Origin of the sequence: Plantibacter sp. lyk4-40-MEA-4, from assembly GCF_030209415.1 — a bacterium.
Lineage (GTDB): Bacteria > Actinomycetota > Actinomycetes > Actinomycetales > Microbacteriaceae > Plantibacter > Plantibacter flavus_A.
In genome coordinates this window covers 1-113320 of record NZ_JARVSA010000011.1, presented here as the reverse complement: position 1 = coordinate 113320, position 113320 = coordinate 1, and the positions used below count along the sequence as shown (strand labels likewise).

The 113320-nt window shown below is 68.1% G+C and carries 111 protein-coding genes and 3 tRNA genes (1 of these 114 cut by a window edge); 69 read left to right on the top strand and 45 right to left on the bottom strand.

Annotation, left to right across the window (positions count from 1 at the left end; all coding sequences use genetic code 11):
- Together QRN44_RS17560 and QRN44_RS17555 are read right to left on the bottom strand one after the other, a co-directional pair.
- Positions 1-38, bottom strand: the beginning of a protein-coding gene (locus QRN44_RS17560; protein ID WP_285039819.1) for a siderophore-interacting protein. The gene continues 796 nt to the left of window position 1, outside the view; 38 of the gene's 834 nt are visible here — the first part of the coding sequence; it begins with the start codon at positions 36-38; the stop codon falls past the left edge of the window.
- A 63-nt stretch (positions 39-101) separates the two neighbouring features.
- Positions 102-1580: an MFS transporter gene (locus tag QRN44_RS17555; RefSeq protein WP_285039818.1), complete on the bottom strand. Its 1479-nt coding sequence runs from the start codon at positions 1578-1580 to the stop codon at positions 102-104.
- 136 nt (positions 1581-1716) lie between these two features.
- On the opposite strand from QRN44_RS17555, the gene QRN44_RS17550 reads away from it, so the two are divergent.
- Both QRN44_RS17550 and QRN44_RS17545 read left to right on the top strand, forming a co-directional pair.
- Positions 1717-2352 carry a uracil-DNA glycosylase gene (locus QRN44_RS17550; protein WP_158596626.1) on the top strand — a complete coding sequence of 212 codons (636 nt, stop codon included), beginning with the start codon at positions 1717-1719 and terminating at the stop codon, positions 2350-2352.
- 97 nt (positions 2353-2449) lie between these two features.
- The gene (locus QRN44_RS17545) at positions 2450-2662 is read left to right on the top strand and encodes a hypothetical protein (protein ID WP_121292780.1); all 213 of its coding nucleotides are present in this window, start codon (positions 2450-2452) and stop codon (positions 2660-2662) included.
- A gap of 73 nt (positions 2663-2735) precedes the next feature.
- Here QRN44_RS17545 and QRN44_RS17540 read toward each other — a convergent pair whose 3' ends face one another.
- The 3 genes from QRN44_RS17540 to QRN44_RS17530 form a co-directional block, all read right to left on the bottom strand.
- Positions 2736-4193 carry a catalase gene (locus QRN44_RS17540; protein ID WP_079003741.1) on the bottom strand — a complete coding sequence of 486 codons (1458 nt, stop codon included), beginning with the start codon at positions 4191-4193 and terminating at the stop codon, positions 2736-2738.
- Between the two features lie 115 nt (positions 4194-4308).
- Positions 4309-4755: a Fur family transcriptional regulator gene (locus QRN44_RS17535; RefSeq protein WP_079003742.1), complete on the bottom strand. Its 447-nt coding sequence runs from the start codon at positions 4753-4755 to the stop codon at positions 4309-4311.
- Positions 4756-4912: 157 nt separating this feature from the next.
- Positions 4913-5524 (bottom strand): TetR/AcrR family transcriptional regulator, encoded by a 612-nt coding sequence (locus tag QRN44_RS17530; RefSeq protein ID WP_071262019.1) that lies wholly within the window; start codon positions 5522-5524, stop codon positions 4913-4915.
- 94 nt (positions 5525-5618) lie between these two features.
- Here QRN44_RS17530 and QRN44_RS17525 point away from each other — a divergent pair, with 94 nt between their 5' ends.
- Together QRN44_RS17525 and QRN44_RS17520 are read left to right on the top strand one after the other, a co-directional pair.
- The gene (locus QRN44_RS17525; protein ID WP_285039814.1) at positions 5619-6392 is read left to right on the top strand and encodes a lysophospholipid acyltransferase family protein; all 774 of its coding nucleotides are present in this window, start codon (positions 5619-5621) and stop codon (positions 6390-6392) included.
- 111 nt (positions 6393-6503) lie between these two features.
- On the top strand, positions 6504-7424 hold the full coding sequence (locus QRN44_RS17520) for a hypothetical protein (protein WP_285039813.1): 921 nt from the start codon (positions 6504-6506) through the stop codon (positions 7422-7424).
- Positions 7425-7434: 10 nt separating this feature from the next.
- On the opposite strand, the gene QRN44_RS17515 is transcribed toward QRN44_RS17520, so the two are convergent.
- Positions 7435-8517 carry an alpha/beta hydrolase gene (locus QRN44_RS17515; protein WP_285039812.1) on the bottom strand — a complete coding sequence of 361 codons (1083 nt, stop codon included), beginning with the start codon at positions 8515-8517 and terminating at the stop codon, positions 7435-7437.
- 194 nt (positions 8518-8711) lie between these two features.
- Between QRN44_RS17515 and QRN44_RS17510 the strand changes: the two genes are divergently transcribed.
- Entirely contained in the window at positions 8712-8885 is a 174-nt protein-coding gene (locus QRN44_RS17510; RefSeq protein WP_064294062.1) for a CsbD family protein, read from the top strand.
- Positions 8886-8981: 96 nt separating this feature from the next.
- Positions 8982-9245: a GlsB/YeaQ/YmgE family stress response membrane protein gene (locus QRN44_RS17505; protein WP_079003747.1), complete on the top strand. Its 264-nt coding sequence runs from the start codon at positions 8982-8984 to the stop codon at positions 9243-9245.
- Between the two features lie 295 nt (positions 9246-9540).
- Here QRN44_RS17505 and QRN44_RS17500 read toward each other — a convergent pair whose 3' ends face one another.
- From QRN44_RS17500 to QRN44_RS17490, 3 genes are all read right to left on the bottom strand, one after another.
- Positions 9541-10092, bottom strand: coding sequence for a type 1 glutamine amidotransferase domain-containing protein (locus QRN44_RS17500; protein WP_121292790.1), 552 nt, complete (start codon positions 10090-10092; stop codon positions 9541-9543).
- A 109-nt stretch (positions 10093-10201) separates the two neighbouring features.
- Positions 10202-11140, bottom strand: a complete 939-nt coding sequence (locus QRN44_RS17495; RefSeq protein ID WP_121292792.1) for a G5 domain-containing protein — start codon at positions 11138-11140, stop codon at positions 10202-10204.
- Positions 11141-11228: 88 nt separating this feature from the next.
- The gene (locus QRN44_RS17490; protein WP_285039809.1) at positions 11229-12173 is read right to left on the bottom strand and encodes a J domain-containing protein; all 945 of its coding nucleotides are present in this window, start codon (positions 12171-12173) and stop codon (positions 11229-11231) included.
- Positions 12174-12323: 150 nt separating this feature from the next.
- Between QRN44_RS17490 and QRN44_RS17485 the strand changes: the two genes are divergently transcribed.
- Both QRN44_RS17485 and QRN44_RS17480 read left to right on the top strand, forming a co-directional pair.
- Positions 12324-12575: a type II toxin-antitoxin system Phd/YefM family antitoxin gene (locus QRN44_RS17485; protein WP_121292796.1), complete on the top strand. Its 252-nt coding sequence runs from the start codon at positions 12324-12326 to the stop codon at positions 12573-12575.
- A 5-nt stretch (positions 12576-12580) separates the two neighbouring features.
- The gene (locus tag QRN44_RS17480; protein WP_064294057.1) at positions 12581-12838 is read left to right on the top strand and encodes a Txe/YoeB family addiction module toxin; all 258 of its coding nucleotides are present in this window, start codon (positions 12581-12583) and stop codon (positions 12836-12838) included.
- 20 nt (positions 12839-12858) lie between these two features.
- Here the strand turns inward: QRN44_RS17480 and QRN44_RS17475 are convergent, their stop codons facing one another.
- Positions 12859-14433 (bottom strand): DUF7059 domain-containing protein, encoded by a 1575-nt coding sequence (locus QRN44_RS17475; RefSeq protein ID WP_502928653.1) that lies wholly within the window; start codon positions 14431-14433, stop codon positions 12859-12861.
- A 13-nt stretch (positions 14434-14446) separates the two neighbouring features.
- Complete coding sequence (locus QRN44_RS17470) at positions 14447-18043, bottom strand: efflux RND transporter permease subunit (protein ID WP_285039805.1); 3597 nt, start codon at positions 18041-18043, stop codon at positions 14447-14449.
- A gap of 256 nt (positions 18044-18299) precedes the next feature.
- Here QRN44_RS17470 and QRN44_RS17465 point away from each other — a divergent pair, with 256 nt between their 5' ends.
- From QRN44_RS17465 to trxA, 6 genes are all read left to right on the top strand, one after another.
- Positions 18300-18680 carry a hypothetical protein gene (locus QRN44_RS17465; RefSeq protein WP_064294055.1) on the top strand — a complete coding sequence of 127 codons (381 nt, stop codon included), beginning with the start codon at positions 18300-18302 and terminating at the stop codon, positions 18678-18680.
- A gap of 67 nt (positions 18681-18747) precedes the next feature.
- Complete coding sequence (locus QRN44_RS17460) at positions 18748-20427, top strand: DHA2 family efflux MFS transporter permease subunit (protein WP_285039802.1); 1680 nt, start codon at positions 18748-18750, stop codon at positions 20425-20427.
- A gap of 134 nt (positions 20428-20561) precedes the next feature.
- Entirely contained in the window at positions 20562-22901 is a 2340-nt protein-coding gene (locus QRN44_RS17455) for a DUF6049 family protein (protein ID WP_285039799.1), read from the top strand.
- Entirely contained in the window at positions 22894-24510 is a 1617-nt protein-coding gene (gene murJ, locus QRN44_RS17450; protein WP_285039798.1) for a murein biosynthesis integral membrane protein MurJ, read from the top strand. The genes QRN44_RS17455 and murJ overlap by 8 nt, the downstream gene beginning before the upstream one ends.
- 151 nt (positions 24511-24661) lie before the next feature.
- Positions 24662-25672 (top strand): thioredoxin-disulfide reductase, encoded by a 1011-nt coding sequence (gene trxB, locus QRN44_RS17445; protein WP_285039796.1) that lies wholly within the window; start codon positions 24662-24664, stop codon positions 25670-25672.
- A 45-nt stretch (positions 25673-25717) separates the two neighbouring features.
- Positions 25718-26038 carry a thioredoxin gene (gene trxA / locus QRN44_RS17440; protein WP_079003760.1) on the top strand — a complete coding sequence of 107 codons (321 nt, stop codon included), beginning with the start codon at positions 25718-25720 and terminating at the stop codon, positions 26036-26038.
- A gap of 269 nt (positions 26039-26307) precedes the next feature.
- Here the strand turns inward: trxA and QRN44_RS17435 are convergent, their stop codons facing one another.
- The 8 genes from QRN44_RS17435 to rpmH all read right to left on the bottom strand — a co-directional run bounded on the left by QRN44_RS17435 (position 26308) and on the right by rpmH (position 33451).
- On the bottom strand, positions 26308-27366 hold the full coding sequence (locus QRN44_RS17435; protein WP_121292806.1) for a ParB/RepB/Spo0J family partition protein: 1059 nt from the start codon (positions 27364-27366) through the stop codon (positions 26308-26310).
- Positions 27366-28268: a ParA family protein gene (locus QRN44_RS17430; protein WP_276207400.1), complete on the bottom strand. Its 903-nt coding sequence runs from the start codon at positions 28266-28268 to the stop codon at positions 27366-27368. Before QRN44_RS17430 ends, QRN44_RS17435 begins: the two co-directional genes overlap by 1 nt.
- Before the next feature lie 2190 nt (positions 28269-30458).
- The gene (gene rsmG / locus QRN44_RS17425; RefSeq protein ID WP_121292810.1) at positions 30459-31100 is read right to left on the bottom strand and encodes a 16S rRNA (guanine(527)-N(7))-methyltransferase RsmG; all 642 of its coding nucleotides are present in this window, start codon (positions 31098-31100) and stop codon (positions 30459-30461) included.
- Positions 31101-31130: 30 nt separating this feature from the next.
- On the bottom strand, positions 31131-31634 hold the full coding sequence (locus QRN44_RS17420) for a Jag family protein (RefSeq protein WP_064294041.1): 504 nt from the start codon (positions 31632-31634) through the stop codon (positions 31131-31133).
- An 8-nt stretch (positions 31635-31642) separates the two neighbouring features.
- Entirely contained in the window at positions 31643-32626 is a 984-nt protein-coding gene (yidC, locus tag QRN44_RS17415; RefSeq protein WP_064294040.1) for a membrane protein insertase YidC, read from the bottom strand.
- A 9-nt stretch (positions 32627-32635) separates the two neighbouring features.
- Positions 32636-32947, bottom strand: coding sequence for a membrane protein insertion efficiency factor YidD (gene yidD / locus QRN44_RS17410; RefSeq protein WP_079003764.1), 312 nt, complete (start codon positions 32945-32947; stop codon positions 32636-32638).
- On the bottom strand, positions 32944-33306 hold the full coding sequence (gene rnpA, locus QRN44_RS17405; protein ID WP_175116607.1) for a ribonuclease P protein component: 363 nt from the start codon (positions 33304-33306) through the stop codon (positions 32944-32946). The genes yidD and rnpA overlap by 4 nt, the downstream gene beginning before the upstream one ends.
- A gap of 7 nt (positions 33307-33313) precedes the next feature.
- Positions 33314-33451 (bottom strand): 50S ribosomal protein L34, encoded by a 138-nt coding sequence (rpmH, locus tag QRN44_RS17400; RefSeq protein ID WP_056010217.1) that lies wholly within the window; start codon positions 33449-33451, stop codon positions 33314-33316.
- A gap of 327 nt (positions 33452-33778) precedes the next feature.
- On the opposite strand from rpmH, the gene dnaA reads away from it, so the two are divergent.
- From dnaA to QRN44_RS17345, 11 genes are all read left to right on the top strand, one after another.
- A complete protein-coding gene (dnaA, locus tag QRN44_RS17395) occupies positions 33779-35200 on the top strand; it encodes a chromosomal replication initiator protein DnaA (protein ID WP_064294038.1) in 1422 nt (473 codons plus the stop codon).
- Positions 35201-35746: 546 nt separating this feature from the next.
- Entirely contained in the window at positions 35747-36898 is a 1152-nt protein-coding gene (gene dnaN, locus QRN44_RS17390; RefSeq protein WP_064294037.1) for a DNA polymerase III subunit beta, read from the top strand.
- A gap of 17 nt (positions 36899-36915) precedes the next feature.
- Positions 36916-37806, top strand: a complete 891-nt coding sequence (gene gnd, locus QRN44_RS17385) for a phosphogluconate dehydrogenase (NAD(+)-dependent, decarboxylating) (RefSeq protein ID WP_056010210.1) — start codon at positions 36916-36918, stop codon at positions 37804-37806.
- A gap of 160 nt (positions 37807-37966) precedes the next feature.
- Positions 37967-39196 carry a DNA replication/repair protein RecF gene (recF, locus tag QRN44_RS17380; RefSeq protein ID WP_285039789.1) on the top strand — a complete coding sequence of 410 codons (1230 nt, stop codon included), beginning with the start codon at positions 37967-37969 and terminating at the stop codon, positions 39194-39196.
- Positions 39189-39713: a DciA family protein gene (locus QRN44_RS17375; protein ID WP_064294035.1), complete on the top strand. Its 525-nt coding sequence runs from the start codon at positions 39189-39191 to the stop codon at positions 39711-39713. Before recF ends, QRN44_RS17375 begins: the two co-directional genes overlap by 8 nt.
- Before the next feature lie 123 nt (positions 39714-39836).
- Entirely contained in the window at positions 39837-41846 is a 2010-nt protein-coding gene (gene gyrB / locus QRN44_RS17370; RefSeq protein ID WP_121292818.1) for a DNA topoisomerase (ATP-hydrolyzing) subunit B, read from the top strand.
- Between the two features lie 107 nt (positions 41847-41953).
- Positions 41954-44578 (top strand): DNA gyrase subunit A, encoded by a 2625-nt coding sequence (gene gyrA / locus QRN44_RS17365; protein ID WP_071261999.1) that lies wholly within the window; start codon positions 41954-41956, stop codon positions 44576-44578.
- Positions 44568-44975: a DUF3566 domain-containing protein gene (locus QRN44_RS17360; protein WP_056010202.1), complete on the top strand. Its 408-nt coding sequence runs from the start codon at positions 44568-44570 to the stop codon at positions 44973-44975. The genes gyrA and QRN44_RS17360 overlap by 11 nt, the downstream gene beginning before the upstream one ends.
- Before the next feature lie 87 nt (positions 44976-45062).
- Positions 45063-45136: transfer RNA gene (locus QRN44_RS17355), tRNA-Ile, on the top strand.
- A gap of 55 nt (positions 45137-45191) precedes the next feature.
- A tRNA-Ala gene (locus QRN44_RS17350) sits at positions 45192-45264 on the top strand.
- Between the two features lie 74 nt (positions 45265-45338).
- Positions 45339-45761: an NUDIX hydrolase gene (locus QRN44_RS17345; protein ID WP_079000360.1), complete on the top strand. Its 423-nt coding sequence runs from the start codon at positions 45339-45341 to the stop codon at positions 45759-45761.
- 70 nt (positions 45762-45831) lie between these two features.
- Here QRN44_RS17345 and QRN44_RS17340 read toward each other — a convergent pair whose 3' ends face one another.
- Positions 45832-46356: a hypothetical protein gene (locus QRN44_RS17340; RefSeq protein WP_064294029.1), complete on the bottom strand. Its 525-nt coding sequence runs from the start codon at positions 46354-46356 to the stop codon at positions 45832-45834.
- Positions 46357-46460: 104 nt separating this feature from the next.
- Here QRN44_RS17340 and QRN44_RS17335 point away from each other — a divergent pair, with 104 nt between their 5' ends.
- Positions 46461-47018 carry a peptidylprolyl isomerase gene (locus QRN44_RS17335; RefSeq protein WP_064294028.1) on the top strand — a complete coding sequence of 186 codons (558 nt, stop codon included), beginning with the start codon at positions 46461-46463 and terminating at the stop codon, positions 47016-47018.
- A 165-nt stretch (positions 47019-47183) separates the two neighbouring features.
- Complete coding sequence (locus QRN44_RS17330; RefSeq protein WP_240555610.1) at positions 47184-47876, top strand: rhomboid family intramembrane serine protease; 693 nt, start codon at positions 47184-47186, stop codon at positions 47874-47876.
- 381 nt (positions 47877-48257) lie between these two features.
- Here the strand turns inward: QRN44_RS17330 and QRN44_RS17325 are convergent, their stop codons facing one another.
- A complete protein-coding gene (locus tag QRN44_RS17325; protein ID WP_064294026.1) occupies positions 48258-48503 on the bottom strand; it encodes a cell division protein CrgA in 246 nt (81 codons plus the stop codon).
- A gap of 78 nt (positions 48504-48581) precedes the next feature.
- On the opposite strand from QRN44_RS17325, the gene QRN44_RS17320 reads away from it, so the two are divergent.
- From QRN44_RS17320 to QRN44_RS17310, 3 genes are read left to right on the top strand one after another with little or no spacing between them, the layout of a single operon-like run.
- Positions 48582-49388 carry a class E sortase gene (locus tag QRN44_RS17320; protein ID WP_139382341.1) on the top strand — a complete coding sequence of 269 codons (807 nt, stop codon included), beginning with the start codon at positions 48582-48584 and terminating at the stop codon, positions 49386-49388.
- A gap of 2 nt (positions 49389-49390) precedes the next feature.
- Positions 49391-49552 (top strand): hypothetical protein, encoded by a 162-nt coding sequence (locus QRN44_RS17315; RefSeq protein ID WP_285039777.1) that lies wholly within the window; start codon positions 49391-49393, stop codon positions 49550-49552.
- Positions 49549-50184 (top strand): anthranilate synthase component II, encoded by a 636-nt coding sequence (locus QRN44_RS17310; RefSeq protein ID WP_285039776.1) that lies wholly within the window; start codon positions 49549-49551, stop codon positions 50182-50184. The genes QRN44_RS17315 and QRN44_RS17310 overlap by 4 nt, the downstream gene beginning before the upstream one ends.
- A gap of 91 nt (positions 50185-50275) precedes the next feature.
- Here the strand turns inward: QRN44_RS17310 and pknB are convergent, their stop codons facing one another.
- From pknB to QRN44_RS17275, 7 genes are all read right to left on the bottom strand, one after another.
- Positions 50276-51967, bottom strand: coding sequence for a Stk1 family PASTA domain-containing Ser/Thr kinase (gene pknB, locus QRN44_RS17305; protein ID WP_121292824.1), 1692 nt, complete (start codon positions 51965-51967; stop codon positions 50276-50278).
- Between the two features lie 102 nt (positions 51968-52069).
- The gene (locus tag QRN44_RS17300; protein ID WP_071261993.1) at positions 52070-53821 is read right to left on the bottom strand and encodes a serine/threonine-protein kinase; all 1752 of its coding nucleotides are present in this window, start codon (positions 53819-53821) and stop codon (positions 52070-52072) included.
- On the bottom strand, positions 53818-55293 hold the full coding sequence (locus tag QRN44_RS17295; protein ID WP_079000372.1) for a peptidoglycan D,D-transpeptidase FtsI family protein: 1476 nt from the start codon (positions 55291-55293) through the stop codon (positions 53818-53820). Before QRN44_RS17295 ends, QRN44_RS17300 begins: the two co-directional genes overlap by 4 nt.
- A complete protein-coding gene (locus QRN44_RS17290) occupies positions 55290-56687 on the bottom strand; it encodes an FtsW/RodA/SpoVE family cell cycle protein (RefSeq protein ID WP_064294021.1) in 1398 nt (465 codons plus the stop codon). The genes QRN44_RS17295 and QRN44_RS17290 overlap by 4 nt, the downstream gene beginning before the upstream one ends.
- The gene (locus QRN44_RS17285) at positions 56677-57921 is read right to left on the bottom strand and encodes a Stp1/IreP family PP2C-type Ser/Thr phosphatase (protein ID WP_285039773.1); all 1245 of its coding nucleotides are present in this window, start codon (positions 57919-57921) and stop codon (positions 56677-56679) included. The genes QRN44_RS17290 and QRN44_RS17285 overlap by 11 nt, the downstream gene beginning before the upstream one ends.
- A 4-nt stretch (positions 57922-57925) precedes the next feature.
- Complete coding sequence (locus QRN44_RS17280; protein WP_064294019.1) at positions 57926-58462, bottom strand: FHA domain-containing protein FhaB/FipA; 537 nt, start codon at positions 58460-58462, stop codon at positions 57926-57928.
- Positions 58459-59205, bottom strand: coding sequence for an FHA domain-containing protein (locus QRN44_RS17275; RefSeq protein ID WP_064294018.1), 747 nt, complete (start codon positions 59203-59205; stop codon positions 58459-58461). Before QRN44_RS17275 ends, QRN44_RS17280 begins: the two co-directional genes overlap by 4 nt.
- Positions 59206-59443: 238 nt before the next feature.
- Between QRN44_RS17275 and QRN44_RS17270 the strand changes: the two genes are divergently transcribed.
- The 8 genes from QRN44_RS17270 (at position 59444) to QRN44_RS17235 (ending at position 64634) form a co-directional block, all read left to right on the top strand.
- Positions 59444-59530: transfer RNA gene (locus tag QRN44_RS17270), tRNA-Leu, on the top strand.
- 266 nt (positions 59531-59796) lie between these two features.
- Positions 59797-60813 carry an ABC transporter permease gene (locus QRN44_RS17265; RefSeq protein ID WP_285039772.1) on the top strand — a complete coding sequence of 339 codons (1017 nt, stop codon included), beginning with the start codon at positions 59797-59799 and terminating at the stop codon, positions 60811-60813.
- Positions 60810-61232 (top strand): hypothetical protein, encoded by a 423-nt coding sequence (locus tag QRN44_RS17260; RefSeq protein ID WP_285039771.1) that lies wholly within the window; start codon positions 60810-60812, stop codon positions 61230-61232. Before QRN44_RS17265 ends, QRN44_RS17260 begins: the two co-directional genes overlap by 4 nt.
- Positions 61229-61453: a helix-turn-helix transcriptional regulator gene (locus QRN44_RS17255; RefSeq protein ID WP_175116614.1), complete on the top strand. Its 225-nt coding sequence runs from the start codon at positions 61229-61231 to the stop codon at positions 61451-61453. The genes QRN44_RS17260 and QRN44_RS17255 overlap by 4 nt, the downstream gene beginning before the upstream one ends.
- On the top strand, positions 61450-62409 hold the full coding sequence (locus tag QRN44_RS17250; protein WP_285039770.1) for an ABC transporter ATP-binding protein: 960 nt from the start codon (positions 61450-61452) through the stop codon (positions 62407-62409). Before QRN44_RS17255 ends, QRN44_RS17250 begins: the two co-directional genes overlap by 4 nt.
- Complete coding sequence (locus tag QRN44_RS17245) at positions 62406-63179, top strand: ABC transporter permease (protein WP_285039769.1); 774 nt, start codon at positions 62406-62408, stop codon at positions 63177-63179. Before QRN44_RS17250 ends, QRN44_RS17245 begins: the two co-directional genes overlap by 4 nt.
- A gap of 181 nt (positions 63180-63360) precedes the next feature.
- Positions 63361-64266, top strand: coding sequence for an EamA family transporter RarD (gene rarD, locus QRN44_RS17240; protein WP_285039767.1), 906 nt, complete (start codon positions 63361-63363; stop codon positions 64264-64266).
- An 86-nt stretch (positions 64267-64352) separates the two neighbouring features.
- Entirely contained in the window at positions 64353-64634 is a 282-nt protein-coding gene (locus QRN44_RS17235; RefSeq protein WP_139205469.1) for a hypothetical protein, read from the top strand.
- A gap of 78 nt (positions 64635-64712) precedes the next feature.
- Here QRN44_RS17235 and QRN44_RS17230 read toward each other — a convergent pair whose 3' ends face one another.
- Positions 64713-65735, bottom strand: coding sequence for a LacI family DNA-binding transcriptional regulator (locus QRN44_RS17230; RefSeq protein WP_121292840.1), 1023 nt, complete (start codon positions 65733-65735; stop codon positions 64713-64715).
- Between the two features lie 151 nt (positions 65736-65886).
- On the opposite strand from QRN44_RS17230, the gene QRN44_RS17225 reads away from it, so the two are divergent.
- From QRN44_RS17225 to QRN44_RS17205, 5 genes are all read left to right on the top strand, one after another.
- Positions 65887-67896, top strand: coding sequence for a beta-galactosidase (locus QRN44_RS17225; RefSeq protein WP_285039764.1), 2010 nt, complete (start codon positions 65887-65889; stop codon positions 67894-67896).
- Positions 67893-68837: a carbohydrate ABC transporter permease gene (locus QRN44_RS17220; protein WP_064294001.1), complete on the top strand. Its 945-nt coding sequence runs from the start codon at positions 67893-67895 to the stop codon at positions 68835-68837. Before QRN44_RS17225 ends, QRN44_RS17220 begins: the two co-directional genes overlap by 4 nt.
- A complete protein-coding gene (locus QRN44_RS17215; RefSeq protein ID WP_079000402.1) occupies positions 68834-69703 on the top strand; it encodes a carbohydrate ABC transporter permease in 870 nt (289 codons plus the stop codon). The genes QRN44_RS17220 and QRN44_RS17215 overlap by 4 nt, the downstream gene beginning before the upstream one ends.
- Before the next feature lie 77 nt (positions 69704-69780).
- On the top strand, positions 69781-71103 hold the full coding sequence (locus QRN44_RS17210; RefSeq protein ID WP_079000404.1) for an ABC transporter substrate-binding protein: 1323 nt from the start codon (positions 69781-69783) through the stop codon (positions 71101-71103).
- Positions 71104-71110: 7 nt separating this feature from the next.
- Complete coding sequence (locus tag QRN44_RS17205; protein ID WP_350310103.1) at positions 71111-73213, top strand: alpha-galactosidase; 2103 nt, start codon at positions 71111-71113, stop codon at positions 73211-73213.
- Between the two features lie 72 nt (positions 73214-73285).
- Here the strand turns inward: QRN44_RS17205 and QRN44_RS17200 are convergent, their stop codons facing one another.
- Positions 73286-73825, bottom strand: a complete 540-nt coding sequence (locus QRN44_RS17200; protein WP_064293998.1) for a hypothetical protein — start codon at positions 73823-73825, stop codon at positions 73286-73288.
- A 272-nt stretch (positions 73826-74097) separates the two neighbouring features.
- Here QRN44_RS17200 and QRN44_RS17195 point away from each other — a divergent pair, with 272 nt between their 5' ends.
- From QRN44_RS17195 to QRN44_RS17175, 5 genes are all read left to right on the top strand, one after another.
- A complete protein-coding gene (locus tag QRN44_RS17195) occupies positions 74098-74946 on the top strand; it encodes a carbohydrate ABC transporter permease (protein ID WP_139205479.1) in 849 nt (282 codons plus the stop codon).
- Positions 74943-75881, top strand: a complete 939-nt coding sequence (locus tag QRN44_RS17190; protein ID WP_083397394.1) for a carbohydrate ABC transporter permease — start codon at positions 74943-74945, stop codon at positions 75879-75881. The genes QRN44_RS17195 and QRN44_RS17190 overlap by 4 nt, the downstream gene beginning before the upstream one ends.
- 94 nt (positions 75882-75975) lie before the next feature.
- On the top strand, positions 75976-77310 hold the full coding sequence (locus tag QRN44_RS17185; protein WP_285039759.1) for an extracellular solute-binding protein: 1335 nt from the start codon (positions 75976-75978) through the stop codon (positions 77308-77310).
- 46 nt (positions 77311-77356) lie between these two features.
- Positions 77357-79261: a BNR-4 repeat-containing protein gene (locus QRN44_RS17180; RefSeq protein WP_285039757.1), complete on the top strand. Its 1905-nt coding sequence runs from the start codon at positions 77357-77359 to the stop codon at positions 79259-79261.
- A 73-nt stretch (positions 79262-79334) separates the two neighbouring features.
- Positions 79335-80228: a LacI family DNA-binding transcriptional regulator gene (locus tag QRN44_RS17175; protein ID WP_285039755.1), complete on the top strand. Its 894-nt coding sequence runs from the start codon at positions 79335-79337 to the stop codon at positions 80226-80228.
- 61 nt (positions 80229-80289) lie between these two features.
- Here the strand turns inward: QRN44_RS17175 and QRN44_RS17170 are convergent, their stop codons facing one another.
- Entirely contained in the window at positions 80290-81111 is an 822-nt protein-coding gene (locus QRN44_RS17170) for a DeoR/GlpR family DNA-binding transcription regulator (protein WP_064293993.1), read from the bottom strand.
- A gap of 95 nt (positions 81112-81206) precedes the next feature.
- On the opposite strand from QRN44_RS17170, the gene QRN44_RS17165 reads away from it, so the two are divergent.
- From QRN44_RS17165 to QRN44_RS17150, 4 genes are all read left to right on the top strand, one after another.
- Positions 81207-82205, top strand: coding sequence for an acetylxylan esterase (locus tag QRN44_RS17165; RefSeq protein WP_285039753.1), 999 nt, complete (start codon positions 81207-81209; stop codon positions 82203-82205).
- A 12-nt stretch (positions 82206-82217) separates the two neighbouring features.
- A complete protein-coding gene (locus QRN44_RS17160) occupies positions 82218-82739 on the top strand; it encodes a GNAT family N-acetyltransferase (RefSeq protein WP_285039751.1) in 522 nt (173 codons plus the stop codon).
- A 1-nt stretch (position 82740) separates the two neighbouring features.
- Positions 82741-83181: a DoxX family protein gene (locus QRN44_RS17155; RefSeq protein WP_285039750.1), complete on the top strand. Its 441-nt coding sequence runs from the start codon at positions 82741-82743 to the stop codon at positions 83179-83181.
- A 64-nt stretch (positions 83182-83245) separates the two neighbouring features.
- Positions 83246-83611, top strand: coding sequence for a hypothetical protein (locus QRN44_RS17150; RefSeq protein WP_285039748.1), 366 nt, complete (start codon positions 83246-83248; stop codon positions 83609-83611).
- A gap of 65 nt (positions 83612-83676) precedes the next feature.
- On the opposite strand, the gene QRN44_RS17145 is transcribed toward QRN44_RS17150, so the two are convergent.
- On the bottom strand, positions 83677-85026 hold the full coding sequence (locus QRN44_RS17145; RefSeq protein WP_079000422.1) for an MFS transporter: 1350 nt from the start codon (positions 85024-85026) through the stop codon (positions 83677-83679).
- A 162-nt stretch (positions 85027-85188) separates the two neighbouring features.
- On the opposite strand from QRN44_RS17145, the gene QRN44_RS17140 reads away from it, so the two are divergent.
- Genes QRN44_RS17140 through QRN44_RS17125 form a run of 4 tightly spaced genes read left to right on the top strand, consistent with a single transcriptional unit; the run spans position 85189 to position 90160 of the window.
- Positions 85189-87537, top strand: a complete 2349-nt coding sequence (locus tag QRN44_RS17140; RefSeq protein ID WP_285039745.1) for an FAD-dependent oxidoreductase — start codon at positions 85189-85191, stop codon at positions 87535-87537.
- Between the two features lie 53 nt (positions 87538-87590).
- A complete protein-coding gene (locus QRN44_RS17135; RefSeq protein WP_121292858.1) occupies positions 87591-88373 on the top strand; it encodes an IclR family transcriptional regulator in 783 nt (260 codons plus the stop codon).
- A gap of 41 nt (positions 88374-88414) precedes the next feature.
- Complete coding sequence (locus QRN44_RS17130; RefSeq protein WP_071261950.1) at positions 88415-89383, top strand: acetylxylan esterase; 969 nt, start codon at positions 88415-88417, stop codon at positions 89381-89383.
- Between the two features lie 48 nt (positions 89384-89431).
- The gene (locus QRN44_RS17125; RefSeq protein ID WP_175116627.1) at positions 89432-90160 is read left to right on the top strand and encodes a YoaK family protein; all 729 of its coding nucleotides are present in this window, start codon (positions 89432-89434) and stop codon (positions 90158-90160) included.
- 39 nt (positions 90161-90199) lie between these two features.
- Here the strand turns inward: QRN44_RS17125 and QRN44_RS17120 are convergent, their stop codons facing one another.
- On the bottom strand, positions 90200-91012 hold the full coding sequence (locus QRN44_RS17120) for an endonuclease/exonuclease/phosphatase family protein (protein ID WP_285039742.1): 813 nt from the start codon (positions 91010-91012) through the stop codon (positions 90200-90202).
- Between the two features lie 77 nt (positions 91013-91089).
- On the opposite strand from QRN44_RS17120, the gene QRN44_RS17115 reads away from it, so the two are divergent.
- From QRN44_RS17115 to QRN44_RS17105, 3 genes are all read left to right on the top strand, one after another.
- Entirely contained in the window at positions 91090-91569 is a 480-nt protein-coding gene (locus tag QRN44_RS17115) for a hypothetical protein (protein ID WP_285039740.1), read from the top strand.
- Between the two features lie 131 nt (positions 91570-91700).
- Entirely contained in the window at positions 91701-93095 is a 1395-nt protein-coding gene (locus QRN44_RS17110) for a 3' terminal RNA ribose 2'-O-methyltransferase Hen1 (RefSeq protein WP_285039738.1), read from the top strand.
- A complete protein-coding gene (locus tag QRN44_RS17105) occupies positions 93092-95653 on the top strand; it encodes a polynucleotide kinase-phosphatase (protein ID WP_285039736.1) in 2562 nt (853 codons plus the stop codon). The genes QRN44_RS17110 and QRN44_RS17105 overlap by 4 nt, the downstream gene beginning before the upstream one ends.
- Before the next feature lie 141 nt (positions 95654-95794).
- Here QRN44_RS17105 and QRN44_RS17100 read toward each other — a convergent pair whose 3' ends face one another.
- Positions 95795-96226 (bottom strand): Lrp/AsnC family transcriptional regulator, encoded by a 432-nt coding sequence (locus QRN44_RS17100; protein WP_064293981.1) that lies wholly within the window; start codon positions 96224-96226, stop codon positions 95795-95797.
- 162 nt (positions 96227-96388) lie between these two features.
- On the opposite strand from QRN44_RS17100, the gene ocd reads away from it, so the two are divergent.
- The 3 genes from ocd (at position 96389) to QRN44_RS17085 (ending at position 100239) form a co-directional block, all read left to right on the top strand.
- Positions 96389-97417: an ornithine cyclodeaminase gene (gene ocd / locus QRN44_RS17095; RefSeq protein WP_285039734.1), complete on the top strand. Its 1029-nt coding sequence runs from the start codon at positions 96389-96391 to the stop codon at positions 97415-97417.
- A gap of 7 nt (positions 97418-97424) precedes the next feature.
- Complete coding sequence (gene ctlX / locus QRN44_RS17090; RefSeq protein ID WP_175116632.1) at positions 97425-98402, top strand: citrulline utilization hydrolase CtlX; 978 nt, start codon at positions 97425-97427, stop codon at positions 98400-98402.
- A gap of 187 nt (positions 98403-98589) precedes the next feature.
- Positions 98590-100239 carry a sensor histidine kinase gene (locus QRN44_RS17085; protein ID WP_175116633.1) on the top strand — a complete coding sequence of 550 codons (1650 nt, stop codon included), beginning with the start codon at positions 98590-98592 and terminating at the stop codon, positions 100237-100239.
- 19 nt (positions 100240-100258) lie between these two features.
- Here QRN44_RS17085 and QRN44_RS17080 read toward each other — a convergent pair whose 3' ends face one another.
- On the bottom strand, positions 100259-100921 hold the full coding sequence (locus QRN44_RS17080; protein WP_121292874.1) for a GNAT family N-acetyltransferase: 663 nt from the start codon (positions 100919-100921) through the stop codon (positions 100259-100261).
- 158 nt (positions 100922-101079) lie between these two features.
- Here QRN44_RS17080 and QRN44_RS17075 point away from each other — a divergent pair, with 158 nt between their 5' ends.
- Positions 101080-102069 carry an aldo/keto reductase gene (locus tag QRN44_RS17075; protein ID WP_175117156.1) on the top strand — a complete coding sequence of 330 codons (990 nt, stop codon included), beginning with the start codon at positions 101080-101082 and terminating at the stop codon, positions 102067-102069.
- Here QRN44_RS17075 and QRN44_RS17070 read toward each other — a convergent pair.
- Positions 102057-102779, bottom strand: coding sequence for an NAD(P)H-binding protein (locus QRN44_RS17070; RefSeq protein WP_285039730.1), 723 nt, complete (start codon positions 102777-102779; stop codon positions 102057-102059). The genes QRN44_RS17075 and QRN44_RS17070 overlap by 13 nt on opposite strands.
- A 66-nt stretch (positions 102780-102845) precedes the next feature.
- On the opposite strand from QRN44_RS17070, the gene QRN44_RS17065 reads away from it, so the two are divergent.
- Positions 102846-103481 (top strand): TetR/AcrR family transcriptional regulator, encoded by a 636-nt coding sequence (locus QRN44_RS17065; RefSeq protein ID WP_285039728.1) that lies wholly within the window; start codon positions 102846-102848, stop codon positions 103479-103481.
- A gap of 286 nt (positions 103482-103767) precedes the next feature.
- Positions 103768-104268 (top strand): GNAT family N-acetyltransferase, encoded by a 501-nt coding sequence (locus QRN44_RS17060; RefSeq protein WP_285039727.1) that lies wholly within the window; start codon positions 103768-103770, stop codon positions 104266-104268.
- Here QRN44_RS17060 and QRN44_RS17055 read toward each other — a convergent pair.
- The 5 genes from QRN44_RS17055 to QRN44_RS17035 are packed head-to-tail and all read right to left on the bottom strand — an operon-like array spanning position 104196 to position 106830.
- Positions 104196-105023 (bottom strand): MerR family transcriptional regulator, encoded by an 828-nt coding sequence (locus tag QRN44_RS17055; protein ID WP_175116636.1) that lies wholly within the window; start codon positions 105021-105023, stop codon positions 104196-104198. The two genes, QRN44_RS17060 and QRN44_RS17055, sit on opposite strands and share 73 nt — an antisense overlap.
- Before the next feature lie 46 nt (positions 105024-105069).
- On the bottom strand, positions 105070-105486 hold the full coding sequence (locus tag QRN44_RS17050; RefSeq protein ID WP_285039724.1) for an SH3 domain-containing protein: 417 nt from the start codon (positions 105484-105486) through the stop codon (positions 105070-105072).
- Positions 105487-105515: 29 nt separating this feature from the next.
- Entirely contained in the window at positions 105516-105953 is a 438-nt protein-coding gene (locus QRN44_RS17045) for a hypothetical protein (RefSeq protein WP_285039722.1), read from the bottom strand.
- Positions 105950-106210 (bottom strand): hypothetical protein, encoded by a 261-nt coding sequence (locus QRN44_RS17040; RefSeq protein WP_147427164.1) that lies wholly within the window; start codon positions 106208-106210, stop codon positions 105950-105952. The genes QRN44_RS17045 and QRN44_RS17040 overlap by 4 nt, the downstream gene beginning before the upstream one ends.
- A gap of 38 nt (positions 106211-106248) precedes the next feature.
- Positions 106249-106830 (bottom strand): uracil-DNA glycosylase family protein, encoded by a 582-nt coding sequence (locus tag QRN44_RS17035; RefSeq protein ID WP_079000456.1) that lies wholly within the window; start codon positions 106828-106830, stop codon positions 106249-106251.
- 39 nt (positions 106831-106869) lie between these two features.
- On the opposite strand from QRN44_RS17035, the gene QRN44_RS17030 reads away from it, so the two are divergent.
- The 4 genes from QRN44_RS17030 (at position 106870) to QRN44_RS17015 (ending at position 110387) form a co-directional block, all read left to right on the top strand.
- Positions 106870-108426 (top strand): deoxyguanosinetriphosphate triphosphohydrolase family protein, encoded by a 1557-nt coding sequence (locus tag QRN44_RS17030; RefSeq protein ID WP_285039719.1) that lies wholly within the window; start codon positions 106870-106872, stop codon positions 108424-108426.
- A gap of 138 nt (positions 108427-108564) precedes the next feature.
- Complete coding sequence (locus tag QRN44_RS17025) at positions 108565-108897, top strand: DUF7882 family protein (RefSeq protein ID WP_064293971.1); 333 nt, start codon at positions 108565-108567, stop codon at positions 108895-108897.
- Between the two features lie 88 nt (positions 108898-108985).
- Complete coding sequence (locus QRN44_RS17020; RefSeq protein WP_285039717.1) at positions 108986-109357, top strand: hypothetical protein; 372 nt, start codon at positions 108986-108988, stop codon at positions 109355-109357.
- Between the two features lie 76 nt (positions 109358-109433).
- Complete coding sequence (locus QRN44_RS17015) at positions 109434-110387, top strand: helix-turn-helix transcriptional regulator (RefSeq protein ID WP_285039715.1); 954 nt, start codon at positions 109434-109436, stop codon at positions 110385-110387.
- An 18-nt stretch (positions 110388-110405) separates the two neighbouring features.
- On the opposite strand, the gene QRN44_RS17010 is transcribed toward QRN44_RS17015, so the two are convergent.
- From QRN44_RS17010 to QRN44_RS16995, 4 genes are all read right to left on the bottom strand, one after another.
- Entirely contained in the window at positions 110406-110681 is a 276-nt protein-coding gene (locus QRN44_RS17010) for a hypothetical protein (RefSeq protein ID WP_139205466.1), read from the bottom strand.
- A 102-nt stretch (positions 110682-110783) separates the two neighbouring features.
- A complete protein-coding gene (locus tag QRN44_RS17005) occupies positions 110784-111176 on the bottom strand; it encodes a type II toxin-antitoxin system death-on-curing family toxin (RefSeq protein ID WP_285039712.1) in 393 nt (130 codons plus the stop codon).
- Positions 111173-111370, bottom strand: a complete 198-nt coding sequence (locus tag QRN44_RS17000) for an antitoxin Phd (protein ID WP_071261931.1) — start codon at positions 111368-111370, stop codon at positions 111173-111175. The genes QRN44_RS17005 and QRN44_RS17000 overlap by 4 nt, the downstream gene beginning before the upstream one ends.
- Positions 111371-111409: 39 nt before the next feature.
- A complete protein-coding gene (locus QRN44_RS16995; RefSeq protein ID WP_285039711.1) occupies positions 111410-113098 on the bottom strand; it encodes an ABC-F family ATP-binding cassette domain-containing protein in 1689 nt (562 codons plus the stop codon).
- Positions 113099-113320 lie beyond the last annotated feature (222 nt).

Genomic DNA, 113320 nt, shown 5'->3' with positions numbered 1-113320 from the left:
GGTTTGATGCGCGCCGTCTCGGCATTCGTGCGAGCCACTCGAGCCCCTTCCTCAGGCGGCTCCGACAGCCGCGACTGAGGCTACCCTAACTCAGGTCACCCTTACTTGGAGGAGTCGGGTTCGGCAGCGGCGACCTTCCGGGAACGGGCGTCGAGTGACGCGAACACGAGCGCCACGACCACGAAGCCGATCGTGACGAGGGTGCTGTTGCGATACGCGTCGTGATAGACGTCGAGCGACGCACCGGAGGCGCCGCCGTCGTTCTCGGAGTACACCGTCGCGTAGAACGTCGCCGTCGCGGCGGCGAGTCCCACCGCGGTCCCGATGCGCTGGCCGAGCTGGCCGATCGATCCGGCGACACCACCGGAGGCCACGGGGATGTCCGCGAGCATCAGTGTCTGGTTGGGGGAGATGACCGCGCCACCGCCGATGCCGGCGAGGAGCATCGCGGCACCCATCGCGTACGGCGTGATCTCCGGGGGCGTGATGAAGGCGAGGAATGAGTTGAGACTGAACCCCACCACGACCAGCACGAGCCCACCGACGACCAGGGGGCGTCCGAGTCGGTCGACGACCCGACCGCTCAACCACGAGCTGACGGCCGAGGCGAGGGCGAAGGGGATCGTGATCATGCCCGCGAAGACCGGCTCGAGCCCGAGCCCCTGCTGCACGAACAGCGTGAGCGTGAGGAAGGTGGCCGGCATCGCCGCGAAGTACGTCGTGGAGATCAGGACGCCGTTGCGGTAGCTGCCGAGCTTGAACAGGGAGAAGTCGACGACGGGTGTCTTCCCGGCGCGTTGATAGCGACCCTCCCACCACGCGAAGAGGCCGGCGAAGACGGCGAACGCGACCAGCAGCCACCAGCGCGCCGGGTCGTCGCCCGGGGAACCGGTCGTCAGGACGAAGGGCAGCATGAGCGAGAGCACGGCGAGACCGAGGAACACGATGCCCACCGGATCGAGCGATCCGGCGCCCGCCTCGTGCGGCTGCTGCTTGGGCAGCAGTCGCGCGGCGATCGGCAACAGGATGATCGCGAGCGGGACGTTCATCCAAAAGAGCAGGCGCCAGCCGTCCTCCGGGCCGCCGATGGCGATGAGCAGGCCGCCGAGCGTCGGTCCGAACGCCGTCGAGAGGCCGATGATGGCTCCGAAGAGACCGAAGGCGCGGCCACGCTCCTTGCCGACGAACAGCTGCTGGATGAGCCCGATGACCTGCGGCATCAGCAGGCCCGCAGCGATGCCCTGGAGGATCCGTCCGCCGATGAGGATCCCGACGTTCGGTGCGACGGCGCAGGCGAGACTGGCCGCTCCGAACACACTCAGGCCGATCATGAACATGCGACGCCGGGAGTGCAGGTCGCCGTAGCGCCCGGCGGGCACGAGGATCAGACCGAACGCCAGGGCGTACCCGGCGACGATCAGCTGCAGGGCGGTCGGGCCGGCGTCGAGCGCCTGCTCGATCGACGGCAGTCCGACGTTGACCTTCGAGAGGTCGAGGATCGTGAGGGCGGCGACCGACACGCAGATGGCGAACGCGCGCCATTTCGTCCGGTCGTCGGGGGCGGTTCGCTCGTCAGTCATCCTGGCCAGCCTAGGCCCGCGTCAACCCGGTCCGCCCCGGCTTGACGGGCGCGGATCCACCGTCCTGTGCAGCATCTTCGGGCTCAGAACCGGCGCAGACGATGACGGGGCAGCCGTCACGGGCTACGCTCGGAAGATGCATATGGATGCCCCTCGCGGGCTGCAGGACCCCGACGAACTGGCCGAACGACACCGCATGCTGGCCGAGTCGCCGGCACTCGCGCCGCTGCGCGACTGGTCGGACGCGATGATGACCCGCCGAGGACGGCGGCAGGCGGACCTCGTCCTCCCGCTCGTCGACCCGGCCGATGCGGCCGTCAACGCGAAGACACTGATCCTCCTCGACGCCCCGGGGACCCTCGCCCCCGACAGCCTCGACGCTCCGGGATCCGGGTTCGCCTCGGTCGACAACGACGACCCGATCGCCGAGAGCCTCTGGAATCTGCGCAACGACATCGGCTTCGACGACGTCATGGTGTGGAACATCGTCCCGTGGTACCTGAGCGCCGGGCGGAAGAAGCCGAACGCGCCCGAGGTCGCCCAGGGCGCGATGGAACTGCGCGCCCTCCTGCCGCTCCTCAAGAACCTGCGCGTCGTCGTCCTCTGCGGACCCCACGCTCAGGACGGTTGGTGGAAGCACGTCGAGCCACTGCTCGGCAACACGTACAGCGCCTTCAACGCTCCGCACCCCTCGCCATTGTCGCTGAAGCAGCCGGGTCGTCGCGAGGAGATCGAGAAGGTCTTCGCCCGCGCCAAACAGGTCGCCGGCTGATCACACGCCCCTTTCGCAACCCCCTCGCCCGTCGGGCGAGGGGGTTGCGTGCATCTGAGGCCTCGTTAGGGTCGATGGACGAGGAGAGGAGCATCACATGGACATCGGCACCATCGCCATCCTCGCCGCGCTCGTCCTCCTGGCGGTCGCGGCCGTCTGGTACGTGTCACGGCGAGACCACGCCGCGCGTTCGGCCGACGAACACCATTCGCACGACAACGACGCGGAGGTCGAGCGCGAACGCGCGAGGGGCCTCGCGGAGGGCACCGGCGGCGTGCCCCGTCGTGGCGGTGGCCCGATGGGGTTCTGACCCCGCGAACGCACAGGAACGGTCGCCCCCCCCGCGAGGGATGGCGACCGTTCCGCACGTTCGGCGGTGAACTCTAGACGAGCGGCGGGAGGCCTGCTGCGACGCGAGCGCCCAGCGTGCCGTCGACGGCGGTCCAGTAGGCGATGACACGCTCGCGGAGATCCGCTCGCGTCACCTTCGAGACGTGCCCGATGATGTTGCCGACGAGACGGTCGCGGGCGGCGTCGTCGAGCACCTCGCGCACGAGGGTCCCGGCCTGACCGAAGTCGTCGTCCTCGGCGTGCAGCGTCGCGGCTGCCCGCACGAGCTCGCCGTCGGACTGCCAGCCGTTGGACTCAGCGGCACGCGCAGGGTCGGCGTGGGCGCCACCGACGGAGTTCGGTGCGTAGACCGGCGCGTCCGCGTCGTTGAAGGTGTAGCGCATGGCGCCTTCCTTCGAGTACGTGTGCACCGGCGCATGCGGGGCGTTCACCGGCAGCTGTGCGTGGTTGGTGCCCACGCGGTAGCGGTGTGCGTCCGCGTAGCTGAAGATGCGGGCGAGGAGCATCTTGTCGGGGCTCGCAGCGATCCCGGGGACGAAGTTCGACGGCGCGAAGGTCGCCTGCTCGATCTGCGCGAAGTAGTTCTCCGGGTTGCGGTCGAGGGTCATCTTGCCGACCTCGATGAGCGGGTAGTCGCTGTGCGGCCAGACCTTGGTGAGGTCGAACGGGTTGAAGCGGTAGCCCGCGGCGTCGGCGTACGGCATGACCTGCACGGAGAGCGTCCAGCTCGGGTGCTCGCCGCGGGTGATCGCCTCGGAGAGGTCGCGGATGTGGAAGTCGGCGTCCTCGCCGGCGATCTGGTCGGCCTGGTCCTGCGTGAGGATCTCGATGCCCTGGTCGGTCTTGAAGTGGTACTTCACCCAGAAGCGCTCGCCTGCGGCGTTGACCCACTGGTAGGTGTGCGACCCGAACCCGTCCATGTGCCGCCAGGAGCCCGGAAGACCGCGGTCGCCCATGAGCCAGGTGACCTGGTGTGCGCTCTCGGGGGAGAGCGTCCAGAAGTCCCACTGCATGTCGTGGTCGCGCAGGTGCGAGCCCGGGAGTCGCTTCTGCGAGCGGATGAAGTCGGGGAACTTGATGCCGTCGCGGATGAAGAACACCGGCGTGTTGTTGCCGACCAGGTCGTAGTTGCCCTCGCTCGTGTAGAACTTCAGCGCGAAGCCGCGGGGGTCGCGCCAGGTGTCGGGGCTGCCCTGCTCACCGGCGACGGTGGAGAAGCGTGCGAGCATCTCGGTCTCGACGCCCGGCTGGAACAGTGCGGCACGCGTGAACCGGGAGACGTCGCCGGTCGTGACGAACCGTCCGAACGCACCACCGCCCTTGGCGTGGACGACACGCTCCGGTACCCGTTCGCGGTTGAACTGCGCGAGCTTCTCGACCAGGTAGTGGTCGTGGAGCGCGATCGCTCCGTCTGCGCCGACGCTCTGGGAGTGCTCGTCGCTCGCGACGGGTGCTCCGCTGTTGGTGGTGGTGTAGCTGGTCTCGGACATGTCTCTCCTCGAGGGTGGGGCTGGTCGGACGGTCGGATGGATTCAGCACTGCCACCCTTGCGGTGACAGCTGACGATCGGCATGGAGGTGCCGTCGAGTGGTCTGTGGAACGGTGTCAGGCGGCATCCGCCTGGCACGCGGGGCATACTCCCCAGAACGTGATCTCGGCCGCATCGATCAGGTACCCCGCCGCGTCGTCCGGGTGCATGCATGGCGCCGCGCCCTGCGTACAGTCGACGTCGACCACGGCGCCGCACGAGCTGCACACCAGATGATGGTGGTTGTCGTCGACGCGCAGCTCGTACCGGCCGGGATGGCCGTCCGGTTCGATCCTGCGCACGAGGCCGGCTGCGACGAAGGCGTTGAGCACGCTGTACACGGCCTGTGGGGAGGTCTGCGGTGCTCGCGGCTTCAGGGAAGCGACGACCTGCTCCACGTCGGCGTGCGGTGTCCGGGCGAGGATCTCGAGGACGGCGAGACGTCCCGTGGTCACCCGCAGCCCGGCGGCCCGGATCCTCGTGTGGAAGTCGTTCGTCGCCGACTCCACCTCCGATCCGTTCATGCAGCCACCGTACCGAGTTGTTTTGAATTAGTCAAAATAAGGACTTCCCCTCCGCATTGTCCCGCAGCCAGCCCAACTCTAATATCAGATATGAGTGATGGACCGATGGGTGACGCCGGATGTGGAGAACTCCCGGTCACGACGGGCGAGCGCCGGGCTAGAGCTCGACCGTCAGCAGAGGTCGAAGCGAACGTCGAGTCTCCTCGGCCATGTCCACGGAGTCACGATCGAGCAGCCACTGCAGCTGGAGACCGTCCATCATCGCGATGAGCATGCGCGCTGCACTCGCGGGTTCGACGCCGTCCACCAGCTGACCCTCGCGCGCCATCACCTCGAAGGAGACGGTCATCCCGTCGATCAACCAGCTGTACCGCCGGACGAAGTGTTCGTGCGCCGGGTGGTCCGGTGAAGTCGCCTCGGCGGACAGGACGCAGTGGAGCTCGACGAGACCGGGGACGCGCATGTTGTGCTCGACGAGGCGGAGGAGCCCGCGGATACCTTCGATGCCGCTCCCGATCTCGATGCCCGACTCCTCGCGATCCCGGTCGTCACGGAAGTCGAGGATCGCGGCGAGCAGATCGTTCTTGGTCGAGAAGTGGTGGAGGAGGCCGGCCTGGCTCATGCCCACGCGCTCCGCGACCTCGCGGAGCGATCCGCTGCGGAAGCCCTGCTCGGCAAAGACGTCCATCCCCGCCTCGAGGATCTCCCGGCGTCGTGCCGCCGTCTTGGCGTAGCTGCCGCGGGAGCGGCCCGTCTGCGTCACCGTCATCCTGCGATCGTATCGGGCGTGCGGTCCGCCGGCGAAGGGTCCCGAGGCACCCCCAGCCCGGTACTTCCCCAGGTCCCTGTCGTACGGTGTCGCCATGAGACGCCGCATCGAGCCCGTGTACGACACCGCCGTCGGTGTCGGTCGCTCCCTCTTCGGCTTCTGGCGCCTGCGCCGTCACACCAGCGGCATCGAGCACCTGCCCGACGAGGGTGGTGCGGTGATCGCGATGACCCACTTCGGGTACCTCGAGTTCGCACTCGTCGAGTGGGCGACCGTGCTCCACAACCGCCGCCGCATCCGGTTCATGGCCAAGCAGGGCGCCTTCGACCAGCCCATCGTGGGCCGTCTCCTCCGGAGCATGCGGCACATCGCCGTCGACATGCGTGCCGGTGCGGCCGCCTATGCCGACGCCGTCGCAGCGCTCCGCAGCGGCGAGCTGGTCGGGGTCTTCCCCGAGGCCGGCGTCAGCGCCTCGTTCACCGTCCGCGAGCTCAAGTCGGGCGCGGTCCGCCTCGCACAGGAGGCCGGCGTGCCGATCATCCCCGTCGCGGTCTGGGGTGGTCATCGCCTCCTGACGAAGAACCACCGGGTCGGCTTCCGCGAACGGTTCGGGGTCCCCGTGCACTTCTCGTTCGGCGAGCCGATCACCGTCGCGCCCGGCGCCGATGTGGGCGCGAGCACCGAGCAGCTCCGCGACCGCCTCCAGGGCATGATCGACGAGCTGCAACGCGACTATCCCGTCGACGGCACCGGGGCGTGGTGGCAACCTCGCGCTCTGGGTGGGACGGCTCCGACGCCTGCCGAGGCTGCAGCCGCCGACCTCGAACGCGAGCGCCGACGCGAGGCGCGTCGGCAGACGACGAGCTGAGCGGACGTCCGCCGCGGTCTATCCTGTGGAGGTGCCACCTCTGACCTCGTCGACCCACCCCGCAGGGCGTCGTCGCTCTGCCAGCCCGCGCCCCGAGCGGAGCGTGGCACCGTGAGTCGTGGGTGGAACGGCTTCGTCGCGAAGTCGACGTGGCTCCCGAAGTCCTGGCGCGAACGCGCTGAACGCGCGCTGGCGGAGACCCCCGCGGCGCCGGTCGCACCGGACACGAACGACGCCGAGTCCGTAGCCGACCACTCGCCACGGCGCACGCCGGATCCCACGCCTCGGCCGACGCCGACGCCCGAGGCGCTGCAGCCCGACGACTCGGCGCCACTGGACGGCGGTGACGCGCACGCACCCCGGACGCCCGTCGCCGGCACGGACGTCGACGAGGCGACCTCAGGAGACGCGCGGTCCACGACCCGCCTGGTGGACCCGGTCGCCCTCCCCGTCACCGCGTCAGCCCCGGTCGTCCCGCTGAGCGTCGCCATCACCGATTTCGAGCTCGCCGACGACTCCGTCATCGGCCCGGCATCCGTCCTCGACAACCTCGAACTCACGAAGGCCGCCGTGACCCGGGTCGCATCGGCGATCCTCACGACCGAGGGCCCGATCGCCGTCCCTCGCCTCGTGACCATCGTGGCTCGGCGCTTCGGCGTCGACCGACCGTCCGAGGAGTCCCGCACCGAGCTGTCAGCGCTGGTGACGGACGCGTTCGTCGTCCAGAACGGCTTCGCCTGGCCCACCGGACTCGACGTCGTCACGTGGCGAGGCGTCCGCCGGGTCGTGCATCGCGACCACCGCGCGGTCACCGACATCAGTCCCGCGGAGATCTGCAACGCCATGGAGCTCGTGATCACCGCGAGCCCCGATCACGAGGTCGACCGCGAGCAGCTGCCGATGCAGGCGGCGTCCGTGCTCGGCTACGGTCGCCTCGGTGAGACCGCTCGACGCTGGCTCGACCTGACACTCGCCCAGGCGGTGCTCCACGGTCGTCTCATCGAGGACGGCGAACGCATCCGCCTCCCCTGACACAGGTCGTTCAGCGGACGGGCGGACCCTGCTGGCCGAACGGCAGGCTCGTGTCGGTGACGCCGTCGATGAAGGCGTCCATGCGCTGAAGGTTGAACCGACCCTGGTCGTTGAGCAGGAACTGGTACTCGTGCTCGAGCCCTGGCCGGAAGTCCGGGTTGAAGATCATCGATTGCACATCCACACCGAGGCCCTGGAGCCTCGCCTTGAACTCGACCGACTGCGGGTAGAGCGGATCCCAGTTGCCGACCGTGATGTACGTCGGCGGATACTTCGCGGTCAGGTAGTCGACGACGGACGCGGACGCCACCTCCGGTCGGGTCTTGTAGTCGCGCGCACCGAAATACGACCAGAGCACCGTGTCGAGGAACCACCCGAAGCTGCCCTCGGCGTTGACCAGGCTGAGGTCGTACGCCCCGCACGCGAGGACCACCCCGGCGAGCTGCTCCGGCTCGATCGGCGATTCGACCTTGATGGAGCTGGCGTACTCGGAGCTCGTGACCACGTTCGCGACCTGAGCGGCGATCTGGGCACCGGCGGAGTCGCCGGCGAGGATGAGCTTGGACGAATCCACGTTGAGCGCGCGTGCGTTGGCGTCGAGGTAGCCGAGCGAGTCGGCGACCTGCTCGATGGGCAACGGGTACTGGCCCTCCGGCGCGATCGTGTACTCGACCGCGACCGCCGTGTACCCCTCTCCGGCCAGCACGCGCATGTAGTTGGAGATGAGTTCCTTGCTGCCGGAGATCCAGGCTCCGCCGTGCACCCACACGATCGTCGGGAGGGCCGCGCCACTCCCGCGGACGCCATCGGGCGTGTAGACGTCGAGCAGCGCGTCCGCGTCGCCGGAGCGGTACGGGATGTCCTGTCGGACGTCGACACCGTCGGGGACGTACTTCACGAGGTCCGATTGCACGACCTTCGCCCGCTCGTCGAAGGCCATGCGGATGACCATCGAGCCGGGCCACGGGGTCAGCTGCAACCAGACGAAGACCACCAGCGCGATGGCGAGGATCACGCCGATGATCCAGAACATCGTGTTGCGGACGACACGGAGGAAGCGCGCGAAGCCCGAGCGAGGGGGTGCTGTCCTCAAGCGATTCACCTCCTGGCGGGTCTGGACGGCGGCGCTGCCTGGCGGAACACGAACGTCCAGTCTCGCATTCGATCGGACACCCACTGCGCCCCGGAAGTTTTTCGACGGATTTCATGACGAATGCCCACTGAGCTGCGTCTTATCCGATGACCGGACATCATCACCGGTTTCCAACGCAGACGAAGGAGAACGCCATGAGTGCATCGGACAAGATCCAGAACGCCGCTGAGGACCTCGCGGGCAAGGCGAAGGAAGCCCTGGGCAAGGTCACCGGCGACGACAGCAAGGTCGCAGAGGGCAAGGCCGACCAGACGAAGGCCGACGCCAAGAAGGCCGGCGAGAATGTCAAGGACGCGTTCAAGCACTAGTCCTCGCGGTACAGTGGCTGCCCCCGCCCACCGGCGGGGGCGGTAACACGGTCGACCGGCACCCCGTTCGATCCAGCGATCACATTTGGAGACATCATGAGTTTTCTCGGCTTCCTGCTGCTCGGCCTCATCGCCGGCGCCATCGCCAAAGCAATCCTTCCGGGCCGTCAGGGTGGCGGTTGGTTGATCACGCTGCTGCTCGGCGTCGTCGGCGCACTGCTCGGCGGATGGCTCGGCGGCATCCTCTTCGGCGCGAACCTGCAGGAGTTCTTCTCGCTGCAGACGTGGCTCCTCGCCATCGGCGGTTCCATCGTCGTGCTCCTCATCTACGGTGCACTGACCCGCAACAAGAAGGCGTAAGCGCCTCCACACAGCACTCGGACGCCCGGCCCCTCCAGGGGGCCGGGCGTCCGTGCGTGCGGAGGTCGTCGCCGGCAGCTCGGTGTCCGCCGTTTCGGGGACTGTGTGGCGTCCCGAGTCCTGTCAGAATGTCTGATGTCCGATATCAGCATCTGATATGAGAGGAGGGGGTCTCATGGACTTCTACCGGAAGCTGCTCGAGCTGCTCCGCGCGATCTGCGGCTGGGTCTGACCCGCACGCACGAACGCCCGGTCCACCAGGACCGGGCGTTCGTGCGTCACGCTGCGACCGGAGTCAGGCGTGCTGGCCCTCGTGCTCGCCTTCGCCGATCTCCTCGACGAGCTTCGCATTGAAGGCCGGGAGGTCATCGGGCGTGCGGCTCGACACGAGTCCCTGGTCGACGACGACCTCCTCGTCCACCCAGGATGCACCCGCGTTGCGCAGATCCGTCTTCAGGCTCGGGTAGCTCGTGAGTTCGCGACCGCGGACGACGTCCGCCTCGATGAGGATCCAGGCGCCGTGGCAGATCACCCCGACCGGCTTGCCCTGCTTGAAGAAGGCCTTCGCGAAGGCGACCGAGGCCTCGTCCACGCGGAGGTCGTCCGCATTGACGACACCGCCGGGCAGCACCAGTGCGTGGTAGTCGTCGGAGGAGGCCTCGGCGACCGCGACGTCGACGGGCTGGACGTGTCCGTTCTTCCCGGTCACATCCTGGGTGGCGGGCGACACCAGTCGGGCGGTCGCTCCGGCTCCAGTGACCGCCTCCCAGGGGCTCGTCAGTTCACTGTCCTCGTAGCCGTCCGTGAGCAGGAAGGCCACCTGCTTGCCGTTGAGTTCTGCGCTCATCGTCGCTCCAATCCGTCAGCGTCGAGACACCGTCCGGCGCCTCGCCAGCGACGATACGCTCGGCCCCACCGCTCGGACCCGGGCTTCCGCCGAGCGCGAACGGGGTTGCTCAGGCGTCGCAGGCGATGCCGTCACCGTCCCGATCGAGGTCGTAGACGTCGCTCCCGACGACATACACCGGGCCGGGCGTGTACGCCGGGCCGTTGCCGCTCCCGCCGGCGCAGTCGACGTCGCTGGCGATCGGAACGCACTGCCCCTCGTAGTTCGGGTCGCACCCTCCACCGGCCGGCTCGGCGACCGGCGCAGGAGGCGGCGGAGCGGGTTGCCGCGTCCCGACGGACGTCACCTGCGCGATCGGTTGGACCGACACGAGCTGCGCGACGAGCTCTCGAGCGATCTCGACCCCGGCTCGCGTGGTGACGCGGTAGGTGTTCGTCTGCTGCCCGGGGACGCCCGCCGTCGTCACGACGACCTGACCGACGTCGATGTCCGGGTCCTGGACCTCGGTCACCGCGAACGGGATCTCCACCACCTCGGTCACCTCGGTGACGACGTCGGTCGGGGTGGGGGTCGGCGTGGCACTCGGTTCGGCGGCGGACGTCCCCTCCGGAGCCGACAACAGCGCCGCCGGCCGGGGCGCGACCGGGTGGATGGCCGCGTTGGCGCCACCACCCACGACGACCAGGCACAGGGCGGCACCGATCACCGCGGCCGCCATCCCGCGGTTGCGGATCCCGAGGGAGGAGACGCGACCACGGACGAGCGCGACCGCACCGATCACCATGGCCACCAGGGCGACGAGTGCGAGCATCGCCCAGAACGCGCCACCGACGGCGCTGACGAGCAACAGTGCTCCGACCAGGCTGAGCAGGACGATGTGGAGCGGACCGAGGTGGCGCGTCCGGGTCGCCACAGCAGCAGCAGGGACGGCGGCCGGGGGAGCGGGCACGGCCGCCGGCACGCGTTGCCCACCCCAGCCGACTCCGGTCCACCATCGTTGCTGGCCGGGCTGCTCAGGATCGGGATACCAGCCTGCGGGAGAAGTCATGCCCTGATGCTGGGGCCTGGAGCAGGACGGCACAAGGTCCCCGAGTGGGGCGGGAGGGGATTCCTCCCCCGCCGTGTCGGGCCGCTCGTCAGAGTCCGACGAAGCGGATGGTCTGTTGCAGGCGCGTGCGGATGTCGAACAGCTGGTTGCCACCCATACGGTCGACGCCCGGGAGACCGGTGCGGAGGAGGTCGGCCAGGCGGGAGCGCTCGACGAGCACCGTCACCGGATGCTTGCGACCGATGAACTCCACCGACTCCGGGGTCGCGCCGTCCGGCACGACGATGACGGAAGCCGTGAACTTCACCCGAGCCGCCTTCGCGACGGTCCGGGCCGAGCGCACGATCGACCGGACGGGCTCCTCGCGAGGATCGAGCGTCTCCCCGACGACCTCTCCACGGTGCACCCGGACCGGCCCACCCCAGTCCTCCGACTTGACCGCGAATAGGCCGGTCGGACCGAGGACGACATGGTCGAGCTTCGCTTCGCCCGGCGCCAGGACGTCGTGCCAGACCGTGTATCCGATGCCGAGCGTCGCCACGGTGCGCGCCGTCTGCTCCTCGGCGAGCGCGTTGGCCAACTGGTGCCGGATCTCGCGCGGAGCCGAACGGACGAGCTTCGGGTCGTAGGGGTCGTCGAGCGGGACACCACGGCCGACCCACTCGCGGATGAGCCCGAGATAGGCCTCGCGCGAGTCTCCGCCGGGGTGCCCGTAGGCGCGAGCGCGGGGTCGCGAGTCGGCGCGCTGCGTACCCGACCGACCAGTGCTCGACGCCGACCAGGTCGGAGCGTCGTCATCGCCCGCGTCGGAGGACGGCACGTTGCACCCGCGGTCGTAGGCGGCCCGGTCCTGCTCGGTTCCGACGCGCTCCCAGGCGAGCTGGACGGCGTTGAACAGCCGCGCGCTTCCGCCGAGGTCGGGGTGGGTCTCGCGCATGAGCCGTCGGTAGGCCCTCCGGAGCTCGTCCTGCGTCGCCGTCGTGCTCACGCCGAGCACCTCGTAGGGGCTGGCTGAGAGTGGGCTCTCCGGCATGGAGGGTGGTCGCTTTCGTCGGCGGCGTCGGTCGGTCCGACACGGCAGACTATCGCCATCACCTGGAAGACCGCCCGAACCGGCACCCGGTCGGCGCTGTGGACAACTCCAGCGAGCCAACGTACAGTTTGTTGTACTTGGAGGATGTTGATGCGTACCCTCAGTTATTCGGAATCCCGCGCGAACTACGCGGCCACCCTCGATTCGGTCCTCGACGACCGCGAGGAGGTGATCATCACCAGAGCGGGGCGCGACCCGGTCGTGATCGTCGCGCTCGACGACTACGAGTCCTTGAAGGAATCGGCGTATCTGCTGCGGACGCCGTCGAACGCACGTCGGCTCCTCCAGGCCATCGACGACCTCGAGGCCGGCACGGGCACCGAGCACGACCTGGTCGAGTAGTCGGCGTGCGGCTCATCTGGTCCGACGCCGCCTGGGAGGACTACTGCCACTGGCAGCAACAGGATCGGCGCATCGTCAAACGGATCAATCTCCTCCTGAAGGACATCATCCGGAACGGCAACGAGGGCATCGGCAAACCTGAGGCGCTCAAGCACGGCTTCCAGGGATTCTGGTCACGACGGATCACCGACGAGCATCGGCTGGTCTACCGCCTCACGGACGACGGCGTCCTCATCGCCCAGGCGCGCTTCCACTACGAGTAGGGCCGGGGACCCGGAACACCTCAGGAGCTCGGCAGGAGGATGCCGTCGTCCAGCAGTGCGCGGACCCGGGGGAGGAGTTCGGCGCGGAGTTCCGCCGCATCGACCTCGACGAGCTGGGCGATCGCGTCGATGATGGCTCCCAGGGTCAACTCGCCGTCGCAGGCGCCGACGAGCCCCGCCAGGCCCGTGTCGATTCCCACCGAGCGGGCCAGGCCGCCACCCTGCCGCAGGGTCATCGCCGTCGGATCCTCGTCACCGGGCCAGTAGTGGCGCTCCTCGGTGACGTCGCCCGCGAGGATGACGCGTTCGCCGAGCAGCTGCTCGTCGTCGAGCGCGACCTGCCAGTCGTGTGCGAGGAGACACACGGCGAGGTGCGCACCGAGCCCGGCGGCGTTCGAACCCGCCTGCCCGTGCAGCCGCTCGAAACGGCGCAGCGGCGTGGACGGGTCCGATCGACGGAGCAGGACATAACCGAAGCCGACGCCGATCACAGCCCGAGCCGCGAAGTCGTCGAGCCAGGTTCCCGCGAGGCGCTCGAACTCCGGCGTCCCGAGGCGGGTGCCACCGTCCCTGATCCAGGTCTCCGCGTATTCGGCCGGATCCTGCACCTCGCGCTCGATGACCCAGGCGTCGACCGGTTCCGGACTGCGCTCCACCCATCCGGCCACGCGGTCGAGCCCGTCGGCACCGTCTCGGTACTCCCAGTTCCCGAGGAACTGCGCGACTCCGCCGGGCGTCAGATGCCGGGCGGCCTCGAGGAACACCGACTCCACGAGCGCATCGCCGACCAGACCGCCGTCGCGGTATTCGTAGCTCGGCACGCCCTCGGCGCGCGGGGTGATGACGAACGGCGGGTTGGAGACGATGCGGTCGAACCGTTCACCGGCGACGGGTTCGAACATGCTGCCGTGGCGGAATTCGATCGAGTCGATGCCGTTCAGGCGCGCGTTGAGTGCGGCGAGCTCGAGTGCTCGTTCGGAGATGTCCGTCGCGACCACGTGATCCGCGATCCGCGACAGGTGGAGCGCCTGGATGCCGCACCCGGTCCCGAGGTCGAGTGCCGTTCCGATCCGCTCGGGCAGGATGATGCCGCTCAGGGTCATCGACGCGCCGCCGACGCCGAGGACGTGCTCTTCGCCGAGCTCGTGACCCAGCGCGAGCTCTCCGAGGTCGGAGGCGATCCACCACGCACCGCTCCCGTTGGCGTCGACCCAGGCGTACGGACGCAGATCGACGGCCGGGGCGACCGACCCGTCGTCACTCAGGCCGACGAGACCGAGCGCCACCGCGCCATCGAGGCCGAGCGACGGCAGTGCACGCGCCGCGTCATCGGCCCCCACGGCGACGCCGAGCACGAACAGCGTCGCCAGCGTCGCGATCGGTTCAGTGCCGGCCGTCCGGCGGCGTTCGCCGAGCGAACGGATCGCCACGACCCGGTTGGAGCGGTGCAAGGCCGCCTCGGCCGTCTCGCCCCAGAGACCGCGCACCCGTTCCACCGTGTAGCCGGCCGCGTCGAGGTCGGAACGGAGGAGGTCGATCAGTCGCTGGTCCACGCCCACCAGTGTGCCAGCTGCGGGGTGGGCCGGATCGCCCACCCCGCAGCCGCCGTCAGCGATCCGTGGTGAGGATCGCGTCGAGGTCCTCATCGGTCTGCTCGTCGTGCTCCTCGAGCCCGCGCTGCGCGGCCTTCGCCGTGCGCTTCCGCTCACGCTTCTCCAGACGGCGCTCGGTCCGGCGCTCCAGGAGCAGGTACAGCACGGGCACGAGGATGAGCGTCAGGAGCGTCGACGACACCAGACCACCGATCACGACGATCGCGAGCGACTGCGAGATGAACACCCCACCGCCGGTGAGGCCGAGCGACATGGGCACGAGCGCGAAGATGGTCGCGCAGGCGGTCATGATGATCGGCCGCAGACGGAGTCGGGCTCCGTGCAGGACCGCGTCGTCGATGCCGTCGCCCCGAGCCCGGTACGAGTTGACCAGGTCGATGAGGACGATCGCGTTCGTGACGACGATGCCGATGAGCATGAGGAGGCCGATCATCGACGGGATGCCGAGCGGGGTCCCCGTGATGAGCAGGGCCGCGATCGCGCCGGTCGCCGCGAAGGGCACGGAGACCAGCAGGATGAGCGGCTGCAGGAGGCTCCGGAACGTCGCCACCATGACGATGAAGACGAGCACGATCGCGATGAGCATCGCGAGGCCGAGCTGGGCGAACGACTCCTCCTGATCCTGGGCGACACCACCGACCGAGGCGGTGACCCCGCTCGGCAGGTCCAGGCCGTCGAGGCCCTCCCGGACGGCGAGCGTCGTCGCGCTGAGGTCGTCACCCGTCGGCGTCGCCGACACGGTCACGGTCCGGACGCCGTCGATACGCGTGATCGCCGCTGCGGCACGTTCCTCGCCCACCTGCGCGACGGCGCTGACCGGGATCGGGACGGCGCTGACGTTGGCGAGGTCCTTCTGCGCCTGGGTGAGGCGGTCGGCCTCCGCCTGCTGTTCGGCGGCCTCGCTCTCGGCGTCCCGCATCGCTTCCAGCTGCTCGTCGATGGTCGTGATCGAGCCTTGGAGCTGGGAGATGGCGTCGCTCAATCCGGCGAGTTGGGCGGCGCGTGCCTCGTAGGCCTGTCGTGCCGCCTCCTCCTCCGGTGTCGTGGGCGTGACCGGCGGCACCTCGACGGGAGCCGCTTGCAACGCACTCAGCTGAGCCCGCAGGGCGTCGAGCTGCGAGGCCGCGGTCGAGCGGGCGTCCTGGAGTTCCGAGCGCTGGGTCGCGGCCTGGGATGCCGCCTCGTCCTTCGCGCGCTGGGTGGCCTCGTCCTGCTCGGCCGTGAGGGCGTCGGTCGCGGCCTTCTGAGCCGCGGCCTGCTGCAAGGCACTGACGGGAAGGGGGAGTGCGGCGATCTCGGCCGGCGTCGTGCCGACCCGCTGCGAGCGGACGATGATGTCGCGAGACGCTCCCTCGAGGATGACCGAACCCATCGGCGTGCCGCGGAGCGCGCTGGCGATGGCCTGGCCGATCTGTTCCTGCGTGAAGCCGTACCGGGCGGCGGCGGCGCGGTCGACGTTCACCTTGAGCAGGCCCTGCTCGTCGGCGAGGTCGCTCGTCGCATCGCGGAGGCCGTCCGTACCGCCGAGCATGTCCTGTACCGCGGCCGCCGCCGTGGCGAGCGCGGCGGGGTCCTCACCCTGCAGCGTGACCTCCATGCCGCCTCCGCCACCGGTGAATCCACCGGCGGCATCACCGACGGTGACCTCGCCGACGTCGTCGAGCTTCGCCACGGCGTCCCGGATGGTGTCGGCGACGCCCTCGCGCGAGCTCTCCTCACCGACGGTCACGCTGATCTGTGCCGTGTTGCTCGAACCGTTCCCACCGACGGTGGTCAGGTACCCGGACACGCCGGCGGTCTTCGCGAGGACCGCTTCCACGGCCGCGGCCGCGTCGCTGGTCACGTCGAGGCTCGTCCCCTCCGGGAGTTCCTGCGTGACCGTGACGGTGTTCTCGCCCCCGATGTCGCCGAGGTAGTCGGTCTTCAGGAACCCGGCCGAGACGATCGTCCCGGCGAACACGACCGCCGCCACGAGCAGGGTCACGACCGGACGCTTCAGGGCGGTGCGCAGGACCGGCAGGTAGGCGCGCTGGAGCTTCGAGTACGCCTCGGACTCGTCCTCGACGACGGACGCCGCATCGGTGGCCGCATCGTCGGTGGCCTTGCCGACAGCCGGGGCGGAGGAGCCTCGCATGAACCAGTAGGCGAGCACCGGCACGATCGTGAGCGAGACCACGAGGGATGCGATGAGCGCGACCGACACGGTGACGGCGAACGGTCGGAACAGCTCGCCGACCGTCCCGCCGACGAAGGCGACCGGGAGGAACACGGCCACGGTCGTGATCGTCGACGCGGTCACGGCCCCGGCGACCTCGCGGACCGCCTCGACGACGCTCGTGGTCGTCATCGCCCGCCCGGTGTGCCGACGTTTGATGTTCTCGATCACCACGATCGAGTCGTCGACCACTCGCCCCACGGCGACGGTCAGCGCGGCGAGCGTGAAGATGTTGAGCGAGTAGTCGCCGATCCACAGACCGATCATCGCGATGAGGAGCGAGAGCGGGATCGACACGGCCGTGATGATCGTGGACCGGATCGACAGCAGGAACACCAGGATCACGATGATCGCGAACAACAGCCCGAGCCCGCCCTCGACGGAGAGGTCGTGGATGGACTGCTCGACCATCGGCGACTGGTCGAAGACGACGGTGAAGGCCGCACCCGAGCCGAGCTCCTGCTCCAGCCCGGGGAGGGCGTCACGGATGGTGTGGGCGAGTTGGACGGCGTTGGCCGACGGGTCCTTGAGGATCGTGAGCGACAGCGACGGGAGGCCGTCCGCCCGGGCGATGGAGGTCTCCGCTGCGGGCACGAGCTCCACGTCCGCGACGGCGGAGAGCGCGAAGGGCCCGTCCTCGTGCTGGATGGGGAGCGCCTGCACTTCGGCCAGCGAGCCGACGGCCGAGCCGACCTCGATCGAGAGCTCCTTGCCGGCGTCGACACTCGTGCCGGCAGCCGTGATGACGCCGCTCGCCTGGACGGCCGCCATGACCTCCTCCGCGGTCACCTTCTTGGCCGCGAGGTCGGCCGGACGCATCGTGATGACGAGCTGCGTGGCGTTCTCGCCCGCGAGATCGACCTGGCGCACGCCGGCGATGCCGCGGAGCGCGGGGAGCACGGTGGTCTCGACCCTGCCTGCGAACTCACCGGACTCGTCCTCGGACGCGACCGCGAGCTGCAGCACGGGGATGTCGTCGCTGCCACCCGCGTAGACCTCGGTGGTCGTGTCGCTCGGAAGCGTGCTCTTCAAGCCGGCGAGGGCGCTGCGGATGTCACCGACGATCTTCTCGTCGTCCTGCCCGAAGTCCCAGCTCACCTGCACGGACGTGGAACCGCTGACCGACGTCGAGGTGACGCCGGTGACGCCCTTGACCCCCTGCACCGCCTGCTCGACGGGCTTCGTGACCTCGCGCTCCACCGACGACGGCGAGGCGCCGGGGTACGTCGCGGCCACGACGGCACCCGGCTGCTGCACGGACGGCAGCAGCTCCTGCTTCAGGGAACCGACCGCGAAGAGTCCGAAGGCCACGATCGCCGCGGTGATGAGGCCGACGATCAGTCGATTGGCGAGGCTGAGCCTCGTGAGGAATGACATGGAAGGACGGGCCTCTCGGTCGCGGAGTGGGCGCCATCCGCCCGACTCCACGCTATGGAGCGCCGCCGCCGGTCACATCCGCACGAGGATGGACCTGAAACGGCACCGGCATCCGCCGATCGGACGACATCGGTGGTCCCGCGGTACCAGCCTCGACCGCGAGGAAGCTGCGCCGTGACGGCACGGTCCTCCGATACCGGGCGTACCCTTGATACCCGAGTGCGCGCCGCGGGGTGCGCCGGAGCGAGGAGGGTACGTGGATCTGCAGGCCGTCGACCTCCCCAGGTTGCGCCGCGACGCACAGCTCGAGCGCGAGGTCATCATCGAGCACCGCGCCCGCGACGGCGAGGACCCCTGGGACTTCCTGCCCTCGATGCCGACGGTCGACGAGCTCGTCGTCGCCGTCCTCCGGGACGACGCACTGCACGCCCGGGGTCTGGCCGCTCAGCACGCGATGGCTCGGCTGGCCGGGTACTCGTCGCTCGACGACGCGCAGGATCACCGCGACAACGCGGACCACCTCGAGTACGAGGTGCTCCGTGAGATCGCCCGCGTGCACCCTGAGTTGACCCGAGCGGTGTGGCGGATGTCCGGCAAGGTCGCCCGGCCGCCGTGGGAGGGCGACGACGCCGAGTAGAACGGCGTGACAACAGGGTCGAGCGGGCGCATAATCAAAATATGCAGCCAGCTGATCGTTTCCGCGCATGACGGAGTCCACGCCTTCCGCGAAGCCTGAGCGCTCGCCGTCGGACCGTCGCAAATGGTTCGGCCTCGTCGTCATCAGCATCGCCGTGGCCCTCATCATCGTCGACTCGACGATCGTCAACGTCGCGATCCCGTCGATCGTCGACGACCTCGGGATCTCCTCGACCCAGGTGCAGTGGGTCCAGGAGTCCTACACGCTCGTCTTCGCCGCCCTGCTCATCGTGTTCGGTACGCTCGCCGACCGGTTCGGGCGTCGTCGGATGCTGCTCGTCGGCGTCGTGGTCTTCGGCGGAGCCTCCGTCTTCGCCGCCGTCGCGCCGACGGGCGACCTCCTGATCCTGTCTCGGGTCATCCAGGGCGTCGGCGGCGCGATGATCCTGCCGACGACCCTCTCGATCATCAACGCGACCTTCCGAGGCCGCGACCGTGCGATCGCCTTCGCGGTGTGGGGCTCCACGATCGGGGGCATGGTGGCGGTCGGTCCGCTCCTCGGCGGCTGGCTCACCACCGACTTCTCCTGGCGCTGGGCGTTCGGGATCAACGTGCCGCTCGGTGTCCTCATCATCGTCGGACTCCTCCTGTTCGTGGGGGAGTCACGGGAACCCGCGACCGACCGCATCGACGTGGTCGGTGCCGTCCTGTCCATCCTGACGAGCGCGTCCCTCGTCTACGGACTCATCGAGGGCCGGAGTCTCGGGTGGTGGCTCACGGAGAACCCGCTCGTCATCGGGGACTGGACCTGGCCGTTCAGGCTCTCCCCGGTGCCCGTGGCCCTCATGGTCACGGTCGTCGCAGGCGTCGCGTTCCTCCTCTGGGGACGCCACCGGATGCGGCAGGGGCGCAGCACGATCATCGCGTTCTCCCTGTTCTCGCTGCCGTCGTTCCGGAACGGCAACATCGCCGCCCTCATCGTCTCGCTGGGGGAGTTCGGCATCATCCTCTCACTGCCGATCTGGCTCCAGTTCGTCCTCGGCTACAGCGCGCTGCAGACCGGTCTGATCCTCCTGGCCCTCGCGATCGGCTCCTTCGTCGCGAGCGGGTTCGCCGGCGCGTTCGGCAACCGGGTCGCGCCCGTCCTCATCGTCCGCGTCGGCATCGTCGCGGAGATCATCGGTGTCGCGGGTATCGGGCTGGTCGTCGGGCCGGCGACTGAATGGTTCGCGATCGTCCCGTTCCTGTTCGTCTACGGCTTCGGCGTCGGTCTCGCCACCGCACAGCTGACGGGCGTCGTCCTGAAGGACGTACCCGTCGAGCAGAGCGGCCAGGGCTCCGGGACGCAGAGCACGGCGAGGCAGATCGGCTCGGCCCTCGGTATCGCCGTCCTCGGGACCATCCTCTTCGTCAGCACGGCGTCGGTCCTCGACGGACGACTCGAGGACGCCGGTGTACCGGCCGAACAGCGCGACGCCCTTGTGACGAGCGTCGTCGACAGCTCGGGCGCCGCCATCGCCGGTCTCGATGCGTCCCCGGCGACCGCGACGGTGGCCGGGGACGCCAGGATCGCCCTGTCGGACGGCACCCGCTCCGCGGCGTTCGCCGCCGCAGGATTCCTGGCGGTCGGCTTCCTCGCCACCCTGTCGCTCGGGTCCGGGCGCCGAGAGGATCGACCGGGCGACGCCGGAGCACGAGCAGGCGGGACGGACTCGTCCGACACGTCCGACCCGGCCCCGCGGGCGTAGGGCGCGAGGCCACCTCACACCCCCGCCGGCGGCGCAACGGCGTCTCCCAGGACACCAGCACCCAGGTTCGACTGGGAGGCCCCCGTACAATCGTCACCGGACGGCTCCGCCCGAGCGGACCGTCCCCACCGCCCATGACACGCCACCGCCACCGCCCACGCCTCCTCAGCGCCCTCGCAGCAGCCGCGCTGTCGTTCGCCGTGGTGTCCGCCGGCGGTTGGTCCACGGGTTCCAGTGCGATCGCCTCACCCGAGCTGAGCGCGAACACGGCATCGACTCCCGACGGCCTCGTGTCCGTCGAGGTGAGCCCGAGCGACGGGGGAGCGGTCGAACCCTCGTCCCTCACCTCGTTCGGCATCACGCTCACGAACGGCACAGACGCCGATCTGCCCGCCGGCTCCGTGTCCGTGGCGGTCACCACTGCGAGGATCACCGGCACGGCGGCGCTCGACGCCTGGCTCGACACGACCGGGGCGGACGCGGCCGCGACCCCCGCCGGCACCACCGTGGTGCGGACGATCGACATCCCCGAGCTCATCGCCGGACAGCAGTACGTCGTCAGCGGGCTCGACTTCACCCCTCCGGCGCTGGGCTTCGACGACACCGATGCGTGGGGCTCCTACGGCGTCTCAGCCGGCTACGTCGCGGGCGACACGGCGGCCGGAGGTCGGACGGCGCTCGTCTGGCGGGCGCAGGGCCAGCCCACGTCCGCCACCGTCGCGCTCGTGGCCCCGCTCACCGCGCCGCTCAGCTACGGCGGACTCCTCGATGCGGACGAACTCACCGAGCTCACGGCCGACGACGGTGCGCTCACGACGCAGCTCGACGCACTCTTCGGCGAGCAGATCGCGCTCGGGATCGACCCTCGCATCATCGCGTCCGTCCGCGCGCTCGGCACGCGCGCCCCGGAGAGCGCCGTCGCCTGGCTCGCCCGCCTCGAGGCCGCACCCAACGAGACATTCGCGCTCCAGTACGGCGACGCCGAACCCGCCGTGCAGGCCGAGGCCGGCCTCGATCGACTGCTGACCCCGAGCTCGTTCTCCTTCGCCCTGAACGTCGCCGACTTCCCCGTCGTACAGCCGACCGAGACGCCCACCCCGACCGGGTCACCGACCACCAGGCCCGACGACGTCCAGCCGACGCCACAGGCGGGGTCCTCGACGACCACGTCCTCCGACCCGTCGGCGGCAGCCACTCCCTCGGAGGAACCGACACCCACACCGAGCCCGTCCGAGACGCCCGGCCAGGCGGTGCCGACCGTTCCGACGATGGACGAGCTCCTCAGCTGGAGTTACTCGCTCCCCAGCATCGTGTGGGCGGGAGGCGCGGTGACCGATGCGGATCTCGCCGTCTTCGCCGCGTCGGGCGGAACGGTCACGATGCTCGACTCCGCGAACACGACTGACACCGGCCAGACCGTGCGCGCCTCGGCGACGATCGGCGCGTCGCAGACGCTGCTCGCCGACCACGGCCTCGCCGAGTCGCTGGGCGGCGCCGCCGCCGCCACGACGGACGCCGCGTTCGAGAGCGCCATCGCCGACGTGAACGCCCGGGCTGCCGCCATCGGCACGGAGGGTTCGTCGGGCGGAACGGTCGTCGCCGTGCTGCCTCGGGGAGTGGACGCGACCCTCCCAGCCCTCGGTGAGACCGTGAACGCGCTCCGCTCCCTGCCGGCCACGACGCAGACCTCCCTCGCGGCGACGCTCGCCGAACCCCCGGCGGCGGCGACGCTCGGGGCGATGACACCCGACAGCGAACGCGTGTCCGACGTGCAGGTCCTCCTCGACGAGGAACAGGACGTCACCGCCTTCTCCTCGGTGCTCGACGAACCCGAGCTGCTGACCGGACGGGAACGCGCCACCCTGCTCTCCAGCCTCGCGGCCGGCTGGCTGCGTGCGGAGGACGCCTGGGGATCGGCGGTCACCGCCCAGCAGGAACGGACGGACACGGTCCTCGCATCGGTGCGCGTCACCGACAGCAGTCGCATCAACATGGTCGGCGGCGAGGTGTCCCTGCCGTTCGCCGTTCGCAACGACCTGCCCTATCCCGTCACCGTGGTCATGGAGGCCTCACCGAGCAACGGTCGGTTGAGCATCTCCGGTTCCGTGACGCAGGAGATCGCCGCGGACTCGCGAGCCACCGTGCTCATCCCCGTGCAGTCGCAGATCGGCAACGGCGACGTCACCCTCCGGCTGCAACTCTTCAGCACCAGCGGGCAGGCGATCGGTGACCAGTCCTTCGTGGGCGTGAACGTCCGCGCCGACTGGGAGGGCATCGGTGCCGTCGTCCTCGCCCTGCTCGTCGCCCTGCTGTTTGTCAGCGGTGTGGTCCGCATGGTGCTGAGCCGACGAGCCAAGCGACGCGGCTCGGGTGCCTCCTCCGCCGCCCCCGCAGCTGCTCCGGGCAGCGGTCAGCCGCCAAGCGATGAGCCCCCGGTAGAGTCGTCACCCGGACGACAGGAGACGAATGGCTGACGGCATCGGCAGGGCGAGCGCGCTCCTCGCCTCGGGAACCCTCGTCTCCCGACTGCTCGGCTTCGTCAAAGCCGCCCTCGTCGCGAACATCATCGGTCTGGGTATCGTCGGCAACGCATTCGGCGTCGCGAACCAGCTGCCGAACACGATCTATGTGATCATCGGGGGCGGTGTTTTGAGCGCAGTCCTCGTCCCGCAGATCGTTAGGGCGAGCATCCATGTCGATGGCGGAAACGCCTACATCAACAAGCTCGTGACGATCACTCTCGTCTTCATCGGAGGGGCCACTGTGCTGGCCACCGCGATAGCCCCGGTCTTCGTGTTCGCGGCAGCAGCGACACTTCCGGCCGATCAATTCGCTCTTGCAACCGCCTTCGCGTACTGGTGCCTCCCCCAGATCCTGTTCTACGCGCTCTACACCGTCCTCGGCGAGGTGCTCAACGCGCGAAAGATGTTCGGACCCTTCACCTGGGCACCCGTCCTCAACAATGTCGTGGCGATAGCCGGGCTGGTCCTCTTCGTCGTGCTGTTCGGCGCTGATACGCCGAAGTTCAGCGAGTGGACACCGACCATGACTGCGATAATCGGTGGATCTGCCACGCTTGGCGTCATCGTCCAGGCATTCTTCCTGATGTTCTTCTGGCGTCGGGCCGGCCTCCGCTTCCGGCCGGACTTCCACTGGCGTGGCGTTGGGCTCCGCGCGACCGGCAAAATCGCCAGTTGGACCTTCGGAATGCTCATTCTGACGACCGCGGCCGGTCTGATCGAGACACAGGCCGTGGCCTCCGCATCCGGACAGGGGCCGTCGATCATCGCCCTGCAGAACGCATGGCTCATTTTCATGCTGCCGCACTCGATCATCACGGTTTCGGTCGCCACGGCGTACTTCACGAGAATGAGCGAGCACGGCCAAGGAACGCGCGCGGGAGGACCGGACTTCACGAGTCTGCGCTCGGACGTCTCTGCTGCGATCCGCGTCGTGAGTCTGCTGATCGTCTTGGCATCCGCCGTGATCATGGTGGTCGCCGTACCTTTCGCCAGCGTCTTCGCGAAGTCGACGGGCGAGAGCATCGATCTCGGAATCGTGATCATCGCGTTCGTCATAGGGCTCGTGCCGTTCTGCATCCTGTTCATCCTGCAGCGCGCGTTCTACGCCCTCGGAGACACGAAGACTCCGTTCTTCTACACCCTGTTCCAGACACTGTTGTTCACCCTCCTCGCGCTCATCGTCGTCATGACGATGCCCAAGGAGTACCTCGGTGCCGGCGTGGCGCTCTCCATCACCATCGCCGGGATTGCGCAGGCTTGCGTCGCCGCTTGGCTCCTCAGAAGACGGTTGCGGTCGCTCGACCTCGGCACGATCATTCCGAGTCTCCTGCGATACATCGCCGCCGCCGTGCCCGCCGCCGTGGTCGGCGTCGTCGTGCTGCTGCTGCTCGGCGGTGTCAGCGAAGAGGGGTTCCCGACCGCCACGATCCCCGGCGCCATCGTCACCATGGCCGTCGTCGGGGCGGTGATGGCCGCCGTGTACCTCGCGGTGCTCGCCATCCTGCGCACGCCGGAGCTCAAGGCTGCCTTGGCACCCGTCCTCGCCCGATTCGGGCGCTGACGCGCACGCGTCGGCACCACCCCAGGCACCCCGACTGAGAGCTGCCCGAGGGCCCTGGGGGAGCGGAATAGCGGCCGGTTAGGATGTGTTACACCACTCGGAACCCCGGAACCCACCTGGTCCGGGAGCCCACGAACCACTGAGGAGCATCGTGCGTCAGGTCATCATCATCGGATCAGGACCCGCCGGCTACACGGCGGCGATCTACGCTGCCCGCGCCTCGCTGCAGCCGCTGCTCGTCGCATCATCGGTCGAGGCCGGAGGCGAGCTCATGAACACCACCGAGATCGAGAACTTCCCCGGCTTCCCCGAGGGCATCCAGGGCCCTGAGCTCATGATGAAGCTCCAGGAGCAGGCCGAGCGGTTCGGCACCGAGGTGCTCTACGACGACGTCACCGAGCTCAAGCTCGACGGCGACGTCAAGACGGTCACCCTCGGCAACGGACAGGTGCACGAGGCGCACACCGTGATCTTCGCCACCGGCTCCGCCTACCGCAAGCTCGGTCTACACGACGAAGAGCGGCTCTCGGGCCACGGTGTGTCCTGGTGCGCCACCTGCGACGGCTTCTTCTTCAAGGAGAAGACGATCGCGGTCATCGGTGGCGGCGACAGCGCCATGGAGGAGGCCACCTTCCTCACGCGGTTCGCGTCGAAGGTCTACGTCATCCACCGCAAGGACACCCTCCGCGCGTCGAAGATCATGCAGGACCGCGCGTTCGCGAACGAGAAGATCGAGTTCATCTGGAACAGCGAAGTCGCCGGCATCACCGGTGTCGAGGCGGTCGACGGCGTGACCCTGCGCTCGACCATTGACGGCACGGAGACCCACCTGCCGCTCGGTGGCCTGTTCATCGCGATCGGCAACGACCCGCGGACGCACCTCATCCACGGCCAGCTGGAGCTCGCCCCCGAGGGCACGATCGCCGTCAAGGGCCGCTCGTCGAAGACCAACCTCCCCGGCGTCTTCGCCGCGGGCGACGTCATCGACCCCACGTACCGACAGGCCATCACCGCCGCCGGCAGCGGCACCATCGCCGCCCTCGACGCGGAGCACTACCTCGCAGACCTCGAGCAGGCTGCTGGGGAAGCGTCGGCCATCGGCGAAGCACAGACCGCGGGTCGCCCGCAGCCGGCCGACCCCGTGCTCACCACCACCGTTTGATCGACGGCCAGGCTGTCGGCCTGGCCACCACGAAGGAGAACACTCATGTCAGATGCAGTCACCGAGGCCACGTTCGACGAACTGGTCATCAACAGCGACAAGCCCGTCCTCGTCGACTTCTGGGCCGCCTGGTGCGGACCGTGTCGCGCGGTCGGCCCGATCCTCGACACGATCGGCTCCGAGAACAGCGACAAGATTACCGTTCTCAAGCTGAACGTCGACGAGAACCCGAACCTCGCCATGAAGTACCAGATCACCTCCATCCCTGCGATGAAGGTCTTCAAGGGCGGCGAAGTCGTGCAGACCGTCATCGGCGCCAAGCCGAAGGCCGCACTCGAGAAGGATCTCGCAGCTTTCATCGCCTGATCAGGTCATTCTGAACCACTGAACCGCCCGGCTCATTCGAGTCGGGCGGTTCTTCGTTAGTGGGGTGTTTCACGTGAAACACAGCGAATTGCGCTCTGACCAGCGATTCTCAAATCAAACAGAATGTGTCTGTGGCACTTCGACAAGCTCAATGACCGCGATGCGGCGACCGCCTATCAAGCTTGATAACCCAACTTCTCGGTCCCTGAGCTTGTCGAAGGGTGCGGGAATTTCAAGGCCGAGCTACCCCTGTTTCACGTGAAACAACGTCAGGAAGACTGACCGAAGCCCGACTCGCCAAGCTCGCTCAGGATGCGGTTGAGATCGGCGATGGTGGCGAACTCCACGACCATCTGGCCCTTCTTCGCACCGAGGGTCACCTTCACACGGGTGTTCAAACGGTCGCCGAGACGGTCCGCGATCTCATCGAGTTGGCCGCGTCGCGATCCGGCGATCGGACGCGGCTTCTTCGCCTGAACACCCTGAGCCGCCGCAGCTTCGGCCGCGCGGACGGACAGGTCCTCGTTCACGATCTTGTCGGCCAGGCGCTGCTGTGCCTCAGGATCGGTCAGCGACAGGATGGCTCGGGCGTGTCCGGCGCTCAGCACACCGGCAGCGACGCGCTGCTGCACGGCCGCCGGCAGCTTGAGCAGGCGGATGGTGTTGCTGATCTGGGGGCGGGACCGCCCGATGCGGTTGGCAAGCTCGTCCTGGGTGATTCCGAAGTCGGCCAGGAGCTGCTGGTAGGCAGAAGCCTCCTCGAGCGGATTCAGTTCTGAGCGGTGGAGGTTCTCGAGCAGCGCGTCGCGCAGCATGTCCTCGTCGGCGGTGTCCTTGATGATCGCGGGGATGCGGTCAAGACCCACCTCCTTCGAGGCTCGAAGACGCCGCTCACCCATGATGAGTTCGTATCGTTCGTCGTCGCCAGGGATCGGTCGGACCACGATCGGCTGCAGGATGCCGACCTCACGAATGCTCGTGACGAGTTCCGCGAGGTGGTCTTCATCGAAGACCGTCCGCGGCTGGTTGGCGTTCGGCACGATGAGTTCGGGGGAGAGGTACGCCAGACGGGCACCGGGAACGGCCACGAGCTGCGGTCCATCTGCCGTCGTAGCAGCGGCGTCCGGGCCAGTGGGGGCGTCGGCTGCCGCGGCCTCTGCTGCGGCGGCGTCGGCGGCTGCGGTCGCAGCGTCCTTCGCTGCCTTGCGGGCAGTGCCCTGGTTGTCGGGGAAGAAGACGTCGACGGGACGGTTCGCCTGCGAGTCTGAACTCGTCGTCGGAATGAGTGCACCGATCCCGCGACCGAGTCCAGTTCGTTTCGTTGCCATCAGTGACTGACTCCCTCAGGGTGGTTCGTATCGGGTGTATCGGAGGAGCCTGCGGCCCATCGGTTGGCGATCTCCGCCGCTGCTTCGAGATAGGACACCGCGCCGAGCGACGTGGGGTCGTAGCTGATGACGCTCTGTCCGAAGCTGGGCGCCTCGGAGATACGCACCGCTCGTGGGATGACGGACTCGAGGACCTGCCCGGTGAAATGGTCTCGGACGTCCTGAGCCACCTGCTGCGCAAGGTTGGTGCGCCCGTCGTACATCGTCAGGAGGATGGTGCTGACGGCGAGCCCTGGGTTCAGGTGCCGCTGGATCAGCTGGATGCTGCTGAGGAGCTGACTCAATCCCTCGAGCGCGTAGTACTCGCACTGGATGGGGATGAGCACCTCCTTGGCCGCAACGAAGGCATTGATCGTCAGGAGTCCGAGGGACGGTGGGCAATCGATCAACACGTAGTGGAACGGCTCATCGGCATCCTGGATGAACTGTTCGAGGGCCGTCCGGAGTCTATGCTCACGGGCCACCTGTGAAACGAGTTCGATCTCCGCACCGGCGAGATGGATCGTCGAGGGAGCGCAGAACAGCGTGGGGAACTCGGGGCTCTGCTGGACGACATCGGCCAGGGGGAAGTCGTCGATCAGGACGTCGTAGACGCTCGGGACGTCGGAGTGGTGCTCGACGCCGAGTGCGGTGGACGCGTTCCCCTGGGGATCCAGATCGATCACGAGGACACGAGCGCCCGAACGGGCGAGGGCGGCGCCGATGTTGACAGTGGTCGTCGTCTTGCCGACCCCACCCTTCTGGTTGGAGACCGTGAAGACCCGAGTGTGGTCGGGCGTCGGCAGGGTTGCGTGAGCCAAGGCCTTACGCCTCTCAGTCAGATGATGGAGCTCGCGAGCCAACGGCGTGGACGCGTCGAAGGCGCTACCAACGGAGTCGCGCTCGGGAGCCGCGGAATGCGTTGGTTCGGGTTGTTTCACGTGAAACCTTCTCGCTCGAAACGTGTAGTTCAACCGTACCAGCGTGGGCTGACGCCGGGGGAGCGATCTCCGAGTCTGCTCGGGGGAAGTGCGTACGCATGCAGGCCCCAGAGCGCCATTTCGCGACACCCGCATCTCGTCGAACGCCCCGAGTGGTGCCCAGCAGGGACGCCTCGCCTTCCATCTTCCACAGGGTTATCCACAGGGCAGCGGTATGCGCAATCCCGCGCAACCGCGTGCGCTTCGCGCGTGGAGGTCGATGCTGGTCCGATCGACCCGAGACGAGCCCAGCGGACGTGTGTTGACAACCATGGGTGAGGTCGCTCCGCGATCAGGCAGAGATCCGCGTCTTTCCGCGGAAGTTCGGACCCGAACGCCACATTCCGCGTCCGACAGGTCCAGGCTCCTGCCCCGGCGCGCATTGGCCACAGAGTGGTGGTAGACGGATTGTGGTCCGCGTCTCTCCGAGAGACCACCACCTTCTGCGGTTGCGCTCGAGAACTGTCCACAGAGTTATCCACAGGCGTCATCTCCACACACGTGTATGGATGAGCACCGGGGGACTGGCACCAGTCCGCGCCAGCGTTTCACGTGAAACCAAGGTGTGGCGCACGCCGAGCCACCCAACGGCTCGCATCGGTGGGCACCCCTGCGGCCTCTGGCCACAGCCCGCATCGCCTCACCGGCTTATACGACACGAGGGGGAGCGATAGCGGCGCGACATTACACAACCGTTCCAGCCCCGCACTCGAAGTCGCACTCGACCGCTGATTCACGTGAAACACTCTCGACAGGATCAACGCAACGGATGGGTGTGACCTTGAGCGCGAGCCAACCGGCGACCGCGCGTGGTGCCCGTCGAACTCCACTGATCACCACCACCGCGCTACAGCAACGCAGGGAAAGATTGCAACTCATGTTCCACGTGAAACGTCGAATATGGAGCCGATCCAGCCACGACGGTCTCCCTCGGGAGGGTACCCACTGAGAGAGCTGAGTACACGACTCCCAGTCCGATATGAACCACTTCTGAGAACGAGAGACCCCCGCAAGTGGGATCCTTCCACGTTCCACGTGAAACGTCGTGCAATCTCAATGTTCGGGCACCGAGCACCCTCTCGAAGCCGACTCTGCGCGCAAATTCATGCATCGTCAATCGGGAGCACGCCTGCTCCGCCCAGGCCGACAAGAGTCACGAGCACGACCACCGAAGTGCCGGCGCACGTCGACACATGGTCACGCCGACCGGCCCCCGTGCAGCGCACCTCACCGCCCGGTCGAGGAGAGCGGGGGCGAGCAGCAGGTTGCTCGGATCTGAACGCACCGCGCGACGCCAGCACCTCCGAGAGCGGTCGCCTTCGACGCAGGCGGTGGCACCAGACCGACCATCCTCGACCTACCGAGCGGTGGTTCTCCCAGCGCTTCAGCCAACACCGACCCACCGGCGGACATGAGTCTTCCGACGGCCGGGCACCAGTCAGCCTGTAAGCGCCTGAGGAACTGGCGGAATGCGCACCTCGCCGCAGGAGCCCGACGGCACCATCCGCCGCGTGATGAACCACCGCGAATCAGTCGAACGTGTGGGACGGGGCTACGCATCTTCCCTGCAACCAAGGGCGGACACGGGCCTACCCGCACTTCGAACAAAGGCCGCAGATCCCTGACGAGCACGCCCGGATCACCAAACTGGGAGGTTCACCATTGCCGCCAACACTCGGCCGTCATCTCCGAAGGGGCGGTCGGACGGTCGGCCACCGCGTCGAGCATCGGCGTCTGGGTGCGACGATCGGCGGAGCGTGGAGCATCGCCGCTCGCCAGTGGCCATGCCGACCCCGCATCACAGGAACGGGATGACGGACCAAGAAAGGAACATATATGAGATACCAGAGAATCCAGGGCTGACAAACGTCAGAAAACACTCGAATCTAGCCCGCCCAACGCACCGGATTCGTGTCCGAATGGACCAGAGAATCGTTCCTGACGAACTCAGGACCGCTGAACGGGCCGCATATTCCGGGCCGGTTCGTCAGGAGCCATTCTCCCGAGGGCTCACAAACCGACCGATATCGTCTGCGGTGCCCCTCACGGACGCCCGAGTGCTCCCGACCGACCTCAGCCGCGGACGGTTCCCACGATGACTCGGGTCGGCTCCGCCAGAACGCCCTCGCCAAGCGTTCGAACCTCGACGCCGGAGACCCGGTACTTGCGAAGCTCTTTGGTCGACGCGTCGACTTCCGCCTGCGCGCCGGCGCCCTTCATGAGGACCAGCTCTCCGCCGTCCCGAAGCAGGGGAGCGGTGAGGGGGAGCAACTTCCGCAATGCGCTGACCGCCCGAGCGGTCACCTGGTCGAGGGGCTCATCGAGGCGAACCTCCTCAGCGCGCGCTCGCACGACGGTGACGTTCTCGAGCCCGAGGACCCCAACCTGGTCGTTGAGCCAGGCGACCCGACGTTCCATCGGTTCGATGAGGACGAACTCGACATCTGGCCGCGCAATCGCGAGCACCAGTCCAGGCAGCCCCGCGCCTGTGCCGACGTCGCCGACTCGCCCGGCACGAAGGAGCGGTGCCACGATCACGCTGTTGAGGATGTGGCGCGTCCACAGACGCGGAAGTTCCAGGGGCCCGATCAGCCCGAGAGGCTCGCCGAACTCCGCCAGGTTCGCGGCGAAGGCACGACCGACATCGATCCGGTCGCCGAACAACTCGGCTGTTTCCGCCGGTTCCGGTTCGAGTCCTACAGGCACGTCAGTCATCGCAGTTTCACGTGAAACGATCAGGCCGCGTCAGCCGCGCGTGATGACGGTGTGACGGTCGCGGCCTTCGCCGTGCGACTCGGACACGAAGCCGCGAGCCGACACGATGTCGTGGACGAGCTTGCGCTCGTAGCTCGACATCGGGGGGAGTGCCGCCTCGGTGGAACCGGCCTCGATGCGCTCGACCGCTCGCTCCACGAGGGCGCCGAGCTCCTGCTGACGCGCTTCCCGGGATCCGCCGATGTCGAGGATGAGCCGGGAGAAGCCACCGGTACGGTTCTGAACAGCCAGACGCGTCAGCTCCTGCAGCGCGTTGACCGTGTCGGGACGCGACAGGAGACGCAGGTTACTCTCCGTGGGGGAGTCGATCGACACGTACGCACGACCATTGCGGGCATCGATGTCGATGTCGCCATCGATGTCGCAGATGTCGAGGAACTCCTCGATGTAGTCCGCTGCGACGTCGCCCTCTTCTTCGAGCTGCGTGATGGTGGGTGCTTCGTCCTGGGCCGGGGCCAGTTCCTGGTCAGTCACCGATACTCCTACTTGTCTCGTCCGTCGGTCTGCTGCTTCTTCGCACGCGCCTTGCCCATGGGCTGCTGACGCTGCGTCGGGGTCTTCTTCTCGGGTACCGGCGCCTCGGAGATCGAGATGACGTCGCCGTTCGGCGTCATGAGCTTGCCCTTCCGTGCGAGACGCTCCTCACGAGCCTTCGCAGCGTCGGAACCAGGGGTGGGCATGTTCCGGATGACGAGGAACTGCTGCACCATCGTCCATGCGTTGGACGTCAGCCAGTAGAACATGACGCCGAGCGGGAAGGCGAAGCCGGAGAAGAGGAACACAAACGGCAGGATGTACAGGAGGATGCGCTGCTGCTTGAACTGCGGGCTGGCCTTCGTCTCGGCCGACATGTTCTTCGACACGATCTGCAGCTGCGTGATGAACTGCGACGCGCACATGAGGATGACCATGACGGCGGCGATGATGACGACCGCCCAGTTGACCGGGTTGCCGGCGAGTGCCGCCTGCATGCTCGTGTGCAGCGGAGCGATCCCGAACAGGTTCGCGTCGCCGAACTGCACGGCGAGGGTCTCGTTCAGGGGACCGACGCCGGCCTTGCTCTTCTGGGCGTCGTTGAGCACGGAGAACAGGGCGAAGAAGATCGGCATCTGGACGAGCAGCGGCAGACATCCGCTGACGGGGGAGGTGCCGTGCTTCTTGTACAGCTCCATCGTCTCGCGGGACATCGCCTCACGGCTGGCCTGGTCGCGCTTGCCCTTGTACTTCTCCTGCACCTTCTTCATCTGCGGCGCGATCTCGAGCATCTTGCGCTGGCTCTTGATCTGCTTGATGAACAGCGGGATGAGGGCGGCACGGACGACGAGGACGAGCCCGACGATCGAGAGGACCCAGGTGAGACCGGCCGCGGGGTCGAGTCCGATGGCCGTCCACAGCAGGTGCCAGCCCACGAGGAGCAGCTCGACCGCCCACTTGAGCGGCCAGAGAATTGTGCCGATGATGTCCATAGGTGCGGGTCAGCCCTTTCCGTGGCTCGGTTGCACGACAAATCCGTGAGAAGTGACGCTGTACCGGAAGTTCTTCTTGGGTGGTACCTCGTCGAAACGAGGTGCTGCCCAGGGGTGGCATCTCGCGATGCGCGCCGCTGCCATCGCCGAACCGACGACGACACCGTGTTGCTGCACCGCTCCCAGAGCGTACGCGGAACAGCTGGGGTAATACCGGCAGACGTCGCCGTACAGCGGGGAGATCGCGGCGCGATACCCGCGAAGCGCCAGCACCGCAGCATTGCGGGGCGCGAGGCAGGTGGCAGCGAGGACGCCGTTCATCGGTGCGCGTCCGCAGCCTCGGCGATGACGCCGCGTTTGGCGAAGGCTCGATCGACCTCGGCATGGAGCGAGGCGAACGGAGCCGTCGCTGCAGACGGCAGCGCACGGATGACCACGTCAGCGCCGCGGGCAGCGTGAACGATGCTGTCGTGGCAGATGGCCTTCAAGCGGCGTCTGACGAGATTGCGGGTCACTGCGTTTCCGACCGTTTTCGCAACGATGAACCCGAAGCGCGGCTGTCCGCCCTTCGGGTTCATGCGTACGTACGTGACCGTGTGCTCGCCGACGAACCGGGACCCGCGACGAACTACCCCTCGGTAGTCGTCGCCGGACGTGATCCGGCTCGCACGCTCGAGCACGACGGCTCTACGCGGAGAGTTCGGTGCGGCCCTTGGCGCGACGAGCCGACAGGATGCCGCGGCCGGCACGCGTGCGCATGCGCAGACGGAAGCCGTGCTTCTTGGCGCGACGACGGTTGTTCGGCTGGAAGGTTCTCTTGCTCATAATTACGATCTCCGGATCATGACCCACCACTGCACAGGTGGCAGCAGGGTACGGAAGGGTGCCCGTGGGCAGAAGTCAACTGATTAAACCTACGGTCTACTCGCGCGAAGGTCAAACCAGCGGCGCCCAAACGAATGATTATCCACAGGATTCTCAGAAATTGTAGCAGTGACACGCAGGGCGGCCGTACAGTGATTTGGGACTGGGGCGACGTCTTGTTAGCGTAAGCCCTCGGGTTATGCACAGCGTGTGGATAGCACCGCGCTCAGCCCCGAATACTCAGGGGAGAGCCTGTGGATGAACCTGTGAGTATGTGTGGGGAGAACTATGTCGGACGCCGACGATGCGATCGCTGAGACCTGGCAATCGGTGCTCGAGATCCTCTCCGTCGACGACCGCATCACCCCGCCGCTCCGCGGGTTCCTCAACCTCATCGTCCCCAAGGGCATCATGGGCGGCACGTTCTACCTCGAGGTGCCCAACGAGTTCACGATGGGCATGCTCAACCAGCGCATGCGGGCACCGATCCTCGCCGCACTCGCATCCATCGTCGACGGTGGTCCCGTCGGCAACTACGCGATCGTCGTCAACCCCGACATCGTCGAGGAACGGTATGAGCAGACAGGCTTCCAGCACATCGACCCGGCACCGCTCGAGTCACCGCAGCCACAGCTGACCCCGACGCCCACGCTTCCGGCTCGGGAGAACGACACCCGACTCAACCCGAAGTACAGCTTCGACAACTTCGTCATCGGCCAGTCCAACCGGTTCGCGCACGCGGCCGCGGTCGCCGTGGCCGAAGCGCCGGCCAAGGCCTACAACCCGCTGTTCGTGTACGGCGACTCCGGGCTCGGCAAGACCCACCTCCTCCACGCCATCGGCCACTACGCGATGAACCTCTACGCGGGGATCCGCGTCCGGTACGTGTCGAGCGAGGAGTTCACGAACGACTTCATCAACTCGATCGCCAACAACCGCGGCTCGTTCTTCCAGTCGCGGTACCGCGACATCGACATCCTGCTGATCGACGACATCCAGTTCCTCCAAGGCAAGGCGGAGACGCAGGAGGCGTTCTTCCACACCTTCAACACCCTGCACGATCACAACAAGCAGGTGGTCATCACCAGCGACCTGCCGCCGAAGGCCCTCACCGGCTTCGAAGAGCGGATGCGTTCTCGCTTCGAGTGGGGACTCATCACCGACGTCCAGGCTCCCGACCTCGAGACGCGCATCGCGATCCTGCGCAAGAAGGCGCAGAACGAGAAGCTGCACATCCCGGACGAGGTCCTCGAGTTCATCGCCACCAAGGTGTCGAGCAACATCCGTGAGCTGGAGGGCACGCTCATCCGGGTCGTCGCGTTCGCGAGCCTGAACCGGACCGCTGTCGACATGACCTTGGCCCAGACGGTGCTCAAGGACGTCATCAGCCTCGACGACGACAACGTCATCTCGCCGATCGACATCATCAACACGACGGCCGACTACTTCAAGCTCTCTGTCGACGACCTGTACGGCTCGAGCCGGTCGCAGGCGGTGGCGACGGCGCGTCAGATCGCGATGTACCTCTGTCGCGAGCTCACCAACCTCTCACTGCCGAAGATCGGTCAGCTGTTCGGCAACCGGGACCACACGACGGTCATGTACGCCAACCGGAAGATCACCGACCTCATGCAGGAGAAGCGCTCGATCTACAACCAGGTGACCGAGCTCACGAGCCGCATCAAGCAGAACCTCCGCTACGGCGCCTGACGGCTGTTCGGTCACTGAGCCTGTCGAAGTGCCGCCCCTCGACAGGCTCGGGAACCGAGGAACCGCTACGGCGCCTGACGCGTCCTGGTGAACGTTTCCGGCCCCTCCACGCACTCGGTGCGCTCGAGGGGCCGATTTCGTTCATCAGGCGACGACGAGCGCTCATTCGACGACATGATGCGCGACCGATCTCTCCACATTCCGCCTTCGCAGCCCTGTGGATAACCTGTGGAGAGATGTGGAAGCTCCGGGCGGGCTTGTGAGTGAACATCGTTCACCGACCTTCGCGTCCCACACCCTCGTGTCGTTCTCTCCACAGGCCACCACCAAGTTACACACATGTAGTTCCCTGTGTTCGAGCGGGTTCGGTGGACTTATCCACAGTTTCCACACCGGTTAAGACTGTTAACCGTTAATTCAATGATCTCTCCGCCAAACAACCTTTCCCCAGGCTCGCTTCTCCACAGCACCTCGTCCCACTCGACCCCGGAAGCAGACCCACTAGCATTGGTGACGTCATCGAGAGCCAGAGACAGGGGACTTGTCGTGCGATTCAGCGTCAACCGGGATGTATTCAGCGAAGCCGTCTCGTTCGCAGTGAAGCTGCTCCCGCAGCGCCCGACGCTGCCGATCCTGAACGGCATCCTCATCGAAGCCGGTGACGACGGACTCATCCTGTCCTCCTTCGACTACGAGGTCTCCAGCCAGACCGGCATCGCGGCCGAGGTCGAGGAGGCCGGCACGGCACTCGTCAACGGCCGGCTGCTCTCGGAGATCGCCAGCCGCCTTCCGAACGCGCCTGTCCGGTTCAGCAAGGTCGAGAACCGCATCGAGGTCACCTGTGGTTCTGCCCGGTTCACGCTCGGATCGATGCCCGTCGAGGAGTACCCGACGATCCCGCAGGTCGACGCCGACTTCGGCCTCGTGCCCGCCGATGAGTTCGCCACCGCAGTGAGCCAGGTCGCTGTCGCCGCAAGCCGCGACGACGTGACCCCGGTCATCACCGGCGTGCAGCTCGAGGTCTCCAAGACGAGCCTCAGCCTCGTCGCGACCGACCGCTACCGCGTCGCGGTCCGCGAGATCGACTGGGACTCGGGCCAGGGCGACGGTTCCAGCGAGACGATCACGGCCCTCGTGCCGGCCCGCACCCTCCAGGAGGTCGGCAAGACCTTCGGCCACAGCGGCAACATCAACGTCGCGATCACGAATCGCGACGACCGCGAGCTCATCGCGTTCCGGGCCGACCGCAAGACGGTCACCTCGCTGCTGATCAAGGGCAACTTCCCGCCGGTCAAGCGGCTCTTCCCCGAGACGACCGACAACTACGCGATCATCAACACCGCGGAACTCATCGAGGCGACCAGGCGTATGTCGCTCGTCCTCGAGCGCGAAGCGGCCCTCCGCTTCACCTTCACCATCGACGGCCTCACGCTCGAGGCCGTCGGATCCGAGCAGGCGCAGGCATCCGAGGGCATCGACGCCCTCCTCACCGGCGACGACATCGTGCTCTCCCTCAAGCCGCAGTTCCTGATCGACGGTCTGACCGCGGTCCGGAGCGAGTACGTGCGGTTCTCGTTCACGAAGACGGAGAACACGAACAAGCCGGGACCCATGCTCATCACGAGCCAATCCTCCAAGGATCAGCCGGGTGCCGACAGTTACAAGTACCTGCTGCAGCCGAACCTGCTGCTGCGCTGACACGCAAAGGATCCTCCATGCACATCGGTCTCGTCGGTCTCGGCAAGATGGGCAACAACATGCGCACGCGTCTGCGTGCGAACGGCATCGAGGTCACCGGTTTCGACCGGAACCCCGATGTCACCGACGTCGCGACGATCAGCGACCTCGTCGCTGCGCTCCCGGCACCTCGCACGGTCTGGGTCATGGTCCCCGCCGGGGCCATCACCGACTCGGTCGTCGAGGAGCTGAACGGCCTGCTCGAGGCCGGCGACCTGGTCATCGACGGCGGCAACAGCCGCTTCACGGACGACTTCAAGCACGCTGAACTGCTGTCGGCGAAGGGCATCGACTACATCGATGCCGGCGTCTCCGGCGGTGTCTGGGGTGTCGACAACGGCTACGGCCTCATGGTCGGCGGTTCCAAGGAGCAGGTGGAGCGGGTCATGCCCGTCTTCGACGCCCTGCGCCCCGAGGGCCCGCGCGATGAGGGCTTCGTCCACGTCGGAGAGGTCGGCGCCGGCCACTACGCGAAGATGGTGCACAACGGCATCGAGTACGCGCTCATGCAGGCGTACGCCGAGGGCTTCGAGCTCCTCGACAAGCGCGAGGACATCATCAAGGACGTCCCCGGCACGTTCAAGGCCTGGCAGCGCGGCACCGTCGTTCGGTCCTGGCTGCTCGAGCTCCTCGTCCGCGCCCTCGAGGAGGACCCGGACTTCGAGCAGATCGAGGGCTACGTCGAGGATTCGGGTGAGGGCCGCTGGACGATCGAGGAGGCCATCGCGAACGCGGTGCCCGTCCCGACCATCTCGGCATCGATCTTCGCCCGCTTCGTGTCGCGCCAGGAGGACTCGCCGGCCATGAAGGCGGTCGCCGCACTCCGCAACCAGTTCGGCGGACACGCGGTCAAGAAGGCCGACGACTGACGACACGACGTCTCCTGACGAACGAAATCGACCCTCCCGGAGCATTCCGCTTCGCTGGAGGGTCGATTTCGTTCACCCTGCGTCGTCGTGACGGCCGCGCTCGGACGTCCGACGGCGCCCCGACCCGTTCGGCGTCAGGGCGAGGCGGTAGGGTGACGTGGTGATCGTGCGGCACTTGAATCTCACCGACTACCGCAACTACGCGGTGGTCGACGTGGCGCTCGAACCCGGACCCAATCTGTTCGTGGGTCGCAACGGCCAGGGCAAGACCAACCTCGTCGAGGCGATCGGATACCTCAGCAGCCTCGGGTCCCATCGGGTCTCCTCCGAACAGGCGCTCATCCGACACGGTGCCGACGCGGCGATCATCAGGGCGCGCATCGTGCACGACGGTCGTGAGCTGCTCGCCGAGGTGCAGCTCAACCGGGGTTCGGCCAACCGCGCCCAGGTGAACCGGTCCCAGATCAAGCCGCGCGAACTGCCGCGGTACGTGTCCACCGTGCTGTTCGCCCCGGAGGACCTCCTGATCGTCCGCGGCGACCCGTCGGCGCGCCGGCGGTTCATCGACCAGCTCCTCGTGCAGCGGATCCCCCGGCTGGCCGGCGTGATGGCCGACTACGACCGCTCCCTGAAGCAGCGGAACTCGCTCCTCAAGTCGGCGAGGGCGCGCGGGCTGAAGTCCGGGCCCCTGGCGACGCTCGACCTCTGGGACGACCGGCTCGTGCAGTACGGCACGGAGATCATCGCCGAACGTCTGCAGCTCCTGGCCATGCTCGGTGGGCCACTGCGTGCCGCGTACGAGGCCGTGGCCGGCGACGATCACCGACCGGTCCTCCTGCCCGTGCTCAGTATCGCCGGCACCGACGCCGAGGACGAGTCGGCGGCCGCCGATCCCACGGAAGGCGTGGAGCCGGGCGCCCCTGTCGATCTTGCGCGTATCGCGGAACGGTTCCGTGCGGCGCTCGCGCAGCGCCGGTCGGCCGAGCTCGAACGGGGCCTGACGCTCGTCGGGCCACACCGCGACGACGTGTTCTTCGGTCTCAACGGGCTGCCGGTCAAGGGGTACGCGAGCCACGGTGAATCGTGGTCGTTCGCGCTCGCCGCCAAACTCGCCTCAGCCGAGCTCCTCCGCGCCGACTCGTCCCTCGGTGATCCGGTGCTCATCCTCGACGACGTCTTCGCCGAGCTCGATGCACGTCGCCGGGAACGCCTCGCGGCCGCGGTCGCGGAGTACGACCAGGTCATCATCACCGCGGCCGTGTTCGACGACGTCCCCGAACGGTTCACCGCGCACGTCGTGCGCATCGAAGCCGGACGGATCGTGGACGGTCCGGACGGGGCGGCCGGCCCAGTGAACGAGCCGCTCACCACGGAGTCGACGCATGACTGAGCCGCGGCGACTCGGACGGGACGCCGACCCGGCGGGGGAACTGTCCGCCACGGTGTACCTCCGGTTCAAGGAGATCTTCGGCGGCGAACGGGTCTCCCGTGATCGCAAGCGCCGGGAACGCTCGGCCGAGGGGCCGCAGGACTCGGTGCCGTACGGAGTCGGACGCGACCCCAAGGGCCTCGGGACGGTCATCGATTCGCTGACCGCCGGACTCGGGTGGAACTCGCCACTCGCCCAACACGAGGTCCTCGGGAACTGGGCGGAGTTGTGCGGCGAGGACACCGCCAGGTACTCCGAACCGGTGTCGATCGCGGACGGCGTCCTGCTCGTCCAATGCCAGTCGACGGCCTGGGCGACACAGTTGCGACACATGCGCCACGAGATCCTCGTCCGCATCGCCGAACGCTATCCCGACGCCGGTGTCGACACAATCCGTTTCCAGGGCCCCGGAGCACCCTCCTGGAAAAGAGGCCCCAGGTCGATCCCAGGGCGTGGTCCACGCGATACTTACGGCTAGGGAGGCAAATACGGCCTCCGGGCATGGAAAAGTGCCTCAAACGGGCGTTTTCTCGCGGCTTCACGGGGTCTGTTTGGTAGGATGGAACGGTCGAATCTCGACGGTTTGGAGCCCTCTTTTCCTATGACATCAGAACCCAACACGCACGCCCAAGACTCTGATTACGGCGCAAGTGCCATCCAGGTTCTCGAAGGTCTCGAAGCCGTCCGGAAGCGGCCCGGTATGTACATCGGGTCCACCGGTCCACGTGGTCTGCACCACCTGGTCTACGAGATCGTCGACAACTCCGTGGACGAGGCCCTCGCCGGCTACTGCGACACGATCCTCGTGACCATCCTGGAGGACGGCGGCGTCCGCGTCATCGACAACGGTCGAGGCATCCCGGTCGACATCCACCCGGTGGAGAAGAAGTCGACCGTCGAGGTCGTCCTGACCATCCTGCACGCCGGCGGCAAGTTCGGCGGCGGCGGGTACGCGGTCTCCGGCGGGCTCCACGGCGTCGGTTCGTCCGTCGTCAACGCACTGTCCACGCGCCTCTCCGTCGAGGTCCGTCGTCAGGGTTCGGTCTGGCGCCAGAGCTTCCAGCACGGTGTCCCCGACGCCCCGCTCCACGAGGACGAGCCGTCCTCCGAGACGGGCACCACGATCGCCTTCTGGCCGAGCGCCGAGACGTTCGAGACGACGGAGTTCGACTACGAGACGCTCCGGACCCGCTTCCAGCAGATGGCCTTCCTCAACAAGGGCCTCCGCATCGAGCTCGCCGACGAGCGTCCGTTGCGCGACGCCATCGAGGCCGACGACGTCGACGACAACTCGGCGGCACACTCGCAGCGCAAGGACGTCTTCTTCTACGAGCGCGGTCTCGAGGACTACGTCGAGTACCTGAACAAGGCCAAGCGGGCCGAGCTCGTCCACGACGAGATCATCTCCTTCGAGTCGGAGAACACCGAGCGCAAGATCGCGCTCGAGGTCGCGATGCAGTGGACGACGGCGTACAACGAGAGCGTCCACACCTACGCGAACACGATCAACACGCACGAGGGCGGCACCCACGAAGAAGGGTTCCGCGCGGCGCTCACCACGCTCGTGAACCGTTACGCACGTGAGAAGGGCATCCTCAAGGAGAAGGACGACAACCTCTCCGGCGACGACGTCCGTGAGGGCCTCACGGCCGTCATCTCCGTCAAGCTCTCCGAGCCGCAGTTCGAGGGACAGACGAAGACCAAGCTCGGCAACACCGAGGCGAAGGCGTTCGTGCAGAAGGTCGTCAGCGAACAGCTCAACGACTGGTTCGACCGCAACCCGAACCAGGCCAAGGAGATCATCCGGAAGGCGCTGCAGGCCGCGACCGCTCGACTCGCCGCCCGCAAGGCCCGCGAGACGGCCCGTCGCAAGGGCCTCCTCGAGGGTGGCGGCATGCCCGGCAAGCTCAAGGACTGCCAGTCGAAGGACCCGTCGCTGTCCGAGATCTTCATCGTCGAGGGTGACTCCGCAGGCGGCTCCGCCGTGCAGGGTCGCAACCCGGAGACCCAGGCGATCCTCCCGCTCCGTGGCAAGATCCTCAACGTCGAGAAGGCACGCCTCGACCGCGCCCTCGCGAACAACGAGGTCCAGGCCATGATCACGGCCTTCGGTGCCGGCATCGGTGAGGACTTCAACCCCGACAAGGTGCGCTACCACAAGATCGTGCTCATGGCCGACGCCGACGTCGACGGCCAGCACATCACGACGCTGCTGCTGACCCTCCTGTTCCGCTACATGCGCCCGCTCGTCGACCTCGGATACGTGTACCTCGCGCAGCCGCCGCTCTACCGCCTGAAGTGGTCGAACGCCGATCACCAGTACGTGTACAGCGACCGCGAACGCGACGCCCTCCTCACCGACGGTGTCGCCTCGGGCAAGCGCATCCCGAAGGAGAACGGGATCCAGCGCTACAAGGGTCTCGGCGAGATGAACTACAAGGAGCTGTGGGAGACCACGATGGACCCGCAGACGCGGACGCTCCTCCAGGTCACCCTCGACGACGCCGCGGCTGCCGATGAGATCTTCTCCACGCTCATGGGCGAGGACGTGGAGTCCCGCCGGACCTTCATCCAGAAGAACGCGAAAGACGTCCGCTTCCTCGACATCTGAGTGGCACGAACCACCCTCATCCACCGGTCACTGAGCTTGTCGAAGTGATCCACCTCGCACCAGACAGGCCCTTCGACAAGCTCAGGGACCAGGAGAAGTAAGAGAACATGGCAGACGAAACCAACGACGAGATCACGGTCCCGGACGAGGACCACGGCGTGCACGGACGGATCGATCAGGTCGACCTGCAGCTCGAGATGCAGCGCAGCTACCTCGACTACGCGATGAGTGTCATCGTCGGCCGCGCCCTGCCCGACGTCCGCGACGGCCTCAAGCCCGTCCACCGCCGCGTGATCTACGCGATGTACGACGGCGGCTACCGCCCCGACCGCTCGTTCTCCAAGTGCGCGCGCGTCGTCGGCGACGTCATGGGTCAGTTCCACCCGCACGGTGACACCGCCATCTACGACGCGCTCGTGCGCCTCGTCCAGCCGTGGAGCATGCGGTACCCGTTGGCGCTCGGCCAGGGCAACTTCGGCTCACCGGGCAACGACGGCGCGGCAGCCCCTCGATACACCGAGACGAAGATGGCCCCGCTCGCCATGGAGATGGTGCGCGACATCGACGAGGAGACCGTCGACTTCCAGCCCAACTACGACGGCGAGTCCCAGGAGCCGGTCGTCCTGCCGGCGCGCTTCCCGAACCTCCTCGTCAACGGTTCCGTCGGCATCGCGGTCGGCATGGCGACGAACATCCCGCCGCACAACCTCCGCGAGGTCGCCGACGGTGCCCTCTGGCACCTGGCGAACCCCGAGGCCAGCCGGGAAGAGCTCCTCGAGGCGCTCATGCAGCGCATCAAGGGGCCGGACTTCCCGACCGGCGCGCAGATCCTCGGTGTCAAGGGCATCCAGGACGCCTACCGTACGGGTCGCGGTTCCATCACGATGCGGGCCGTCGTGAACGTCGAGGAGATCCAGGGTCGGACCTGCCTCGTCGTCACCGAGCTCCCGTACCAGGTGAACCCCGACAACCTCGCGCTGAAGATCGCCGACCTCGTCAAGGAGGGTCGTCTCGGCGGCGTCGCCGACATCCGCGACGAGACCTCCGGTCGCACCGGCCAGCGGCTCGTCATCGTGCTGAAGCGCGATGCGGTCGCGAAGGTCGTCCTCAACAACCTCTACAAGCACACGCAGCTGCAGGACAACTTCGGCGCGAACATGCTCGCGATCGTCGACGGCATCCCGCGGACGCTGCCGCTCGACGGGTTCATCACCAACTGGGTGACGCACCAGGTCGAGGTCATCGTCCGCCGCACCGTGTTCCGACTCCGCAAGAAGGAGGAGCGCGCACACATCCTCCGCGGCTACCTGAAGGCGCTCGACGCCCTCGACGAGGTCATCGCGCTCATCCGCCGTTCACCGTCCGCCGATGAGGCACGCACGGGCCTCATGGACCTCCTCGAGATCGATGAGCTCCAGGCCAGCGCGATCCTCGACATGCAGCTGCGTCGTCTCGCCGCCCTCGAGCGTCAGAAGATCATCGACGAGGCAGCCGAGATCGAAGCGCAGATCGCCGACCTCAAGGACATCCTCGCGAAGCCGGTCCGCCAGCGCGAGATCGTCAGCGAGGAACTGACCGCGATCGTCGACAAGTACGGCGACGACCGCCGCACCGAGATCATGTTCGGTTTCGACGGCGACATGAACATGGAAGACCTGATCCCCGAAGAGGAGATGGTCATCACCGTCACCCGCGGCGGGTACATCAAGCGCACGCGGAGCGACAACTACCGTCAGCAGCACCGCGGTGGCAAGGGCGTCAAGGGTGCCCAGCTGCGCGCGGACGACGTGGTCGACCACTTCTTCGTGACGACGACGCACCACTGGCTCCTCTTCTTCACCACGAAGGGCCGCGTGTACCGCGCGAAGGCCTACGAGCTGCAGGAGGCCGGCCGCGACGCCAAGGGCCAGCACGTCGCCAACCTGCTCGCCATGCAGCCGGATGAGGAGATCGCCGAGATCCTCGACATCCGCGACTACGAGGCCGCGACGTACCTGGTCCTCGCGACACACGACGGCCTCGTCAAGAAGACGGCGCTCTCGGAGTACGACACCAACCGTTCGGGCGGCATCATCGCGATCAACCTGCGCGAGGGCGACGAGCTCACCTCCGCGTTGCTCGTGGAGAACGACAGCGACGTCCTGCTGGTGTCGCGCAAGGGCATGTCGATCCGCTTCACGGCGAGCGACGAGACCCTGCGGCCGATGGGACGCGCGACGAGCGGCGTCATCGGCATGCACTTCCGCGACGACGACAAGCTTCTCTCGGCGTCGGTGCTGCCGTCCGTCGAGGGTGAGGAACGCGAGGCGTTCGTCTTCGTCGTGACCGAGGGCGGCTACGCGAAGCGCACCAACATCGACCAGTACCGCGGCCAGAATCGCGGCGGTCTGGGCATCAAGGTGGCCAAGCTGAACGACGATCGAGGCACCCTCGCGGGCGCCCTGATCGTCGACGAGAGCGACGAGGTCCTTGTGGTTCTTGCCAGTGGCAAGGTGGTAAGGTCTGCCGTGGCCGAAGTTCCAGCGAAGGGGCGCGACACGATGGGCGTCGTCTTCGCGCGTTTCGCGGAGAGCGACCGAATCATCGCGCTGGCCAAGAACAGTGACCGAAACCTTGAGACCCAGGATGTTCCGGAGACGGTTGCAGACGCAGCCGCCACGGAGGGTGCAGAACCCGAGGCATCCGTGCCGGACGAGACTCCGGCGATGAAGGAAGAAGTAGATGAGCAGTAGCGTCGCAGAGAAGTTGGCCAAGAAGTCGACCAAACGCACCAGCACCAAGCAGGTGCGCCTGAAGCTGGTGTACATCGACTTCTGGTCGGCGGTGAAGCTGTCGTTCCTGGCGGCGATCGCGGTCGCCGTGGTCATCGTGGTGTTCTTCTTCCTCGTCTACACCGTGCTGAACACCACCGGTGTCTTCACGAAGGTCGGTGGCCTGTTCACCGACATCGCGGGCCCGGGGAACAACATCCTGCAGTACGTCAACCTGCCGCAGGTCATGGCCTTCGCGGGCATCGTGGCGCTGCTCAACCTCATCGTCATCACGCTGATGGGAGCCCTCCTCGCGGGGCTCTACAACCTCAGCGTGAAGATCACGGGTGGCCTGCTCGTCGGGTTCACCAACAACTGACGCTCGGTCGGGTCGGCGCCGCGCCGTGCGGCGCCGCCCGATTATGAGTTGCGGCGGGAATCGGGTAGTCTCAACAAGGTTCAAAACGGGGCTATAGCTCAGGCGGTTAGAGCGCTTCGCTGATAACGAAGAGGTCCCAGGTTCAAGTCCTGGTAGCCCCACCCTGCACGACCAGTAACACACCGATTGGATCGGATCCCCGGGTCTGTTCCATCCGGGGCCTTAGCTCAGTTGGTAGAGCGCCTGCTTTGCAAGCAGGATGTCGGGAGTTCGATTCTCCCAGGCTCCACAGTCCAGAAACGCCCTCGGCAGACGCCGGGGGCGTTCTCCGTTGTCGCGGGGCCCGGCGGTTAGGCTGGCGGCATGGATATCCGCGTCGCTGCATATGCCGTCATCGTCGACGAACGGGGCATGCTGCTCTCCCATTGGAACGAGAGCGGACACAGCGGATGGACGCTCCCCGGCGGCGGGATCGACCCCGGTGAGGACCCGGCCGACGCGGCGGTCCGCGAAGTGTTCGAGGAGACCGGCTACCACGCCGAGCTCGACGAGCTGATCGGCGTCGACTCGCAGGTCGTGCCGGTCGAGCGCCGGCTCAGCACGGCTGCCTCCGGGCCGCTCCACACGCTGCGCATCGTGTACCGGGCGCACCTCGTCGGCGGCACGCTGACCTACGAGGCCGACGGCAGCACCGATTATGCCGCGTGGTACCCGCTCGAGGAGGTCGGCTCACTCGACCGTGTCAGCCTGGTCGACGTCGGACGACGCTTCGCCGGCCTCATCTGAGCACAGCCGTCACAACACGAAGCCCCTCCCCGGTCGGAACCGGCGAGGGGCTGCGTCGTGCGATGCGAGATCAGGAAGCGGCAGGCTCCTCGTCGGAGACCCACAGCTCGTCGTCTGCGCGGAACGTCTGCCAGACGGCGTAGGCGACACCGGCAGCGGCGAGGACGCCGAGGCCGATCGCGATGACGGTACCGGCGCTCGCGCCCTTCTTGGCGGGCAGCACCTGCTCGGGGACGTGAAGGCGGCGGAGGGCTGCTTGCACGCGGGTGTCCTTGGCGATGTCGCCGATGCTCAGCACCGTGCCGACGACGCCACCGACTGCGGGGACGACGCCATCCGAGATGCCCTTCTTCACGCCATCGACGGCGTTGCGGGAGACCTTGATCCCCCGGTCGACCGTCGGGACGACGCGGTGCTCATAGGTGTCGCGGACGACGGGGACCACCTGCTCCTTCGAGAAGTTCCCGAGCTGACGGCTCACCTCACGAGCGACTTCGTTGGCGTGGTTCAGGACATCCTGCTGGGAGTCCCAGAGGTCGGCAGCGGAACCCTTGAGCTTCTTGAGCTCTTTCCGGCGCTTGCGTGACAGGCTCATGTGGTCATCTCCAATGATCGCGGCAACAACGTAACCTCCATCTTGCCACTTAGACCCCTGGATACCATCCGAGAGTCCCGAACCCTTGTGCAAGAATTGGGAGTATGTCAAAGCACACCGCAGTCGCCACGTTGCACACCAACCACGGTGAGATCAAGGTCAACCTCTTCGGGGACCACGCTCCCAAGACGGTCAAGAACTTCACCGACCTGGCGACCGGCGGGCGCGAGTGGACGGACTCGAAGACGGGGCAGACCCGGAACGACGCGCTGTACAGCGATCTCATCTTCCACCGCATCATCCCCGCGTTCATGATCCAGGGCGGGGACCCGCTCGGAACCGGCACCGGTGGTCCGGGTTACAACTTCGACGACGAGATCCACCCGGAGCTCAACTTCGACGAGCCCTACATCCTCGCCATGGCGAACGCCGGCAAGCGCCGCAACGCCATCACGGGCGCCGTCGAGGGCACGAACGGTTCGCAGTTCTTCATCACGACCGTTCCCACCCAGTGGCTCCAGGGCAAGCACACCATCTTCGGTGAGGTCGCCGACGCCGAGTCCCGCGCGGTCGTCGACGCCATCCAGGCCGTCCCGACCGGTGCCGGCGACAAGCCGATCGAGCCCGTCGTCCTCGAGAGCGTCACCATCTCCGAGGCTTAGACCCCGCTCGGAGGACAGATCGTGACCCTGCCCCGGGATCCGTCGGCCAATTTCTGCTATCGCCACCCCGACCGACAGAGCTTCGTGCTCTGCCAGCGTTGCGGTCGGACGATCTGTGGAGAATGCCAGACGCCCGGGGCAGTCGGTTTCATCTGTCCGGAGGACATGAAGGCGCAACGACAGAGCGCCCCTCGCAACCGTCTCGGCGCGAGGATCAGCAACTCCTCCCCCATCGTCACGTACGCGATCATCGCCGTGACGGCGTTCGTGTTCCTGCTGCAGTGGATCCCCGGGCTCGGTGTCACGAACGCGCTGCTCTACGCCGGCGTGTACTCCGATCCGTCGTACGGTGCCTTCCAGCCCTGGCGGATGTTGACCGCCGTGTTCGTGCACTCGCAGGGCTTCATCTTCCACATCCTGCTGAACATGTACACGCTCTGGATCTTCGGCCGGATCCTCGAGACGATGCTCGGGCACTGGCGGTTCCTCGCCCTCTACCTGGTCGCCGGGTTCGCCGGTTCGGTCGGTGTCCTGTTCCTCGCCGACCCGACGACGGCCGTGGTCGGCGCCTCGGGCGCGATCTTCGGTCTGCTCGGCGCGTTCCTCGTCATCCAACGACGCATGGGTGCCGACACCCGCGGGCTGCTGGTGCTCCTGGGCATCAACCTGGTCATCGGTTTCATCCCCGGCGTGAACATCGCCTGGCAGGCCCACCTGGGCGGGCTCGTCGGCGGCGCCCTCGTCGGCCTCATCCTCGTCAACACCCGCAAGCGCACGCAGCAGCCGCTCCAGGCAGTCCTGATCGGCGCCTTGAGCGTCGTCCTCCTGGGCGCCAGCCTCCTTCCCGCCCTCCTCTGAGCGGGACCGCACTTCGACAGGCTCAGTGACCGGGTTCGGCTCAGTGAACGGGTTCGGCTTGGTGACCGGGTGTGGGCCGGTGATTCGCCATGGCACGGTGACCGTGTGTCGACGATCGCCGCGCTCGGCGGCGAGCCGCAACCATGCAGGAGACGTTGAAGGTTGCCTGAGTTATCCACAGAGTTATGAACACTGGGGATAATTACACCGGTGTGGTTCCCCGTGTTTCCGGGACTCCCTGCGGTTCTCCACACCGGCATGTGGATAACTCGGAAGTTCTCCACATTGCTGTGGAGAACTCGATGCGCCGGATCCCGCGCACAACGAAACAGCGGGCCGTCCGAGAGGACGACCCGCTGTGCACGCGTGAAGTGAGGGAGGCTAGCGCCACCTGGTGGTCATAAGGAAGCCGATGAAGGCGATGCCGAAGCCGACGAGGATGTTCCACGGGCCGAGCGACTGGATCGGGAGCAGCGTGCCGCTCAAGTAGTAGACGACGATCCAGGCGAGGCCGAGCAGCATGAAGCCGAACATGACCGGCTTGAACCAGACCGCGTTCGGTGCGGGTTCGCCGCTCGTCTGCTCGGGTTCGCGGGACGGTTTGCTTCGTGACTTCGTGCGTGCCATGCCGACATTCTACCTGTTCACCCCAATCGGTGCCTTGGGGATCAGCCGATCCCGAGTTCTTCTCGGTAGAATCCATGCGTGACCGACGACCTACCTTCGCGAGCGAGCGCACGCGCCGCTGAGCGCAGAGCGCCGTCGAAGCACCGCATCAGCGTCTTCGGGGTGGCCGGCGAGCTGCTCATCACCGCGGGCATGGTGGTCCTGCTGTTCCTCGCGTGGCAGCTCTGGTGGAACGACATGATCATGGCCGGCAGTCAGGCCAACGCCGCATCGAGCCAGTCGCAGGAGTGGATCAAGAACGCCGAGACCGCTCCCGCGCCCGAACCGACCGTGGATGCAACCGGCGCGCCGAACTACGGTGAGCCGCCCGTGACCGCCCGCCCCGCGCCGGGCGACCCGTTCGCAGTGCTCTACGTGCCGCGGTACGGCGCCGACTACCGCCGCGTCGTCGCCGAGGGTGTCGACACCGCGACCGTCCTCAACAGCTTCGACCTCGGCGTCGGTCACTACCCGAGCACCCAGATGCCCGGAGAGGTCGGCAACTTCGTCGTCGCCGGTCACCGCAAGGCCTACGGCGGTGCGATGACCCTGATCAGCGACCTGCAGATCGGCGACAAGGTCTACGTCCAGACGGCCGACGGCTACTACACCTACGTGTTCCGGAACATCACCTACGTGTTGCCCACCCAGGTGGACGTCCTCAATCCCGTCCCACAGGTGGACGGCGTCGCACCCACGCAGCGCATCCTCACCCTGACCACCTGCAACCCGCTCTACTCGACGGCGGAACGCAGTATCGCTTACGCGGTGTACGAGTCCTGGCAGCCGCTGTCCGCCGGACCGCCCGCCGAGATCGCCGCGTCCGTCGCGGCCGCTGGAGGCTGACGATGTACGGCGCACTCTGGAGGATCCTGCCCGGACCCGTCTGGCTGAGGATCATCGTCCTCGTCGTCCTGTTCGTGGCGGTCGTGGCCGCCCTCTTCACGTGGGTGTTCCCCTACGTGGACTCGTTCATCGTCGATCAGAATGTGACCGTCGGCGACGAATGACCCGAGTCCTGGTCATCGACAACTACGACAGCTTCGTCTACACGCTGAACGGGTACGTCGAACAACTGGGTGCCGAGACGGTCGTCGTGCAGAACGACGGCATCGCGTTCGACGACCTCGAGCAGCGGGTCCGCGGGTTCGACGGCGTCATCGTCTCGCCCGGACCTGGTCGGCCATCCGACGCCGGGATCTCACTGGACACCGTGCACGCGGCGTACCGCACCGGGACACCACTCCTCGGGGTGTGCCTCGGCCACCAGGCGATCGCTGAGGCGTTCGGAGCGACCGTGCACACTGCCGACGAGCTGATGCACGGGCAGAGCTCGCTCGTCGAACACGACGGCAGTGTCTTGTACCGGGGAATCCCGCCGCAGTTCAACGCCACCAGGTATCATTCGCTCGCCGTCGTCGACGGCAGCGTGCCCGAGGAGCTCGTCGTGACGAGCCGGACGACCGGCGGCGTCATCATGGGGCTCCGCCACCGTGACGCCCCGATCCACGGCGTGCAGTTCCATCCGGAATCGGTGCTTTCCGAGGGCGGCTACCAGCTCCTGGCGAACTGGCTCGAGACGACGGGGCTCACCGCTGTGAATGAGCGGGCACGAGGGCTCAGCCCGCTCATGACCCGGTAGGCCCTTCGAGAGGCTCAGGGACCGGAGAGCCTGCTCAGGGACCGCCCTTCGACAGGCTCAGGGACCAGCGCCGCCCGCGGACCGGCGCAGCCTACGGACCGGTGCAGTAGGTGAGCGTGATGACGGACTTCTGCGGGATGTCGCCCGGTGCGGGAGACATCGCCGTGACCGGGTCGCCAGCGACGGCCTTGCACGTCGCGTCGGCCTGCGGCTGCACGGTGAACTGCCTCGTCGAGTCCTGCAGGTAGTTCGTCGCGTCGAGGAGCGGCTGCCCGACGACGTCCGTCAGCGTGACGTTCCCACTGGAGACCACGAGGTTCACCGTGGACCCCTGGTCGACGGAGGTACCCGCTCCGGGATCCATCCGCAGTACGACACCCGCTGGCACAGTGGGTGAGTTCTCGCGAGTCACGGAGCCTTGTGTGAGGCCGGCAGCGGCGACCGCAGCCCACGCGGCCTCGGAGGACTGGTTGATGACGTCGGGGACCTCGACCTGAGCTCGACCGGTCGACACGTAGACCTTGATCTGTGTGTTCTTCGTGACCGTGGTTCCGCCTGGCGGATCCGTTCGGATGACGTGCCCGGCATCGTAGTCGCTGCTCGCTTCGTCGAACTTGGTCGGGACGAGTTCGAGCTGCTCGATCGTGCTGTTCGCGCTTTCCCACGTGGCGTCGACGAGATCCGGGACTTCTCTGGAGTCCGTGGAGATGCTCGTCGCGGGCGGGAGCTGCACCACCCAGAACACGAGGGAGAAGAGCACGACGGCGATCCCGGCGATGGCGGCCCAGATCCAGACCACCGGTGGCCGCCGCTGGGTACGCGTCACGGTGTCGTCCGAGGTGAGCTGGCGGATCGCCTGCTCCGTACTGGACGCAGCCGTCGGCGATGGACCGAACAGCGAGTCGTGGTCGTCGCGTCGGACCGGTACATGGCCGGCTCCGGCCTCGTCGAGGTCCTCACGGAACTCGACGGCGCTCTGGTACCGCTCGAAGCGATCCTTCGCGAGGGCTCGGAGGACGACCTGATCGAGTGCCGGCGACACCTTCGGGTTGATCGAGCTCGGCTTCACCGGGCGCTCGCTCACGTGCTGGTACGCGACGGCGACGGCGGTGTCGCCGCGGAAGGGCGCCTTCCCCGTCAGCATCTCGAAGAGGACGACGCCGGTGGAGTAGAGGTCGGTCCGGGCGTCGACCGTCTCGCCCTTGGCCTGCTCGGGGGAGAAGTACGCGGCCGTGCCGAGGATGGCGGTCGTCTGGGCAACCGTCGTGGACGAGTCGGAGACGGCGCGCGCGATGCCGAAGTCGGTGACCTTGACGTCGCCGGCCGTGGTGATCATGACGTTTCCCGGCTTGATGTCGCGGTGCACGACGCCGGCTCGGTGGGAGTACTCCAGCGCGGTGAGGATGCTGTGCGCGATGCGCACCGCCTCCTCGGACTCGACGGGACCCTCGGCGATGAGGTCCTTGAGCATGCGACCTTCGACGTACTCCATGACGATGAACGGCTCGATGAGGTCGTGACCCGAGACGTCCTTCACCCGTTCCTCGCCGGCGTCGTACACGCGGACGATCGTCGGGTGCGCCATCCGCGAGGCGGCCTGTGCCTCCTGACGGAAGCGGGAGCGGAACGCGGGGTCGGTGGCGAGTGTGGACTTGAGGACCTTGATGGCGACGGTGCGACCGAGCTTGGTGTCCACGCCGCGGAAGACGTTGGACATGCCCCCGCGACCGATGAGGTCGCCGACGACGTATCGGCCTGCGAGCAGGCGTTGATCGTCAGCCACGTACCACCCCTGAATTCGCTTGGAGGACAAACACTAACAGCTTACCCGGGCACCTTCCGAGTGCTCTCAGGGATGCCCCTGAGAGCACACGACGACATGTGACTACTCGGTAGCCTTGACCACGTCGATCGGGGTCGATGCCGGTGATGCCGCCGACGTGCCGGTGCTGCACCGGACCGCATAGGACACGGTCAGCTGACCGGCGGCGTCGACCGTGATCGTGCCGCTGGTCGTGTTGGCGTCGAACTGACCCGATGCGTTGTTCTGGAAGAAACCGCCGCCGACCGTCACGGTGTAGCCGAGGAAGTCCGTGCCGGTCGGGCAGGCGTTCTGCACGGTAGCCCAGTCGACGGCGATGGTCGTCGACGTCGCGTCCTTCGGGATCTCGAGCTGACCGGCGTCGTTCAACTTTGACTGATCGACCTTCGGCGCTTCCGTGGGTGGGTCGATGACAGCGATCTCGCCGTACACGGTGAGGGTGATGGCTGAACCCGTCTTCACGTTACCCGTCGGGTTGACGTCGTAGACCGTGTCGACCTGTTCCGGCGACGTCGCTGCGTTGCCGACGTTCTTCGACACGCTGAAGTTGTACGGCGCCGCACTGAAGATGGCGTTGAGCTCCTCGAAGGACCGCCCCTGGAGATCGCTCAGGTTGATCGGGAACACCGTGGGCACCGGCGTGGGCGTCGGGGTCGGGGTCTTCGAGGGGGTCGGAGAGGCCGAGGTCGATGTCGCCGAAGGCGTCTTGCCCCCCGCGTCGTTGCCCTGGTTCGCGAACACAGCGATCAGCGAACCGACCAGCACGATGACGAGCAGGGCGACGAGACCGATGAGCGGCCAGGTCCACTTGCTGCGCTGCTTCTTCTCGCCCTCGCCCTCGACGTCGTCCTCGAGCTGGTCCGCTTCGGCGGCGGACAGCAACTGCGTGGTCGCGTCGTCGGCTGCGGGCATCCGGCGGGTCTGGTCCATCACGGTGGTCGCGGCGTCGCCGGCCCCACCGAGGATCATCGGCACGGCTGCGGCCGCGGCGTTGAGGTCGCCCCGACGGAGCGCCTGGGCGGCGCGCGCGACGTGGGCGGACGATGCCGGACGGTCGACCGGGTTCTTCGCGATCATCGACATGACGAACCGGCGGACCGGCTCGGCGATCGTGACGGGGAGCTCCGGCGGCTGCTCGTTGATCTGCGCCATCGCGATGGCGACCTGCGACTCGCCCGTGAACGGACGGCGTCCGGCGAGGCACTCGTACGCGACGATGCCGAGCGAGTAGATGTCCGTCGACGGTGAGGCGGGGTGCCCGCTCGCCTGCTCGGGTGAGAGGTACTGCACGGTGCCCATGACCTGACCGGTGGCCGTGAGCGGCACCTGGTCGGCGATGCGGGCGATGCCGAAGTCGGTGATCTTGACGCGGCCGTCCGGCGTGATGAGCAGGTTGCCCGGCTTGATGTCACGGTGGACGAGGCCTGCGGCGTGCGCGGCCTGGAGTGCCGACGAGGTCTGCGCGACGATGTCGAGCACCTTGTCGGTGGGCAGGACACGCTCGCGCTCGAGCACGGTGGACAGGGCCTCACCGGGCACGAGTTCCATGACGAGGAACGCGCTGCCGTCCTCCTCGCCGTAGTCGAAGACGTTGGCGATGCCCTCGTGGTTCACGAGTGCGGCGTGCCGTGCCTCGGCACGGAACCGCTCGAGGAACCCGGGGTCCCCCATGTACTCGTCCTTGAGGATCTTGATGGCGATGGTCCGGCCGATGACCAGGTCAGTGGCCTGCCACACCTCGCCCATGCCACCGATCGCAATGCGAGATTGCAGTTCGTAGCGACCTCCGAAGGTCAGCCCGGCTGTCGGTCTCATTTGTTCAGCACCGCCTCTAGTACTTTCTTCGCGATCGGCGCGGCCACGAGGTTGCCGTAACCGTCCTGTCCGAGTCCACCGCCATCTTCAACAACGACCGCCACGGCGACCTTCGGGTCGTCCGCAGGCGCGAAACCGGTGAACCACAGCGTGTACGGATCGTCGGATCCGTTCTGTGCCGTGCCTGTCTTTCCAGCCACATCGACCCCATCTATTCTTGCATTAGTCGCAGCACCGCTCTGGACGCCCTGGACCATGATGTCCGTGATCTCCTTGGCCACCGAGCTCGAGATCGGCTGCGACAACTGCGCCGGTTCGAACTCCTTGAGCACGCTCAGATCGGGGTTCACGACGCGGTTCACCAGCTGCGGGTTGCAGACGATGCCACCGTTCGCGATACCGGCCGAGACCATGGCCATCTGGAGTGCCGAGGCCCGCACGGTGTACTGCCCGAAGGCGGCCATGGCGGTCTGGTCGTCACTCAGTGCGTTCGGGAAGGTGCTCGGCTGCATCGGCATGGGGTTGAGTCCCGTTCCGGTGATGTTGACGTCCATGTTGAAGCCGAAGCTCTGCGCCATGTCGCGGATCTTCTCGTAGCCGAGTTCGACGCCGAGCTCCGCGAGCGGGATGTTGCAGCTGAGCTCGACGGCCGTCGCGATGGACACCGTCGCGCCGCCGCCGCAGCTTCCACCCTCGGAGTTGCGGATGACGGTGCTCGTCCCGGGCAGCGTGTAAGTGGAGGGGTTCGGGAACTCCGACTCCGGCGTGTAGTCGCCCGACGCGAACGCGGCGGCCGCGGTGACGAGCTTGAACGTGGAACCGGGCGGATCGAGGTCGCCGTCGACGCCCTTGTTGAGGAGTGGCTGGCGGTCGTCGTCGTCGAGGGTCCGGTAGGCGTCGAGCACCGCCGCGTTGTCGTGACTGGCCAGGACGTTCGGGTCGTAGCCGGGGCTCGACACCGAGGCGAGGATCTTGCCCGTCTTCGGCTCGATGGCGACGATCGCGCCCTCCTGGTCACCGAGTGCGTCGAAGGCGGCCTGCTGCACGATGGGGTCCAGGGTGACCTCGACCGCGGCACCCTTCGGTGCCTGACCGGAGATGAGCCGGTTGATGGAGTCGAGGAACTGCGAGTTCGAGGTACCGCTGAGGAGGTCGTTGGTCGCGAGTTCGAGACCGGACGAGCCCTGGGTGGGCGAGAAGTAACCGGTGACGGGCGCGTACAGCGGGCCGTTCGCGTAGACGCGCTGGTACTTGTACTCGTCGTCACTCGCGACGGACGAGGCGATGGCGGTCCCGTCCGTGAGCAGGATGGGACCCCGCTCCGTCCGGTAGCTGTCGTAGAGCGTCCGGGTGTTGCGACCGTCCGCGTTGAGGGTGTCGGCCTGGAACATCTGGATGATCGTGGTCGACCCGAAGAGCGCCAGGAACATCGCCAGGACGACGATGCTCACCCGCTTGAGTTCGCGATTCATGAGACCACCGCCTTGGGTTGGGTTCGGACCGTGTCGGAGATGCGGAGCAGGACGGCGATGATGATCCAGTTCGCGACGAGCGAGGACCCGCCGGCCGCCAGGAAGGGCGTGGTGAGCCCCGTGAGCGGGATGATGCGGGTCACGCCGCCGACGACGACGAAGACCTGCAGCGCGACGGTGAACGCCAGGCCGACCGAGAGGAGCTTGCCGAAGTCGTCGGTACCGGCGTAGCCGACCCGGAAGCCCCGCGAGACGAGCAGCAGGTAGAGCGCGAAGATCGCGAAGAGACCGGCGAGACCGAGCTCCTCACCGAGGCTGGCGATGATGTAGTCGCTCTGCGGGACTGGGGTGATCTCGGGCATGCCCTGGCCGAGCCCGGTGCCGAGCAGTCCGCCGTGGGCGAGGCCGAAGATGCCCTGCACGAGCTGGTAGCTGCCGCCGTCGCGGTCGAAGACCTCCGGGTTGAAGGCGTCCCACCAGTTGTGGAAACGACCGGCGACGTAGGACAGGGTCTGACCGGCGATGAACGCACCGGCGAAGAACATCGTAAGGCCGATGATGATCCAGCTGGCACGGCTCGTCGCGACGTACAGCATGACGAGGAACATGCCGAAGTAGAGCAGACCGGTTCCGAGGTCGCGCTGGAAGACGATCACGCCCATCGCCATCGCCCACACCACGAGGATCGGGCCCAGGTCGCGCAGGCGGGGGAACTGGATCCCGAGGAACTTCTTGCCGACCATCGAGAGGCTGTCGCGCGTGCGCACGAGATAGCCGGCGAAGAAGACCGCGAGAGCGATCTTCGCGATCTCGCCGGGCTGGAAGGTGACCGCGTCGCCGATGCCGATCCAGACGCGGGCGCCGTTGACCTCGCGACCGATGCCCGGCAGCAGGGGCAGCAGGAGCAGGACGAAGGCGAAGAGGCCGGCGATGTACGTGTACTTGAAGAGGACGCGGTGGTTGCGGATGATCAGGACCACGGCGATGGCTCCGGCGATCGCGATCGCACTCCACACCATCTGTCGGACCGCGGCGCTCGCCCAACCGGAGTCGCCGAGGGCGATGTCGATCCGGTAGATCTCGGCGATGCCGACGCCGCCGAGCACGGTGGCGATCGGCAGCAGGAAGGGGTCGGCCTCCGCCGCGGTGTAGCGCAGCACGATGTGGAAGGCGAGGACCAGGAGCGACAGGCCCGAGCCGAAGGTGATCAGGGCGAAATCGAGGTGTCCGAGCGCGCCCAGCTGCACGAGCATGACCGCGACCGCGTTGATGGCGAACGCGAAGATGAGGAGCGCGAGCTCGAGGTTGCGGAGCTTCTTCGGCAGCCGGAGTCGGCGCATCGTCTTGATGACGCCGGTGTCGGCTTGGATGGGGGCAGCGACGTCACTGGTCATCGGTCACCCGCAGACGTTTCACGATGTCGAGGGCCTCGGTGAAGGAGGAGGCGCTGATGGTCTGGTCCACGGCCTGGCGATCGAAATCGGAGAGCGAGCCGAGCGGGATGCCGGTGTCCTCCTTGACGCTCGACAACTGGATGGGGCCGATGTCCTGCTGGATGCCCTGGTAGATGACGACGGTGTCTTCGTCGCCACCGACGAAGTAGCGGGTCTGGGTCCAGGCGTACCCGAGCACGACCCCGCCGACGATCGCGACGATGACCACGATGAGGCCGACGAGCCAGGTGATGCGCCGCCGTCTCGCACGACGCTCGTCCTCTTCGATGAGCTCGTCGAGGTAGTCCTCGGAGGCGGGCTCGAAGTGCGAGTTGCCGAGCGAGGTGACCCGGCCGGGATGCAGCCAGCTGTTGGGGATGAGCGAGGGCTTCTTCACCGACGGGGTGAGCGCGAAGGCCACGGGCTTCGAGGCCGAACCGACGACGGCGGGCTCGCCGTCACCCACCGGCTCGTCGACGATGTCGACGACCACGACGGTGACGTTGTCCGGTGCACCGCGGTCCAGGCTCTGCCGGACGAGCTTCTCGGCAGTGCGCTGCGCCGACAGCTTCTCGGTGAGGGTCGCGGTGATGTGCGTCTCGTCGACCACGCCCGAGAGACCGTCCGAGCAGAGGATCCAGCGGTCACCCGGCTGCGTCCCGAGCGTCATCGTGTCGATCTCGGGGGAGGCGTCGACGTCGCCGAGGACGCGCATCAGCACCGATCGGCGGGGATGGACCATCGCTTCCTCGGCCGTGATCCGGCCGGAGTCCACGAGGCGCTGGACGAAGGTGTGGTCGACCGTGATCTGGCTGAGCTCGCCCTCGCGGAAGAGGTAGATGCGGGAGTCGCCGATGTGGGCGATGGCGACCTCGTTGCCGATGACCGCGAGCGCGGAGACCGTGGTGCCCATGCCCGTCAGCTCGCGGTGCTTCGAGACCGTGTCGCCCAGGATGGAGTTCGCCGCGAGGATCGCGGACTGGAGCGTCGCCTCAGCGGCTTCGGAGGACGGATACGGTTCGTCGGCCTCGATGATGCGGTTGAGTGCCATCGCCGAGGCGACGTCACCGCCGGCGTGGCCACCCATGCCGTCGGCGACGACGAACAGGTGGTGCCCGGAGTAGCCGGAATCCTGGTTGTTTGAGCGCACTTTACCCACGTGGGAGAGCGCTGCGCCGGCGCCGCTGGTCGTCACCGGGTTACCGCCGCAACTCGAAACTGGTCTGGCCGACCTTGACGGGGGTGTCGAGTGGGATCTGCGTCGGGACGCTCACGCGCTTGCCGGCGAGGAAGGTGCCGTTGGTGGAGTCGAGGTCCTGGACCATCCACTCGTCGTTCCAGAGCATGAGGCGCGCGTGATGCGTGGACGTGTAGTCGTCGCGGATGATGAGGCCGGAGTCCGCTGAGCGGCCGATGGTGATCGGCTCGCGGCCGAGCGGGAGCTCGGTGCCCTGCTTGGGACCGGACACGATGACGAGGCGCGAGGTGTTGTCGACCGTGGCGCGTGGAGGCGTGCCGCTCGATCCTCCGGCAGCGGGCCGACTGGGTGCCGGGGCGGTCGCGGCGCGCATCGGCTGCGGCGGGGTGGCCGGAGCACCGTTCGACGACTGCTGCTGCGGCTTCCGGACACGTGGTCCGAAGAGATCGGTGCGGAGGGCGTAGACGATGCCGAAGACGAACGTCCAGAGCAGGAGCAGGAAGCCGATGCGGAGGACCAGCAGGGTCAGTTCGCTCACGCGCCGTCCCCCCAGGAGTCGCCGAAGGACGACACATCGTGACGTCGGGTCGCATCGCTCATCTGGCGATCGGATCCGCCGGCCTTGGCGACCACCCTGAACACGATCCTGGTGCGGCCGATCTCGATGACGGAGTCGGGGGAGAGGGCCGCCTGGCGGAAGGGCTGGCCGTTGAGCTTCGAACCGTTCGTCGAGCCGAGGTCGCGCGCCTGACCGGCGTTGCCGTCCCAGAGGATCTCGACGTGCTTCCGTGAGGTGCCGGTGTCGGGGATCGTGATGTCGGCCTCGGCACCGCGGCCGATGACCGTGCGGGCCTGCGTGATCGGATAGCGCTTGCCGCCGATGTCGAGCACAGGCGCCCAGGTGACGGAGCCCTTGAGGTTGACGCTGTCGATCTGGACGAGGCCGTCGGGGAGGGAGCGGTCGCCGGAGAGCTTGATGGTCACGGCCCCGGGGAAGGAGTAGCCCTGGCTCTTGGCGTGCTTCTGGACGAGCGAACCGAGCTCGTCGATGAGGGAGGGACCGATGGCGTCCATGCGCTCGAAGTCGGTGGGCGACATGCGGACGGTGAACTTGTTCGGCACGAGGATGCGGTCGCGGGACACGACGGCGGCCTTGGTGTCGAGCTCGCGTCGGAGCGCGCTCGTGATCTCGACCGGCTGGAGTCCGGACTTGAAGGTCTTCGCGAAGGCGCCGTTGACGGCGCGCTCGAGTCCCTTCTCGAAGTTGTCCAGAATGCCCACGGTCTCTCGATTCGTGTCGGTGTCCAGGCAATGTTAGACGGTTTGCCTGCACACGAGGCCAATCGACGCGGGCGCCGACGCCAGGTGTTCACCCGCTCGGCAGCAGGAGATCAGCATCGGCACCGGACCGTCGGGGCCGTTTCGTCCTGCTCTGGCGCGGATCTCCGGTGTTCTGCCACCCGGGCTCCGCGTGCTATCCTCGATAAGTTGCCGCGAGAGCGGTGACGTCTGGTGTCTCGCGCGAGTGGCGGAATTGGCAGACGCGCTGGCTTCAGGTGCCAGTGCTCGAAAGGGCGTGCGGGTTCAAGTCCCGCCTCGCGCACCAGTGGATGTGACACGAAGGCCCCCGAGGAATCGGGGGCCTTCGTCGTTGTCGGCGTCGATCGACGAATCGGTTCTCGGTGTTCGTGGAGCCAGGGGCGCCCGTCGCGCGTTGACAAGGTCACTTGACACGTCGTCGTGTGACAAGCATGCTTGACCTATGTCAGGTTTCCTTGTCACCGCGGATCGCGGACCCGAGGTGTGCGGCTGATGGCGGCGCTCACCGAGCGCGCGGGGCGCGGTGGCGCCGCGTTTCGGCGGCTGGCGTCGATGAGCGCTCGCGACGTGCTCAGGAACCCGCTCACCGGGATCTCGATGTGGTTCATGACCGGCATCGTCCTCGTGATCTACGTCTCCATGTGGCTCGCGTTCGTCGTCCTGGGCCCCGCTCCGGTCGTCGCGCTGGACACGGACGACCCGGGAGTCCCGTCGGCTCTGGAGCGGGCCGGTGTGCGGTTGGTCACCGACGACGCCCCCGATCGGAACACGCGGGTGACCGTGCACGAAGGGAGCGCCCTGGTCGTGCTCGACGCTGCCGACCAGGCTGCGTGGGACCCGATCTGGCGGGGGCTGCGCGACGCAGGCGTCCCTGCGCACGACGTGACGGTGACGGATGACGAGGGCGACGTGAAGATCGACCCGCTCCAGGAGAACCTCGGGATCGTGGTCCTGGTCGGGGTCGCGAGCCTGGCGTTCGTCGGGACGACCGTCCCGCTCGTGGCGATGCGGGAGCGCGGGCTGCTCCGGCTGCTCGGTGTGACGCCGCTCCGCCGATCGACCTTCCTCCTCGCGCAGCTCCCCTTGCGTGCGCTGGTGGCGGTGGGCATCCTGGTGCTGACGACCGGGATCGCCGTCTGGCGCAGGTACGTCGACGGTGTGGACCTCCTCGCCCTGGGGGTCTCGTTCCTCCTCGGGGCGGCGATGCTGTTCGCTCTGGCGTTGGTGTTCGCCACCCGATCGCGGAACGCCGAGGCGATACAACAGACGATGGTGATGGTGACGATCGGGCTCGTGTTCGCGTCGGGTGGGCTCCTGCCGCAGTCCATCCTCCCTGCCGCCGTGCAGGTCGCCATGGACTGCCTGCCGACCACCTGGTTCGCCGTCGCCGCGAGTGCCTCACTGACCGGGGCCGAACCGTTCCTCCCCGTCCCCGCGCTCTGGGGGCTCATGTCGCTCATCACCGTCGCAGCAGGCGTGCTCGCCGTGCGGTGGTTCGAGTGGGATCAGTCCGAGCGCGACGGGCGGACGACCACGACGTCCGACAAGCAACGAGAGGTGGCTGCATGAACGAGCACACGACACGGGGATCGACGCCGCAGGAGCGTCGCGCGTCCCGCAGATACATGTTGGAGATCGCGGCCGGTGCCGTCGGGTTCCTCGTGACGTTCCTCTTCCTACCGGAACTGTTCCCCACCGAGCCGGGATCGCCCGCAGCCGTCGTGGTCGCGCTCGTCCCGCTCGTGCCGGTGGTGTGGATCGCGATCGCACTCATCCGGCACGTGCGTCGCGTTGACGAACTGCAGCGTGGAGTGATCGTGCTGAGTCTCGCCATCGGGTTCGGTGCGGCGATGCTGATCAGTCTCGCGGTCGTGTTCCTGTCGACCGCCGGTGTCGTCGTCCCCCAGCCGGAATGGTGGGTGTTCATCGGCGGGATGGCGGTCTGGGGCGTGTCCATCGGTGTCGTCTCCTTCCGGGCCACCCGATGAAGAACGACGTTCGCGCCCTGCGCACTGAACGCGGGTGGACCCAGGTCCAGTTCGCTGAAGCACTCGGCGTCTCCAGGCAGACGGTGAACGCACTCGAGACCGGGCGCTACGACCCGTCCCTGCCGTTGGCTTTCCGGGTCTCCGCACTGCTCTCCCGCCCGATCGAGGACATCTTCTTCCCGGGTGAACACGATGCCCCGCCGTCTGGAGGACGACGATGAACGGACCGGACCGAGTGGTCGTCACCGTCGAGCGGCTCGGCAAACGCTACGGCGACCGCAGCGTCCTGCGCGACGTCTCCCTCCGGGTCCGCGCGGGCGAGGTGTTCGGACTGCTGGGACCGAACGGTGCCGGGAAGACCACCACACTCGAGACCATCGTCGGTCTCCGCCGTCCCACCGACGGAACCGTGCGGGTGCTCGGACGAGACCCGGCGATCGACCGCCGGTACGTGACCGAGCGGATGGCGGTGCAGCCGCAGGCCGCCACCCTGTTCCCGACGCTCACGGTCGCGGAGACGCTCGACCTCTTCGCGTCGTTCTACCGCGACGCGCGGCGCCCCGAGGAGGTCTTGGACGAGCTCGATCTGCGGGAGGCGCGGCGCGTGCGCGTGAAGCACCTCTCGGGCGGCCAGGAGCGTCGCCTGCTGATCGCCATCGCGTTGATCGGCGATCCCGAGATCGTCGTCCTCGACGAGCCGTCGGCCGGACTCGACCCGCAGGCCCGACGGAACCTCTGGGACATCATCCGGCGCCAGCAGGAACGCGGGACCACGATCCTGCTCTCGACGCACCACATGGACGAGGCCACCCAGGTCTGCGACCGGATCGCCGTCCTCGTGAACGGCTCGATCGCCGCCTCGGGGGAGCCTGAGACCCTGGTCAGGGAACACGCCGCCACGGCCACGGTGACTTTCGAGGTCCCCGGCCCGACCACCGCGGACGAGCTGCGTTCCCACGACCTCCCCGGCGAGATCACCGTGACGGCGAAGGGCGACGTCAGCCTGGTCGGGATCGTGACCGACGACCCCGACGCCGTGCTGCGCCGACTCACCTTCTCCGCCGGTCTCAGACCGCGCGGGTTCCGAGTGGCGCACGGATCACTCGAGGACCTCTTCATCGATCTCGCGAACCGGCCGATGTCAGCAACCACGGGCGACCCGGCCCACAGCCCATGAGCACGACGCATGCGTTCCCGGCGCAGGTGCGGAGCTTCGCCGCGGCCCACGCGCGTGACCTCGTCCGGGACCCGCGCTCGGTCATCGCGCTCGTGGCGAGTTTCCTGGCCTTGATCGCACTGCTCTGGGGTGTGGACGCCCTCGTGGCGACGGCGTCCGGCGCGCCTGCCGGTGTGCTGGAGCGTGGCCTCCCGCTCGTTTCGAGCACGGGATCGATGGCGATCGCGTTCATGCTCACCACGGTGCCGCTGGTCCGGCATCGCAGCACGGGCCTGCTGCGGGCGCTGTCGACCTCGCCGGCCCGTCGCGACGCCTATCTGCTCGGACATCTGCCGATCCGCGTGGGGTTGGTCGTCGTCGAGGCTGCGGCGATCATCGCCCTGGCCGCCTGGACGGTGCCGACCCGTCCACTCTCCGACCTCATCGCGATCGCCGGCACGATCCTGCTCGGTGGCGCGATGCTGCTCGGCTTCGGCTACCTCCTCGCGGCGCGGTTGTCGAACCCGGACATCGCCATGCAACTCGCGTACCTGCTGCCGATGCTCGCTCTCGCCACATCCGGGGCGCTCTTCCCGCTCGCGGTCCTTCCGGAGTGGGTCGCCGGTCTCTTCCGGCTCCTGCCCACGACCTGGATCGTCGGCGCACTCGAGGCGATCATCTCCCAGGGCCCTCAGCCCGTGCCGCTCGCGGTGGTCTGGAGTCTGATGGCGGCGTGCGCGGTCGTGTCGGGTCTCGCGGCCGCTCGTCTCCACCGATGGAACGCCGGCTGATCGGGGGAGCTGCGGTCCGCCGCGTCAGTCCCGACGCGGGGGTGCCGTCGAATCGCGCACGATGAGCTGCGAGTCGAGACTGGCGACCGAACGGGGCGAGCGTCGCGAAGCCGAGGCCCTCGTCCTGGCCGCCCGGTCGGCCGCGAGCTGAGCTGCCCGCGCGACGATAGGGTGAGGACCCGTGACGGCCGCCCTTCCCCCTGAGCATCGCGAGACGACGCCCCGCGGGGTCCTCGTCTCCGTCGTCGCCTCATTCCTGTTCGCGGCGCTGTTCTTCCTGCCACCCCTGCTGGAGCCGTTCGGGGCGAACGAGATCTTCGCCTGGCGCGTGATCGCGACGGTGCCGGTGCTGGCGACGCTCATCGCGGTGTTCGGGTGGTGGCGGGAGGTCCGGGACATCGCGGTCCGTCTCGCGCGTCGTCCGATCCTCGTCCTCGTGGTCGTGCTCGACGGGCTCCTGTTGTCCCTGCAGCTGTGGCTCTTCGGTTGGGCACCGCAGACGGGGCACGGGCTCGAACTCGCACTCGGCTACCTCCTGATGCCGCTGGCGATGGTCGTGGTCGGCGTCGTCCTGCACCGGGAGCGACTCGCGCCGCTCCGGAGGGCGGCTGTGGCCGCAGCCGCCCTCGGCGTCACCGCCGCGATCGTCGTGGCCGGTGGGCTGTCCTGGGCGACCATCGCGGTCGCGGTCGGCTACCCGGTGTACTTCGCGATCCGGCGCCGAGCCGGGCTCGACTCCATCGGTGCGTTCTGCTTCGAGCTGGCGGTCCTCGTCCCCGTCGCGATCGTGCTGGCGTTGCAACCGTCCTCACTCGCCGTCCTCGCCGCGCACCCGCAGCTGGGCTGGGGGATCGTGCTCCTCGGGGTGATCGGTGGTGTCGCCCTCGTGCTGTACCTCGTCGCGAGTCGCCTACTGTCGTTCGGCGTCTTCGGGCTGCTCAGCTACCTGGAACCGGTGCTGCTCGTCCTCGTGGCGGTCCTGCTCCTCGGCGAATCACTGACGGTCGCCGACGGGTTCGTCTACGGCCCGATCGTCGTGGCCCTCATGCTCCTGGGGCTCGAGACCGTGCGACGCCCGTCGCGCTGATCGTCCACCTGCAGCCCGGCGCGTCGCCGCGAACCTGTGAAGTCAAGCCTCGAGACGCGTTCCGCGAGCGCGCCTAGCCTGATGGCATGGTTACGAAGCATGCTCCAGCAGTGTCGCTCGAGTCGCCGTTTCCTCCAGCGCGAGACTCGTCCGAACGGCACCACGTCGTCCCGATCGGTGCCCGGCAATGGCGGATCTCGAACGACGCCGATCCCTCCTCACCCGAATGTTGTCTCGCGTACGTCGAGGCACAGGGCACCGGCTACGACGTCCTCATCGTCGCGCCCAGCCCGCCCGAATGGCTGCATGTGGACACCTTCGACGAGGCCAAGCGCGCCGCGATCCGACGGCCGTCACCGCAGCTCTGAGTCGCTCCGCCGGCGTTCATTCGCCCATGGTTGGGCGAATGAACGCCGGTTCGCCCAAGCATGGGCGAACGAACGGGCTCAGACGCTCCCGCGACGCACGATCGACGTGGGGACGAACGAGCCGACAGGCGAGATCGTCTCGCCCCGCAACTGCGCGAGCAGCACCTCGGCCGCGCGCTGACCGACGGCCGCCGCCGGCTGGTGGACCGTGGTGAGGGGCGGGTGGCAACGGAGCGCCCACGCCGAATCGTCGAAGCCGACGACCGACACGTCCTCCGGCACATTCCGCCCTGCCGCACGGAGGGCTTCGAGCGCTCCGGCCGCGACGGCGTCCGAGGCCGCGAAGACGCCGTCGACGGCCGGCTCCCGGCGGAGCAGCTCCACCATCCCGGCGAAGCCGTCCTGGTGCGAGTAGAGCGGGACCTCCACGACGAGTCGTTCGTCGAAGCGGTCGCCGAGCGCATCGCGGAATCCGGCCAGTCGGTCGGAGCCGGAGTCCCGGTCGAGGGCTGCGGCGATCATGCCGATGTGCTGTCGACCGGCGCCGATCAGCTCACCGGTGATGTCGACCGATGCCGCCCGGTTGTCGATCCCGACGAACGGGAGCTCACGGAGGTCGGGCGGGTGGCCGACGAAGGTCGCGGGGAGACCGAGGCGCTCGATGACGCGCGTGATCGGGTCGTTCTGGCGGGCGGAGACCATGATCACCCCGTCGACGAAGCCGCCCGAGAGGTACCGGGTGATGCGGTCGGTGTCGCGCTCGGAGTCGACGACCAGGCAGACGAGCTGGTGGTCGGCCTGTGACAGGGCCTCGTTCGCCCCGAGCAGGATGTTGCCGATGTTGGGGTCGTCGACGAACAGGCTGTGCGGCTCGTGGACGACGAATCCGACGGCCTGGGTGCGCTGCATGACGAGGTTCCGGGCGGCCGTGTTCGGCACGTAGCCGACCTTCTCGATGGCGGCCTCGATGGCCTCGCGCGCTTCGGCCGACACGTAGCGCTCGCCGTTGACGACCCGGCTGACCGTGCCTCGGGAGACGCCGGCCTCGACGGCGACATCGTGCACCGTCGCTCGTTTGCGTCGGGTCGGCGGAGGGGTCACGGCTCCACCCTAGCGCCGGTCCGGGCGGCCTTCGGCGGGCTCCGTGTTGACAGATTCCGAAACGCACGCCTACTCTGTGTACGTTCACAGACTCTCAACGTGGAGTTGTCGCTCTTCGATCTGTGCACGTTCACAGATCGCGGAAGGCACCATGAGCACGACCCCCACGTTCAGCCACGACGGCATCGCCTACGGCTGCGACTACAACCCCGAGCAGTGGGATCGGTCCGTCTGGCGCGAAGACGTCGCGCTCATGCAGGAGGCGGGCGTCGACCTCGTCGCCCTCAACATCTTCGGCTGGTCGCACCTCGAGCCACGGCCGGGCGAGTTCGACTTCGCCGGGCTCGACGAGATCCTCGACCTGCTCCACGAGGCCGGCATCCGGGTCAACCTCGGAACCGGCACCGCATCGGCCCCACCGTGGCTGACGTTCCGGCACCCGGAGATCCTCCCCGAGACCGAGGACGGGACGACCCGCTTCCCTGGCGGTCGCCAGGCCTGGTGCCCGTCGTCCGCGGTCTTCCGTCGCTACGCCCTCGAACTCGTGGAGCGCGTCTCCAAGCGCTACGGCGCACACCCCGCCGTCGAGCTCTGGCACGTGTCGAACGAACTCGGCTGCCACAACGCGCTCTGCTACGACGACGAGAGCGCCGAGGCATTCCGAGGCTGGCTCCGCGCCCGCTACGAGACGATCGAGCGTCTGAACATCGCGTGGGGCACGTCGTTCTGGAGCCAGCAGTACAGCGACTTCGCCGAGATCCTGCCGCCGCGCCTGACCCTGTCGAGCCGGAACCCGAGCCAGGTCATCGACTTCCACCGCTTCTCCTCCGACGAGCTCCTCGGCTATTACCGGGCCGAGCTCGAGGTCCTGCGCCGTCACAGCTCGGTGCCCGTCACGACCAACTTCATGGTCACCGCGCACATCCGGAACCTCGACTACTGGCGGTGGGCGCCCGAGATGGACGTCGTCGCCAACGACCACTACCTCGACAACCGCCTCGCGGACCCCACGGCCGAACTCGCGTTCGCGAGCGACCTCACGCGCGGTCTCGCCGGGGGCGGCGCCTGGTTGCTCATGGAGCAGTCCACCGGTGCGGTCAACTGGCAGCCGCAGAACCTCGCGAAGGCACCGGGCGAGATGACCCGGAACTCCCTCACGCACGTCGCGAAGGGCGCGGAGGCGATCTGCTTCTTCCAGTGGCGCGCGTCACTGCAGGGCTCGGAGAAGTTCCACTCGGCCCTCCTGCCGCACGCGGGCACCGACTCCGACGTGTGGCGCGAGGTCGTCGAGCTGGGCGGCACGCTCGACCGACTCGACGAGATCACCGGCACGCGCGTCCAGGCCGATGTCGCCCTCCTCTTCTCCTGGGAGAACTGGTGGGCCGCCGACGGCGAGAGCCGCCCGACCCACGCGATCGACCACCTCTCGCAGGTCCACGCGGTCCACGCGTCGCTGCGTCGTCTGGGTCACACCGTCGACGTCGTGCGTCCGGGCGCCGACCTCTCCGCCTACCGGCTCGTCGTCGTCCCGAACCTGTACCTGGTGCGCGACAGCGAGGCCGCGGTCGTCTCGGACTTCGTCGCAGCCGGTGGGCACGCCGTCGTCACGTTCTTCAGTGGGATCGCCGACGAGGAGGACCGGGTCCGCCCCGGCGGCTACCCCGGTGCGTTCCGTGACCTGCTCGGCGTCAACGTCGAGGAGTTCGCCCCCGTCCTCCCCGGCCAGGTGCTGACGCTCGCGTCGGGCCGGACTGCGACGGCCTGGTCCGAGCGGTCCCGCGTCCGCGGTGCCGAGGTCGTCGACTCCTTCGCCGACGGCCCGTCGATCGGTCGCCCGGCCATCACGCGCAATCGCATCGCGGGTGGCGGTGACGCCTGGTACCTCGCGACGAACCTGGATGCCGTCGCGCTCGACGAGGTGCTCCGCGACGCAGCCGCGGGGGCCGGGGCGCTGCCACAGGGTGATCCGGACCAGCCTGGCCTCGAGGTCATCCGCCGCGCCGACGAGGGTCGGAGCTACCTCTTCCTCATCAACCACTCGACGAACGATGTCGAGCTGCCGGCCAGCGGGCGCGAGCTCGTCACCGGCGAACCCGTCGACTCCATCGCACGCGTGCCAGCCGGCACCGTGCGCGTCATCAGAGAGGACCGCACGCGATGAGCGTCAACATCGAGACGGCCGAGGCGACGTCGCCACGGCCCGTCCGCCCGCCGAGGGCGGCCAAGCTGCCGAAGGCGGTGGTGCAGCACAAGCGGGCGATCGCCATCTTCATCGTCCCGTTCGCCGTGCTGTTCGCGCTGTTCTACCTCGTGCCGATCGGGTACGCGGTCTACCAGTCACTGCTCGTGATCGAGCGTGACGGCACCTTCGGTCAGGCCCGGGAGGTGTTCGGCGGACTGGCGCAATACGTGCAGGTCTTCCAGAACGGCCCGTTCTGGCAGTCCGTCGGACGGGTGCTCCTGTTCGGCGTCGTCCAGGTGCCGGTGATGCTCGGGCTCGCGCTCCTCTTCGCGCTGCTGCTCGACTCACCGCTCCTGCGGGGCAAGCGGTTCTTCCGTCTCGCGTTCTTCGTCCCGTACGCGGTGCCCGGCGTGATCGCCGCCATCATGTGGGGCTTCCTCTACTCGCCGAACCTGTCGCCGTTCACCGCTATCACGCAGAACGTGGACTTCCTCTCGGCCGATCTCGTGCTCTGGGCCATCGCGAACGTCGTCACCTGGGTGTTCGTCGGCTACAACATGCTCATCATCTACTCCTCGCTGCTCTCCATCCCGACGGAGATCTACGAGGCCGCCCGGCTCGACGGCGCCGGTCAGGCGCGCATCGCCTGGTCGATCAAGATCCCGCTCGTGATGCCGGCGATCGTGCTCACGGCGATCTTCTCGATCATCGGCACGCTGCAGCTCCTCGCCGAGCCGCAGGTGTTCCGCACCTTCAGCTCAGCCGTCAGCAGCACCTTCACCCCGAACCTCACCGTCTACACCACCTCGTCCATCCCGAACGTGAACCTCGCAGCCGCCTTCTCGGTCGTGCTCGCGCTGGCGACCTTCGTCCTCTCCTTCGGGTTCCTGAAGTTCACGCAGCGAAAGGAAGGCAAATGACCGCCATCCTGTCCACCGGCCGCGGCCCGCAGGAGAGCCGCCTGTCGCGCGCCGGCGCGCTCATCGTGATGCTCGTCTTCACGCTCTACTTCCTCATCCCCATCTGGTGGCTGTTCATCGCCTCGACGAAGTCGTCAGCGCAGTTCGGCAACTCGGCTCCGCTCTGGTTCGCGGACTTCAACCTGTTCGACAACATCGGCCAGCTCGTCGCCTACCGCGACGGCGTCTACCTCAAGTGGATGCTGAACTCGGTGCTGTACGCCGGCCTCGGCGCACTGCTCGGCACGCTCTTCGCGGCCATGTGCGGCTACGCCCTCGCGAAGTACCGGTTCCCGGGACGCGACCTGATCTTTAACGTCGTCCTCGGCGGTGTGCTCGTCCCCGCGACCGCGCTCGCGCTCCCGCTGTTCCTCATCTTCAGCCAGGTGGGCCTCACGAACACGTTCTGGGCGGTCTTCCTGCCCTCGCTGGTGAGCCCCTTCGGTGTCTACCTGACGCGGATCTTCGCGGCGTCGAGCGTGCCCGAGGAACTCCTCGAGGCATCGCGTCTCGACGGTGCCGGTGAGATCCGGACCTTCTTCACCATCTCCGTACGCCTCATGTTCCCGGCGCTCGTCACCGTGTTCCTCTTCCAGTTCGTCGCCATCTGGAACAACTTCTTCCTGCCGCTCATCATGCTCCGCGACGAAGCCCTGTTCCCGGTCACCCTCGGGCTCTACTCGTGGAACTCGCAGGTCAACCAGATTCCCGAGCTTCGCCTCTACGTCCTCGTCGGCGCATTCCTGTCGATCATCCCGCTCGTCATCACCTTCCTCCTGCTCCAGCGGTTCTGGCGCTCCGGCCTCGGCGCCGGCGCCGTGAAGTAGTCGGACCGACCAGCAGGCATCTTCTCCATCCCGCACCAACACCCATCCCACACCATTCACAGAAGAACGGATTCGCTATGAACCTCAAGAGAACAGCGGTCGCCGCAGCGGTGCTGTCGGCCGTCGTCCTGAGCGGCTGCTCCTCCACCGGGTCGGAGGGCGGCAGTGCTGCTGCCTCCTGCGCCCCGGCCGAGGGCAAGGTCGACCTCAGCTTCACCTCCTGGATCCCCGGTATCGAAGAGGTCGTCGACGTCTGGAACAAGGAGAACCCCGACATCCAGGTCAAGGTCCAGACCGGCCCGAACGGCAACAGCGGTACGTACCAGAACTTCTTCAACCAGCTGAAGGCCGGCAACGCCCCCGACCTCGGCCAGATCGAGTACGACGCCCTCCCGAACTTCCGCGTGCAGAACGGCCTCATGGACCTCGGTGCGTGCGACGACGTCATGGCCGCCAAGGACGACTTCGTCGACTGGACCTGGGGACAGGTCTCGCTCGGTGAGTCCGACTCGGTCTACGCCGTCCCGCAGGACTCCGGCCCGATGGCCATGTTCTACCGCGCGGACCTGTTCGAGCAGAACGGGATCGCCATCCCGACGACGTGGGCGGAGTACAAGGAGGCCGCCAAGAAGGTCCGCGCCACCGGTGCCTACATCACCAACTTCTCGCAGGGTGACATCAACCAGTTCGCCGGCTTCGTCTGGCAGGCCGGCGGCAGCTGGTTCGACAACGACGGCTCCGACTGGACCGTCGACCTGACCGACCCCGCCTCCAAGAAGGTCGCCGACTACTGGCAGGACCTGATCGACGAGGACCTCGTCTCGACCGTCCCCACCTGGACGACCGAGTGGGACAACGCGTACAACTCCAGCGCCGCCTGGACCTGGAACTCCGCCGTCTGGGGCGCGAACTCCATCGCGTCGGGTGCTCCCGACACCGCCGGCAAGTGGGCCGTCGCGAAGGCTCCGCAGTGGGAGGCCGGCGATTCCGCGGCAGGCAACTGGGGCGGTTCCTCGACCGCCGTCTTCACCGGTTCCAAGCACCCCTATGAGGCGTCGAAGTTCGCGCTGTGGCTGAACACCTCGGACGAGGCGCTCACCATGCTCAACACGAGCGCCAACATCTACCCGGCGACGAAGGAGGGCCTGAACCTGCCCGTCCTCAAGGAGGGCGTCGACTTCTACGGCGGCCAGCCGATCTACGATGTCTTCGCGGAGGCTTCCTCCGAGGTGTCGGAGGACTTCGCCTGGGGTCCGACGATGACGCAGACGTACAACGACGTGTCCGACGGCTTCAAGGCTGCGGTCTCCGGCGACGGAACCCTGCTCGACGCCCTCACCAAGGGCCAGTCGGCGACGATCGACGCCCTCAAGGCGCAGTCCATCCCCGTCAAGGAGTGACAGAGCAGTGATCCACCACCTTCGTGCCGCGGGCGTCAGCCTGATCGTCGACGCCCGCGGCACGGAGGTGCCCACCATCCTCCACTGGGGAGCCGATGTCGGCGAACTCGCCACCGACTCCCTCACCGCCCTCGCCGACGGGCTGACGCCGGCGATCCCGCCCTCGTCCATCGATGCCCCGCCGCGCCTCAGCCTGCTGCCCACCGTGTTCGACGGCTGGAGCGGCCGCCCGGGTGTCGGCGTGCACCGGCCGGGCGGAGCCGATGCGTCGAACCTGCTCGCGCTGCGGCTGATCGACCAGCAGGCCACCGACACCTCACTGATCCTGACGACGTCCGACGAGCGCGCCGCGGTGACGATCGTCTCGACGATCGAGTTGACCCCCCAGGGTGTGCTCCGCGTCCGGCACACGGTGCGGAACGACGCCGAGGTCGACCGACCCCTCGCCGTCGACGCCCTCGCCGTCGTGCTCCCGCTTCCCGACCGCGCCACGGAACTCCTCGACTTCACCGGTCTCTGGACGCACGAGCGCACGCCGCAGCGCCACCGCCTCGGGCAGGGCGCCTGGACGCGCGAACACCGTCACGGACGGCCCGGTCACGACGACGCGTTCCTGTCCGTCGCGGGCGCACCCGGCTTCGACTTCCGCTGCGGCGAGGTGTGGGCGACCCACCTCGCATGGAGCGGCGACAAGGTGATCTGGAGCGAGCGCTCGCCACTCGGTCCCGTGGTCACCGGCTCCGGTGAACTCCTCGCGCCCGGTGAAGTCACGCTGGCACCGGGGGACACCTACGAGTCGCCGTGGACGGTCGCCGTCTACTCCGACGCGGGTCTCGACGGCGTCTCCGCGCGACTGCACCCCTGGATCCGCTCGTGGAGCACGATCACGAAGCCCCGCCCGGTGGTGCTGAACACCTGGGAGGCCGTGTACTTCGACCACGACCTGCCGACACTGCTCACCCTCGTGGAGCAGGCCAAGCGCGTCGGTGTCGAGCGGTTCGTCCTGGACGACGGCTGGTTCACCGGTCGCACGGACGACCGCCGCGCGCTGGGCGACTGGTTCGTCGACCCGGAACGCTGGGCCGAGGGGCTGTCGCCGCTCATCGACGCGGTCACCGGTGGCGGCATGGACTTCGGACTGTGGGTCGAGCCGGAGATGGTGAACCCCGACTCCGAGCTCGCGCGTACCCACCCCGACTGGGTGCTGGGGCACCCGGACGCTCCCACCTGGCGCTTCCAACGGGTGCTCGACCTCGACAACCCGGACACCTTCGCCTACCTCCTCGGACGCCTCGACGCGTTGCTGACCGAGTACGACATCGCGTTCCTCAAGTGGGACCACAACCGCGACCTCCTCGGCGGCTCGGCGCACCGGCAGACGACGGCGCTCTACCGACTGCTCGACGAGGTGCGTGCCCTGCACCCCGGTGTCGACATCGAGTCGTGCGCCTCAGGTGGCGCGCGGATCGACCTCGGCATCCTCGAACGGGTCGAGCGGGTGTGGACGAGCGACACGAACGACCCGCTGGAGCGGCAGTCGATCCAGCGCTACACGGGGCTCGTCGTTCCACCGGAGTACCTCGGCGGTCATCTCGGTGCGGCCCATTCGCACACCACCTGGCGCACCTCGGACCTCTCGTTCCGCCTCGCCACAGCCCTCTTCGGGAGCGCTGGCATCGAGTGGAACCTCAACGAGGCGAGTGAGCCGGAACTCGAGCTGATCGCGACCTGGATCGCGCACTACAAGCGCCTCCGCCCGCTGCTGCACACGGGCGAGATCGTCCGCATGGACAGCGCCGACCCGGCACTGCACGCGCACGGGGTGATCGCCCAGGACCGCTCGTCCGCGATCGTCGCGCAGGTGGCGCTCGCCGCACCGCTGACGGCGATCCCCGCGCGGCTGCGCGTGCCCGGCCTCGATCCCGAGCGTCGCTATCGGGTCCGCCCGCTCGACCTCGGTGCGCCCGCCCGGTCGATCCAGGACGTACCGCCCCGGTGGTTGGTCGAGGGCTCGGTCGTGCTCACCGGCCGTGCGCTGGCCGAGGTCGGGATCGCGATGCCGCTCCTCGCTCCCGAGCAGGCGCAGCTCTTCACCCTCGACGCGGAGTAGCCGCCGCGTTCATTCGCCCATCTTCGGGCGAATGTGTGTTCGTTCGCCCATGTTTGGGCGAACGGAGCACGGTCAGTCGATGCCGATGTCCTCGCCGACGACGGTGATCTGGGCCGGGACGGGCCAAGGGTGGTCGCCGACGGGTGCGAGACGGACGAGCTCGGTGACTCGGGGCGCCGGCGCACCCGCGGAACCGATGAGCCAGCCGCCCACGAGGAAGGTGGTGCCGGGGACCGACCAGACGGCGATGCCGGTCACGCCGAAGTCGCCGTAGGCGCCGTCGGAGAACCGCACCGTGACGAGGTCGCCATGTGCGAGCTCGGCGAGCTGAGCGGCGACGGCACCGGGGTCGGGGTCGACGGGGTCCAGCTCGGGGATCGTCTCGAGCACCTGGAGCGGCTTCGTCGGCTTGCCGTTCTGGTCGAGCGCCGTACCGGCCAGGAGGAGCCCGCCGATGATCGGCGAGCGGCGGGCCCGGCCGACGAGATCGAACACGCCGTAGCGGGGCACGCTCAGACGCGCTTGCAGTGAAGCAGCGTCCTCGGCCGACTCGATGGCGGCCGTGAGGCCTTTGATGTCGCGGCGAGCAGGAGCGCTGAGGTCGTAGTTCACCCATCAACTCTCCCATGTCCACTCTGACAGCGGACAGACACTCCTAGACGACAAGTTCAACCAAGTATGAACAGTCCGTTATGGAAACGTGATCAGTCTGCGTTGACCTGTTCCGGGGAAACCCGGCATGCTGAACAACACTTGGCCGCTGATAAAAGCGCCGTAGCCCTAGGAAGCCCCGCGTGCAGCGGAATGCTCCTCACAAGGATGTGAGTATGACGACTTCACAGTTGAAAACAAATTCAAACAAACCGAGACGGATGCCGGACGGAATGTTCGCGTTCGTCCTGGTCCTCCCCGGACTCGCGCTGCTCGTCGCGGTCGTCGCCTATCCGCTGCTGACCGCTCTCGTCACGGCGTTCTTCAAGCAGAGCCTGGTGGTGCCCGGCCGCGAGTTCGTCGGATTCCAGAACATCATCGATGTGCTGCAGGGTGACTTCCTCAAGTTGCTCGGGCAGACGATGGTCTTCACGCTCGGCACGACGATCGCCCCCTTCGTCATCGGTTTCGCACTGGCCCTCGCGCTCAACACCCGCATCCGCGGTGCCAAGGTGATGCGCGGACTCATGCTGATCCCTTGGCTCGTTCCCGGCGTCGTCGTGTCGTTCCTCTGGATGTGGATCTTCAACGCGAACTACGGAGTGGCGAACGCCATCCTCGGTCTGTTCGGAATCGACGCGCAGGCGTGGCTGGCACAACCCCAGACGGCCATGTTCGCGGTGATCGTCGCGAAGACCTGGCAGTCCTTCCCCTGGATCATGGTCATGCTGCTCGCCGGCCTGCAGACCGTGCCACAGGAACTCCATGAGGCGGCCGAGATGGACGGCGCCGGGACCATCCGACGCTTCTTCTCGATCACGGTCCCGCAGCTGAAGGGCATCATCGGCCTCGTCCTGCTGCTCGAGTTCATCTGGAACTTCCAGCACTTCGACATCATCTACGTCCTGACAGGCGGCGGCCCGGCTGGGAGCACCCAGACCTTCGCCACCGCCGTCTACGAGACCGCCTTCCGCGGCTTCGACCTCGGCCACGCGGGCGCCCTCGGGCTGCTCTGGCTCATCCTCCTGATGGCGCTCGTCGTCGTCTACGTCCGATTCTCGGAGAAAGGCGAGCAGAAATGAGCGTCTCCACCGCCCCGCCGGCACCGCAGGACACCACGCCGGACCCGCAACCGCCGTTCGTCGCGACCGAGCTCGGCACGCTGCGACGCCGTCCGTCGCTCTTCCGCTCGGAGAGCCGGGCGGTCCGGATCAGCGCTTGGGTCGCGGTGATCGTCTGCGGCGGCTTCGGGCTGCTGCCGGTGTACTGGTTGCTGGCCACCTCGCTGACCCCACGCGCCCAGGTCTTCTCGTACCCACCGAAGCTCTTCCCCACGGAGATCAGCTTCGAGGCCTACACCGCCCTCGCATCGAACCCGGACCTGTTCGGTTACCTGCGGAACAGCATCATCGTGTCCGTCATCACCGCCCTGCTGTCCGTGATCGTTTCGGCCTACATGGGCTACTCGTTCTCGAAGTTCCGCTACCGCGGGCGTCGATCACTCATGTACTTCGTGCTCGCCTCGCAGATGTTCCCGCAGGCGTTGCTGCTGATCACCCTGTACTCGGTGTTCAGCGCCTACGGGCTCCTCAACACCTATGCAGCGCTGGTGCTGTCGTTCACGACGTTCACCCTGCCGCTGTGCGTCTGGATGTTGAAGGGGTTCTTCGACACGATCCCGGACGAACTCATCGAGGCGGCCCGCGTCGACGGGGCCTCCCGCCTGCGGATCATCCACTCCATCGTTCTCCCGTTGTCCGCACCCGGCCTGGTCGCCGCGGGCCTGTTCGCCTTCGTCCGCGGGTGGAACGACTTCATCTTCGCGCTCACGCTCGCGGGACCCGACAAGCAGACACTCCCGCCCGGCCTCGTGAACACCTTCGTCGGTGAGGCGGCCACGGCTTGGCCCGAGCTCATGGCCGCGTCCCTCGTCGTCTCCCTACCCGTGGCGATCGCGTTCATGGCCCTGCAGCGTCACCTCGTCGGCGGACTGACCGCCGGCGCCGTGAAGGGCTGAGCGCAGTACACCGGACCGGCCCGCCGCCGGCCTCCCCACAATCCGTCCCACCAACCCAGACACGTCCCACCAGGATCACGCTCGAGGAGGAGCCATGTCCCACCGCACCCCGTCCTTCGCCACCGCCGCACAGCAGACCGTCATCACCCGCCGCCGTGCCCTGCAGTTCCTCGGCATCGGCGTCGCCGCAGCCACCCTCGCCGGATGTGCACCCACCGGTGCCGCACCCGGGGCTGGATCCATCCCGAAGGCGACCGCCGGCGGCACCGCGACCGACTTCGACTTCGCGAGCTGGTCGCTCACCGAGAAGGCTTCGGCACCCGCCATCCAGAGCCTCCTGCAGAAGTACGAGGGCAAGGCCAAGATCGACGTCGGTGAGGTGTCCTTCCCCTACAACGAGTACATCAACCAGCTCATGCTGCAGGTGCGCGGCGGGCAGTTCTCCGGTGTCGCCCACGTCGACGTCGCTTGGCTCGGCTCGCTGGCGAGCCTCGGCAAGCTGCAGGACGTCTCCGGGCTGACCGAGGGACGCGGATACACGAAGGCAGGGCTCACGGCCGCGACATTCGACGGCGTGCAGTACGGCCTCCCGTGGACGATCGGCGCGATCGGCCTCGTCACCAACCAGGCGATCCTCGACCAGGCCGGCATCGGCGAGTTCCCCACGACGATCGACGAGTTCGAGGGGTCGCTCAAGCAGCTCAAGGGTCTCGGCAACGGCATGATCCCCTACGCCGCGTCGACGAAGGCCGCGCAGCTGAAGGACATCCTCATCTGGATGCAGACCTTCGGCAGCCCGCTGGTCGACGGGGACACCGTCACGATCGGCGACGACGCGAGCGTCGAGGCGGTCACCTGGTACAAGAGCCTGTACGACCAGGGCCTCATCGCCGCCGACGTCGACCGCTTCGACGCACGCTCACTGTTCGCGCAGGGGCGCACCGCGATCTACGACGACGCGATCGTCGGACGGAGCGCCGTGACCGGCGAATCACCCGACCCCGACTTCGCGAGCAAGCTGCAGCCGGTCTCCCGGCCGGTCCTCAAGCAGGGTGACACGCCGCGTGCGCTCGTCTGGGGTGGGGCGCTCGCCGTGGTCGACGGTCCGGCCGCCGGCACCGCAGCGGACTTCGCCCAGTGGGTGACGTCCGACCCGGAGACCGTGCTCGAGGACTTCGCCGCCCGAGGTCTGCCGCCGGCGACCGAGGACGCGCTCAACTCCGACGCCGTGAAGAACGACTCGTTCGCCACGAACTTCAGTGACCGCATCACCAAGACGAGCTCGACGAACCCGTTCTGGAAGTTCGTGCAGTACTCGCAGATCGAGACGAAGATCGCGGAGAAGGTGCAGGCGGTCCTCGTCGGGCAGGAGAAGCCCGCTGAAGCCATGAAGTCCGCAGGCGAAGCCGCTCAGAAGCTCGTCGGCTGAGCCGCGGATCGACGATCGGACGCTTGTGACCGGCACCGGGGGAACCATGCGACGCAGCTCATCGAACACCGTCCGCGCGCTCGCCGCGGCCGCGCTCACGGTCCTCGCGCTGGGGGTGACGGCGCCGGCGGTCGCCGCCCCCGGAGGACCGGTGCGTGGTGACGCGGGCGGGAATGCGGTGACCGACACGGTCGAGACCGTGCCCGTCACCGTCGACACGTCGAACCAGGCCGGCTGGTGGCGACCGCTCGACGTCGTCGACGGTGTCTCCTACTTCGCCTTCAACGCGCCGGCGTCCACCGCGTCCAAGCACGAGGTGCACCTGGCCTCGCGGGGCGCGGACGGGACGTGGACCGAAGGGTGCCTGCGCTCGACGGCCGGAGGTGCCTGCGTGACCTTCACCGACGACAACGGCCACAACCAGCCCTCGATCGTGGTCGACGGCGACGGCGTCATCCACGCCTTCGTGTCGATGCACAACGAGCAGTGGAACGTGTTCTGCTCCTCAGTGCCCGGCGACGTCACCTCGCTCGTGGAGGCGACGTCGTCCATGCCCGACCTCGACGCGGCGATCACCTATCCGGTGACGGCGCGCGGGCCGGACGGCGACGCCTGGGTGCTCGTGCGCGTCGGGACGGACGCGCAGGGGCGACGAGAGGGGCGGCTCTACCGGTACGACCTCGACACCGGTGTCTGGGAACGCGAAGCAGTGGTCGCCGCAGCGACCGGCTACTCCTTCTATCCCGACGACCTCGAGGTGGACGCCGACGGCCGCGTCCACGTGCTGTGGGAATGGGGCCCGTTCCCGGCGGACCCGGCGCGGCACCTCGGGTCGTACGCGACGTACGACCCGTCCGACGGTTCCTTCGCCGACGTCACAGGGACCGCGCTCACCGGACCGATCACCCCGACCACCCCTGGATCCGTCGTCTGGCGCCCCTTCGGTGCCGGCGAGGCCATCGGCAGCTACACGCCGGCGTTGCAGACCGCGAAGCTCGCCCTCGACGGCACGGCGCTCGCGGGGATCGTCTACCGGTTCGTCGGAGCCGACGAGACCGCATACGACGTGCGATACACCTCGTGGGACGGCGGTGCCTGGAACGACGAGTCGCTCATCGACGCCTCCGCGCTCGGTTCCGGCGTCTCGACCGTCGCCGCGATCGACGCGACGAGCGCCGGCGGAGTCGACCGCGTCTACGCGGTCCTCGCCGTGCAGGTCTGCGGCGAGAACCGCAGCCAGGTGGTCCGGCTGGAGCGCGAGACGGTCGGCACCCCGTGGACGGCCCGCACGGTCGGCACCGATCGACTCGGCCAGCAACGGCTGCGGGCGGAGACCGTCGACGGCACGGATGTGCTCTACCTGAGTGCGCCACTCAGCGAGACCACTCGCGGCACCGTCCGGTACGCGGCGATCCCGCGAGCGGCGTCGGCCGAGACCGGCGGGACCTCGCTCCAAGACATCGTGTCGGGCCTTCGTGGCGAAGCATCCGGCACGAACGTGGCACTCGGTGCGACCGTCAGCGTGTCGTCGTCGCTGCGAGCCGACACCGGCGGTGCGCTCGCCGTCGACGGCGTGTGCACGGACGCGAGTCGCTGGATCTCCGCGGTCGGCGACACGGCACCCACGATCACGGCCGCCTGGCAGGCCCCGACGGCGCTCGCCGAGGTCAGAGTCAAGAGCGGCTACGCCGGGGGAGTCTCGACCGATTCGGTGCTCCGTGACTTCACCGTCGAGGTCCGGACGGGCGGTGCCTGGGTCGAGGTCGGACGGTTCGACGACAACACCGCCGGTACCGTCACCGCGACCGTGGACGGACTGGTCGTCGACGCGGTGCGCCTGCTCATCACCGACCCCTCCGCCTCGGCGACCGACGTCGCGCGGGTCTTCGAGATCGAGGCGATCGCGGCACCCGCCACCGAATCCGCGAGGAACGACGATGTCCCGAGATAGCGTTGTGCTCAGTCGGGACCGCAACGGTCCCGAGCGGCCGGGATCCACCCGGTCAGCAGTGAGGAGCAGCACCATGTCGGACGCCGCTTTCGGCTCTCAGCGATCGGCACCGGTACCGCGCCGCTCGCGCACGGGCATGGTGGCGCTCGCCGTCCCGAACCTGGACGAACCGTACTTCGCGGAGCTCACGACGCTCCTCGTCCGCGGCGCCGACGAGCGTGGACTGTCGATCCTCATCCAGCACACCGAGGGCGACCACGACCGCGAGGTCGACATCGCCAACGGGGTGGGCCTGCCGCTCACGGACGGACTCATACACATCCCCCGCTCGCTGACGGTCGGCGACCTGACGCGGCGGACCTCCCCGGGGCCGCTGGTGCTCCTCGGCGAGCACATCCAGGTGAGCCCGTTCACGCACATCTCGATCGACAACCGGGCGGCCGCCGACGCCGCGACGACCCACCTCGCCGAGGTCGGCTGCTCCCGCATCGCGTTCATCGGGCCCAGGGACGAACGTCCGTCCGACGCAGCGGATCAGCGGTACGCCGGGTATCGGGACGTGGTCGCGCGGCTCGGCCTCGCGCAGGAGCCGTCGCTCATCGGGCACGTCGACGCGTTCACCCCCGAGGAGGGACGACGCGTGATGCGTCGGATGACCGCCGAGGGCGTCGAGCTCGACGGTGTCGTCTGCTCCAACGACTCGATCGCCTTCGGCGTGCTCGCGGCCCTCCACGAAGCCGGCCGGCGGGTTCCCGAGGAGGTCGCGGTGATCGGTATCGACGACGTCCACGCCGCCCAGTTCTCGACCCCGTCGCTCACCACGGTCGCTCCCGACTACGACGCGATCGTGCGCGCGGCCTTCACCGAGCTCGAACGTCAGATCGCCGCCCCGCCCGGTGCCGACACGCCGGTCCGGCACGTGGTCGTCGACGCGCGGATCGTCGCGCGGAACAGCACGGCGCGCTGAGGTCCATGAGCGGGAGGACAGGCCGGCGCTCCGCTGTGCCGGGGTGCTGGAAGCGGCGCGGTCAGTCGTCCATGCGGTCGTCGTCGACCGAAGCGGAAGCGACCGGCGCGAGCCAGACCTCGCCGAACTGCGCGCGGAGCGTGGTCTCGACGTCCTCGGTCACGTCGTCATCCATGACGAGGTGGTCCACCTCGCGGAGGTCGACGATCGTCGTCAGTCCGACGGCACCCCACTTCGAGTGGTCGGCGAGGACCACGGAGCGACGCCCGGCGCCGACGAACGCACGGTTGGTCTCGGCCTCGAGGAGGTTCGAGGTCGTCAGTCCCGCCTGCAGGTCGATCCCGCGGACGCCGAGGAAGACGACGTCGCAGTGCAGGGACTCGATCGCCCGCACGGCGACCGGACCGACGAGGGCGTCCGAGGGGGTACGGACGCCGCCGGTCAACACGACCGTCTGGGTGTACGGCTCGTCGGCGCGGTCGGGCCGCGCGAACACGTCTGCCACCGGGAGGGAGTTCGTGACGATGGTGAGCTCCGGGATGGCGCGCAGCTCCTGCGCGAGGGTCCAGGTGGTGGTGCCGCCGGACAGGCCGACCGACATGCCGGGCTCGACGAGGACGGCCGCGCGACGGGCGATGGCGCGCTTCTCGGCCAGCAGTCGGCGTGCCTGGTTGGGGAAGCCGAGCTCGACACGGTCGGGCAGCCGGGGCGTGGTGGCGCCACCACGGACGCGGTCGACGAGGCCCTCCGTGGCGAGTTGCTCGATGTCGCGCCGCACGGTCATCTCGCTGACGCCGAGCGCGGTCGCGAGGTCGACGACGCTCGCCGCACCGTTGCGGCGCACCTCCGACATGATCTGCGATCTGCGTTCCGCACCGAGCACAGCGTCCTCCTTCGACCCGGTTGCCAGTCTGTCACGAGCGCGTGCCGGGCTGAGGCACCGGCGATCCACGACGACGAGACGGAGGCGGATGACGCATGCGTGAGGTACGACATCGGGACTGGTTCGGCGATGTGGTTCGCGACGGCACCTACGGCTACGACCTCGAGGCGCTCCTGGCCGTCGAACCGGTCGTGCCGCCGGCCGGATTCGAGGAGCTATGGCGCAGGTGGTACGCGGCGGCACGTGAGGTTCCTCCGGATCCGATCTTGACCCCGATCGGCCGGCAGGGCGCGCACGAGGTCTTCGTCGTCGAGCACACGGTCGCCGACGGCCTCCGTCTGCGCGGATGGCTCGCGATGCCGGCGGGCGGGCCTGCACGCTTCGGGATGGTGCATGGACACGGGTACGGCGGGCGGGAGGCGCCCGACTGGTCCCGCGTCCCGGACGACGCTGCCGTCATCTTCCCGATCGCCCGCGGCCAGGGCGTCTTCAACGCGGGACTCGGAGCGCCGACACCGGAGGACGGGCATGTCCTGTTCGGCATCGACAGCGTCGAGCGGTACGCGCTCGGCCGGTGTGCCGTCGACCTCTGGCACGCGGCGTCGGCGCTGCTCGACGTCGTCGGACCGCTCCCGCTCTACTTCGTCGGTGAGAGCTTCGGCGGCGGGATCGGTGCGCTCGCCCTGCCATGGGACGACCGCTTCGTCGGAGCGACGCTCGTGGTGCCGAGCTTCGGTCAGTACGACCTGCGTCTGCGCCTGCCGTGCGAGGGGAGCGGAGAGCGGGTTCGACACCACGTCGCCGAGCATCCGGAGGCGCGTGAGGTCCTGCGGTTCTTCGACGCGTCGACGGCCGCGGGGTTCGTCCACGTGCCGGTGCGGGTGGAGGCCGCGCTCTGGGACGGACACGTGCCACCACCCGGGCAGTTCGCCGTCGCCAACGCTCTCGAGGACGTCGAGCTGAGCGTCCTCCCCGCCGGGCACACCGAGTACCCGGGGCTCGATGCCGTGCTGGCGGAGTCGTATGCGGCGACGAGGGCGCACGCGCTCCGGTCGGTCGCGCGGGCAGTGGGAGGAGCTGCAGGCGCGAGGTGAGAGGGTGGATGGATGATCGCTGCCCTCACGCTCCCCGTCGCCCTCTCCACACCGGGGCAGGAACTGCTGCTGCGCCGGGCCGACCTGGCCGACCTCGACGCGCTGATGACGCTCCTCGCCGACGATCCGATCAGTGCGTCCCGCGGTGACCTGGCGAACGAGAGCGATCTCCCCGCCTACGAGCGTGCGCTCGCGGACCTCATCGGCGACCCGGCGAACGAGATCCTGCTGGTCGTCGACGCGGCGGAGGCCGTCATCGCGACGATGCAGCTGACGCGCATCCCCGGGATGGCTCGCCGCGGCTCAACCCGACTGCTCGTCGAAGCCGTGCGGGTCTCCTCCGCGCTGCGATCCGGCGGCGTCGGAACGGTGATGATGCGCTGGGTGACGGACGTCGCCGCTCCGGCGACCGGCTCCTCGATCGTGCAGTTGACCTCCGACGAGGCCAGGGTGGACGCCCACCGCTTCTACGAACGCCTCGGCTTCGTCGGTTCGCACCGCGGCTTCAAGTACGCCGTGACGGCCGTGAGCTGACATGGAGTTCGTCCGGACGCTCGCCCGTTGGCTCCTCGGAGCTGTCCTCACCTTCGCCGGCGTCGGCCACCTCACCTTCGCGCGGCAGTCGTTCGTCGCCCAGGTGCCGCAGTGGCTGCCACTGCCGGTCGACGTGGTCGTCGTGGCGTCGGGAGTCGTCGAGATACTCCTCGGCCTCTCGCTCATCCTGCTCGCCCGGTATCGCATAGCCGTCGGCTGGATCGTCGCAGCGTTCTTCGTCGCGGTGTTCCCCGGCAACATCGAGCAGTTCGTCCGCGGTACCGACGCCTTCGGGCTCGACAGCGATGTCGCGCGCGGTGTCCGACTGGTGTTCCAACCGCTCCTCGTCGTCTGGGCGCTCTGGTCGACGGGAGCGTGGCGAGCGTGGCGGACCAGCCGCCGCCGGTCGTCGTCGACCGAGTCCGGCCTCGGAGCCGCCTAGTCATCCGGCCCCACCGGGTGTCAAGGGGCCTGAGGTTCCAGGCCTGATCAGGCAGGGTTGATGCATGCGATGCATTACATACGCGGGTGAGAACGTTGTGACGACCGATGAGGTCGCGGGCCTCCTGGTTGAGCTGACCGCCGAGCTCGCCAAGCGAGGTCGGGCCGAAGCGGTCACGATTCCGATCGTCGTGGAGTCCGATGACGAGGACGCATCCGCCCAACTCGTGATCGGTCTCGGCAACGACGTGCTCTCAGTGCCGCACGACTGGGACCTCGACGTGCCGGACTTCAGCGAGGCCGAATCGCGTCTGCAGGGCTATCTCGACGACCTCCGCCCGTCCACGACGGCGTACGAGCCACGCGACTCCCTCGAGACCTCGGACGTGCTCGAGGACCCCGACCTCGACCTGCGCGACTTCTCCCGCTGACTCGTACCCGCACGACAATGCCGGCGTCGACCCATCTGGTCGACGCCGGCGTCCGCTCGGGTCGCTCAGCGCGGGAGCGGCAGCTTGGCCGTCTCGCGGGCCCGCAGCACGACGATCAGGGTGATGAGCGCGGCCGCCATCACGTAGAACGCGGGGGCGAACCGGTTGCCGGTCGATGCGATCAGGAATGTCGCGAAGTACGGCGTGATCCCGCCGAACACGGCGACCGACAGGTTGTACGCGATCGCCATCGAGCCGTAACGGATGCTGGTCGGGAACAGCTCGGCCATCGCAGCACTCGACGCACCGTCGTAGGCGGCCATGAAGACGCCGAGGATCACCATCGCGACGGCCGCAGCGGCGAAGTTGCCCGCGCTCATGAGCATGAGCGTCGGGTACGTCAACACCAGGAACCCGGCGCAACCGGCGATCATCACCGGCTTCCGCCCGATGCGGTCGCTCAGCAGGCCCATGAACGGCACGAGGATGGCGATCGCGAGCAGCCCGAGCACGGTGACCGCGTAGCTGAGCGGCTGCGAGTAGCCGAGATCGGTCTGGAGGTACGACGGCATGAAGGTCTGCAGGATCCAGTGGCCGACGGCCTTGATGACGACGAAGCCGACGCAGAAGAGCAGCGCCTTCCAGGACGTCCGCAGCGAGGTCCGCAACGGTGACTTCGAGACGGCCCCCTTCGCTTGGATCGCCTGGAACTCGGGGGTGTCCTCGAGCTTGTTCCGCAGGTAGAGGCCCGCGAGGCCGAGCGGCAGGGCGAGGAAGAAGAGCGCGCGCCAACCCCACTCGTTGAGGGCGTCAGTGCCGAGCGTCGAGGTGAAGAGGAGCACGAGGCCCGCACCGACCACGAAGGCCGCGAAGCCGAACACGTCGATGAAGCTCGTCACGAAGCCGCGCCGGTTTGACGGGGCGTACTCGGCGAGGAGTGTGGTGGCACCCGAGCTCTCGCCACCGGCGGCGAAGCCCTGCACGAGTCGTACGATCACGAGCAGGATCGGCGCCCAGAGGCCGATGAGGTCGAATGTCGGCAGGAGACCCATGACGACCGTCGCCCCGGAGGTCACGAGGATCACCGTCGCGAGGACCGTCTTGCGCCCGATGCGGTCTCCGAGCGAGCCCCAGAAGAGGCCACCGAGCGGACGCATCACGAAGCCGGCCCCGAACACCGCGAATGCGGAGAGGAGAGCCGCCTGGGTGTTGCCCTGCTGGAAGAAGTTGAGGCTGATGACGGTCGCGAGCGTGCCGTAGAGGCCGAAGTCGAACCATTCGACGAAGTGACCTGCCCCGGCCGCCCAGATCACCTTCCGCATACGGCGTGATCGCTCCGCGTCGTCGTAGGGGGTCTGTGCGCTGTGCGCGGCGGCTTCGGCCAGGGCTGCAGCCTGGGTCCTGCTCTCGTCCATCGGTCCTCACATCGTTGTCGGGGTGCTTCGAGGTTCACCTGCCGAAGAATCTTACCCACTGAATGGGAAAGTCGTACCGCTGAATGGTAGCGTGGCATTCGCCCGGTGGTCGCCACCTGTTCGACGGCCTCCAGGATCACGCATCACGAAGGAGTGTCATCCATGCAGCACCGCACCCAGACCGCAGACGTCGTCGTCATCGGCGGTGGCCTCGCGGGCGTGTCAGCAGCCGTCGCCGCCGCCCGCCTCGGTTCGCGGGTCTCGCTCGTCACCAATCGCCCGGTACTCGGTGGGAACTCGTCGAGCGAGGTTCGGGTGTGGGTGGTCGGAGCGACCGCGCACGGCCACCAGCGGTTCGCACGGGAGACCGGGATCATGGGGGAGCTCTTCCTCGAGAACCAGTACCGCAATCCGGAGGGCAACCCGTTCTACTGGGACCAGACCGTCCTCGACCTCGTGCGCGCCGAGCCGAACCTGCAGCTGCACCTCAACACCGACGTCCGCATCGTCACGATGGAGAAGCCGGCGGACGGTGAGGAGTCGCCGTCGCCGCGGATCGCGTCCGTCACCGGATGGACGATGGGCAGCGAGATCGAGACCGAGTTCGTCGCCCCCGTCTTCATCGACTGCACGGGAGACGGGCTGGTGGGGCATCTCGCCGGTGCCACCTCCCGCATCGGGCGCGAGGGTCGCGCCGAGCTCGGCGAGCCGTGGGCGCCCGAGGTGGCGGACGACGAGCTCCTCGGCAGTTCGATCTTCTTCTACACCAAGGACGCCGGACGCCCCGAGCGGTTCGTCGCTCCCGACATCGCGCGCGACATCCGCGACACCCCGATCCTCACCAACCGGATCATCCGGACCGGCGACAACGGCTGCAACTACTGGTGGATCGAGTGGGGCGGCGAGCTCGACACCGTCGCCGAGAACGAGCAGATCCGAGACGAGCTGTGGAGCGTCGTCTTCGGGATCTGGGACTACATCAAGAACTCCGGCGAGTTCGAAGCCGACACCCTCACGCTCGAGTGGGTCGGATCCATCCCGGGGAAGCGCGAGTACCGTCGGCTCCTCGGCGACCACACCCTCACGCAGAACGACCTGCTCGACCAGGTCGACTTCGAGGACACCGTGGCCTTCGGAGGTTGGTCGATCGACCTGCACCCCGTGGAGGGCGTCTACGCCGAGACCGCCGGTGCGCAGCAGCGGTTCAGCAACGGCACCTACGGCATCCCCTTCCGCAGCCTGTACTCGCGGGACGTCGACAACCTGCTGTTCGCCGGACGCAACATCTCCGCCTCCCATGTCGCGTTCGGGTCCACCCGCGTCATGGCGACCTGCGCCACGCAGGGTCAGGCGGTGGGGACGGCTGCGGCGCTCATCGCCCGCGACAGGCTGACGCCGCGGGAGCTCGCCGGGCAGGCGCTCCCGCTCCTGCAGCGCACGCTCCTCCGCGAGGACGCCCCGGTCATCGGCATCACCACGGACGACCCCGACGATCTGGCCGGGCGGGCGACGGTCTCCGCGTCGAGCGCGCTCGACGCGATCTCCACGCTGGAGCACCTCGGCTCCGGCGAGCGGTTCACCCTCGACCGCGACGTCGCGATCCTCGTACCCGTCGCTCCGTCACTCGACCAGATCACCCTGCTCGTCGACGCTGCACGCGACACGACCCTCCGCGTCGAACTGTGGAGCACCGGCAAACGCCAGAACGCCGTCCCGGTCGAGCACCTCCTCGACGGAGCCGCGGAGATCGCCGCCGGGGTCGGCGTGTCGGCCACCGTCCGCTTCGGATGGACGCCGGAGATCGAGCAGAACGCGGTGCTCGTCGTCCGTGCCAACCCGGACGTCAGCCTGCTCCTCACGGAAGGCCACCCCTACGGGCTCCTCGTGCTGACCGCCAAGCATGCTTCGGACGAGGTGTTCGACGACCACATCCCCGAGGAGCAAGACCAGGCGATCCTGGACTGGAACGCGCGGAAGCTGCGCGGCCGGAGCGTCGCGCTGACCGTCGGTGGAGACACCACGGCGTACCGCGCGGAGCGGATCGTCGACGGCTACCAGCGACCGTACGGGGGACCGCACCTGTGGTCCTCGGAGCGACTCGCTGACAACCGCGATCTGGTCGCCGAGCCCGAGGTCCTCACACTGCACTGGGACGAGCCCGTCGATGTCGCGTCCGTGCGGATCGTGTTCAACGACGACGTCGACGTGGACCTCATCAACCTGCACCACCACCGCACCGACTTCGAGGCGGTCCCCGAGCTCGTCGCCGACTACCGACTCGAGGGGAGACCCGCGGGTGCGGCTGAAGGGACGTGGACGGTGTTGGCCGAGGTCGAGGGGAACCGCCACCGCCACCGGATCCACGACGTCGAGCCCGTGCGGGTCGACGCCCTCCGTGTCGTCGTCACGGCCACGAACGGCTCGCCCTACGTGAGTGTCGCGAGTGTGAAGGTCTTCGAACAGCCGAGCGGGCGCACCACCCGGCCGCGCCGAGCCCGACCGCTACGCTGAACACGGCCTCCGAGGCCGGACATCCGAACCGACACCGACACCGTGGAGGACCCGTGGCAGGTGAGATCCAGCAGGGCATCGGCCGTGCGGCATCCGTGCTCGCCGTGCTCGGCGCATCGACCACCGGGCCGTTGCGGGCCTCCGACATCGCCCGTGCCACCGGTCTCGGCACCTCGACGACCGCACGCCTCCTCGGCACGCTCGAGGAGCTCGGATATGTGACGAAGGCGGCCGACAGCCCGTCCTACGCCATCGGGGCGACCATCCTGGCGCTGGCGAGCGAAGGGCTCAACCAGAACCCGGTGCACCGGGAGTCACGTGCTCCCGCTCAGGAGCTCGCGCAGCGGATCGGCCTCAGCGTCAACGTCGGCGTCCTCGACGGCTCGAGTCTCATCTACCTCTGCCACTTCGAGGGAGCCCTCGCACCGAAGTCGCACTCGATGATCGGGCTGCGCCAGCCACTGCACGCGTCCGCGCTCGGCAAGTGTCTGCTCCTCGACCTCGACGCGGACGGTCTCCGTGCGCTGCTCGGTGACGAGCCGCTCCCGCGCTACACGGCCAACACCATCACGGAGCACGCGGCCCTCGCCGCGGAGCTCGCGGCGGCGCGGGAACGCGGCGTCTGCATGGAGGACCAGGAGCTCGCGTTGGGTCGTCTCGGGATCGCGGCGCCGATCCGCGACGCGAACGCCAGAGTCGTGGCGGCGATCTCGATCTCGGGTCGGCTGAGCCTGATGCGCGAACGCGACCTCGACGTCCTCACCGAGGACCTCATCGAAGTGGCCGACCGCATCAGCGTCGGTCTCGGGCTCATCTCCGCGATCCCGTCCTCCTGATTCGTTCTCCCGCATCCGATCTCACGAACCGAAGGTGACCCGTGGCGCAATTCGACCTCCCCCTCGCCCAGCTCCAGCAGTACCGGCCCGACCGCGAGGAGGCGCCGGACTTCGACGCGTTCTGGGCGGACACCCTCGCCGAAGCCCACGCCCTCGCCCAGCCGACGGTGCGTGAACGATCCGACCCTGAGCTGACCGGTCTCGTCGTCGAGGACGTCACGTTCTCCGGATTCGGCGGCGACCCGATCAAAGGCTGGTTCATCCGGCCGGCGGGCGCGACCGAGCCCCTCCCGTGCATCGTGCACTACATCGGGTACAGCGGCGGTCGCGGGCTCGCCCACCAGTGGACGATGCACCCGTCCGCGGGCTACGCCGTGTTCGTCATGGACACCCGCGGCCAGGGGAGCGCGAACCTGCCGGGCGCGACGGCCGACCCGTTCGGAAGCGGTCCGCAGGTCGCCGGCAAGATGAGCGCCGGGCTCGACAGCCCCGAGACCTACTACTACCGTCGGGTCTTCACGGACGCGGCGCTCGCCGTCGACGCGGTGCGCAGCTTCCCGGAGGTCGACCCCGCCCGGGTCGTCGTCGCCGGTGGGAGCCAGGGCGGCGGCATCGCGCTCGCCGCGGCCGGGCTCTGCGAGGGACTCGCGGCGGCGCTCGTCGACGTCCCGTTCCTGTCGCACTTCCGTCGTGCCCTGCAGATCACCGACGCGAGCCCCTTCGCCGAGCTGAAGACGTACCTCATCAGCCGACGTGGTCACGAGGAGGAGGTGTTCCGGACGCTCTCGTACTTCGACGCGACGAACTTCGCCGCCCGCGCGACCGCCCCCGCACTGTTCTCCGTCGCGCTCTGCGATGCGGTGTGTCCGCCCTCGACGGTGTACGCGGCGTTCAACCACTACGCGGGCACGCAGAAGGACATCGCCGTCTACCCGTACAACGGGCACGAGGGTGGCGGGCCGGTGCAGCAGCAGGCGCAGCTGACCTTCCTCGCGGACCTCCTCGCCTGACGCGCCGTTCGCCCGAAGATGGGCGAGCGGGCGTGGGACGATGTGCACGTGACTGAGACCGGCGGTACCGACCCGACACTGACGACCAACCGTCGTCGGACGCGGGCCGGCATGATCGCGGCGATGGCGCTCGTGCTCTCGTTCGCGGCCGGAGCGACCGACGCCTTCGCGTTCCTCCAGCTCGGCGGCGTCTTCACCGCGAACATGACCGGCAACTTCGTGCTGGCCGGACTCACGAGCAGACCGGACTTCGGCGAGGTCCTGCTCGGGGCGACGGTCGCCGTGCTGCTGTTCTCCGTCGGGACGTTCCTGGCCTTCCGTTTCACGAGGCTCGTCGCCACCCCTGGGCGGCCTCCGGAGGCGCCGCAGCACCGGCTCGTCCTCGTCCTCGGCGGTGCGGTGGTCGCGCAGGCGTGCGTCCTCATCGGATGGATCGTGTCCTCCGACCTGCGCACGACGCCCGTGATCTGCGCCCTCATCGCGCTCTCCACGCTCGCGATGGCGGGGCAGACGGCCGTCGCGCGACGCATCGAGCGGTCGGGCGTGACGACCACCTTCGTGACCGGCACCCTCACGAGTCTCATGCAGAGCCTCGCCGATGGCGTCCACGACCACCACCTCATCCGCATCGGCGCGATCGTGCTGCTCGTGACGGGCGCCCTCTGCGGCTCGCTCCTCACCGGTGTGGACCCGGTGTTCGGTGCCGCGCTGCCCCTCCTCCCGTCGATCGTCGGGCTGGTCCTCCTCCGGCTCGCGCCGACGGTCTCCAACGCCTGATCCACCGAACTTCGAGCGCGTGTCCGAGACGCGCCGCCGTCAGTGGGTGAGCTGCGCCCGGATGACGATGGGGAAGTGGTCGCTCGCCTCCGAGGTGGGTTCCTGCTCGTCCACGAGGGCTTCGATCGGTTCCAGTCGGGTGTGCGGCGCGACGCTGCCTGAGCGGCCGAGCACCCAATCGATGCGTGCGTTCCCGGGACGCTGCGGACCGTAACCCTGGAACGTGCCGATGCTGTCGCTCTCCACCGGCGAGAGGTCGACGAACCCGGCGTCCGCCAGCGCGTCGTGCGCCGCCGATCCACGCTTGGTGTTGAAGTCGCCGGTGAGGAGGACGGGCACGTCCACGCCGGAGAAGCGGTCGGCGATCAGTTTCGCACTGCGCGTCCGGACGTCGTCGCCGTGCGGCGTACCTTCGTGGTCGAGGTGGGTGTTGGCGAAGACGAGCTCATCGCCGGTGCGGCGCTCGCGGAGCCTGACCCAGGTGACGAACCGCGCGTGCAGTGACGGCCAGGTGTTCGAGCCAGGCTCATCGGGGGTGTCCGACAGCCAGAACTCGCCGGCGTCGAGCTGCTCGAACCGAGAGCGGCGGAAGCACACCGGTCCGTACTCGCCGGCCGAACCGCCGTCACGGCCCTGCCCGAACCAGTCGTACTCGGCGAGGCCCGGGAGCAGGTCGTGCAGCTGATGCTCGCGGACCTCCTGCAGCCCGAGGAGGTCCGGAGCGTTGCGGGCGATGACCTGCGAGACGAGCGGTGCACGGTCCACCCACTCGTGACCGGGCTGGGCGACGGCGGTGCGGATGTTGTAGCTCATGACGGTCAGGACGTTCTGGGTCAGGATGGATTCGCTCACCCGGCCAGCGTAGGGGAGCCGGGTGACGGGGAGCTGTCCCCATGTCGCCGGGCGGTCCGTCTGCCTAGACTCGCCCCATGACCTTCGACCTCCGCGACGCCCAGGCCCGGATCCTCGCGCTCAACAGCGAAGAACTCCCCTTCATCTACGACCCGACACCCGACGGGATCGTCGCGCACTGGCGCTACGCCGACCAGCGCTGGCTCGGCTTCATCGGCGCCGGGATGTTCAGTGCCGAGTACGAGCTGCGGGTCGAGCTGCACCCCGAAGACGGGGAGTGGGAGTTCCACGAGCAGTCGTCCTCCTCGAAGACGACGCTCGGCGTCGGCGGTCTGTCGACGAAGCGCACCTGGCAGTCCGGCCCGCAGAAGTCCTTCTCCTTCGGGCGGAGCGTCGCGCCCATCTCGCAGTCCACCGACCGCGATGGCACGACGACCGGCCAGTTCATGGGTTACGAGTTCACGACCGACGAGGTCAAGCAGCCCGTGATCGACACCCTGACCGCCGCCGGCTGGAAGCCGCGCACGGGGTTCTTCGGCAAGCTGTTCGGAGGCTGATCAGCCGGCCCCGAGTCGCCCGGACCTGCACGGAGATCGCTGAATTCCGTGCAGATCCGGGCGACTCACGCACGCACCACGACCGCCGCTAGGCTTTCAGGAACCTCGCCGCCGAACGGACGGATGGACCTGTGCTCGTCACCATCACCTCGACCGCGCCGTCGGCCGCCGACCTGGGGCACCTCGTCCGCAAGCATCCCGCACGGGCGCAGAGCTTCGACCTCAGCGTCGGGCGCGCCCACGTGTTCTACCCGGAGGCGACCGACGAGCGGTGCACCGTGGCCCTGCTGCTCGAGGTCGACGCGATCGCGCTCGTCCGTCAGAAGCGCTTCGGCGGCGGTGACAGTGCGTCGCTCTCGCAGTACGTGAACGACCGACCGTACGCGTCGTCGTCGATGGTCGCCGTCGCGATCGGACAGGTGTTCCGCAGCGCCATGACCGGCCGCAGCGACTCCCACCCGGAGCTCGCCGCGGCAGTGCTCCCACTGACGATCACCGTCGCCGCGGTGCCGTCGCGAGGTCTGGAGCAGCTGGCGACCCGACTCTTCACCCCGCTCGGCTGGACCGTCGTCGAACGGGCGATCCCGCTCGACCCGACGGTCCCCGCGTGGGGCGACTCGCGATACGTCGACCTCGAGTTGACCGGGGATCTCCGCCTCGCGGACGCGCTCCGCCAGCTCTACGTCTTGCTGCCCGTGCTCGACGACGCCAAGCACTACTGGGTCTCCGACGACGAGGTCGGCAAGCTCCTCCGCGCCGGCGAGGGGTGGCTGGCCGATCACCCCGACCGGGACCTGATCACCAAGCGGTATCTCGCGCACCAGTCGCGGATGGTCACCGATGCGCAGTCGCAACTGGACCCGGAGGCGAGGACCGACGGGGACGACACGGCCACCGCGTCAGAGACGAAGCGTGCCCCGGCGCTCGCCGGCCTGCGCGCCGAGGCGGTCCTGCAGGCGCTCACCGACGTGCGGGCTCGGTCGGTCGCCGACGTCGGGTGCGGCGAGGGCGCCCTCCTCACTCGATTGCTGGCGGATCCTCTCGTCACCTCGGTGATCGGTACCGACGTCTCCGCGCGCGCGCTCGCATCCGCGTCGCAGCGGCTCGGGCTCCGCGACGCGAGCGACCGCACCCGTGAGCGTGTCCAGCTGCTGCAGTCCTCGGCGACCTACGCCGACACCCGGCTGCGCGGACTCGATGCGATCGTGCTGATGGAGGTCGTGGAGCACATCGACGCCGAGCGCCTCGATGCACTCGAGGCTTCGATCTTCGGCGCTGCGGCTCCCGAAGCCGTGATCGTCACGACGCCGAACCGCGAATACAACGCGTTGTATCCGTCGTTGCCGGCGGGCTCGTTCCGGCACCCGGACCACCGCTTCGAGTGGGACCGTCAGGAGTTCGCGACCTGGTGCACCACTGCGGCCGAGCGGTACGGCTACGGCGTCGAGCACCGCACGGTCGGCGACGTCGACCCGCAGCTCGGCTCGCCGACGCAGCTCGCCATCTTCCGGAAGGCCATCGCATGAGTGACCTCGAGCACACCCCCGCCGCCCTGCCGATCCCCGAACTGTCGCTCGTGGTCCTCATCGGCGTGAGCGGGTCCGGCAAGTCGACCTTCGCCGCCACGCACTTCGGCCGGTTCGAGACACTGTCGAGCGACTTCTTCCGCGGGCTCGTCTCCAACGACGAGAACAACCAGGCCGCCAGCGCCGACGCCTTCGCCGCACTCCGCGATGTCGCCGCACGCCGCCTCGACGCCGGGCTCCTGACGGTCATCGACGCGACCAACGTCCAGCCGGCCTCGCGCAAGTCGCTCATCGATCTGGCACGCAACCACGACGTCCTCCCCGTCGCCGTGGTGCTCGACGTCCCGGAGCGCGTCTGCATCGAGCGCAACGAGGCCCGCGAGGACCGCTCGTTCGGTGCCGCCGTCATCACCCGGCAGCAGGACCAACTGCGTCGGTCGATGCGGCACCTCAGCAAAGAGGGCTTCCGGAAGGTCCACGTGCTCTCCGGCGTCGAGGCGATCGCGCAGGCGTCGTTCGTGCGTGAGCCGCTGCTCAACGACCGCCGTCAGGAGCGCGGTCCCTTCGACGCGATCGGCGACGTGCACGGGTGCCGGAGCGAGCTCGAGACGCTGCTCACGAAGCTCGGGTACGTGATCGAGCGCGACGTGGAGGGTCGACCGATCGACGCCGCGCACCCCGAGGGCCGCCGCGCGATCTTCCTCGGCGACCTCGTCGACCGCGGGCCGGACACCCCTGGCGTGCTGCGGCTGGCGATGGGGATGGTCGGCGCGGGGCATGCCTTGGCGGTGCCCGGCAACCACGAGTCGAAGCTCGTCCGCGCGCTGCAGGGCAAACGGGTGCAGACCAGCCATGGGCTCGCCGAGTCGCTCGCCCAACTGGCCGAGGAGCCGGAGGAGTTCCGGGCCGAGGTCGAGCGGTTCTGCCGCGAGCTCGTCGCGCACCTCGTCCTCGACGACGGGAAGCTCGTCGTCGCGCACGCCGGCCTGATCGAGCAGTATCACGGACGCGCCTCCGGGCGGGTGCGGTCGTTCGCGCTGTACGGCGACACCACGGGGGAGACCGACGAGTACGGCCTGCCCGTGCGGCTGCCGTGGGCGGAGGACTACCGGGGTAAGGCGACCGTCCTCTACGGCCACGTGCCGACCCTCGACGCCGAGTGGGTCAACAACACAATGTGTCTCGACACCGGCTGCGTCTTCGGCGGCAAGTTGAGTGCCCTGCGGTGGCCGGAGCGCGAGGTCGTCGACGTCCCGGCCGAGCAGGTCTGGTACGAACCCGTCGTGCCGCTCGGCCGCCCGACCGGTCCCGCCGGCGAGCAGCGGGATCCCGGGCTGCTGCGCATCGACGACGTCCTCGGCAAGCAGGTCGTCGAGACGCGCGTCTCGGGCCGGGTCGGCATCCGCGAGGACGCCGCGGCCGGCGCACTCGAGGTCATGAGCCGGTTCGCGATCGACCCTCGGCGCCTGGTCTACCTGCCGCCGACGATGAGCCCGCCGAGCACCTCGCAGCGGAAGGACCTCCTGGAGCACCCCGCTGAGGCGTTCGAGGCGTATCGCCGGGAGGGGCTCGACCGGGTGGTCTGCGAGGAGAAGCACATGGGCTCGCGTGCCGTCGTACTGCTCACCCGTGATCCTGCACCCTTCGGCGCTCCCGCGGGGTGGCGCGGAACCGTCCACACCCGCACCGGTCGGCCGTTCTTCGACGATGCGACGACGCAGACGCTCCTCACCCGGCTCGACGCCGCGGTGGAGCGAGCCGGTCTCTGGGAGGAGCTCGACGCCTCCTGGATGCTCGTCGACAGCGAGCTGCTGCCGTGGTCGGTGAAGGCGGAGAGTTTGATCCGCGACCAGTACGCCTCGGTGGGAGCTGCCGCGACCGCAGCGCTCCCGGCGGCCGTCCGCGTGCTGGAGCAGGCGTCGTCGACCGGTGTCGACGTCTCGGACCTGCTCGAGCGGACGCGCCGTCGGGCCGAGGCCGCTGACGCCTACGTCGCGGCCTACCGTCCGTACACCGCGCCCTCGAACGGTCTGGAGGGCGTGCAGCTCGCGCCGTTCCAGCTCCTCGCCTCGACCGGTACGAGCCACCTGGGCCGCGACCACGACTGGCACCTCTCGGTGGCGGACCGCCTCGCGGACGCCGACCCGGAGCTCATCCGCCGGACCCGCTCGATCGAGGTCGACCTCACCTCGTCGGCGTCCGAGGACGCCGCGACCGCGTGGTGGGAGGAGCTGACCGGTGCGGGTGGTGAGGGCATGGTGGTGAAGCCCGTGGCAGGCCTCGTCCGCGGTGAGAAGGCGCTCGCGCAGCCCGGTATCAAGGTGCGGGGCCGTGAGTACCTGCGCATCATCTACGGTCCCGACTACACGGAGCCGCACAACCTCGAGCGCCTGCGCGATCGGGACATCGGCCACAAGCGGTCGATGGCGCTGCGTGAGTACGCGCTCGGTGTCGAGGCGGTCGAGCGGTTCGTCGCCGGTGAACCGACCTGGCGGGTGCACCAGGCCGTCTTCGGCGTGCTCGCCATGGAGTCCGAGCCGATCGACCCACGCCTCTAGCGTCGACCCCGGTCCCTGCGTTCCACCTTTCGGTCCCTGAGCTTGTCGAAGGGCGGGGGCAGGCCGTGTGCCCTTCGACAAGCTCAGGGACCGGGTTGCACCTCGGGGCCCGGGCTGCAGCTCCGCGGCCCCGGCGGGTCGTCAGCGGAGGACGGAACTCAGCAGGAGGCTCGTCTCGCTGTTGACGACGCCCTCGATGCGTCGGATCCCGCCGAGCACGCGGTCGAAGTCGGTCAGCGTCTCGGTGCGGAGTTCCGCGACGAGGTCCCACCCGCCGTTGGTGGTGTGGAGCGCGCTGATCTCCGGGAAGCCGCGGAGCTGGCGGATGACGTGATCGGTGGTGCGACCCTCGACCTCGATGAACGCGATCGCGCGGATGGTGCCGGGATCGAGTTCGTCACGCACCCGGACCGAGAACCCGACCACCGTGCCGGAGGAGATGAGCCGCTCCAGACGGCTGTTCACGGTCGCCCGGGCGACGTCGAGCGACCGGGCCAGGCTCGCGACCGACGCACGGCCGTCGGCTCGGAGCGCAGCCAACAGCCGTCGGTCCAGATCGTCCAGCGCAGCCATGCACATAATGTACAACCGAGTTACTTATATTGTGCATAACCTGTGCACAAATCGTGCATCTCGGGAATGGAAAGTGCAGATCGTCGAAACCTAGGCTCGAAGCAACCGCGAGTGGTCCGCTCCGGTCGGCTCCGAGCCCGAACTCGTCTGGAAGGGAACGTCATGACGCGTTTCGTCGATGTCCGCAACATGGTCCGCTGGACGGCAGACCGAGGTCCCGAGCGCATCATCGCCGGCATGATCGGCTACCTCGAGGCCGACTTCCGCCGCTGGCCGTCGTTCGACAAGAGCCCGCGGGTCGCGAGTCACACGCCGTTCGGCGTCATCGAGCTCATGCCGACGAGCGACCACGAGACGTACGCCTTCAAGTACGTGAACGGCCACCCCTCCAACCCCGCCCGGGGCTACCAGACGGTCACGGCGTTCGGCGTCCTCGCCGACGTGCACAACGGCTACCCCACCTTCCTCGCCGAGATGACGCTCCTCACGGCCCTCCGGACCGCCGCGACGTCGGGCATGGTCGCGAAGCACCTCGCCCGTCCCGACTCGAGCGTCCACGCGCTCATCGGCGCCGGTAGCCAAGCCGAGTTCCAGGCCCTCGGCATGCGTGCCGCCCTCGGGATCGACACGGTGCGGATCTGGGACGTCGACCCGCTCGCGATGGACAAGTTCGCGCGCAATTTGGAGCCGCTCGGATTCGAGGTCGTCATCGGGACGAGTGCCGCCGACGCCGTGGCGGGCGCGGACGTCGTCACGACCTGCACGGCCGACAAGGCGCTCGCGACCGTGCTCACGAACGACCTGGTCGAGCCTGGCATGCACTTGAACGCCATCGGTGGCGACTGCCCCGGCAAGACGGAGCTCGAGGCGTCGATCCTCGATCGCGCCGAGGTGTTCGTCGAATTCCCGCCGCAGACCCGCATCGAGGGCGAGATCCAGCAGATGGCTCCCGACTTCCCGGTGATCGAGTTCTGGCAGGTCCTCACGGGTGCCGTCCCCGGCCGCACCTCGCGGGAGCAGATCACGCTCTTCGACTCCGTCGGCTTCGCGATCGAGGACTTCACCGCGCTGCGCTTCCTCCGCGACTCCGTCGACGGCAGCGAGTACTTCGAGGAGATCGACCTCGTCGCCGCCCCCGACGACCCGAAGGACCTCTTCGGGCTCGTCGGTGCGCTCTCTCCCGTCGGCTGAGTCCCGCATGTCCGTCCAGGCGCCGTCGGCCGTGGTGCTCATCCGGCCGCACCGGTTCACGCCGAACCCGCTGACCGCGGCCGACAATGTCTTCCAGGTGGCGGAGGGCGTCCCGTCGGCGTCCGTGGCCGGGGTGGCTCACGCGGCGTTCGACGAGGTCACCGCCGTGGCGCAGGCCCTCGATGCCGCGGGCGTCCGCGTCCACCTGTTCGACGATGAGGACCCGGACCGCCCCGACAGCGTCTTCCCCAACAACTGGCTGTCCACCCATGCGGGCGGGCACCTGGCCGTCTACCCGATGTACGCGGTGAACCGCCGACGCGAGCGCCGGTGGGACATCGTCGAGATGCTGAAGCGCGAGTACCGCGTGCAGGACGTCATCGACTACTCGGGGCTGGAGCTCGACGACGTGTTCCTCGAGGGCACCGGTGCGATGGTGCTCGATCACGCAGCGCGAGTGGCGTTCGTCGCGCGATCCCACCGCGCCGACCCGATCGCCCTCGAGCGGTTCTGCACCAACTTCGGCTACGAGCCGCTCGTCTTCGACGCGGTCGACCCCCACGGGGTCCCGATCTACCACACCAACGTCATGATGGGCGTGGCGACCGAGTTCGCGCTCGTCGGTCTCGACCTGATCGCCTCGCCGGCGCGGCGCGATCAGGTGATCGAGCGGCTGACGGCTCACGGACGGACGATCGTCGATCTCGACTACGGACAGGTCTGCGACTTCGCCGGCAATGCGATCGAGTTGCGTTCGGCGACGGGGGAACGCCTCCTCGCGATCTCGAGTCGCGCCGTCCAGAGTCTGCGGTCGGAACAACTCGCGATCATCGAGCGCAGCTGCCGGATCCTGCCGCTGGACGTCCCGACGATCGAACTCGCCGGGGGTTCCGTCCGATGCATGATCGCCGGGATCCATCTGGACCGGCGGCCTGCGGCGACGGCGTCCGATGTGGCACCGACCGCCCAGCTCGCCCGGTCCTGATTCCACCGATCGGTGATCCGATTGACGCAAATCCATCCGTCAGACGCAGTGCCTGGGCCCGACAGGCCTCCGCCGATGGCTGATCGCGTGCGCATGGGCTAGATTGACGATCGATCAGCTGATCGACGCGGAATCCGGCCGACGTCCTCTCTGACCGAGCTGCAGGGAGTGGGCGATCATGCCGCTGTTGGAACATGAAGCCTCTCGACGCGGCCGACTCCGGGTGTTCGCCCGCGCACAGCTCCCGTTCGCGATAGCCTTCGGCATCGTCGCGATCCTCGTCGCGATCGTCCTGCCCGAGCGGTTCTTCACGGTCGCCGTCCTCTCGGGCACCGCTCTCGCGGCGATCAGCACCCTCCTGGCGGGATTCCTGCCCTGGGAACGCTGGCCGACGCACGCGATGGCCGTCATCGCGGTCCTCGACCTCCTCGCCGTCGCGAGCATCCGGCTCGAGCTCATCAGTGTGACTCCGGGCGCGAGCCTGCTCTGCATCTTCCCCGTCCTCTGGTTGGCGTTCGGGTTCACCCCGCGGATGATCATCCTGGCCGTGGCGGGGACCCTGTTCATCAGCAGTGCTCCCTACGTCCTCCGGGCTCGCACGCCGGAGACCGCCGTGGACTGGCTCAATGTCGCCCTGCTGCCCATGCTCACGATCGGTATCGCGGTCGCCGTGAACATCGGGGCCCGCCAACTGCGACGGAGCCGACAAGCCATCCAGGAGCAGGCCTCGCAGCTCGAACGCTCGCTCGCCAGGGCGCTCGACGCGGAGGCGCTCGCCGAATCGATCCTCGAGACGGTGGACGCGGGCGTGGCCTTCTACACGGCGGACGGCACCCTGGGCGTGGCGAACGCGCATGCCGCGGACATGGTCGCCGCCGTCGGGTTCCGGCTGGACACCCCGCCGTATGCCGGGGAACACGTGCTCCAAGCCGACCGCCGGACACCGATCCCGTTCGACGAGCAGATCATCCCCAGAGCGCTGCGGGGCGAGCTGCTGTCGAACCATCTCGAATGGGTGGGGGAGGCCGGGCAACAGCGTGCGATCCTCGCCAGCTCCACGCGGGTCATGCGCAACGGCGACACGCATCTGGGGACGGTCATCGTCGCACACGACGTCACCGAGCTCGCGAATGCGATCAACGTCCGTGAGGCGTTCCTCACGACGGTCTCGCACGAGTTGCGGACGCCGCTCACCTCCATCCACGGCTACCTCGAACTGATCATGGACGACGCCGAAGTCGACGCCCCCGGCCTGCTCCCGGCGCTGCGGGTGGTCCAGCGCAACGCGGTCGAGTTGGAGCGGCGGGTGCAGGAGCTGTTGACCGCGTCCGACTCGACGGTTCAGATCGCGCCGAGTCGTATCGACCTCACGGACGTAGCCACGCGTGCGATCGAGACGTCGACCGCGGGAATCTCGGGTCCGGCCGTCCGACTGCACGCCGACGCGGCGGCGGTCGTCTCCGCGGACCCCGAGCAGGTCCTCCGTGCGATCACCGAGCTCGTCGCCAACGCCGTGAAGTTCACGCCGGCCGATGGGACGGTCGACGTGGTCGTCGAGCCGGGCGACGGGCACGCCGAGGTGACCGTCAGCGACACGGGCGTCGGGATGAGCGCCGACGAACTCCGTCAGGCCTTCGACAAGTTCTACCGGGCCGAGTACGCGCGGGACCAGGCGGTGCAGGGCGTGGGACTCGGCCTGCCGGCAGCGCGGGCGATCGCCGAGGCCCATGGCGGCTCCGTGACCCTGCGGAGCACACCCGCGGTCGCACACGTCCCCGGTGGGACCGTCGCGACCCTCGTCCTGCCATCGGAGCCTGTCCGCACACCGTCACGATGACGCGAACGCTCGGCCAGCCCTAGTCTGCTGACGGTTCACCGAGGAGTGCCGACCGTGCCGCGTCGAGGCCGGTGACCTCGGCCGTCCAGTCGGGCCGAATGAACTCGTCGCGGTGCAGCCGGAGGCCCTGCGACTCGACGAGTTCGCCCGGTCGGCCGATGAAGCGTTGCAGACCGTTGTCCCGATAGCCGAGTCGACGCGAGACGCCGAGCGATGCGCCGTTCCAGACGGCGGCGTCCGACACGGCGACCTCCGCGGCGAGGTGGTCGAAGGCGAACTGGAGCATGCCGGCCCGCATCTCGATGCCGAGCCCCTTGCCCTGATGTGCCTGCGTCAACCAGGAACCGCTCCCGACCGTCCGCGTGACGGCGAAGTCGCGGGCGCCGACGTCCTGGAGACCGATCGGCGTCCCGTCCAGGAGGATCGCGAGATTGAGCGTCCAGGAGGAAGGAGTCACCGTTGCGCGCTGCGTCCAGAGGAACCGAGCCGTCTCGCGGATGAGTTGTTCGCGCGGCTGGTCGGTCCACGGTGTGGAGAACGGCATGACGGCGGGGTCGTGGACGCCGGCGAGGGCGGCCTCGATCAGTCCGGGGAGGTCCTCGTCGCGCACGAGGCGCAGGACGAGTCTCGGCGTGCGGATCTCCAGGCCGAACAGCGGCCAGACGTCGGTGAGGCTGAGCATCAGGCCACGGTATCGCCTCGGGCGGACGCCAGGTACCGGGAGGCGCTGTAGCCGGTCGAGGCCGCCCTGTCGAGCCGGGGGTGTGGAGGGCGGCTTCCGTGACACACTCGACGCGCCGCGGGATCGCGGCCCGGTTCGACGATGAGAAGGGCTCCACGATGAAGTACACGCACCTCGGCCGCACGGGGACGACGGTCTCCCGGATCGTGCTCGGCACGATGAACTTCGGCGATCGGACCAGCGAGGAGGACTCGTTCGCGATCATGGACCGGGCGTTCGACCTCGGCGTCAACTTCTTCGACACGGCGAACGCGTATGGCGGCAGCGCCGGTCGTGGCGCGACGGAGGAGATCATCGGCCGCTGGTTCGCAGCCCGCCCCGGCGTCCGTGACGACATCGTCCTGGCGACGAAGGTCCACTCGCCCATGGTCGCCCCGAACGATGACGGCTCGGATGTGGTGAACGCGCGTGGTGCGTCGGCTTGGCAGGTGCGTCGCGAGGCGATCGCGTCGCTCGAGCGACTGCAGACGGACCGGATCGACCTGTACCAGTTCCACCACATCGACCGTCACATCTCCTGGCAGGAGCTGTGGCAAGCCATGGAGGTGCTCGTCGCGCGCGGCGAGGTCGTCTACACGGGCAGCTCGAACTTCGCGGCGTGGAACATCGCGCAGGCGAACGAGGTCGCATCTCAGCGGCACTTCCTCGGTCTCGTCAGCGAGCAGTCGCTCTACAACCTCGCGCAGCGCTCGATCGAACTCGAGGTCATCCCCGCCGCGCAGCACTACGGGCTCGGCATCCTGCCGTGGTCGCCGCTGTCCGGTGGTCTGCTGAGCGGTGGTTCCTCCGACAAGCGCGCGCGGTCGGGCGAGTCCCGCATCACCGAGGCCCGTGCCAAGCAGCAGGAGCAACTCGACGCCTACGACCGCTTCGCGGCCGAGCGTGGCTGGACCTCGGCGTCGCTCGGTCTCGCGTGGCTTCTGCACCAGCCCGGCGTGACCGGCCCGATCATCGGACCGCGCACGATCGAGCAGCTGGAGTCCGCCGTCGCAGCAGTCGACATCGAGCTGAGCGCCGATGACCTCGCCTCTCTCGACGAGCTCTTCCCCGGTCCCGGTGGCCAGGCCCCGGAAGCCTACGCCTGGTAGGAACGTGCGACGCGGCCGACCGCCTCGCTGATGGCGGTCGGCCCGGTGTTCACTTCGAGGATCCGCCGGTTGATGGTCGGCTCGAGGACGAGTGCCTCGAGGACCGCGGCCACGTCCTCGCGTGTGATCTCGTCGTGGAGCTCGGCGGGCCCGAGGGCGACCGTCCCCCGGCCCGGGTCGTCGGTCAGCAGGGACGGGCGGAGGATGACCCAGTCGATCGGCTGACGGGTGAGGGCGACCTCCGCGCGTTTCTTGACGGCGAAGTAGTGTTCCTCGTCGTCGCTCAGCTGCCGCTCGCGCCAGGCCTCCGGCAGGACGGACAGCAAGATGAGGCGTTTTCCCGGTGATGCCATCACTGCATCCGACACGCGCTGGAGCGCCGCGTCGTCGATGTCGTTTGTCACACTTTGAGCTCCGGCGTTCGACCCCGCGGCGAAGACGATGACGTCCCAGTCCGAGATCATCGACGTGATCTCCTCTGTGGTGGCGACCCCGAGCTCGCCGGTCACGGTCGTCACTCCGTCGGCGTGGAGGGCGGGGTCCAGCAGCGACCTCGTGAGACCTGCGACGCTGGCGCCTCTGGCGCGGAGCCGGGTCGCCAGCATGCGACCGACCCTGCCCGTGATCCCGAAGATGAAGACGCGCGTTGAGGATGCGATCGAAGTCTCCTCTATCGAACCTTCGGTGGCGGCGATAGTGTCTCGTGGCATCATGGGTGATCCTCTCGATCTGTTACCTACCGATAGTAACTTACCGAAAGTAGATAGGATCGGGGGATGGAAACCACCGCGGACGACAGCCTGAGGTCGACGCCGAAACGCCGCCTCTCGTGGGATGCGCGCCACGCGCAGTTGCTCGATGCGTTCCGCGACCTGATCCGCACGCAGGACCTCGCGGATGTCACCCTGGCGCGCGTGGCCGCGCACGCCGGCGTGACGAAGCCCGTGGCCTACGACCACTTCGGCGATCTGTCGGGGCTGTTCTCCGAGGCCTACCGAGCCTTCGAGTCCCACCAGCGAGACGTCCTGCTCCGGGCCCTCGAGAGCGCCCCGCGGGACCTCGATGCTGTAGCCGACCTGGTCGCCGAGGCCTACATCGCGTGCTGGGTCGCTGAAGGGTTGGAGCTTGCGGCCGTGGTGGACGCCCTCCGCGGGTCGACGACCCTGAGCGCCCTGCGGTCGGAGGCGGAGCTGGCGTATCTCGAGATCTGTCGCGAGGCGCTGGAGCCTTGGACCGGACCCCTCGTGAGTGCATCGTTGGTAGCTGTCGTCGGTGCCGGGGACGCCCTCGCCCGAAGTGCCATGTCCGGGTCGCTCTCAACCGCCCAGGCCTCCTCGACACTCGCCGTGGTGGTTCGTGCCGTCGCGTCGGCGTCTGCCGTCCCCGATGCCACTCGAGACCGCAGGACCTGAGCGGCGGCTTCCTCAGCGCGGGGAGTCGGCGGGAGCGAGCGCGATGACGTGTTCGCCGACCCACCCCCGTTATGGTTGCTCCATGGCTCGCGCACCCTGGAATCGACCCGGCGAATCTCCACAGATACGACGGCTTCGCATCGTGATGTTCTGGACCGCCGTCGTCCTCGTCGTGGCATTCGTCGCCATCCTCGTGTACTTCGTCGTGCGATCGGCTGAAATCGCCGGTCTGTAAGGGCGGCCCGCGGGGATGGACGCTCACTGGCCCCCGGGCATGATGGCTTCGATGAGGCTGAAACTCGCGTCCACGGATGACTTCATCACGCTTCGTCGCCTGTTCGATGACCCTTCCTTCCACGGATGGGGCGGGCCGGGACGGCTTTCCGACGAACTCATCCGCGCCAAGTACCTAGGGGCGCGACTGCCCGACGTCGAGTGCTACCTCGTCCTCGTCGAGGAGCAGGCGGTCGGGCTCGTCCAGCTGCACGTGGACGGGGCTGACTGCGCTGGGATCGACCTCGTCTTGTCGCCCTCCGCGCGAGGTCAGGGGACCGGTCGACGGGTGGTCGATGCCATGGTGGCCCGCGCAAGGGAACGGAACATCGCTCGACTCACCGTCGACCCGGAGGTCGGGAACGAGCGCGGCGTCCGGTTCTGGCGAGCCGTCGGGTTCGAGCCGCGTCAGACGGTCACCGACCACGCTGGACGAGCGCCCTATGTCCTGATGTCCCGCAGCACCGAGGCGGCAGCGATCGGCTGCTGCAGTTCCGTGACCCAGTCGGACTGATCCTCCGACACCGCCCGAACGTAGAGCTCGCGGCACGGCCCCGCCGGCACGAAGCCCCGGGCGATGATCTCGGCGTGGATCGACTGCCAGCTCTCAGCGATCCGGTCCATCGATCCGAGATGGATGCCGCAGATCGCCAGGTGCTCTGCCGGCAGCTCGACGACCTCGAAGCCTTCGCGGGGCGCGCCGTTGTAGGCGTAGCCGACGACGACTTCCGTGCCGTCCTCGCTCGCGCTGTACTGCGCGATCGGCGTGGTCAGCGAACCGCTCTCGTCTCCGATGATGGACGCGACCGCGTCGAACGAGGGTCCGACGAAGTCCGCGATGTCCGGCTGGGAGGGGACGATGCCACGGCGGGCGGCCAGGCGAACGGCGGGCAGGGGTTTCTCGATGATCTCGATCTCTGACATGTGATGCTCTCTTTCGATGAGGTGGAGCCGCCGTTCCACATCGACGAGTCGTGCGGCCGCGACGCGCTGCTCGCGTTCGACCTCGGCTCGACGCGCCTGCAACAACCGGGCGATGCGCGTGGCATCCACCCCTTGGTCGAGGATCAGGGCGACGTCCTCGAGACCGAAGCCGAGATGGCGAAGCGCCACGATCCGATGCAGTCGTTCCAACTGCGAAGGATCATACGAGCGGTAGCCGCTGGACTCGTCCACATGGGCAGGCACGAGCAGACCTGCGGTGTCCCAATGCCGGAGCATCCGATGGGTCACCTGGCCGATCTGCGCGAACGCTCCGATGGACAACATGTCTCAGTTCTCCCTCCTCACACGGTGTCAGAGTCAAGCATCTCGATCACCCCACCGTGAGCACGCGGTGGGGAATCCACCCCTTGCGACCGTCGGCGTTCCGACACCAGGACCAGCCGCTTTCCGGATCATCCTCGACGACGTCGACGGTGTCGCCGGTGACTGCGGGCAGCTCGGTGGTGTCGTATCCGGCGCGGACGACACCCACCGACCCGTCGACGTCGAGATGGCGGGCGGGCACCCAACCCGTTCCGTGTGATGCCGTCACGAACACGAACGCGGGCCACTCTGTGTCCCGGTCCCCGACCTGAACGACGTCTCCGGGCCTCACCGTCAACGGCGGGCGCTCGGGAATCTCATGATCAGCAATCAAGACGCATCGCACAGCGTCAATCCTCTCAGTGCGGTCCTTCGCCGCCGGGATACACGCCATGGAGCCACCGCCGGATGCGGCCTCGCGCACGAGCTCGGAGCGTCGGCGGAGGAGGGCTCCTAGTTTCCGCTGATGACGCTCACCGCTTGGAGGCCGACCACGATGGCGTTGATCGGTACGGCGATGATGAGCACGACGACTGCGCCGATGACGGCGACGATCGAGTGACGAGGGGTCCGCTTGTGGACCCTCGCCTGCAGGATGAGCGTGACGATCGGCGGAGCGATCGCGATCGCGGCGCCGAGGATGAAGCCACCGAGCATGCCGCCACCGCTCAGCCGGTCCTCGGGCGGCCCGAACTCGCCCTGCAGGGCGAACGAGAGTTGGACGAACCAGCTCACGATCAGCAGCGCGAACAGGAGCAGCGTGATGCCGATCCCGGCCGCTCGCCCGCTGACCGGGCCCTCCAGCTCCGCGGACTCGGCACCCGGATCCGGATGCGTCGGCGGTTGGACCGATTGGCGCAGGCCACCATCCGTGTTCGGTTCGTCGGTCACCGTGTGTCCTTCATCGATCGATCGGATGCCGGCGAATTGTCGTGGTCTTCCGGTCTTTTCGGCAGGCGGGCGGCATGGATCACGATCACGACGCCCGCCACGAACTGCACCAGCGCCACGATGACGGAGAACCAGTCGCCGGGTGAGCCGGACCAGTCCGTCAACTTGAGGACGACTTGCATGAGCCCGAGCGCAGCCAGAATCCATCCACAGACGAGCTGGAGCGTCCGGTTCCGAGTATTTCGAGCTTCCGCCATGGATGGAGCCTAGACGGGACCGCGGGTTCCGTCCTGATTCACGCCGTGAGCGCCGCCCGCACCTGTGCGGCGAGCAGCGGGACCGTCTCCTCCTGGAACCAGGGGTTCTTGCTGCGCCAGCCGCGCGCGAGCGGCGACGGGTGCACGATCGGGAAGAAGGGCAGGTGGGTCTCCGCGGCACGGACGTTCTCCGTCAGGGTGCGACCGGCCCGCGGTCCGAGGTAGGCGCGCTGGGCGTAGGCGCCGATGAGGATCGTCAAGCGCACCTCCGTCAGCCGCTCGAGCAGGGGCGGATGCCAGCGCGGTGCGAAGTCCCGGCGAGGCGGCAGGTCGCCGCTCGTCCCCTTGCCCGGGAAGTAGAAGTCCATCGGGATGATCGCGACGTTCGCCGGGTCGTAGAACTCCTCGGGCGTCACACCCATCCATGAGCGGAGGAGGACGCCGCTCGGGTCGTTCCACGGGATGCCCGACTCCTGCGCCAGGCGACCAGGCGCTTGACTGATGATGAGGACCCGTGCCTCGGGGGAGGCGACGAAGAGCGGTTCCCAGCCGAGTTCGCGGGCCCAGGCGTTCGACTCGTGCGCGGCGACCTCGGCTCGAAGTCGATCGATCGGATGCATCCCTGCAGTCTCCCACCCGCCGCCCAATACAGTGAGGGGATGGACGACGACCAGCGGCGACGGCGACTCATCCCCGAGCCGGTGGACCGGTTCGCGACCGGCGAGGAGTACCCCGAGTACCGGGTCGACCTCGAGCGCATCCGGTTCTCCCCGTACTTCGCGCGGTTGTCCGCCGTGACGCAGGTCGTCTCGCCCTCCGGTGTCGGCCAGGTCGTCCACAACCGGCTCACGCACTCGATCAAGGTGACCGCGGTCGCCCGCGCCATCGCCATGCAGCTCACCACGACCGATCCCGAGCAGAACGCCATCGTCGAGCGGCTCGGCGGTTGCGACCCGGTCGTCGTGCAGGCAGCGGCCTCAGCTCACGACCTCGGCCACCCGCCGTTCGGCCACCTCGGCGAGCAGGTCCTCGACCGCCTGGCCCGAGAGCGACTCGGCCTCGCGGAAGGCTTCGAGGGCAACGCGCAGTCGTTCCGCATCCTCTCCGCGCTCGACGTGTGCGAGACGGTGAAGGAGGGCCTCAACCTCACGGCGGCCTCCCGCGCCGCCGTGCTCAAGTACCCCTGGGGCCGCACCATCCACCGTCCCGACCTCGACCCCACCGACCCGACGAGGATGCCGCGCGGGTCCACCGCCAGCCGCTGGGAGACCGCGCCGCCGAAGTTCTCCGCGTACACCCTCGATCTCGACGACATGCTCGACGCCCGCAGTGCGTTCACCGCGATCGCCCCCTGGCAGCAGACCGTCGAGTGCTCCGTGATGGACGTCGCCGACGACATCGCCTACTCCCTGCACGACCTCGACGACTTCTACCGGGCCGGCGTCCTGCAGCAGGCGGCGGTGGCGGTCGAGTTCCGCACCTTCCTCCGCGACCAGCACACCCTCGCCGCGCTCGACGCCGAGGAACTCTGGAACCGCGCACCCGGCCACTCGCTCGAACTGTTGCGCCGGCGGATCGTCTCGCGCGACCCGTGGATCGCCAGCGACGAGCACTTCCGGGCGTCGGTCCAGCGGGTCGCGACCGAGCTCGTCGAAGGACTCCTCGCGGTCCCCTTCGACGGTTCCAGCCGCACCGAGCGCGCCATCGAATCCTTCGTGTCGTCCTGGATCGGCCGCCTCCAGCGTTCCGTCCTCGTCGTGGAGGAGCCGAACGTGCGATCCGGTCATGTGTCACTCCTGCCCGAGGCGTGGCACGACGTCACCGTGTTGAAGTTCGTCCACACCCGGTTCGTCATCGACCGGCCGGACTTCGCCACCTATCAGCGCGGCCAGTCGCGGGTGCTCGACGTGCTCGTCACCGAACTGGACAACTGGCTCGATGACCCGCGCGACGGCCCGCGCGCGCCGCAGAAACTGCTCGACTTCGTCGAACTCGCCACGGACGGCTACTTCCGCCTGCGGGCGGACAACCCCGACTGGCTTCCGGCCGACCCCGAGTCCGACGACGGTCGTCCGCAGAGCGACCCGCGCGCACTGGGGCGCCTCGGTCGGGCGCGCGGCATCCTCGACTACGTCGCCTCGCTGACGGACGAACAGGCGACGGCGCTCGCGGCCAGACTGCGCGGCGATCGCGAAGCCTGGGCCTTCGGGAGCTGATCCACACCGTCGTTGAGGACCTCGACGACGGGTGTCGGCGCATTTCGGATAGTTCTGAGCGCCGAAATGCTAGACCGTCTAGCGTTATTCCTGGCGCCGGGAATCTCCTCGGACCACGACTGAACGGATGGCGCGACCATGGGCAACCTCCTCTACGGAACCCCTCCGACCCCGCACGAGATCGAAGACCGACTGCTCGCTCACCTGCAGACGGTCATCTTCACGAAGTTCCGCCGCAACGAGAGCTTCGCGTTCCACCTCGATGCCGTGCCCGGCCGCGGTACCGGACGCCAGTCGCTCTGGCTGAACCCGATGATCCCCCTCCAGTTCTCGTTCTACGGCAGCCGTGCCCCTGAACTCAACCGGGAATGGCTGGCCGCGCTCCTCGAGCAGGCCAACAGTGCCAAGGGCATGCGAGTCGTTCCGGAGCCCGCTGCAAGCGGCGTCAAGCGCGTCGAGTCGGCGGCCTAGGTCCGAGGGTCCGCTCCGGCGGATCGATCAACGTCACGACGAGCTCCGGCCGTCGGGCATCTGCGAAACACCAGTTGGGGGTGGGACCGTGACGACCTGGTCTTCCAGTGCGCCCGACTTCCTCGCCCTCGATGACGCGCGCACCACGGGCCGGCTGCTCGACCGGACCGACATCGTCTTCGAGACCTCGCACGTCAGCGCCGAGGTGGGTGGCGGCCTGTCGCTCAGCCGCTCGGCCATCGCCCTGGACGTCGACGGGGAGACCGTCCGTATCCTCACCCGGAACGTCGTCGCGTGGTCGCTTCGCGCCGAGGGCGGCCTCATCGTCGTCACCGTCTGGTCCGAGCGGCCGACCGCTGTCCACGAGACGACGGTGCTGCCGCGGTTCGCCAACATCACGTCGTCGGCGATGACCGACGTCCTGGGTGTGGAACACGGCTTCCTGCAAGGGACCGCCTGACATCGAGTGGACTGCTCCACGTCCGGACGCCCCGTCAAGGGTGACAGTTCCGGATCGTCGTGAGATTCTATGAACGATGAGCGAACACACGGGGCCCGCCGAGCGGTCCGAGGTCGCAGGTCGCGACGTCGACGAGGCCCGCGACCTGTTCGCCGGTGCCTACAACGCCGGCTCGATGGTCATCGAGCCCACGGAATCCGAGTTCACCTTCCGATACACCGCCATCGGTGACGAGGAACTGACCCTGCGCGGCACCCAGTTCGACGGCCACGTCACGGGCACGGTCCTGACGCAGGGCGAGTACATCGTCTCGTGGTTGACCGGCGGCAGTGGCGCCACCGATCTCGCCGGTGATCCGGTTCGACTCGTGCACGGGCAGCCGGCGATGTTCGCGAACAATCGCCTCGCCGAGTTCGAATTCGCGGACTACCGGCAGAACCTCATGCACTTTGACGGGACGTTCCTCGAGCGCGTGGCCGGCGAGGTGGAGGGCACGAGCGGCCCGATCCTCTTCGACACGACGGCCCGCCCGTCCGGAGAACAGCTCCGTCGATGGGCCGCCTCGGTGACGTCCGTCGCCCGGGTCATCTATGACGACGCGAGTCCAGTGCTCCTGCGGTCCGAGGCGAACCGCGCGGCAGCGGTCGCGCTCTTGGAGACCTTTCCGCACACGGCGCTCCATGCGCCGGTCGAGATCGGGGTACCGAGGGCCGGGAAGACCCGTGCGGCCGTCGAGTTCATGATCGCCAACGCGCATCTGCCGATCCGAACGGAGGACGTGGCCGAAGCGGTCGGCATGAGCCAGCGCAGTCTCCAGAGTGCCTTCCGCAAGGAGCACGACATCACCGCGATCGACTACCTCAGGCGCGTCCGGCTCGATCGGGTGCAGGAGGAACTTCGTCAGGCCGACCCGGGGCTGACCACGGTCGCAGAGATCGCCAAGCGATGGGGCTTCGCCCATCTCGGGCGCTTCTCCGCTTCCTACACCAACCGCTTCGGCGAGTACCCGAGCACGACGCTCGGCTCATAGCCGTCGAGACCGGTCGGGTCAGAACTCGCCGAACTCGTCGTATTCGTCGAGACCGGAGAGACTCTCCGTCTCGAGCGTCGGGACGATCTCCAACGCCCGGTTCGCGAAGGACTCCACGCTGACGTGCAGGCCGGGGCTGACGAGGACGTCGAGGTTCCGGTCGGAGGCGAGCGGGACGCGGACGAAGCGACCGCCGACCTGGACGGCGGACTCGATCTCGGACATGAGCGCAGGGATGTCGACACCCGGTTCGATGTCGTAGGTGGCACGCCCGATGGCGATGCTGTACTGCATGACCATCACCTCCGAGCTCGGGTTGTTGATGCCAGCGTAGGGAACGGTCCTGAGGATGACGGTGGGTTGACCAAGGCGGCGACTCATGCAGGGGGTGTCGCCTCAGTCCTCCTCCCGGGTGGTGAAACTGCGCAGCACGGATGCGACGAATGCGAGCTCCGCGTCACCCGTGGCGACGCTGTTCATGAACGCCTCCGCTGCATCCACGTCGAAACCGTGGCTGAGCCGGATGCCGTTCACGCCGAGGAACACCCACGCAGACGCCCAAGCCGTGCGCTTGTTTCCGTCGACGAAAGCATGATTGCGAGCGATGGAGTGCAGTAGGGCTGCCGCTTTCAGGAAGATGTCCGGGTAGGCGTCGAGTCCGAAAACGGTGCTCTGCGGCCGGGCGACCGCAGCGTCGAGAAGTCCGAAATCACGGACGGCAGGCTGGTGGCCGAGCGCGGCGGCGCTGGCCGTGAGGACATCCTCGCGGTCAAGGAAGTACGCGGTCACGCGAGGCGCGCATTGAGCTCGGCGGAGGTCGCTGCGACCTCCTGCGCGAGTTGGGCGATCATCCGCTTCCGGTCGTTCGCCGCAGCCAATGCGGCATCGTGGACGAACACTTTCAGGGAGGTCTCCGTGCCTGAGGCGGATGCGCGGAGCTGCTCGAGTTCCGCGTCGGTGAAGGTCACGTTGAGTGCCGGCATGGATCGATGATAGCTCGTCGGTACCTGAACAGGTACCTGCTACCGTGCGCGGTCGACGCGGGTCTCCTCCCAGACGGGCTCGTCGGAGGCCTGCACCCGGCCGTCGGAGCCGAACACGAGGAAGCGGTCGAAGCCGCGCGCGAACCAACGGTCGTGGGTGACCGCGATCACGGTGCCCTCGAAACCCGCCAGGCCCTGCTCGAGCGCCTCCGCCGAGACGAGGTCGAGGTTGTCGGTCGGCTCGTCGAGCAGCAGCAGCGTGGCACCGGAGAGTTCGAGCAGGAGGATCTGCAGGCGTGCCTGCTGTCCACCGGAGAGCGACTCGAACGACTGCTCGGCCGCACCCGCCAGCCCGTAGCGGTCGAGCACGCGGCTGGCGGCCTCGCGGGGGAGACCCGATCGGTGCTCGTCGCCGCGATGCAGGATGTCGAGCAAGGTCCGGCCGACGAGTTCCGGGTGCCGGTGCGACTGTGCGAACCACCCCGGCTGCACGCGCGCGCCGAGCTTGGCGTCGCCGTCGTGCTCGACGGGGACGAGCGCGTCGCCCGCTGCGGCGAGATGCCCAGCGCCCGGATCGGGATCCGTCCCACCACCGGCGAGCAGCCGGAGGAAGTGCGACTTGCCAGAACCGTTCGAACCGAGGACGCCGATGCGCTCGCCGAACCAGATCTCCGCGTCGAACGGCTGCATGAGGCCGGTCAGTTCCAGCCCGGTGCAGACGATCGCGCGACGGCCCGTGCGTGCGCCGCGGAGGCGCATCGTGACCTGCTGGTCCTTCGGCCGCTCCTCAGGCGGACCGGCCTCCTCGAACTTGGCGAGTCGGGTCTGCGCGGCGCGGTAGCGGGAGGCCATGGAGTCGTTGAACTTGGCCTGCTCGCGCAGACGAAGCACGAGTGCGCGCAGCTTCACGCGGTCCTCGTCCCAGCGCCGGCGGAGTTCGTCGAGTCGGTCGAGGCGGGCGTCGCGGGCCTCGTGGTAGCTGCGGAAGCTGGAGCCGTGGGTCCACGTCGTGCTGCCGGCCGCACCGACCTCGAGGGTGATGATGCGGGTCGCCGCCTGTGCCAGGAGCTCGCGGTCGTGCGAGACGAGGAGGACCGTCTTCCGGGTCTCGGCGAGCATCCCCTCGAGCCAGCGCTTCGTCGGGACGTCGAGGGAGTTGTCGGGCTCGTCGAGGAGGAGGACCTGCTCGGGGCCGCGGAACAGGGCCTCCAGGACGAGCCGCTTCTGCTCGCCGCCGGACAGGGTTCCGAGCGTCCGCCACTGCGCGCGATCGAAGGGCACCCCGAGTGCCGCCTCGCAGCAGCTGTCCCAGAGCACCTCCTGGTCGTACCCGCCGGCGTCGGCGTACTCGGCGAGCGTCGTCGCGTAGGCCATCTGCGTCGCCTCGACGTCGTCCTCCATGAGGGCCAGCTCGGCGCGGTCGACCGCCTCGGCCGCCGCACGGACCCGCGGAGGTGCGACCTGGACGAGGAGGTCACGGACCGTCCGGTCGTCGTCGCCGCGACCGACGAACTGGTCCATCACGCCGAGGCCGCCGTCGATGGAGACGACCCCGGAGTCGGGCTGGAGTTCGCCGCGGATGATCCGCAGGAGCGTCGTCTTGCCGGCGCCGTTCGCTCCGATGAGCGCGGCGATCGCCCCTTCGCCGACGCGGAACGAGACCTCGTCCAGCAGGGTCCGTCCGTCGCTCAGCGTGTAGCTGAGGTCACTGACGTCGATGTAGCCCATGGTGCGCACTCCCCAGGGAGCCCATCGCTCCCGAACGGGCCCGCGCTGGTTCGCGCCGGGCCGCCCACCGCCTGGCGAGCCGACCAGTCTAGCGGCGTCGATCCGGACGCGCGCAACGCGCGCTCACCGAGTGCACCCGTTCCGCTCACTGAGCGCACCCCCTCCCGGTCACTGAGTGCACCCCCTTCCGGTCACTGAGTGCACCCCCTTCCGGTCACTGAG

Excerpts from the sequence above, each read along its gene's own strand:
- dnaA (WP_064294038.1), top strand. The coding sequence starts at position 33,779 with ATGTCGGACGCCGACGATGCGATCGCTGAGACCTGGCAATCGGTGCTC.
- QRN44_RS17070 (WP_285039730.1), bottom strand. The coding sequence starts at position 102,779 with ATGCCACGAGACACTATCGCCGCCACCGAAGGTTCGATAGAGGAGACT.
- QRN44_RS17495 (WP_121292792.1), bottom strand. The coding sequence starts at position 11,140 with ATGACTTCTCCCGCAGGCTGGTATCCCGATCCTGAGCAGCCCGGCCAG.
- QRN44_RS17210 (WP_079000404.1), top strand. The coding sequence starts at position 69,781 with ATGAACCTCAAGAGAACAGCGGTCGCCGCAGCGGTGCTGTCGGCCGTC.
- QRN44_RS17105 (WP_285039736.1), top strand. The coding sequence starts at position 93,092 with ATGAGTGACCTCGAGCACACCCCCGCCGCCCTGCCGATCCCCGAACTG.
- QRN44_RS17145 (WP_079000422.1), bottom strand. The coding sequence starts at position 85,026 with ATGGACGAGAGCAGGACCCAGGCTGCAGCCCTGGCCGAAGCCGCCGCG.
- QRN44_RS17100 (WP_064293981.1), bottom strand. The coding sequence starts at position 96,226 with ATGGCTGCGCTGGACGATCTGGACCGACGGCTGTTGGCTGCGCTCCGA.
- QRN44_RS17375 (WP_064294035.1), top strand. The coding sequence starts at position 39,189 with ATGACTGAGCCGCGGCGACTCGGACGGGACGCCGACCCGGCGGGGGAA.
- QRN44_RS17165 (WP_285039753.1), top strand. The coding sequence starts at position 81,207 with ATGCGTGAGGTACGACATCGGGACTGGTTCGGCGATGTGGTTCGCGAC.
- gnd (WP_056010210.1), top strand. The coding sequence starts at position 36,916 with ATGCACATCGGTCTCGTCGGTCTCGGCAAGATGGGCAACAACATGCGC.
- yidD (WP_079003764.1), bottom strand. The coding sequence starts at position 32,947 with ATGAACGGCGTCCTCGCTGCCACCTGCCTCGCGCCCCGCAATGCTGCG.
- QRN44_RS17115 (WP_285039740.1), top strand. The coding sequence starts at position 91,090 with ATGACCTTCGACCTCCGCGACGCCCAGGCCCGGATCCTCGCGCTCAAC.
- QRN44_RS17150 (WP_285039748.1), top strand. The coding sequence starts at position 83,246 with ATGCGATGCATTACATACGCGGGTGAGAACGTTGTGACGACCGATGAG.
- QRN44_RS17550 (WP_158596626.1), top strand. The coding sequence starts at position 1,717 with ATGCATATGGATGCCCCTCGCGGGCTGCAGGACCCCGACGAACTGGCC.
- QRN44_RS17030 (WP_285039719.1), top strand. The coding sequence starts at position 106,870 with ATGGACGACGACCAGCGGCGACGGCGACTCATCCCCGAGCCGGTGGAC.
- QRN44_RS17065 (WP_285039728.1), top strand. The coding sequence starts at position 102,846 with ATGGAAACCACCGCGGACGACAGCCTGAGGTCGACGCCGAAACGCCGC.
- QRN44_RS17015 (WP_285039715.1), top strand. The coding sequence starts at position 109,434 with ATGAGCGAACACACGGGGCCCGCCGAGCGGTCCGAGGTCGCAGGTCGC.
- QRN44_RS17530 (WP_071262019.1), bottom strand. The coding sequence starts at position 5,524 with ATGACGGTGACGCAGACGGGCCGCTCCCGCGGCAGCTACGCCAAGACG.
- QRN44_RS17235 (WP_139205469.1), top strand. The coding sequence starts at position 64,353 with ATGGTTACGAAGCATGCTCCAGCAGTGTCGCTCGAGTCGCCGTTTCCT.
- QRN44_RS17330 (WP_240555610.1), top strand. The coding sequence starts at position 47,184 with ATGAAGGCGCAACGACAGAGCGCCCCTCGCAACCGTCTCGGCGCGAGG.
- QRN44_RS17035 (WP_079000456.1), bottom strand. The coding sequence starts at position 106,830 with ATGCATCCGATCGATCGACTTCGAGCCGAGGTCGCCGCGCACGAGTCG.
- QRN44_RS17265 (WP_285039772.1), top strand. The coding sequence starts at position 59,797 with ATGAGCGCTCGCGACGTGCTCAGGAACCCGCTCACCGGGATCTCGATG.
- QRN44_RS17255 (WP_175116614.1), top strand. The coding sequence starts at position 61,229 with ATGAAGAACGACGTTCGCGCCCTGCGCACTGAACGCGGGTGGACCCAG.
- gyrB (WP_121292818.1), top strand. The coding sequence starts at position 39,837 with ATGACATCAGAACCCAACACGCACGCCCAAGACTCTGATTACGGCGCA.
- QRN44_RS17325 (WP_064294026.1), bottom strand. The coding sequence starts at position 48,503 with ATGGCACGCACGAAGTCACGAAGCAAACCGTCCCGCGAACCCGAGCAG.
- QRN44_RS16995 (WP_285039711.1), bottom strand. The coding sequence starts at position 113,098 with ATGGGCTACATCGACGTCAGTGACCTCAGCTACACGCTGAGCGACGGA.
- QRN44_RS17500 (WP_121292790.1), bottom strand. The coding sequence starts at position 10,092 with ATGAGCGCAGAACTCAACGGCAAGCAGGTGGCCTTCCTGCTCACGGAC.
- yidC (WP_064294040.1), bottom strand. The coding sequence starts at position 32,626 with ATGGACATCATCGGCACAATTCTCTGGCCGCTCAAGTGGGCGGTCGAG.
- QRN44_RS17335 (WP_064294028.1), top strand. The coding sequence starts at position 46,461 with ATGTCAAAGCACACCGCAGTCGCCACGTTGCACACCAACCACGGTGAG.
- QRN44_RS17190 (WP_083397394.1), top strand. The coding sequence starts at position 74,943 with ATGAGCGTCTCCACCGCCCCGCCGGCACCGCAGGACACCACGCCGGAC.
- QRN44_RS17180 (WP_285039757.1), top strand. The coding sequence starts at position 77,357 with ATGCGACGCAGCTCATCGAACACCGTCCGCGCGCTCGCCGCGGCCGCG.
- trxA (WP_079003760.1), top strand. The coding sequence starts at position 25,718 with ATGTCAGATGCAGTCACCGAGGCCACGTTCGACGAACTGGTCATCAAC.
- QRN44_RS17160 (WP_285039751.1), top strand. The coding sequence starts at position 82,218 with ATGATCGCTGCCCTCACGCTCCCCGTCGCCCTCTCCACACCGGGGCAG.
- QRN44_RS17470 (WP_285039805.1), bottom strand. The coding sequence starts at position 18,043 with ATGTCATTCCTCACGAGGCTCAGCCTCGCCAATCGACTGATCGTCGGC.
- QRN44_RS17300 (WP_071261993.1), bottom strand. The coding sequence starts at position 53,821 with ATGAGACCGACAGCCGGGCTGACCTTCGGAGGTCGCTACGAACTGCAA.
- QRN44_RS17000 (WP_071261931.1), bottom strand. The coding sequence starts at position 111,370 with ATGCCGGCACTCAACGTGACCTTCACCGACGCGGAACTCGAGCAGCTC.
- QRN44_RS17185 (WP_285039759.1), top strand. The coding sequence starts at position 75,976 with ATGTCCCACCGCACCCCGTCCTTCGCCACCGCCGCACAGCAGACCGTC.
- gyrA (WP_071261999.1), top strand. The coding sequence starts at position 41,954 with ATGGCAGACGAAACCAACGACGAGATCACGGTCCCGGACGAGGACCAC.
- QRN44_RS17250 (WP_285039770.1), top strand. The coding sequence starts at position 61,450 with ATGAACGGACCGGACCGAGTGGTCGTCACCGTCGAGCGGCTCGGCAAA.
- QRN44_RS17155 (WP_285039750.1), top strand. The coding sequence starts at position 82,741 with ATGGAGTTCGTCCGGACGCTCGCCCGTTGGCTCCTCGGAGCTGTCCTC.
- ctlX (WP_175116632.1), top strand. The coding sequence starts at position 97,425 with ATGTCCGTCCAGGCGCCGTCGGCCGTGGTGCTCATCCGGCCGCACCGG.
- rpmH (WP_056010217.1), bottom strand. The coding sequence starts at position 33,451 with ATGAGCAAGAGAACCTTCCAGCCGAACAACCGTCGTCGCGCCAAGAAG.
- QRN44_RS17075 (WP_175117156.1), top strand. The coding sequence starts at position 101,080 with ATGAAGTACACGCACCTCGGCCGCACGGGGACGACGGTCTCCCGGATC.
- QRN44_RS17525 (WP_285039814.1), top strand. The coding sequence starts at position 5,619 with ATGAGACGCCGCATCGAGCCCGTGTACGACACCGCCGTCGGTGTCGGT.
- QRN44_RS17040 (WP_147427164.1), bottom strand. The coding sequence starts at position 106,210 with ATGGCGGAAGCTCGAAATACTCGGAACCGGACGCTCCAGCTCGTCTGT.
- QRN44_RS17060 (WP_285039727.1), top strand. The coding sequence starts at position 103,768 with ATGAGGCTGAAACTCGCGTCCACGGATGACTTCATCACGCTTCGTCGC.
- QRN44_RS17290 (WP_064294021.1), bottom strand. The coding sequence starts at position 56,687 with ATGACCAGTGACGTCGCTGCCCCCATCCAAGCCGACACCGGCGTCATC.
- QRN44_RS17315 (WP_285039777.1), top strand. The coding sequence starts at position 49,391 with ATGTACGGCGCACTCTGGAGGATCCTGCCCGGACCCGTCTGGCTGAGG.
- QRN44_RS17360 (WP_056010202.1), top strand. The coding sequence starts at position 44,568 with ATGAGCAGTAGCGTCGCAGAGAAGTTGGCCAAGAAGTCGACCAAACGC.
- QRN44_RS17010 (WP_139205466.1), bottom strand. The coding sequence starts at position 110,681 with ATGCAGTACAGCATCGCCATCGGGCGTGCCACCTACGACATCGAACCG.
- QRN44_RS17455 (WP_285039799.1), top strand. The coding sequence starts at position 20,562 with ATGACACGCCACCGCCACCGCCCACGCCTCCTCAGCGCCCTCGCAGCA.
- QRN44_RS17490 (WP_285039809.1), bottom strand. The coding sequence starts at position 12,173 with ATGCCGGAGAGCCCACTCTCAGCCAGCCCCTACGAGGTGCTCGGCGTG.
- QRN44_RS17195 (WP_139205479.1), top strand. The coding sequence starts at position 74,098 with ATGTTCGCGTTCGTCCTGGTCCTCCCCGGACTCGCGCTGCTCGTCGCG.
- QRN44_RS17220 (WP_064294001.1), top strand. The coding sequence starts at position 67,893 with ATGAGCGTCAACATCGAGACGGCCGAGGCGACGTCGCCACGGCCCGTC.
- QRN44_RS17080 (WP_121292874.1), bottom strand. The coding sequence starts at position 100,921 with ATGCTCAGCCTCACCGACGTCTGGCCGCTGTTCGGCCTGGAGATCCGC.
- QRN44_RS17225 (WP_285039764.1), top strand. The coding sequence starts at position 65,887 with ATGAGCACGACCCCCACGTTCAGCCACGACGGCATCGCCTACGGCTGC.
- QRN44_RS17055 (WP_175116636.1), bottom strand. The coding sequence starts at position 105,023 with ATGTTGTCCATCGGAGCGTTCGCGCAGATCGGCCAGGTGACCCATCGG.
- QRN44_RS17435 (WP_121292806.1), bottom strand. The coding sequence starts at position 27,366 with ATGGCAACGAAACGAACTGGACTCGGTCGCGGGATCGGTGCACTCATT.
- QRN44_RS17540 (WP_079003741.1), bottom strand. The coding sequence starts at position 4,193 with ATGTCCGAGACCAGCTACACCACCACCAACAGCGGAGCACCCGTCGCG.
- QRN44_RS17295 (WP_079000372.1), bottom strand. The coding sequence starts at position 55,293 with ATGAATCGCGAACTCAAGCGGGTGAGCATCGTCGTCCTGGCGATGTTC.
- QRN44_RS17505 (WP_079003747.1), top strand. The coding sequence starts at position 8,982 with ATGAGTTTTCTCGGCTTCCTGCTGCTCGGCCTCATCGCCGGCGCCATC.
- QRN44_RS17140 (WP_285039745.1), top strand. The coding sequence starts at position 85,189 with ATGCAGCACCGCACCCAGACCGCAGACGTCGTCGTCATCGGCGGTGGC.
- QRN44_RS17340 (WP_064294029.1), bottom strand. The coding sequence starts at position 46,356 with ATGAGCCTGTCACGCAAGCGCCGGAAAGAGCTCAAGAAGCTCAAGGGT.
- QRN44_RS17345 (WP_079000360.1), top strand. The coding sequence starts at position 45,339 with ATGGATATCCGCGTCGCTGCATATGCCGTCATCGTCGACGAACGGGGC.
- murJ (WP_285039798.1), top strand. The coding sequence starts at position 22,894 with ATGGCTGACGGCATCGGCAGGGCGAGCGCGCTCCTCGCCTCGGGAACC.
- QRN44_RS17535 (WP_079003742.1), bottom strand. The coding sequence starts at position 4,755 with ATGAACGGATCGGAGGTGGAGTCGGCGACGAACGACTTCCACACGAGG.
- QRN44_RS17460 (WP_285039802.1), top strand. The coding sequence starts at position 18,748 with ATGACGGAGTCCACGCCTTCCGCGAAGCCTGAGCGCTCGCCGTCGGAC.
- QRN44_RS17555 (WP_285039818.1), bottom strand. The coding sequence starts at position 1,580 with ATGACTGACGAGCGAACCGCCCCCGACGACCGGACGAAATGGCGCGCG.
- QRN44_RS17260 (WP_285039771.1), top strand. The coding sequence starts at position 60,810 with ATGAACGAGCACACGACACGGGGATCGACGCCGCAGGAGCGTCGCGCG.
- ocd (WP_285039734.1), top strand. The coding sequence starts at position 96,389 with ATGACGCGTTTCGTCGATGTCCGCAACATGGTCCGCTGGACGGCAGAC.
- QRN44_RS17175 (WP_285039755.1), top strand. The coding sequence starts at position 79,335 with ATGTCGGACGCCGCTTTCGGCTCTCAGCGATCGGCACCGGTACCGCGC.
- QRN44_RS17025 (WP_064293971.1), top strand. The coding sequence starts at position 108,565 with ATGGGCAACCTCCTCTACGGAACCCCTCCGACCCCGCACGAGATCGAA.
- QRN44_RS17245 (WP_285039769.1), top strand. The coding sequence starts at position 62,406 with ATGAGCACGACGCATGCGTTCCCGGCGCAGGTGCGGAGCTTCGCCGCG.
- QRN44_RS17545 (WP_121292780.1), top strand. The coding sequence starts at position 2,450 with ATGGACATCGGCACCATCGCCATCCTCGCCGCGCTCGTCCTCCTGGCG.
- QRN44_RS17485 (WP_121292796.1), top strand. The coding sequence starts at position 12,324 with ATGCGTACCCTCAGTTATTCGGAATCCCGCGCGAACTACGCGGCCACC.
- rsmG (WP_121292810.1), bottom strand. The coding sequence starts at position 31,100 with ATGACTGACGTGCCTGTAGGACTCGAACCGGAACCGGCGGAAACAGCC.
- QRN44_RS17310 (WP_285039776.1), top strand. The coding sequence starts at position 49,549 with ATGACCCGAGTCCTGGTCATCGACAACTACGACAGCTTCGTCTACACG.
- QRN44_RS17215 (WP_079000402.1), top strand. The coding sequence starts at position 68,834 with ATGACCGCCATCCTGTCCACCGGCCGCGGCCCGCAGGAGAGCCGCCTG.
- QRN44_RS17510 (WP_064294062.1), top strand. The coding sequence starts at position 8,712 with ATGAGTGCATCGGACAAGATCCAGAACGCCGCTGAGGACCTCGCGGGC.